Raw genomic sequence first — 114,345 nt, 5'->3', positions numbered from 1 at the left:
GTCGAAGACACGCTTCATGAACAGGTCAGGGATCCAGTTGGCGGTGTTCATGTCGTGGGTACGACGACGATCATCACCGGTGTTCTTGCGCAGCTCGATGAACTCTTCGATGTCCATGTGCCAGGTTTCCAGGTACGCACAGACAGCGCCTTTGCGCTTGCCGCCCTGGTTGACTGCAACGGCCGTGTCGTTCACGACTTTCAGGAACGGCACGACGCCCTGGGATTTGCCGTTGGTGCCCTTGATGTAAGAGCCCAGCGCGCGAACCGGGGTCCAGTCGTTGCCCAGACCGCCTGCGAATTTGGACAGCATGGCGTTGTCGTGGATGGCGTGGTAAATGCCCGACAGGTCATCCGGAACGGTGGTCAGGTAGCAGCTCGACAGCTGTGGACGCAGGGTGCCGGCGTTGAACAGTGTCGGGGTCGAGGCCATGTAGTCGAAGGACGACAACAGGTTGTAGAACTCGATGGCGCGGTCTTCGCGGGCTTTCTCTTCGATCGCCAGGCCCATGGCCACACGCATGAAGAAGATCTGCGGCAGTTCGAAACGGATACCGTCCTTGTGGATGAAGTAACGGTCGTACAGGGTTTGCAGGCCCAGGTAGGTGAACTGCTGGTCGCGCTCGTGGTTGATCGCCTTGCCCAGTTTTTCCAGGTCGAATTCGGCCAGCACAGGGTTCAGCAGTTCGAACTGGATGCCTTTCTCGACGTAAGCCGGCAGCGCCTTGGCGTACAGGTCGACCATTTCGTGGTGGGTGGCGCTTTCGGCGACACCGAGGAAACCCAGGCCTTCGGCACGCAGGGTGTCCATCAGCAGGCGCGCGGTGACGAACGAGTAGTTCGGCTCACGCTCGACCAGGGTACGCGCGGTCATCACCAGTGCGGTGTTGACGTCGGTCAGCGCAACGCCGTCGTACAGGTTCTTCAGGGTTTCGCTCTGGATCAGGTCGGCATCGACCTCGGCCAGGCCTTCGCACGCTTCGGTGACGATGGTGTTCAGGCGGCCCATGTCCAGCGGCGCGAGGCTGCCGTCTTTGGCGGTGATGCGAATCGACGGGTGCGCCTGCACGGGAGTTTCGCCAGCGGTGCGACCGGCACGCTCCTTGGAGCGCTCGTTGCGGTAGATCACGTAGTCGCGGGCAACTTTCTGCTCGCCGGCACGCATCAGCGCCAGTTCGACCTGATCCTGGATTTCTTCGATGTGGATGGTGCCGCCCGACGGCATGCGGCGCTTGAAGGTCGCGGAGACCTGTTCGGTCAGGCGCGCAACGGTGTCGTGGATACGCGACGAAGCGGCAGCGGTGCCGCCTTCAACTGCGAGAAAGGCCTTGGTGATGGCGACGGTGATCTTGTCATCGGTGTACGCAACGACAGTGCCGTTACGCTTGATCACACGCAGCTGACCCGGCGCGGTGGCGGACAGGTCCTGCTGGGTCGCACCTGTCTGCGGCGCGGTGGCCTGCGGATTCTCGCGAGTTGTGTCGGTTTGCATGGGTGTCTCCACGTTCTCTAAGTTTGTTTGGGCGCCAAGTGCACGCCCACCGTTTCGTCTTGCGGCAGTGAACTGACAAACGTCAGGCCATGACTTCAGGACGAATGGGAAGGTGGATTTACCCTCCCTGGCGTTGAAGTCGAAAAGGGTGCCGGACTTGAGCCCGTCACCCGAAAAACTGTTGCAGAATGCGCATGTGATGTTGCAACTCGTGTACCGCTGCGCGCAGATCCCAAGGCTGGGTGGTCTGCCATTCGCGCTGGCGGGGCAGAGCGGTAGATTCGGGGGTTATTCAGCCCTTCGTACACAGGTAACGCGCGAGAAAAAAACCTTGAAATCGCGCCCTGACTTGTGTTTGAGATTTAGGCAAAAACCCCACATGTAGGGTCTCCGCCGTCGAAGGGCTACAAGATATGCGTTTCGGACACTTACTGCAACGCATGACCTGTGGATAAAGCTGTGTGTAATTTGTGTGTGAAACAGGGAAATCCCGTGTAGGCCGCATGGCGTCTGGCATGAGCGGTTTGTCGGCGGCCAAAATCATTTTTTGCAGATTTCAGCGGGCGTTAACGCTGTCGCAAAAGCCCGATGCGCAAGCACTATCAATAAGAAAAAACAAGGAGCCTCACCGTGCAGCCACAACCCTGGCAGGTGCTGATCGTCGAGGATGACCAGCGGCTGGCCGAGCTCACCCGCGACTACCTCGAAAACAACGGCCTGCGCGTGAGCCTGGAAGGGGACGGCGCGCGGGCGGCCCGGCGCATCATCGATGAGCAGCCGGATCTGGTAATCCTCGACCTCATGCTGCCCGGCGAAGACGGCCTGAGCATCTGTCGCACCGTCCGCAGCCACTATGACGGCCCGATCCTGATGCTCACCGCGCGCACCGACGACAGTGATCAGATCCAGGGCCTGGACATGGGCGCCGACGATTACGTGGGTAAGCCGGTGCATCCCCGGGTGCTGCTCGCGCGCATCCATGCGTTGTTGCGGCGCAGCGAGGCGCCCGAAAGCCCCGCCGAGGAACCGCACCGGCTGGAATTCGGCGCGCTGGTGGTGGACAACGCCCTGCGCGAGGCCTGGCTCAACGACCAGAGCGTCGAGCTGACCAGCGCCGAATTCGACCTGTTGTGGCTGTTGGTCGCCAACGCCGGGCGCATTCTCTCTCGCGAGGAAATTTTCACGGCCCTGCGCGGCGTCGGCTACGACGGCCAGGACCGCTCCATCGACGTGCGCATCTCGAAAATCCGCCCGCGCATCGGCGACGACCCCGATCACCCGCGCCTGATCAAGACCGTGCGCAACAAGGGTTACTTGTTCGTGCCCCACGCGGCCGCGCAGATGCCATCCCCCAAGCGCGACGGCTGACCGATGAACTCCATCTTCCTGCGCATTTATGGCGGCATGCTCGGCGTTCTGGTGCTGGTGGCGCTGCTTGGGGTGCTGACCCTGCACCTGGTCAACGCCGTGCGCGCCGAGCAGTACCGCGAGCAGTTGGCCCACGGCACCTTCACGTTGATGGCCGACAACCTGCGCGGCATGAATGACATTGAACGCACTCGCGCCCTCGCGGTGTGGGAGCGCTTGCTGGGCATTCCGCTGACACTGGAAACCGCCGAGCACGCGCATCTGGACGGCAGCGCGCGCAGTCGTCTGAGTCGGGGGCAGGTGGTGGTCGAACAGACCGGACCCCATGCCGCGCAGGTGTTTCGGGAGGTCGAGCCGGCGTTGTCGGGCAATCCGTCCAGCGGCTTGCTGCTGACCGGCGAGGTGCGGCAGATCAGCGAGCAACTGGCCCGCGCCACGATCTTTCTGTTGCTGGACGAGCTGGTGCGTCTGCCGGTCGATGAGCAGCCGGCGCGGCTGGAAGCGTTGCGCCAGAGCAAAGGTTTCGGCTTCGACATGCAGCTGATCCGGCTGGAGAAGCTGGATGTCGACGACGACCAGCGTCGACGCATCGACGAAGGCGACACGGTGATGGCACTGGGCAAAGGCGGCGATTCGATCCGCGTGCTATCCGGCGTCGGAGAGACCCCGTGGGTGCTGGAGATCGGCCCGCTGTTTCAGATGAACCCCTATCCGCCGGAGCTGCTGATCCTTATCGCCTTTCTCGGTTTGTGCCTGATCGGTCTGGTGGTTTATTTGCTGGTGCGCCGGCTCGAGCATCGGCTGCGCGGGCTGGAAGCGGCGGCCACGCAGATTGCCCAGGGCAGCCTGGAAACCCGCGTGCCTGCAGCAGGCGCGGATTCGGTCGGGCGGCTGGCGTTGGCGTTTAACGGCATGGCCGAACACCTGCAGCGTTCGCTGATGATCCAGCGCGAACTGGTCCGCGCGGTGTCCCATGAGCTGCGCACGCCGGTGGCGCGGTTGCGTTTCGGGCTGGAAATGATCAACGACGCCACGACCCCCGAAGCGCGGCATAAATACATGGTCGGCATGGACAGCGATATCCAGGACCTCGACAAGCTGGTTGACGAGATGCTCACCTACGCGCGCCTGGAGCAGGGCGCGCCGACCCTGAATTTCCAGCGCATCGACCTTGACGCCCTGATCGAACAGGTGATTGCCGAACTGGCGCCGCTGCGGCCGCATATCAGTGTCAGGCGTGGGGAGTGCGTTGATGCGCTGCATCGTGTCGGATCGGACGGCGAGCATTGGGTGGAGGCCGAGCCGCGTTATTTGCATCGCGCGCTGCAGAATCTGCTGAGCAACGCCATGCGCCATGCCGAGTCGGAGGTGCGGATTGGTTATGAACTGGGTGAGGAGCGCTGTCGCATCGACGTCGAAGACGACGGCCCCGGCGTGCCGGAAAGTGCCTGGGAGCGGATCTTCACGCCGTTCATGCGCCTGGACGACAGCCGCACCCGGGCGTCGGGCGGGCACGGTTTGGGGTTGTCGATTGTGCGCCGCATCATTCATTGGCACGGCGGGCGCGCGCTGATCGGGCGCAGCCAGACCCTCGGCGGCGCGTGTTTCAGCCTGACCTGGCCTCGCCAGCAGGGGGAGGCGTGATGTTCGACGGGGCGCTGGCCGGGTTTGCCCGCACGGTGGTGGTCGATGAAACGCGGCCTGTTGTGCCGTTGACCGAGTTGTTGCGGGCTGAGGCTCTGGATCGCTTGCTGCTGAAGGTGTATGGGCCGGAGTTGGTGAGGGAGCAGTTGCCGGTGCTGGTGTCGCAGTGGATGAAGTATTACGCGATGCAGCTGATTCCGCCGGTGGTGGTGGCGAGTCTGGCCCATGGCCTGGGGTGGCCGCTGGGGCTGGACCGGCTGAGTTTCGCCCTGCACGAACGGGGGTTTCTGGATGGGGTGAGGTTTGACGGGGCCGTGACGCAGGTGCCGTCTTCGGATAACCCGTTCGAGCGTTTTGCGCCGCTGTTGGTGAGTCTTCAAGAGGTGATCGACCGCTTGAGCGCCTACGGCGATGTGCCGGCGGCCGTGCTGTGGGGCAACGCCGGGGATTATCTGGAAACCTGCTTGCGGCAGTTGTCTGCGGCGAGCGACGTTTCTCTCGGTGCAGGGTATGGCTTGTTGCGTGAACGGCTGAGGCCGGATGGGCGGCGCAATCCGCTGTTCCAATCCGTTAGCTATATAGAAAGGGATGGGCAGACGGTTCGGCAGCGGCGCACATGCTGCCTAAGTTATCGGGTGGAATGGGTGGGGCGGTGTGAGCATTGTCCATTGGGCGCGGCCGTCAGCCCCGAATCGCCACCAGACTCAACAGCTGCCCGTCCTGCACGCTGAACTGCGCGTCCAGCTCCTTGCCGTTATGCCATTCCGCCGACAGATCAATTTTCAGCCGCAGCCGCGCGTTACCGTCGTCTGACCAATCCAGCAACTCGGCGTCCTCGAAATAGAAGCGCTTGAGCACGATGGGGTAGAGCGCCTTGAACAGGCTTTCTTTCAGGGAAAAGGTCAGGGTGACGACCTTGGCTGTTTCATGCTCGGGCCCGGCGTTCAGGCGCTGCATTTCCGCAGGCGTCAGAATCTCTCCGGCCAGACGCACGGCACGCTCGTTGCTCATCAGCTGTTCGACGTCCAGGCCCAATCCGCGCCAGTCCGTTTTGCGCGCGACGATCGCGGCGGCCCAGCCGGTGCTGTGGGTGATCGAACCGGTGATGTCCTGCGGCCAGATCGGCGCGCGGTCTTCGCCAATCAGGGGGACGTGGGTGCGGCCGTCCAACTGGCGCATCGCCTCCCGCGCGCACAGACGACCGGCGAGGAATTCCGTCTTTCGCTTGGCCACCGACCGCTGAATGGAGGCGGGCGGTTCGATGAGACAGCGCTGAAAATCGCCGTCGATGAGCTTTTGCGGATCGAACCGGCTGCTCACCAACACCACCTCCGCCAGCCCATGGGGCAAGGGCCAGTGAGCGGTGAGGGCAGGGCAACAGTCGGGCAGTGTCGGGGATTGAGTCATGCCCGGCATTCTGCCGGAACCGCGGTGTTGGGCGCAAAACCGGTTTGCGGGCAGGCAAACCGTCTTCGCGAGCAAGCTCGCTCCCACAATGGCCTGCGTTGCCCGGGATTTCAGCGTCATGCGCAGAACTGCATTCCAGTGAATGCAAGATCCAAGGCGAGCACAAAACCTGTGGGAGTCAGCTTGCTGACGAATGCGGTGGGTCAGGCAGAGTTGATGGCACAGGCAGACCGCATTCGCGAGCAAGCTCACTCCTACAGTGGATGTGTGTTGCCCAGAGACTTCAGCGTCATGCACAGAACCTGTGGGAGTCAGCTTGCTGACGAATGCGGTGGGTCAGGCGAGGTGATGGCACAGGCAGGAGGCATTCGCGAGCAAGCTCACTCCTACAGGAGATGTGTGTTGCCCCGGATTTCAGCGTCATGCACAAAACCTGTGGGAGTCAGCTTGCTGGCGAATGCGGTGGGTCAGGCGAAGTGGATGGCACAGGCAGAAAGCATTCGCGAGCAAGCTCACTCCTACAGGGGATGTGTGTTGCCCCGAGACTTCAGCGTCATGCGCAGAACCTGTGGGAGTCAGCTTGCTGACGAATGCGGTGGGTCTGGCGGAGTGGATGGCGCAGGCAGACCGCTTTCGCGAGCAAGCTCACACCTACAGGAGGTGTGTGTTGCCCCGAGACTTCAGCGTCATGCACAGAACCTGTGGGAGTCAGCTTGCTGACGAATGTTCTGGTCCAGTACATGTTCAGGAGGGGTTCAGCGCTGGCTGCGTATGCTCCAAACCGTACCCAACAAGGCGCCTGGCGCCGGAGGACCTGCTCATGCTGACGTTCAACAAGCTCTTTCTGGCGCTGGCGTTTCTTGGCAGCAGCGCGGCGGCGCAAGCGGCTGATGGCAATGCGGACGTGTCCCGCACCGATTTCGGCAAAAACACCGAACGCGCCGACCGCATCAACGGCCTGCGCCGCAGCCTTGCCACCGGCACTCAAGTCGGCGGCTGGAGCCAGACCTTCAGCCAGCAGCCTGTGGATGATCCCTACGCCACCGGCTACGGAAATCTCACCGCCCGCGTCAACGGTGTAAGCGTTCAAACGGCCAATCTTCCGACCGCTTACGATCCACAGGCGTCCTTGCCAGGCACGACTAGACTGTTCGACACCCGCTTACCGATCCGCACCGTGCAGCAACCGCCTTCGCTGAGTCTGAGCGAGAGTCAGCACACCTATTTACCCGTCCACCACGTTTTATAAGCCAATTTTATAAGCCGCCAGCCTGTTTTTCGCGGTGTCTGGATTGCACAATCGCTGCCGGGCTCGTCACACTGCACGCGCTCGGCAGCGTCGTTGAAACTCTTGAAAATAGAGGGTTGCCTTTGCCTGGGAGAGCGTCATGAAATTGCTGGTTGTCGAAGATGAAGCCCTGCTGCGTCACCACCTGCAGACCCGTTTGACCGAAAGCGGTCACGTCGTCGAGGCGGTGGGCAACGCCGAGGAAGCGTTGTATCAGGCGGGCCAGTTCAACCACGATCTGGCGGTCATCGACCTGGGCCTGCCGGGTGTCGGCGGTCTCGACCTGATCCGTCAACTGCGCGTGCAGAACAAGGCGTTCCCGATCCTCATCCTGACCGCACGCGGCAACTGGCAGGACAAAGTCGAAGGCCTGGCCGCCGGCGCCGACGACTACGTGGTCAAGCCGTTCCAGTTCGAAGAACTCGAAGCGCGCCTCAACGCCCTGCTGCGCCGTTCCAGCGGTTTCACCCACTCGACCATCGTTGCCGGCCCGCTGAGCCTGGACCTCAACCGCAAGCAGGCGTCGCTCGACGAACAGCCGCTGGCGCTGACCGCCTACGAATACCGGATTCTCGAATACCTCATGCGTCACCACCAGCAAGTGGTGCCCAAGGAACGCCTGATGGAACAGCTGTACCCCGACGATGACGAGCGCGATCCGAACGTGATCGAAGTGCTGGTCGGCCGGCTGCGGCGCAAGCTCGAAGGGCCTGCCGGCTTTAAACCGATCGACACCGTGCGCGGCCTGGGCTACCTGTTTACCGAGCGCTGTACATGATCCGTTCGCTGCGCCTGCGTCTGATGCTGGGCGCCGCGACCTTGGCCGTCATCTTCATGCTCCTCATGCTGCCGGCGCTGCAAAGCGCTTTCAGCCTGGCACTGGAAAGCTCCATCGAAAAACGTCTGGCGTCGGACGTCACCACGCTGATCTCCGCCGCCCGTGTCGAAGACGACCACCTGCTGATGCCGTCGTTACTGCCCGGCGAGCAGTTCGCCCTGCCCGACAGCCGCTTGCTCGGCTACATCTATAACCGCGCCGGCAAACTGGTGTGGCGCTCCCGGGCCACCGAAGACGAAGCGATTGACTACCAGCCGCGCTACGACGGCCGCGGCAACGAATTCGCCAAGATCCGCCAACCCAACGGCGAAGAGTTCTTCGTCTACGACGTCGAAATCAAGCTGCTCGGCGGGCGCAATGCCGCCTACAGCATCGTCGCCCTTCAACCGGTGCGCGAATACCAGGAAACCATCTCCGGCCTGCGCGAAAAACTCTATTTGGGTTTTGGCGGCGCGCTGCTGGTCCTGTTGATCCTGCTGTGGGGCGGGTTGACCTGGGGTCTGCGTGCGCTGCGGGGCATGAGTCAGGAACTGGATCAGGTCGAGGCGGGCTCGCGGGAAAGTCTGAGCGAAGAACACCCCAGCGAACTGCTGCGCCTGACCGACTCCCTCAACCGCCTGCTGCGCAGCGAACGTGAACAACGCATTCGTTACCGCGACTCCCTCGACGATCTCGCCCACAGCCTGAAAACCCCGCTCGCGGTGCTGCAAGGCGTCAGCGAGCAGATCGCCAAACGGCCGGAAGACCTGGAGCAGGCGCGGATTCTGCAATCGCAGATCGAACGCATGAGCCAGCAGATCAGCTATCAGTTGCAACGCGCCAGCCTGCGAAAAAGCGGGCTGGTGCGCTATCACGTGGCCCTCAAACCCGTGGTGCAGAGCCTGTGCAACACGCTGGAAAAGGTCTACCGCGACAAGCGCGTCAACGTGGTGCTCGACCTGCCGGACAATTGCCAGGTGCAGATGGAAGAGGGCGCCTTGCTGGAGATGCTCGGCAACCTGCTGGAAAACGCCTACCGCCTGTGTCTCGGCGAAGTGCGCGTGAGCTGGCGGTCATCGATGATGGGCGACGAGCTGTGCATCGAAGACGACGGTCCGGGCGTTCCGGAAAGCCAGCGCGCACGGATTCTCGAACGCGGCGAGCGGCTGGACACGCAAAACCCGGGGCAGGGCATTGGGCTTGCGGTGGTCAAGGACATCATCGAAAGCTACGGCGCGCGGCTCACCCTGGGCGATTCGGAACTGGGCGGCGCGGCGTTCCGCATCCAGTTCGCCATCTAACCGCTCAAGCGGTTTGCACGGCTCTCGAGGCGGATACCCGCCAGTGTGGCGGACGATTTGCCATCAAACGGCGGAAAACCGCCACCCTCTTTCGGCCAACGGGTCTATCGTTAACCAGCCGGTTCACGGAATCCGGGCCTGTCACACGATTTAACAACTCTGGCACGGTGCTTGCGATGCACTGGGCAGAGGTCTGCCGCGCGCAGCTCGACAAAAACAAATCCCTCCGAGCAGGAGGGTTCGCACTTTAGGCGTCTCTGCAACCGGAATGTTGCAGACCGATGCTCTTGAGGAAACTGCAATGACGACTCGTCAGCCCATCTATAAATCCCTGTACGCTCAGGTGATCGTCGCGATCATCGTCGGTATCGCCCTCGGTCACTGGTACCCCGAAACTGCCGTAACGCTCAAACCGCTGGGTGACGGGTTCATCAAACTGATCAAAATGGTCATTGCACCGATCATCTTCTGCACCGTCGTCAGCGGCATCGCTGGCATGCAGAGCATGAAATCCGTGGGCAAGACCGGCGGCTACGCGCTGCTCTACTTCGAAATCGTTTCGACCATCTCGCTGATCATCGGCCTGATCGTGGTCAACGTCGTCCAGCCGGGCGCCGGCATGAACATCGACGTGTCCACCCTCGACGCTTCCAAGGTCGCGGCCTATGTGACCGCTGGTAAAGACCAGAGCATCGTCGGCTTCATCCTCAACGTCATCCCGAACACCATCGTCGGCGCGTTCGCCAACGGCGACATCCTGCAAGTGCTGATGTTCTCGGTGATCTTCGGTTTCGCCCTGCACCGCCTGGGCGCCTACGGCAAGCCGATCCTGGACTTCATCGATCGCTTCGCCCACATCATGTTCAACATCATCAACATGATCATGAAGCTCGCCCCGCTGGGCGCGCTGGGTGCCATGGCGTTCACCATCGGTGCCTACGGCGTCAGCTCGCTGGTGCAGCTCGGCCAACTGATGCTGTGCTTCTACATCACCTGCCTGCTGTTCGTGCTGGTGGTGCTGGGTGCCATCGCTCGCGCTCACGGCTTCAGCATCCTCAAGCTGATCAAGTACATCCGCGAAGAACTGCTGATCGTGCTGGGTACCTCGTCGTCCGAGTCGGCACTGCCACGCATGCTGATCAAGATGGAGCGTCTGGGCGCGAAGAAATCCGTTGTGGGTCTGGTGATCCCGACCGGTTACTCGTTCAACCTCGACGGTACCTCGATCTACCTGACCATGGCTGCGGTGTTCATCGCTCAGGCCACCAACACCCACATGGACATCACCCATCAGATCACCCTGTTGCTGGTGCTGCTGCTGTCGTCCAAAGGTGCGGCAGGCGTGACCGGTTCCGGCTTCATCGTACTGGCCGCCACCCTGTCTGCCGTCGGCACGCTGCCGGTCGCCGGTCTGGCGCTGATCCTGGGCATCGACCGCTTCATGTCCGAAGCCCGCGCCCTGACCAACCTGTGCGGTAACGCTGTGGCAACCCTGGTTGTCGCCAAGTGGGTCGGTGAGCTGGACGTTCCGCAGATGCAGTCCGAGCTGGCCTCCGGCGGTCGTGCCATCGACAACACCGCTCCTACCGACGACCTGGGTGTGGCCGAAACTGCGCCTACCCCTGTTGTACGTTCGTAAGCTGCGTTCGTAACACGCGTCAGCGGTAAGGGTTGTTGAAAAAGCCTGTCTTCGGACAGGCTTTTTTTATGGGCGAATCGCACCTACTCTGAGCCCCTTGCCGGCCATCTGAGAACGCCCCATGCACGGTCCGCTGTCATCGCTCAAAGCCCTCGATTTTTCGACATTGCTGCCCGGGCCATTCGCTTCGCTGCTGCTGGCGGACATGGGCGCCGAGGTGTTGCGCATCGAGTCGCCCACCCGCACGGATCTGCTGCGGGAATTGCCGCCCCATGACCATGGCATCTCGGCCAGCCACGCTTACCTCAACCGCAACAAACGCAGCCTGGCGCTGGACCTCAAACGGCCTCAGGCCATCGAGGTGATCAAGCGACTGGTGGCGGATTACGACATCGTGCTGGAGCAGTTTCGGCCGGGCGTAATGGACCGGCTGGGGATTGGGTATGAGGCGTTGAAGGCGATCAATCCGCGGCTGATCTACGTCGCCATCACCGGTTACGGGCAGACCGGGCCCTACCGCGATCGCGCCGGCCACGACATCAATTACATGGCCGTGGCCGGGCTGGCCAGCCACACCGGGCGCCAGGACAGCGGGCCGTTGCCCCTGGGCGTGCAGGTCGCGGATGTGGCTGGCGGTTCGCTGCACGGGGTCATCGGTTTGCTCGCGGCGGTGGTGGCGCGCCATCAAACCGGGCAGGGCCAGTACGTCGACGTCAGCATGACCGATTGCGCGTTCAGCCTGAATGCCCTGGCGGGCGCGGGGTATCTGGCGGCCGGCGTTGAGCCCGATCGGGAGACGCAGATGCTCAACGGCGGCAGCTTCTACGATTACTACCGCAGCCGCGACGGCAGGTGGTTTTCGGTGGGAGGGCTGGAGCCGGCGTTTCTCCACAGGATGTGTGCCGCGCTGGGACGACCGGAACTGGCGAGGCTTGGGCTCTCGTTTGCCGCCGAACAACAGGCCTCGCTCAGGCGTGAGCTGGAAATCGAGTTCGAGCGCCGCAGTTCTGATCAGCTGGAAGCGCTGTTCGCCGGGATCGATGCCTGTGTCGAGCCCGTGCTGAGTTTCTCCGAAGCCACGCAGCACCCGCACATTCAGGCGCGCCAGATGCTGGCGCAGGTGCCCCGCGGTGACGGCAGCGCTCAGGTGCAGATGGCCTGCCCGGTGAAGTTCTCAGAAGGACTGCCCGCGCCCCGGCACATCGGCGTGGCCGTCGGCGCGCACTCTGCGCAGGTGCTGGCCGAAGCGGGGTTCAGCGCGCAGGAGATTGAGTCGATGGGTGAGGCGGGGGTGTTTGGGTGAAATCTGAAGGCCGGGTCAATCGAATGCCCCGGCCTCTCGTGCGCAACCTCAGTGGCTTTAACAAGGTCCCGAGTCCACTCCAATCCTGTGGGAGCGAGCTTGCTCGCGAAGACTTACTTGCAGCCACTTGAGAAAATTGCTGACTGCCCTGGCCTCTTCGTGAGCAAGCTCACTCCCACAAGTCCAGCGGCGTTACCAAGGTCCCAGTCCACCCCGGTCACTCGTGCGCAACCTCAGTGGCTTTAACAAGGTCCCGAGTTCACTCCAACCCTGTGGGAGCGAGCTTGCTCGCGAAGACTTGCTTGCAGCCACTTGAGAAAGCGGGGAGTCACTCCACCCGCGTCTCGCCGCTGAACACCAGAATCTCCCGGCAGCGTTTGCACAGGTAGCGCCGGCCTTTGCGCACCAGCTTGTGGCGCTGGGCGGTGAACGGGAAATCGCTCTCCGGGCACGGGCATCGGTAGATGTAGCGGGTCACGCTGCGGCGCTGGATTTCGTAGGTGTGGCAGCGGTTGGGCGGGAGTTCGTAGACGCCGCGCATGATCAGCTGCCATTCCTCGCCGTGGGGCTGAATGGTGTCGCCGAACAGTTGATGAGCGACCAGGTGCGCGACCTCGTGGGGAACGGTCTGGCGCAAAAAGTCTTCACTGTTTTCCAGGTAAAGCTGCGGATTGAAGCGCAGCATGTTCTCGTGCAGATGTGCCACGCCGGCCTTCTGGCCGCGCAGTTTGACGCTCACGACCGGACGTTTGAAAGGGCGTTTGAAGAAGTCTTCGGCTTGCTGGTAGCAGGATTCGACGCGGGTGTTGAGTGGTTCGAGCATGCTTCATCGGTCTCCAGAGGAGGCGAGTATGCCGCAAAGCTTCTGTGCCGCCAAAACCCAAAGCGCCGAATGGTCACCGGGTACTAACTGGTGAATTCAGTACCGATCCCCACGCCCCACAGCACCACCGTAAACGCCACGATCGCCACCAACACCACCAGCCCGACCGCCAGCACCGAGCTTGAGAACATGAAGCCTTCGTCCGGGTGCACGCCCATGAACACCGGCAGACCGACGTACAGCAGGTACACCGTGTAGCAGACCGCCGCCAGCCCGACCATCATCCCCAGCCACATGTGCGGGTACAGCGCGGCCAGCCCGCCGAGGAACAGCGGCGTCGCCGTGTAGGTCGCGAAGGCCACGCAGCGCGCCAGGCTGGGTGTCGCGTCATAGGTGCGCGCCATCCAGTGGATGAAGCCGCCCATAATGCCGACGCCGGCGAGCATGGCGATGTACGACATCAGCGCCATCCACACCGCGCTATCGCTGGTCAGCATGACCGGCGCGCGGTCGCCGATCTGCCAGCCCACCTGGGTCGTTCCGATGTACGCCGACACCGCCGGGATCGCCGCCAGGATCAGCGTGTGGGTGAAGTACATATGGCCGATGCTTTCTTCACCTTCGCCGCGTATCTGTTGCCATTCCTGATCGGGGTGGGTGAACAGCCCCAAGACGTGATGGATCATGTCCGTTACTCCCGTGATGTGTGCCGCCGCTTCCCACGAAGCCCGACTGCAGATGCCGTCAGGACAAGGTCACAGTCGAGCAAGGGAAATGGCTGGGACCTCTCAGGTCAGTATAGAAAGCTGAGCACCCGTAAACCGGAGGCGTTAGAGCGATTGAGGCGTTCAAAGGCGCTGTTAATAGCGGTTGGCGATCAAGGGCCCTCCATATCGACGGTGGTTCCACCCGCGACAGCCATTACCCGAGCCGGTCTTTTTGCGTAAAATGCCGACCCTTTCCCCACGTCTCTTCCCACCACAGCGAGCGGATACCAGCGCCATGGGCACCCTTTCAGTCAATCAGAACAAACTGCAGAAGCGTCTGCGTCGGCTCGCGGGCGAAGCGGTGGCCGACTACAACATGATTGAAGAGGGCGACAAGGTGATGGTCTGCCTGTCCGGCGGCAAAGACAGTTACACGCTGCTGGATGTGCTGCTGCATTTGCAGAAAGTCGCGCCGATCAAGTTCGACATCGTCGCGGTGAACATGGACCAGAAACAGCCGGGCTTTCCCGAGCACGTCCTGCCGGCGTACCTGGAGCAACTGGGCGTCGAGTACCACATCGTCGAGAAAGACACCTATTCGGTGGTCAAGGAGCTGGTGCCAGAGGGCCGGACCACGTGCTCGCTGTGTTCGCGCCTGCGTCGCGGCACGCTGTATACGTTTGCGGATGAAATCGGCGCGACCAAGATGGCGCTGGGTCACCACCGAGACGACATCGTCGAGACGTTTTTCCTGAACATGTTTTTCCAGGGCAGCATCAAGGCCATGCCGCCCAAGCTGCGCGCCGACGATGGCCGCAACGTGGTGATTCGTCCGCTGGCGTATTGCGCCGAGAAGGACATTCAGGCCTATTCGGACTTCAAGCAATTCCCGATCATCCCGTGCAACCTGTGCGGCTCCCAGGAAAACCTGCAGCGTCAGGTGGTCAAGGAGATGCTGCAGGAATGGGACCGCAAGACCCCGGGCCGCTCCGACATGATTTTCCGCAGCCTGCAGAACGTCCAGCCCTCACAATTGGCGGACCGCAACCTGTTCGACTTCACCAACCTGCGCATCGACGAAACCGCCGCCTCGCGGTTTGTGAATGTGGTGAATGTGTAACGCCGACATCCCGGTTCCCGGCTAAAGCCGGTCCTACTATGGTCGCGAGTTCCGTCAGTAGGACCGGCTTCAGCCGGGAAGAGGCCGGTTTGAACACCACAGATCTACGCCAAAACACGCGGATCGGTTCACCCAAAAACCAAGCGCATCAAAGCCCCACATCCGGCAACACCGGCTTGTTCGCCAGCGCAGTCTTCATCAACTGCTCGACATATTCCCGATCACTGTCCGGCAGCGCCAGGCGCGGTGGGCGGGTGAGGGCGCTGCCGCGTTCCATGATTGCTTCGCACAGCTTGATGCACTGCACCAGGTCCGGACGCGCATCCAGGTGCAGCAGGGGCATGAACCACTCATACAGCGCCATCGCCTCGGCAAAACGCCCGGCCTTGGCCAGACGGAACAACGTTTCGCCCTCTTTCGGGAAGGCGTTGGACATCCCCGACACCCAGCCCACCGCGCCCACCGCGACGCTCTCCACCAACACGTCATCCAGGCCCGCAAACAGCACGAAGCGATCCCCCACTTCATTGCGCACGTCGATGAAGCGGTTGGTGTTGCCCGACGAATCCTTGAAACACACGATGGTGTCGCAGTCCGCCAGGGAGATGAGGATGTCCGGCGTGACGTCGTTCTTGTAGATCGGCGGGTTGTTGTAAACCATCATCGGCAGGTCGGTGGCGGCGGCCACGGTGCGGAAGTGGGTGGCAGTTTCGAAGGGCTTGGCCGAGTACACCAGCGCCGGCATCAGCATGATCCCGTCGGCACCGGCTTTCTGCACTTCTTTGGCGACAGCACTGGCATTGGCGCTGGTGAACTCGGCAATGCCGGAAATCACCGGCACGCGCCCGGCCGAGGCGTCTTTGGCGGCTTCCACCAGGCTGATCTTTTCGGCGACGCTCAACGAGGTGTTTTCCCCCACGGTCCCGCAGATCACCAGCCCCGACACGCCATCGCGCACCAAATTGGAAATGACCTTATGGGTGGCCTCCAGATTGAGGGAGAAATCGTCGTTGAATTGCGTAGTAACGGCAGGGAAGACCCCGCTCCAGGACACGGACTGGCTCATGATTGACTCCTGATTGGATAAAGGTATTTCGTATACGTTATTGTTTCCGCGGAGAACGCCCGGGTATTGGGTGTTTCAACGGCATCTCAGACTGCCTCGGTCCCCTGTAGGAGTGAGCTTGCTCGCGAATGCGGTGTATTTGTCACCACATCCATCGCAGACGTACCGCATTCGCGAGCAAGCTCGCTCCCACAGGATTTGCATGCGTCCAGCCAAATCGGCTGTGCAATCATTCGCAAACCGACGCAGCATCTACAGCTTCAACCCCACCGGCCAGGTATCACTCAACTTGTACCCCTCTGGCCACGGATCGCTCGGGTCGAGCATGTGCTGGTGCGTGCCGGTGATCCACGCCCGCCCGGACAGGCTCGGGATGATCGCCTTGCGCCCGGCCACCTCGGTCTCGCTCTGAATCCTGCAGTGAAACTCCGAGCCAATGATCGAGCGCCCGATAAACCGGTCGCCCACCTTCAGCTGGCCCTTCGCATGCAACACCGCCAGCCGTGCCGAACAGCCGGTGCCGCACGGCGAGCGGTCGATTTTGCCGGGACGAATCACCACCGCGTTGGCCGCATGGGCCACGCCGCCGTCGAAACTGACCGGCGCGGCGATCTGGCAGAAGGAAATGTGATTCCAGTCCTTGTTCAACGGATGGCTGAAACCCAGCTGCTCATTGGCGGCCTTGGTGATTTTCAGGCCGGTGTCCACTAGGTCCTTCGCCTCATCAGCGGTCAACGAAAAGCCCAGCTTCACCGAATCGACGATGGCAAAACTGTCGCCGCCATAGGCGGTATCCACCTGAATCGAACCCAATCCTGGCACCTCGATCCACACGTCCAGCTGATCGGCGAACGACGGGTGGTTGTGCACCTCGACGCTCGTCACCTTGCCGTCGCGGCACTGGGCAATCGCCTCAATCAACCCACCGGGCGCCTCCAGGATCAGGCGGGTTTCCGGCTCGGTCATCGGCAGAATCCCGCTGTCCAGCAGCACCGTCGCCACGCACAGGGAGTTGGAGCCAGACATCGGCGGCACGTCGGCCGGTTCCATGATGATCCAGCCCATCTGCGCTTTCGGGTGCTTGGGCGGCACCAGCAGATTGACGTGACGGAACACCCCGCCGCGTGGCTCGTTGAGCATGAAATTGCGCAGCACGTTGTCCTTCTCGATCCAGCGCGACTGCTCCCAGATCGTGTCGCCCGGCGGCGGCGCAACCCCGCCGACAATCACATCGCCCACCTCACCTTCAGCGTGACAACTGACCACATGAATCACTTTCGTTGAGCGCATGACCTAAGGCCCTCCTGAAATGGCTCTAGTTGATTGATCGCAAAAAATCCGCCGTCTCCGGCCGTTGCGGGTTGCCGATCACCTGATCCGGCGTGCCGATCTCGTGCACCAGCCCGTTGCGGAAAAACGCCACGCGGTCGGACACGTCCCGGGCGAAGCGGATTTCGTGGGTCACCAGAATCATCGTCATGCCGTCCTCGGCCAGCATGCGCATGGTGTCCAGCACCTCGCCCACCAGTTGCGGATCGAGTGCCGACGTCGCTTCGTCGAACAGCATGTAATCCGGCGACATCGCCAGCGCCCGGGCTATCGCCATGCGCTGTTGCTGACCGCCCGACAGCTTGCCGGGGAACACCTTCAACTTGTCACCCAGGCCCACATGGGTCAGTTGCTTGACCGCCAGCGCCTCGGCTTCGGCCTTGCTTTTGCCCAGCACCGTGCGCGGGGCGAGCATGACGTTTTCCAGCACCGTCAGATGGGGAAACGCGTTCCACTGCTGAAAGACGATGCCGATTTTCTGCCGCAGCTTGTTGATGTCCGTGCCCCGGGCATGCACCTCGGTGCCATCGACGCGAATGCTGCCGCTCTTGATCGATTCCAGCCCGTTGATGCACATCAGCAGCGTCGACTTGCCCGAGCCCGAACCGCCGATGATCGACACCACTTCACCCTTGTTCACCTGCAGGCTCACGCCCTTGATGACCTCAAGCTCGCCGAATGACTTGTGCACGTTGTCGATCTCAATCATTTTCCTGCCACCTCGTTTCCAGCCGGGCGCCCAACCGGGCGACCACCAGACTCATGACGTAATAAATCAGGCCGGCGATGCACAGCACCAACAGCGGCTCCTGAATGCGCGTGACGATGGTTTGCGAGGCGCGCAGCAGTTCGACGATGCCGATCCACATCACCAGCGCGGTGTCTTTCATCACCCCCAGCAGCAGGTTGATCCAGCCGGGAAACGCCACGCGGGTGGCCATCGGCATGACGATCTGGCGCAGGTCCTGCCAGTACGTCAGGCCCAGGGAACGGCTGGCGCGGCGCAACGTGAGCGGTACCGACAGCACGCCGCTGCGCACGATCTCCGTGCAATAAGCGGTGACATACAGCCCCAACACCACGCAGGCCACGGCGAAGGCGCTCCAGTTCAGGCCGACGATGCTTTTCAGCGCGTTGAACAGCACGAACTGAATCAGCAACGGCACGCTGCGGAACACGTCCAGCACCCATGCCAGCGGAATCGTGCTGCGCGGCAGGAGGGCGCGGGCCATGCCGCAGACCACCCCGGCCAGCGTGCCGATGATCATCGACACCACGGTCAGCAAAATCGTGACCCAGGCGCCCTGAAGCATGAATTGCAGGTCGTTCCAGGTGAACGTGCTCTCGAACATGCCCATCTCCTCAGTACCGGAACAGCCGCCAGGACAGCAGCCGGGCAACGGCCACGATCAGCTTGGCGATCAGGTAATAGAGCACTGCCGCAATGGCGAAGAATTCGAAGGTGCGGAAGGTCTTGACGTTGTAGTCCTGGGTCACGCCGGTGAGGTCGTTGTTGAGGCCGACGATCACCCCCATCGAGGTCATCAGCACGGCCCACACCATCTGGTTGGTCAGCGGATAGAAAACGATGCGCAGCAACTGCGGAATGACGATCAACCGGTACGCCTGTGGCGCGCTCATGCCCAGCGAACGGGCGGCGCGCAATTGCGTGTCGGGCACGGCCTTCAGACCACCGCGGAAGTTCTCCGCCAGATAGCCCGCGTTGTTGATCGTGATGCCGGCGAGCAACGCGGCCCACGAACTGATGTGCAGGCCGAACGAGCCCAGTCCGAAATACAGGATGTACACCTGAAACAGCGACGGCGTGTTGCGAGCAATGGAAATCCAGGTCGCGGCGAAACCGCGGAACAGAGGGTTCTTGCCCTGGCGCATAAACACCAGAAACAGCGCGATGGTCACGCCGAGGATCATCGACAGCGCGGCGGTTTCGAAGGTGACCCACGCGCCGCTGAGCATGTCGGGCAGGGCCTTGAACGCCGCGCGCCAGTGGAAGTTGTAATCAAACATCTGCGCTGACCTCCGCCTGGTGCGCCGCCATCAACCAGACCGGCAGGCGCCCACTGGCGACACCGGTGATCGCGCTGTCGACGCACTCGGCCAGGCTGGCGAAATGTACGCGACGCCCCACAAGGCCCGGTGCGTAGTGCGCGTATTTGCCGGAGTTGGTCATCAGGTTGCGCGCGGTCGGCGGAATCACCGGCTCGCCGAGCATGCACCAGCAGGTGTCGGTGACGAACTGCACGCCGAAGTTTTCGAGCGTCTCGACATAGCCGGCCTGCTGCGCGCGTTCCAGGGTGGCGCGGCCGCAGGTGATCACGATCGCCACGTTTTCATGCTTGCGCCGGCTGCCACACAGGTGCGCCAGCGTCGCGCATTCGCTCAGGGAAAAATGCGGGTTGCCCAGCGTCACGGCGTCCACTTCCGGTGTTTGCGCGCTGTTCAGCTCGCGCCAGCTGTGCAGCAGGTCCGCCGGGCTGACCCTCAGGGTTTTCTCCGGCGCATGCCCGTCCAGCGCCAGCTCGGCGGTGGTGGCTTCGGGGGTCACGCCGGCGATATGAAACATCGGCGCAGCGGACGTGGTGGCGAACGCCGCGCCGAAGGCCTTGAGGTCATCCAGCGTGGGCGCCTTGTGTTCGAGGCCGCAGATTACCGGGATCGTGGCGCCGCACTGCAGCCCGACGTGATAGCCGAGCAGCGGGTAGAAACTGTCGTCGAGGCCGTCCAGTGCGGGGACGTCGATGCGCAGGGTGGCCAGCCGTTGTTGGGTCAGGTGGCAGCCGATCTTCGGCGCGCGGCCGGTGAGGGCGATGCAGATGTCGAGGTAATCGGGGTACTTCAGGGTACGCGCGCCGATTACGCTGTTGGCGTAGACCACGGCGTTGGATTCGGCCCAGACGATTTGCTCGCCGAGCTCCGGGGCGCTGTCCAGCAGGTACGGCGCGCAGGTAAAACTCACCCGCGCGCCCATCTCCAGATAGGCATCGCCCAGCTGACTGGCCGGCTCGCCGAGGGCCGGATCGACGCCCAGTTCCCGCCAGCGGCGCTTGTCCACGGAGATGGAATTGAGGGTGGTGGGCACGCGGACTTTGCCGCCCCAGGCCACCAGTTGCCGGGCGAAACGCAGGCTGGCCGGGCCGGTGTAGATGCAGCCGTCGATGTGCGCCTGGGTGATGTCCAGCAGTTCGGTCGCGCCTTGCAGTTCGGCCATGCGCAGGATGATGCCCATCGCCACCTGCGCGGCTTTGCCGTAAGCGCCATCGAGAAAGCCCTGGTCGGTTTCGGTCAGGGCGATGGTGCTGATGGCGCGGCGGTCCGCCTGAAGTGGGTGATCGCGAAAAAGTGGAGGCGGAGGGCTGGAAAAGCCGCTCACGCGGTCATCTTCGACCCGCACGAAAGCGACGTCCCGCAGTGCCGCAAAACCCGCTTCGCCGAGGCTGATCACCGGAATCGAATGGCCAAACATCTGCTCGGCGATCAACACGCCGAGGGTGAGGATGTCTTCGACGCGCTCGAAGACCAGCGCGGCGGGGGCGTGGCCGTTGAGGATCAGTTCCAGCAACACGCTGCTGCCGGTACACGAACCGCGCCCGCTGGGAATGGCCAGCACGCGACCGTTGATGAACCGGCCGCTGAGGGGGTGATGGCGGTCGATCACTTCACCGGTAAACGGCTCGACCCCGCCCCAGAAACTCAGGCCCACGTCGGCGTACAGCAATTCGCCCTGAGCGCTGCCGGAAACGAGACAGCGCCCGTTCAACGAGACTTCAGACATCGTGGGCTCCTGAATGAATGACCCGGTTCCGGGATTCGATCGTTTCCGGTGATCGTTCCCATGCTCCGCGTGGTAACGCCGCTTGCGACGCTCCGCGTTTTGGCTTTTTGACGCGGAGCGTCTGGGGCTGCATTCCCACGCAGAGCGTGGGAACGATCAGCGTCTGGGCTGCATTCCCACGCGGAGCGAGGGAACGATCATCGTGAGGCGTATTAACGATCAAGCAATCTCAGTAATAGACGCCCGGCACGGTCAGGTCGACCGGCTTGCCGCCCACCCACTTTTCATACAGCTCGGCATAGCGTCCCGAGCGCACTTGCTGGTTCACAAACAGGTTCAGGTAATGGATCAGCCCGTACTCGTTACGCTTGGCTGCAAGGGAAACGTAGTCGATGGTGTAGGGCGCGTTACCGACAATCTTCAGGCCTTTGTATTTGCCGGATTTGATCGAGGCGGCGGCGACGGTGTTGGTGACGACCGACGCCTTGATGTGGCCCTGGGCGACGGCGAGGATGGTGTCGTTCTGGGTCTGGTACGCGCGGAAGCTGCCGCTGCCCCATTTCTTCTGATCCTTCTCCAGCGCGATCGCTTCGAACGTGCCGCTGGTGTTGCCGACATCCTTGCCCTTGAGGTCGTCGTAGCTGTTGATACCAGCGTCTTCGCGGGTCAGCACCACCATCTGGAAGGCGAAATACGGGATGGTCATCGCCACCGTTTTTGCCCGCTCCAGGGTGTCCGAAGTCGACGCCACGATCACGTCAGCGCGCCCTGAAACCAGTGCAGGAATGCGGTCCGGAAACGGCGTTTCCACCACCTCGGCAGTCACCCCCAGCACCTTCGCCAGGTCGTTGCAGTAATCGACGTCAAACCCGACCGGGTTGTTCTTGTCATCACGGGACCCCATCGGTGGGAAGTCCAGAGTCACGGCGCAGCGCAGTTTGCCGGAGTCGATGATGTCATCGAGCTTATCGGCCAGCGCGGTGTTGATAAATGAAGAGCTCATGACGGCGAGGAGGACGACGGCGACAGCTTGGTTTTTCATAGAAGCCTCGGTGCGTGCAAAGGAGGGGAACGGTCGGATAAGTAATTTCGTATACGATATTTGATATGCACGCAGCGTGCCTGTTTTGCCAGTACGGCGTACAGGGCTCTGGATAAGCGGGCCGGGGTTTTGATGAGTGTTTTAAACGCGCGGGGCGGTGTTACATAAAGGAGCAGGAATGCGCGGCGTGCTTCATTGATGCACGTTGCCGTGCGGCAAAGATGCAGATTACGCCGCACTGCAATCACCGTAGGACCGGCTTTAGCCGGGAACGCGTCATTCGGAACACTGCAAAATCAACGGTGCACACCCCGGCCTCTTCCCGGCTAAAGCCAGTCCTACAGAAGCACCGCGATCAACTAGTGGGACCGGCTTTAGCCGGGAAGGCGTCGGTCGTCACACCCGAGATTTATGGTGTTCCCACAGGCCTCTTCCTGGCTAAAGCCAGTCCTACAGAAGCACCGCGATCATCCAGGGAGGATGGCGGTGGATTCATATGCGCCGTTGCGAATCCCGATACTCACTCGGCGAAGCCCCGGTCATCGCCTTGAACTGGCGACTAAACGCACTGTGATCCGTATACCCACAGCGCAGGGCGATCTCGGTGATCGACAGGTCTTCCTGCAACAACCGCGACGCTTCACCCAGCCGCGCCTTGTGGATCATCTGCCGGGGCGTCAGCTGGAAGATGCGTTTGCAGTGCCGCTCCAGCTGGGCAATGGACAGCCCGGCAATGGCCGTCAGTTGCTCAAGGGTGATGGGCCGCGCGAAGTGCTCGCGAATGTACGCGTCGACCTCGACCAGCTTCTGATACGCCGGGTGGGTCGTCTGCAGAATTTGCAGATCCCGGGAGATACCCGCCAGCCCGATGATCGCGCCCTGACGGTCCCGCAAAGCGATCTTGTGGGTCAGACACCAAATCGGCTGATTGCCGTAATAAAGGTGCAGCTCCAGTTGATCGCTCAGTTGCCTGCCATCGGCCAGCACGCGGCGGTCCTGGGCGGTGTACAGCGGGCCGAAGCGGGCAGGGAACACTTCTTCAGCGGTCAGCCCGACGATCTGGCTTTTCTCCTTGAAACCACAACGCTGCACGAGCGTCTGGTTGACCAGCGCATAGCGCGCCTGGGCGTCCTTGACGAAGAAGACCACACCCGGAATCGCATCGAACAGCGGCGCGACCAACGCCAGGCTGGCGAGCAGTTGTTCGAGATCGTGCAAGGGCGCTGCGGGGATGAGGTCAATCGTGTTCACGGGCAGGACGGCCGGGCGGGAGATGGGTCGATGATGCGGGATGTTGGGTGCGGCGGCTAGTCGGGGGGCGACTGGAGCCGCCGTATCAATAAATCAGTCCTCTTGGAACAGCGCTCTGAGTGCCGAGATCCCTGCAGACGAAGAAACTGTGGGAGCGAGCTTGCTCGCGAAGGGGCCGAGACATCCGCTGGATATTCCGCGTTCTAAACACCGTCTTTGTGAGCAATGTGGAGCGCCACCCCGTTCACTCACGCAATTTAATAAATCAGGCGCTTTAAACAGGGGCCCCCTCGTCCAGACACGCCAGCGTCGAGATCCGCGCCGGGCTGAACGGCGGACGCAACAACGGAGGGTCCCAGCCGAACAACGTCTGCGCCGCCGTCCCACAGATCCGCCCCTGACACGCGCCCATCCCGCAGCGGGTGGCGAGTTTGGCCCCGGTCCAGCTGCCATGTTCCGCCAGGTCCGCGTAACCCACGTCCTCGCAACGGCAGACCAGCGTTTCCGGCATCGCCAGGTGTTTCAGCGCAGGATTCAGGCGGAACACTGTGTTCAACCGATCCGCAAAACCTTGCCAGCGCTGCCGCTCAGCCCACAAGCCTCGCGCCTTTTCCCGTTCACCGACCGCCACCAGCCCGGCGATCCGGCCTTCGACCAATGCCAGTTCACTGCCACCGAAGCCGGTGCATTCCCCCGCTGCGAAGTGATCGGGCAGACGCGTCGCCTGCCACTCATCCACCACGATGGCCTGATCCTGAACAGTACAGCCGAGCGCCCGGCCGATCTCGACGTTGGGCACCAGACCGAAGCCACAGGCCAGCCGCTCGCAGGCCAGCTCTTCAATCTTCTCACCCACCCGAACGCGCACGCCTTCGAGCCGATCCGTGCCCAGCGCCGCCAGCACATGGGCCGAGGTTCGGTAGGCGGCACTGGCCAGCGTAATCGCCTGAATCGCCTTGTTCGGCCAGCGCCACAACCCGGCGGCAAATCCGGCGACGGCGCTCAAAGGCGCCTGCTCGGCAACGCGCACGACCTCGGCGCCGTGCTTTTGCGCGGTTGCCGACGATGCCAGCAACAGCGGGCCAGTCCCGGCAATCACAATGCGTTCGTCTTTCACCTGCAGGCCGCCTTTGATCAGCGCCTGCAAGCCGCCGGCGCCGGTGACGCCCGGCAGCGTCCAGCCGGGGAAGGGCAGCAGCAGCTCCCGTGCGCCGGTGCACAGAATCAGTTTGTCGTAACTCAACACCCAGCCGCGCTCGGCGTCTTCCAGCAGCAAGCGTTTCGGCCCCGCCAGCGCAACCACTTTGCAGCCGCTGTGCAGGCGAACGTTGCTGAAACCCTGCAACTGCCCGCGCATATCGTGAGCCTGTTTCGGCACCTCAGCGTTCGGGCCGTCGCGCCAGATTTGCCCGCCCGGCAGCGGGTTGTCGTCGAGCAGGGCGATGCTCAGCCCGTAAGGCGCCGCAGCCAGAGCCGCCGCCATGCCGGCCGGACCTGCGCCGATGATCAGCAGATCGACATGCTCGGTCGTTGTCGCGTTCACGGCCACGGTCATGGCTGAGTCTCGACGCGCATGCCGTCGCCGCAGATCGTCTGGCAGGCCAATCGGCGCAGGCCGTCGATGCTCACCCGGCATTCCTGGCAAATCCCCATGCCACACAAGGGCGCGCGACGCTGGCCGCTGACCGACGTGCGGCTGCAACGATCACCGCTGGACATCAGCGCGGCGGCCACCGTGGTGCCTTGGACGAAGCGAAAGGGCTGACCGTCGATGCTCAACTCAGGCATGGGCGCGGGCTCCGATAAAACGATGGGGCAAATACGGTTCAACGGCGAGGGGCGGCGGTGTGCGCAGCATTTGCGCGGCGAGCAGGCGGGCGGTGCCGGTTGCCGTGGTGACGCCGAGGCCTTCGTGCCCGACCGCCAGCCACAGGCCGGGTTGATGCGGGTGCTGGCCGATCAGCGGCTGACCGTCGGGGCTGGCGGAACGAAAGCCGGTCCAGCTGCGGAGGCCGTTCATGTCGCCGAGGCCTGGGAGGAAATCCATGGCCCGGCGCAGCATCTGCCCGAGCATGGCTGCGTCCACGTCAGGATCATGGTTGTCGAACTGCCGCGATGAGCCGATGAACAGCTGGCCGGTCGGGCGCTGCTGCACATTGAACGCCACCGAGGGGCCGTTGCCCTTGTGGGCGCTGGTGACGTAGCCCAATTCGACCAGGGTGTGGGTGATCTGCGCGGGGTAACGGTCGGTGATCAACAGGTGGCCTTTCTTCGCTTGCAGCGGCAGGTCAGGGCACAGCTCGCGGGCGTAGATGCCGCTGGCCAGCACGACGGCGGGGGCTTGCAGCCACTCACCATTCGCCAGCCGGACACGGTTGCCCTGGACCTCCACGACTTCGGCCTGACGCTGGACAACCCGTTCGGGTTGACGGTGCAACAGCCAGCGCGCGGCATTAGGCGCGTACAGAATGCCGTCGCCGCTGACCTTCAAGGCGCCGAGCAGGCCGGATCGCAACGACGGCTCGGCTTTTGCCAGTTCGGCGCCGGACAGCAACTCGCAGGCCAGACCGTATTCGCTCAGCGCGGTTTGTTTGCGCTCGGCTTCTTGCATTTCTTCTTCGTTGCAGGCCAGCCACAGGGTGCCGTTGGTGCGCATCGCGCAGTCGTCCGGCATCTGCGAAGCCAGCTCGCGCCAGGCCCTGACGGAATATTCCCCGAGCGCCAACTCGGCAGCACTATGATCGAGAACAACCAAGTGACCCATCCCCGCAGCGGTCGCGGCGGGGCGCTGACAATCCAGCACCAGCACGTGCAAACCCTGAGACGCCAGCTCATCCGCGCATGCCGCGCCGACGATGCCGCCGCCAATGACGATCACATCAGCAACATGGCCTTGCAGCGTGGCGGCGTCCGTCACGAGCGAATGCCCCAGGCGAACGGGTCTTCGTCGTACAGCAGCAAGGTGGCCTCGGCGCTGATGTAGGCGCGGCCGCGAATCGTCGGCACGATGCGGTCGCCCGCCTGCCGCTCGCCGTGCTCCCAGACGAAATGGCCTTCGAACTGACTGCCGATCACGCTGGCCTGCTGCCAAAGGGTACCGGGTTGAAGTGTGCCGTCTGCCGCCAGGCACGCCAGTTTGGCGCTGGTGCCGGTGCCGCAGGGCGAGCGGTCGTAGGCTTTGCCGGGGCAGAGGACGAAGTTGCGGCTGTCGGCGTGATCGTCATCGGCGAACAGCTCGATGTGGTCGATGACGCCGCCGTCTTCGCCGCGAATACCCTGGCTTTCCAGCGCCTGCCGGACCTTCCAGGTGTAATCGGTGAGGGCGTCGAGGTTGTCGGCGGCGACGCTCAGGCCGTGGTCGGCGATCAGGAAAAACCAGTTGCCGCCCCAGGCGATGTCGCCGGTCACGCTGCCCAGTTCTGGCACCTCGACGACGAAGTCCTTGCGGTAGCGGTACGAGGGCACGTTGTCGACGCTGACCGAGCGGTCGTCGTGGAGCGTGGCCTGAACCGTGCCGACCGGGGTTTCAATGCGGTGCACGCCGGGGCCGATCTTGCCCAGATGCGCCAGCGACACCACCAGCCCGATGGTGCCGTGGCCGCACATGCCCAGGTAGCCGCTGTTGTTGAAAAAGATCACCCCGGCGCAGGATTCGGGATCCACCGGCTCACACAGCAGCGCGCCGACCAGCACATCGCTGCCGCGGGGTTCAAGCACCGTCGCCGCCCTCCAGTCATCGAACTGCTCGGCCAGCAACTGACGCCGCTCGGCCATGCTGCCCCGCCCAAGATCGGGGAACCCGTCGAGCACCAGCCGCGTCGGCTCGCCGCCGGTATGAGAATCGAGGATCTGGATGCGTTTCATGTATTCCCCTCAAGCGGTTATTAATGGCCACCACGATCCCAGCGGGACCAGCGCGTGCACCCGGTGGAGCTGGCTACGACGATCTCTGGTGGGACCGGCTTCAGCCGGGAAGGCGTCGGTCGTCGCGCTGCAAGTTTTGTGGCGTTAACGCTGGCCTCTTCCCGGCTAAAGCCGGTCCCACTAAAAGCAACGCGTGCACCCGATGGAACTGGCTACGACGATCCCTTGTGGGACCGGCTTCAGCCGGGAAGGCGTCGGTCGCCACGCTGCAAGTTTTGAGGCGTTAACGTTGGCCTCTTCCCGGCTAAAGCCAGTCCTACAAGGAGCATTGCGTACACCCCCGACGTACCGGGCGATCACGATCCCTGGTGGGACCGGCTTCAGCCGGGAAGGCGTCATCACTATTTCCAATAGAGTGGCGCGTACGTCGCCCAGGGTCTTGACCGATTTCACCCTCGCCAATGACGAAATCGGCACAGTCGCCTGTCGTTCAGATCTCGCTGAGCACCGCGTGGGGGAGGTGGGCGTAGAGGGTTCGGCAGACGCCGATGATGTGGTGCTCGATCAGTTCGGCGGCTTTGTCCACGTCACGATCGGCACAGGCCTTGAGGATCTCGCGGTGTTCCAGGTCGGCGCGCTCTTTGCCTTCGTCGAAACTCATTTGCACGCGGAGGTAGCGTTCAACCTTGTCGTGGATCGAGCGAATCATGTTCAGCAAAAACGGCCGTTGCGCCGCTTCATACAGACAGGTGTGAAACGCCCAGTTCAGCTCGGCCCAGCGTCCGATGTCGTCGTCGCGCATGAATTCGTCACAGATGGCCCGGGCCCGATCCAGCTGTGCAGCGGTCATTCGCGGCACGGCGAGGCGGATGGCTTGCACTTCCAGCAGCACCCGTACTTCAAAAATCTGCGCCAGCTCCGGCTCGGAAATCCGCGTGACGACGGCGCCCTTGTTGCGCTGGAACTGCACCAGCCCTTCGGCTTCCAGACGCTTGAGCGCTTCGCGCACGGGGATCTTGCTGACGTTGAACACGCGGGCGATGTCGTCCTGACGAATCGGCTCGTCCTCGGCGAACTGGCCGGAGATGATCGACTCGCGCAGGTACTTGGCAATCACCTCGGACGCGGAGGGCGCGACACCGAGGTTGGGGGCGTCAGGAAGAAGGAAAGGCACGCGAATGACTCAGCAGTAGGGGACGGCGAATATTGTATACGACGTCCGATTTGTTACGCGCTGTGTCTTTTCACTACGCCGGAGAAACGATCAATGGTTGGCGGTGTAAGACAGCATCATCGACAGCTGACACATCGGCCGTCCGCTCTCGGCATGCCACTGGTTGAACGCCGCTTGCACCGCCGCCTGATCACGCTGGCTGCTGGGCACACGGTCGACGATCTTCTGCGCGTTGAGCGCCGCGACCACGTCATTGCTCGGAATGAAGGTGTCCTTGCCAACCATGCGCAGGAAGCGCGGCGACGACAGCCCGCCCATCTGATTGCCGTGCTTGAACAGGTAACGCCACAGCCCGACGATATCGGTGACCGGCCATTCCGCGATGAAATTGCCGAAGCTGCCGTGTTCGTGGGCAATGTCGAGGATCAACTGGGCGTTGCGCGGCACGCTCTTGAGCTTGCCCAGATGACGGATGATCCGCGCGTCCTGCATCAGGCGTTCAAGGTGATCGCCGCCCATCAGCGTGACTTTTTCCGGATCGAAGCCAAAGAACGCTTGCTCGAAGGCCGGCCATTTAGCGTCCACCAGGCTGTGCTTCAAGCCCGCACGAAAGACCCGCAGCGCCATGGTCGACAGGTAACGGTCGTCGCTGAGGGCTTTGAGTTTTTTAGTCGTAGCGGGGGTCGGCAGATGCGCCTCGAGGGCGGCGACGGAACCAAAGCGGTTGAGACAGTATTCATGGAGCCATTTGTAGTCTTGCATGCCCTCTCCAAAACAAAATTCATGTGCGCGATCGCTGACGTAGCGCATTTCCGAGCGCCGACGCAGAACCCCGGCAGGGGCTCTGTGTTTGACCCGGTTTGAGCAAGGGGTTCCAGCAATCGAGCGTGAGCAACGCCTTGAGCTGTCTAGCCCTGCGGCGGGTTAAGCAACAGCGCGGTTTTCGCCAGCCGCTGACCGAGCGAGCGGCACAGCGCGGTTTCGTGCTCATCCAGCGCGCGTTTGCCATCGGCACCGGCGTGATGACTGGCGCCATAAGGCGTGCCGCCGCCACGGGTTTCGATCAACGCCGCTTCGCTGTAGGGCAGGCCGCTGATCAGCATGCCGTGGTGCAGCAGGGGCAACAGCATCGACAGCAACGTGGTTTCCTGACCGCCGTGCAGGCTGGCGGTGGAGGTGAACACGCTGGCGGGTTTGCCCACCAGTGCGCCGGTCAGCCACAGGTTGCTGGTGCCGTCGAGAAAGTACTTCAGCGGCGCGGCCATATTCCCGAAGCGGGTCGGGCTGCCCAAGGCCAGGCCCGCACAGTTTTTCAGGTCATCCAGAGTGGCGTACAACGCGCCTGCGTCCGGAATGCTCGGCGCCACGGCTTCGCAGTCAGTGGACACCGCCGGCACCGTGCGCAGACGCGCTTCCACGCCGGTCATCTCGACACCACGGGCGATCTTCCGCGCCATCTCCGCGGTTGCGCCGTTACGGCTGTAAAACAGAACCAGAATGTAGGGCGCGCTCACGGCAGGATCTCCAGAATGTTTTCCGGCGGACGGCCAATCACGGCCTTGTCGCCGACGACGAGAATGGGGCGTTCGATCAACTTGGGATGGGCCGCCATGGCGGCGATCAGTTGCTCGTCGCTCAGGCTGGCGTCAGCCAGGTTCAGGGTTTTGTACTCATCCTCACCGGTGCGCAGCAGCCCGCGAGCACCGATGCCGAGCTTGCCCAGCAGGTCGCGCAGTTGCGCGGCGTCGGGCGGGGTTTCGAGGTAATGAATGATGGTCGGCGTCAGGCCGCGGGCTTCAAGCAATTCCAGCGTGCCGCGGGATTTGGTGCAACGCGGGTTGTGATAAAGCGTGAGATCGGTCATTTGCGGGTCGCATCTTGCCTGAGGTGGCGGCTATTCTACCTGCGTCACGGTAACGACCGGTAACACGCGGCGAGGGATGCGCAATCGGCGCAGCGTGCATCTGGAAAGAAAGAGCACCTAGAAGGAAACAGCATCATGGCAAGGCGATTGGCAGCGGCGGCAGCACTGATTGGAAGTCTGTTGCTCAGCGGGTGCGGCGTGGACCTCGGCACCGACCAGAATGGCGAGAAAGTCGCCAGCAGCCGCGTCGACAAGCACTGGCTGGTGGTCAATTACTGGGCCGAATGGTGCGGCCCTTGCCGGACCGAAATCCCCGAACTCAACACGCTGTCCGAGCAGGTGAAAGGGCAGAACGTCAGCGTGTTCGGCGTCAATTTCGACAACCTCCAGGGCGAAGACCTGAAGAGCGCCAGCAAGGCGCTGGGCATCACCTTCACCGTACTGGCCCAAGACCCGGCCGAACAATTCGACCTGCCGAAAAGCGAAGCCCTGCCGGTAACCTACATCATCGACGACAAGGGCAAAGTGCGTGAGCAATTGATGGGCGAACAGACCGCGGCAGGGGTGATGCAGAAGCTGACGGAGTTGAAAGGGAAGGGCTGAGGCAGATCATGGGCGGTCAGCTTAATTGCGCAACGGCATTGCTCGCTGATTAACGCTCATCGGCCAGAAGTGCCCAGCGCTCGTGATCGCACCAGACCCCGGCGATCTGCAGGTATTTCGGGGAGAACCCCTCTTTCCGAAATCCGAGACGTTTGACCAGCGCGATTGAACGCACATTTTCAGGTTGAATATTAGCCTCGAGACGGTGAAGACCCAACTCTTCAAAGGCATACCTCGTCGTCAGTTCCACCGCCTGTGACATCCTTCCCGTCCCGGCAAACGAGACCATGCCCCAGTAGCTGAGATACGCGTTCTGAAATCCTTTATAGAAAATCTGGCTTAGGTTGGTCACTCCAACGATCTGACCCGATTCTGTATCGCGAGCCAGTAGGCCAACGCTCGCGCCTGTGATTTGAGCGGAGTACCACTCCTCGAAACCTGTGGCGGTTGTGAACGGCTGTACCCAGCGGCCGTGGTAGTCCCGGCTTTCCCGATTCGCGTGTAGGAGCTCGTCGATATCGGTGCGCGTTACCCGGGCGAGCTTGACGTCTGATGTTTCCATAATATCTTTTCGTTTCCTGCTTTCCTGACCGCTTCTCTGGCTCACTAACGCCCATTCCAAAGAGGCTGCGTCCTGCGAACCTTGTGATTTCATGATGAAGACGAAACCGCACTGAGTCCAACCAGGCTAGAGCGTTGGTGTGCGCTGGCGGCCAATAGTGGGTTGTCACCAGCGTCCGCCATCGACCCAAAGCGGCCGGTGGTAACCGATGAAAAATATTCCCCAACGTTTCTGATCGCTCGAAAGCGCCCGTGTGGCGAATGCTTTGCTTCAGCTAGGCCGAGGACCGCGATATGCCAGCTGTGGCCTTTTCCTATATCTGATAATGTCCTTTATCAAATATAAAAGGATCTGCCGAAATGGCTCGAGCCAAGCCCCCAGCCAATACAAACGCCCCAAAATTACAACTCCCTCCGCAGGGCATAGAGCGGGGCATCACTCGGCTGGATGAATGCATCAGCGAGCTAGAGGCTTTTGATATTCAAACCTTGGGAAACGGCAGCTGCCCTGAATTGAAGGCGTTGGAGGTCAGTATCCAGAGCACTTTGGTTCGCTATTTTGGTGAGGATACGTCGGCTTACAAGCTGTATTCGGGCGCTACGGTGCTGGGCCATTTCCCGATGGTCTGGGCGATAGGAGGAGGGCACGCTCCGCCAGTGGATTATGTAACCCCCGTGCGTCGCAACATTTCCGAGGCGGTAGCGCTACTCAAACAAGCTCAGCGAGCATTGAAAGAAGATCTTGCTGAGCGTGGGCAGTCGATTGAAATCGGCTCCTCAGCCGAGAAAGCGGCGGTACTACCCTCTAATCGCGTTTTCGTCGTGCATGGCCATGATGAGGCTGCACTCCAGGGCCTTGCGCGGTTCCTCGAAAAGCTAGGATTGGAAGCCATTATTCTTAAGGAGCAACCTGATCAGGGCTGCACCATTATCGAGAAGTTTGAGGGAACCGCTGACGATATTGGTTTTGCGGTGGTGTTGTTAACGCCAGACGATCTAGGTGCGTCAGTGAAGGCTGAGACCCCGGACGCACGAGCGCGGCAGAACGTCATCTTTGAGCTGGGCTACTTTGCTGCAAAGCTCGGCCGAGGCCGTGTGTGCCTGTTGCGCAAAGGTCATGTGGAAATACCTTCAGACCTGTATGGGGTCATTTATTCCGACATGGATCCTGCGGATGGATGGAAAGCCAAACTAGTGGGTGAGCTCAAGGCCGCGAAACTGGACTTTGATGCCAACAGATTTTGGCAGTGAACAAGGTCGTTGCTGTTCCAGGCTGATTTACCCGCGTTGATTGCAGTAGTAGGTAAGTCAGCAGAAACCCGGTTTGTCGAGTTTTTCACGGCCAACATCCGCAATCCCAATACGCGGCGGGCCTATGTGCGGGCAACCAACGAATTCCGAAGCTGGTGCATAAGCGCGGGGGTTTAGATCTGCGCGCTGTGACGCCGCTGCATGTGGCGACTTGGATCAAGCTGCAGACGCAAGCGCTAGCTCCGCCTTCGGTGAAACAACGCCTAGCCCCGATGCGGCATTTGTTCGACCGGCTGGGGGGTGGGACAGATCGCTGCTCATAACCCTGCTACGTCTGTGCGTGGCCCCAGTCACCTTGGCGATATCGGCATCATGCTCTAGCGCATTGGTTGCGGCCCTTGGGTTATAGCTTCGTTGGCGCATGAAAATCCTAGCGATAAGGGCGATGGTGTCCGCTTAAAAAAAACGCGGACACCATCGCCCTTAATACTGGGGTTCGGTAGGTGACTTGGCCGGACGATTACTGTTAGGGCAGCTAACGGCCAAAAGTGGACATTTGTCAGGGCCTACAGAAGTCGTCAGGTGGATGATTTATTATTGCATCAGAAAAATAAAAAGGTGCGGAACAGCCGGCTTTTATGAGCGAAATACTCCGCCACTGCCATCGAATCTTACTAAGAGATCATGAATTCTAGCTAACTCATCAACTATTGGCTGGATCTCGTATCGTTCACCCAGCACTTGAAAAATTCCTTCCTTCAAGTAGTAAGCCCTGAATATATGATGGGGCACGCCTGAGTCTTCAGGCTCAGCAAGAATGAGGCTAGGGAAGATGAATCCAACTATCCCCTCTTGAAGATAAAGATCAAGCCGCTCGTCAAAGTGCTCAATCGAATTTCTTAACGCCCTATTCATTAGGGGGCTATCGCCTTTCACACCAAAGATCTTTGACAGATACTGCCCGCGATCTCTGTGAATGGTCTTTCCTTCCGCTCCCTTGACACCATCACGCGAAGGGGAAAAGTATCGCGATATCGCTCCAGATTGATTGATGAGGTTCTGCAAGCAGTCCAGCAATAAGCTCGTCTTCTCTTGCGGGTCAATCTCCTCAATCAAGATTTTTTCGATGATCTTTTCTGCGATACTGCACGACTGGAAGGCAGACGTGGTATTGAAGAGCATCGACTGAATATAGAACGCCTCGTATGGCTTCCAGATACTAAATTCCTCACCTTCCATTCATCACCCAAGATCATATTAGAAATTTAGCATCAATCTACCGAAGAATCGATCCTAGGATCGCTGCTGAATCTTTGAAAATCCATTTGTAGTTGCTTACAGTCGGTGGCGAACATTGCTAAGGACAATACACAATTCTGTTTTTTATCGGTAGAACTTCAGCTCACCAAGTTATTATCCTTTAAAGCTTTTCAAAAACTTAGTTTTGTACTTGCTAGGACTAGTGATAGCTTTGGACAGCTCCGTGCCGCTACCGATTCGTTTGAAGTAACTGATATCCCGATTCATGTGTTTATCCAAAACATCCCAGTCAGGCGCACTACCTAATGAGCGCGCGGAGAAATCGTTCTCCTCTAGCAATCCCAGCATTTCAGGATAGCGCTGTTTGTAGAAGTCCCATGCAGATAAGAACTTAGTGCGGACATGCGGCGCTGGATGATTGCGCATCTGGATGTATATATCTTGGAGAAAACGAACCTCCCATGTGACATGGGGCGCAATATCCCCCATATGCATCTGGTAATTTTCGACAGGGAAGCGGCCGCCAGCATGTTCATTCAGTTTCTCTAATGAACGGTTGAGATAGACAAAAGAGAAATCTGCGTTGAAAGGCGCCAACCGGAAAAACCGATTGTGCCTTGCGCACTCCTGGTCCATGAACAAGCCAAGTGATGGGATATCCTTTTCAGCGAGATATGCTGATATCAAGGCAGTACCATAAAAACACTCAACGTGTTTCAGATCGTAGTGGGAGAAATCGCCGGCCACAAGGGCCGCACGGAAGTAGATATTTTGACCGGTAAGTCGGTGATGTAAGTCCTCGGCGAACTCGGTGAGATACCAGACGAGATACTCTCTGTCGGCGTCGTTGGAGGCTGGCTTAATATTGTAGACCAGAACTGTGTCTGAGAAGACTATGGTCTTGAAGCTGTTATGTGTGTGTACATTGAGACTATCTAGAATCGAATAAATACGCGCTACCTTCCTTGGTTCCTTGCGCACCATATCGGTAAACCCCAAAACATCTATATAAAGGAGAAAGCGGTCCGTCATACCAAAGTTCTCTGTTTTACCGGAAGCAGGCATCATCGCCATTTCTGCGCAGCTTTAATAGCCCTCGGCACCAGCCACCAGGCTCCGTAGCCCCAAAATCGGCCGAGGGCTGACCGCCTGAGTGACCGCTTAGGGTCGAAAGCAGCCCTTCGGTGGGCGTATCGTCGGTAGACAATCGGCTGGTCGCCCGCCATAGGGATCAGCTTTTTGTTCGAGGAAGGCGCACCTGCCCAAGTAACCGTTGGTGACCTTCACGTATCGGCCGTTGATCAGCAGCACTGAACCACTGCTTTGGTGGTCATTCCAACGTGCAACGTGACCTCAAACCGCCATTGCTCAGGCAGCTTGCCTGACCAGCGACCGGAGAATCCTGATGACACGATGCAGCAAAGCGGCCGTAGTCCTGCTTGTGGATGAACAGGCTCCCCCTGAGCATGAGCGCCAAGTTCATCGAAAGCTTGGGGAACGGATTGCCCAGCTGATGGGGATTCGCTTCTTGGAAATCGACGAAGCGGCCATGATTGACCCCCTCGCGCTTTATTACCTTCCTGCCCGCACCCTTATCGGCGATGACCGCCAGCGCGAGCTGGGTATTTACACACTCGACGACTTTTTTGGCGGTCTGGTGAGTCAGCCCTACATGGCCACTAAAGCCATCTCCCACCAGCTGCTTGATGGCGCAACGGCCCCGCCAGGCTGGGCAGCCGATTTCGCTCGGCTGGCACGCGATGCGCTGCTCAGGGGTTTTACTGTCTTCAGCGTTGACGATGCCTTACGCGCCGGCAGACGGCTGCTGGAAGACGGTCCGCTTCGGATAAAACCCGTACGCGCCACGGCAGGCCGCGGCCAGCGCGTGGTGAGTTCGCCAACGCAACTAGCAGAAGCATTGGACAATCTCGACAGCAGAGAGCTCGCCGTGTGGGGCCTCGTGCTGGAACAGAATCTGAGCTCGGTCACGACTTATAGCGTGGGTCAGGTAACGATTGCAGGGCTTACGGCCAGCTACTTCGGGACTCAACAACTGACCCACGACCACGCTGGCGAAGAGGTCTATGGCGGTTCGCAGCTGACAGTGGTGCGCGGCGGTTATAGGCATCTCCTCGCCATCGACATCGACCCAGTGGTCCGTACTGCGATTGATCTGGCACAACGCTACGAGGCCGCCGCCTTCCAGGCATTCATTGGTTTTATCGCATCCCGACGCAATTATGACGTGGTGCACGGACGTGATGTTCAGGGCCAATGGCGCACGGGTGTGCTTGAGCAGTCCTGGCGGGTGGGTGGCGCCAGCAGCGCCGAGGTCCTGGCATTGCAGGCATTTGTGGAAGACCCATCGTTGCATCAGGTGTACGCCAGTACCCACGAAGTTTTCGATAACCTGCCGATTCCCGACGACGCGGTGCTGTTTTATCAGAGCGATGATCGTGAAGTTGGACAGATCAGCAAATACGCACGGATCCATGACAATGGGTATTCAAAGTGAACCGATCGACATTCAGGTCGATGATGTCAGCATTTCCGGTACCGTTCTGACCCCCAGCGCGCACGTGCCGGGCATCCTTTTTGTACATGGCTGGGGCGGCAGTCAGGAACGCGACCTGGCGAGGGCTAGAAATATCACCGGTTTGGGTTGCGTGTGCCTGACATTCGACTTGCGAGGCCACGAAAAAACCTTCAATCAGCGCCAGAGCGTCACGCGAGAGCAGAACCTCAACGACCTGCTTGCGGCCTATGATCGCCTTGCCAGCCATCCTTCGGTGGACACTGCCGCCATTGCCGTGATTGGCAGCAGCTATGGAGGTTATCTGGCCACGCTGCTAACGCGACTGCGTGCTATCCGCTGGTTGGCGTTGCGAGTGCCTGCTCTGTATTGGGACGCCGAGTGGAACGTGCCCAAGCATGCCCTCGATCGCGAGGGCTTGGCACGCTACCGTCGCACCAGTCTGACGCCCACGGATAACCGCGCGCTGGCCGCATGTTCAGAGTTTGCGGGAGATGTGTTGCTGGTTGAATCCGACCAAGATGACTACGTGCCGCACGCCACCCTGATGAACTTTCGCTCAGCCTTCGTTAACGCGCATTCGTTAACTCATCGCATCATCGACGGCGCCGACCACGCGCTGAGCACCGATGCCGCTCAAAAAGCCTATAGCTCGATCCTCACCGCGTGGGTTGGAGAAATGGTAGTGGGTGACCGACTGATTAATTACCCCCATCACTCGCCTCGGTATTCTTAGGCGGTATTGGCCATGGACGGCCGATACGTTTGCCGGGCAGCACACTCTAAACGTGATGTGTAGAACGTGGGTGGCATTGGCTCTCGCCAAAGGTATGCAAGAAGTCAATCACGGCCCTTTCACCCATGGAAGTGTTTTTGGTCAAGGACGTGAACCCTGGGCAAAGGGCTGGAAGATTGTTGCGGTGGTGTCCCAGGTGATGCCTAATGCCGCCGATGATGGCCCGGTGGCCTGCTATGTGCTGGCCGCAAAAAGCCCAAGCCCGCCCCAAATATCTCAGCGGCCGCCCTGGCCAAGGCTAACGAGGGACTAAGCCGTTGATGCGTTACGCATAACGGGTACTTATGTTTAGGTGCGGATGCGTGCCCGGGATAACCACTTGGGCAAAGTAGATTGTGTCGTAGCCGTTATTGGCTCGGCATAATGTGCCAGCATGTGCTGCACATATTCCATTAAGAAGCTAAGCACTCCGCTTATTAATTACGATGAGAAATAACTAAAGTAATCACGCAGCCGTTTGTCACGTTTTTGGGAGATCACCACGTATACAACTGGAACTTGCAACTGTTACGACTATTTTTATGCGGGGACGGCTCGTGCAATGAGGTTATCTCTTAATTGCTGCACGGCCCCATAGGAGGGCTACTATGAAAGCGTTACGCTGGCATGGAAAGAAAGACATCCGATGTGATGACCATTTACCTGACCCTGCGATAGAGGACCCACGTGACGCAATTATCAAAGTCACGTCATGCGCCATTTGCGGCTCGGACCTGCATCTTTATGGCGGTTTCATGCCCGGCATGAAGCATGGAGATATCATGGGCCACTAGTTCATGGGCGAAGTGGTCGAGGTGGGGTCTGCCAACAAGAAGCTAAAGATTGGCGATCGCGTGGTCGTGCCCTTTACGATTTGCTGCGGTGAATGCGATCAATGCCGCCGGGGTAATTTTTCTGTATGCGAGCGCAGCAACCGAAATAAGGACCTCGCCGCTAAGGCCTTCGGCCACACCACTGCTGGTTGTTCGGATATACCCATCTGATCGGCGGCTATCCTGGTGGCCAAGCCGAATACGTGCGCGTGCCTTATGCGGACTTCACGCCGGTTCTAATCCCGGACGGCCTTACCGATGAACAAGTACTTTTCCTCGGAGATATTTTCCCCACCGGCTGGCAGGCCGCCGTGCAATGCGATATTCAACCAACCGACACCGTGGCTATCTGGGGTGCAGGCCCTGTAGGCCAGTTCACGGTGCGCAGCGCGGTGATCCTCGGAGCTAAGCAGGTGGTGTGCATCGACAATGTGCCCGAGCGCCTTGCAATGGCCACGGCCGGTGGCGCCATCGCAATAAATTTTGATGAAGAAAGTGTGCTAGACCGCTTAGCCGAGCTTACGGGCGGTAAAGGGCTGGAGAAATGCATTGATGCGGTAGGCATGGAGTCCCACGCTACCCGTTCGTTTGACTCCGTCTACGATCGCGTGCGGCTATCGCAAAACGTTTCGCAGGGTGGGTGCACTGCACATTATATATATCGTATAAATGGAAGGCTCTGACTTAACGTGGAGCTGTAGATGCAGTGCTTGTGATCGCCGGTGGTCCGGATCGCCGCCGGTCCGGTAGTCACCCGAATCTTTGATCGAACGCAGGTACCGACCAGCCAGATATCTCGTAGCAGACGAATCCAATTCAGTTTGAACGGGAGAATATAATGAAAGCCATCGTGTACAACGGGCCACGCGACGTCAGCGTGCAAAACGTCCCCGACGCCAAGATCGAAAAGCCTACCGACGCAGTAGTGCGCGTTACCACCACCAATATCTGCGGCTCCGACTTGCATATGTACGAGGGCCGCACCTCCATGGAAACCGGTCGAGTCTTTGGTCACGAGAATCTCGGAGAAGTCATTGAGGTCGGTGTCGGCGTAGATCGCGTCAAGGTGGGTGATCGTGTCTGCCTGCCTTTTAACATCGGCTGCGGATTCTGCGAGAACTGCGAAAAAGGACTGACCGGTTTTTGCCTCACGGCCAATCCCGGCACTGCCGGTGCTGCTTATGGTTTTGCCGACATGGGCTCTTATCAGGGCGGCCAGGCTGAGCTGCTCCGGGTGCCCTATGCCGACTTCAACTGTCTGGTTCTGCCAGAAGATGCGCAGGAAAAAGAAAACGACTACGTGATGCTGTCGGACATTTTTCCTACCGGTTGGCATGCAACGGAGCTGGCCGGCCTGATGCCGGGCGAAAGCATTGCTATTTACGGCGCGGGGCCGGTGGGACTCATGGCTGCACATGCCGCGATGATCAAAGGCGCTTCGCAGGTGTTCGTAGTCGATAATCATCCGGATCGATTGAAGCTGGCGGCGCAGATTGGTGCCACGCCGATCAACTCGCTGGAAAGGGAAGCGGTCGACCAGATTCTCAACCTGACTCACGGCAAAGGTACTGATCGGGGCTGTGAATGTGTTGGGTATCAATGCTGTGACAAACACGGTCATGAAGCCAATCATCTGACCATGAACAACTTGGTGGCTTCGACCAAGGCCACTGGTGGTATTGGCGTCGTCGGGGTGTTCGTGCCTCAGGATCCAGGTGCACAGAATGAACTCGCCAAAGAAGGGAAGATGGCGTTCGACTTCGGTGCGTTCTGGTTCAAGGGTCAGCAGATTCGCACCGGGCAAGCCAATGTGAAGGCCTATAATCGTCGGCTCGCGGAGCTTATTCACCATGACCGCGCCAAACCTTCGCAAATCATTTCCCACAGCCTGAAACTGGCTGAAGGGCCTGATGCGTACAAGCATTTTGATGCGCGGGATGAGGGTTGGACTAAGGTCATTCTGAAGCCGGCAGCGTGATGGCCATCCTCATGGCTTGAGCCGACAATTTAGCGGCATTGTGGAGATGTCAGATGATGCGCACCGCATTGCCGCCTATTGCTTGCGGGCCCAGAAATCTATACAGCTGCCACTCACGATCCTTTGCGGGTACCGCTCATTGGATAAATTTATTCGATGAGCCGGTGCAGATTGTCCTCATGGCGCATCTCGGTGGTACGGTGGCGGGGCTCATCGCCGCTAGCTTTTCGGCAGGCAGTGGTCCCCTGATGCAACCGATTAGATTCGTTCGAATAGGCTCGGTCTGTGTGGTAGAACGCTTTCTGGCAACGGAATCGATCGCCAGCGGGTGAACTGGGTTCAGGAGTAGGGATTGAACAACGCGCCAAAGACATCAGTTTAGCCGCTTGGAAGTTCAATCCCCTCTGCGGGGTGTCGCGGAACTCTCCCAAATCTCTGGTCAACAAGAATCACTCAACGATACCTGAAATTCAGCAAAACATAACTGATCATGGTTAACGTTAGACCGATCAATATGTATTCGACACGAGGCAGCCATATAAATGAGCCACCTAAAGAAAATACGATCAACGTGTTTTGAAGTATGTATTTCCTGATCTTAGGTACGGCTATGAAGTAGCCATATTGCTTGCCTACGAAAAATAAGACCATGCCGATGACTGACATAATTTGAAAATCGTGTATCGCAATGTCGTTCAAGATCGCATGTCTGATCAAGTTAGCGAGTAGGGCCAGCCCTAAAAACAGGAAAAGGTGCGAGTAGATCAAGGAATGCCCACTCATGCTGCTTTCATTTCTGCTCAGCAGGTAAAAGCTATCAAAATAGATCCACCATATACTACATGTCATGACAAATCCGGTAATTGCCGCCATTACATTATAAGGATTCCATTGAATGTCAGATAACCCTCCAGCAAGGCTGATCACTGACTCGCCCAATAAGATAAGGGTAAGCAAGCCTAGTCGTTCAACCAAATGGTCTGTATGCGCTGGCAGGGGTTTTAGTTTGCTCCAGGGGAAAACAGGAAGCAGAATATCAAGAAAAATTCCAATGTAAGCTACAATGTATCGAATCGGAGGGTCAAAAATAAGGGATGAAAGACTGAAAGCTGAGCTTACCAAAAGGGCGAAGCCAAGCCTGGAGGCGTATTCGCTACGGCCGTCGACCGTATTGATGGTCGAGATGTACATGATGCTGATGATGGCACGTATACCCACATAGCAGACGATAACAAGCGGGTAGTATACTTCCAGTTCTTCCCCAATCCGTGCGGACAGCACAATGAGCAACAGCATTATAAATAATGTTGACAGACGGTGAAGATTACTGTCCGTGTCAAACCTGTTGGAGTAAATAGTGTGGCTTGACCAGATCCACCATAATGGAACGAAAAGCAGTAAGAAACTCCATATCTGCTCAGGTTCAAAGTGGCCTTGATGTAGATGCCCGAGCGTATGAGTCACCTTGCCAATAGTCACGACAAAAATCAGGTCAAAAAACAACTCTAACCAGGTGGCGTGTCGATTTTGTTCATAATACTTTAAAGATTTCATTCGCTGCTGGCTCCGCGTGCATCTAGAAGAGTCCATTGCCTGAACCTTGATAGATGGGTGATTAGGGCATGCTTAGCGGGATACAACGTGCCCGGCGGGATCACTCAATCCACTATCAGTGGATTCACAACAGAAACGGGCCCTAATCTCAGCCTGAGCCTGAGTGTTTTAGGCAGCCAGACGTTCAAGTTTCGCGGGAAGAAGCATGAGGTAATCCTCCGTGTCTTCGCGGTATTGGATTGAGGGCCAAGTGTGTAGCAGAACGGTTGGATGCCCCTTGACTCACCAGTGACTATAGTCGTGTTTGGCACCTACCGTAGCCGTAGAACGAATTTTCGGCATCCGATACCACCAGCAGTTCGCGCACTTTTCTCGCTGCAGTTTTAGGCGACTTTTTTCAGTCGATGGTTTTTGCAGCTGTTTAGCTACCTAAGTCGAGGGTACTTCTGCATTCTGAAGGACAATCGCTGCCCGTTACGGCACCCAGAAATTGACCAGAGCCACGTCTCGAACGTGTGACGATCAGGTAAAAACCCTGGGCCAAGGTGAGGAAATTCGCGCACCTCTGCCTTGTTCATTCGATAGTGCGCTTCATGATGATTGTTCGGGCAGAGGGCGATCACATCGGCCGAATGGTCGTGGTCCGTTCACCGCCAAACGGCGTCAATCTGACACTGCTTTTTATGTCACCTCTGAGCCTTTCTTCAGCGGGGCGCCGCTGCCTACAGTGCGCGACCGACGCACTAGTGGACACTGATCGGCCGCCCATTATTTCTGGCTCTTTGTAGAGCGGACGACCTCGAGAGTCTTCAGGAACCACCATGAATACTCGTCCCGATTTTCACAGCAATACGTTCCCCGAGTCGCAACGTGACATTCTCGGCATGATCGCAAGCGACCAGCATCTGGACGAAATACTTTCCGCTATTTGCCAGATGCAAAACGCCCTAAGCCCCGATACGTTCTGTTCCATTCTCCTCACTGACGCCGAGGGTAAGCACTTGCTCAGCGGCGCAGCGCCCGGCCTGCCGGCCAAATACAGTGAGGCGATTCATGGAATGGCGATCGGTCCAACGGAAGGCACCTGCGGCACGGCAGCTTTCCGGCGCGAAATGGTGGTCACTGAAGACATCGCTCAAGATCCGAATTGGGAGCGTTTCCGCAGCCTGGCGCTTGGGCATAACTTGCATTCGTGCTGGTCGGTTCCTTTGCTCTCCCATGAAGGCAGCGTTCTGGGCACATTTGCCCTGTATCAGAATCGCACCCATACGCCAGACGAAGTACAGATTCAACAACTTGCGTGCGCGGCCCAACTGGCAGTCATCGCAATCCGCCATGAGCGTGACGGTCAGCGTCTGGAGGAGAGCGAGCAACGCTTTCGTTCACTGTTCACCTATAACCCCAACCCGGTGTTCGCGCTCGATCTGCTCGGCAACATCCAGAGTGTGAATCCCGCAGGCCTGAAGCTTAAGCCGCAGACTGCAACCCAGTTCATTGGCCATCACTTTTCCCGTCTGGTGCCTGAGGAAGACCTGATGCGGGTCAGTCGGCATTTTTCCGCAGCGCGCGCCGGAGCCCCTCAACGCTTCGAGGCACGGCTTCGAGACGAGAATGAAAAACTGTTGACCATGGACATTTCGAACCTGCCCATCATGGTCAACGGCGAGATCGTTGGTGTGTTTGGCATTGCCCGTGACATCAGCGATCAGAAGCATTTCGAGCGCCAGTTGAGTTTCAACGCCAGCCATGACCAACTGACCGGCTTGCTTAACCGTGTGTCGCTTGAAGACCAGCTTATTCTGGATTGTCACCTCAGTCGTCGGCGTAAGCGGCTGTTGGCGGTGATGTGCATAGATTTGGATGGTTTCAAATCCATCAATGATTCGATCGGCCACTACTTTGGCGATCAGGTGCTGGTCGAGGTAGCGCGACGCATGGCCGAGCAGGTTAGGCCCGGGGACACGATCGTGCGCATGGGCGGTGACGAATTCATCGTTCTGTTGCCGGACCTGCTGCGTGATGAAGACGTCGTGCCGGTGGCCGAGCGATTGATGGCCAGCATTGCCAGACCCTACTGCATCCAGGGCATCGACCTGCACGTAAGCGCAAGTGTCGGCATCACTCTGAGCGATGGTCACCTTGAGCAGCCGATGCAGTTGATCCAGCAGGCTGACATGGCTATGTACAAAGCCAAACAACAAGGGCGTAACAACTTTCAGTGGTACACCAGCGACCTGAATCAGCGAGTTTGCGAGCACGCCACGCTGCGCAATGACCTGCAAAAGGCTATCGAGACTCAGTCGTTACAGCTGCATTATCAACCGCAGATCGACGCACGCACCGGGCGTGTGGTCGGGATCGAAGCGTTGCTGCGCTGGGAGCATCCGGAAAAGGGATTTATCCCCCCAGCGGTATTTGTACCGGTGGCCGAGGACAGCGGTCAGATCATCGCGCTTAGCCTTTGGGTGCTCGATACGGCCTGCGCTCAGTTGCGCCTGCTGGACGAGCAGGGCATCACGGGCATCTCGATGGCCGTCAATATCTCACCGATGCATTTTCAGCGTGGCCATTCGTGCAGTATGTCCAGGCCACGCTGGACAAACATGGTCTGCGAGGTGAACAACTGGAGCTGGAGATCACCGAGTCGCTGCTGTTGCACAACGCTGAACAGGCGATCGAGACGTTGCACCGGCTCAAGGCATTGGGGGTGCGGATTGCACTCGATGACTTCGGCACCGGTTTTTCCAGCCTCAGCTACCTCAAGCGTTTGCCGATCGACAAAATCAAGATCGACCGTTCGTTCATCCGGGAAATCGCTACCGATCATCACGATGCGGCGATCACCCAGGGCATTATTTCCATGGCCCACCACCTCAGCCTCATTGTAGTCGCCGAAGGCGTTGAAACGGCGTCCCAAATGGAATTCCTGAAAGGCAGTCGCTGCGATATTTTTCAGGGTTATCACTTCGCCAGACCGATGCCGTTTGCCGCCCTCGAAGAGTTCCTGAGCCATCCAGAGTTTCATCGCTGACCGGCCGTTCGGTTGTCAGCGTCTTGAACATCGGATGCTGAGGGAAAGGGCGCCGCTGTCGAGTAAATGGGCTGGGTGCAGCTAATGACGGGTGCGAGGCAGTCCGGCGTCTGCTTCTGGCCGTTTGCTCTGCCGGCGGAATGACTCGACGCTATCTCCCATCCCCACGACGCTGGAGCTTGCTGCCAAGTCGGCAAATATCCCGTTGGGCTTACTGGAAAGCATGGCGCATGATGACCAGGTCATAACAAGAGGACACACGTCATGGTCAACGTAGCGTTGTTCGTTCGTCTCGAAGCAAAACCCGGGAAAGAGAAAGAGGTTGAGAGCTTTTTAGTGAGTGGTCTTGCAATCGTGGCGGAGGAGCCAGCCACCACGGCCTGGTTCGCCATCCGCTTGGGACCTTCCACCTTTGGCATCTTTGACGCCTTCCCGGATGAAGCAGGCCGACAGGCTCATCTTTCGGGCAAGGTCGCCGCCGCGCTTATGGCAAAGGCTGCCGAGCTGTTTGCCGAACCGCCGTCAATCGAGAAGGTTGACGTCCTTGCGGCAAAGCTGCCCGGCTAGGCAAGCCCGACGAGGCATTCCAACCCGTCCCTGCCGCCGTTTGCCGCGTCAGGGACGCGGCTGAGTCTGGACGTTACCGCGGGTCTCTTTTCGCGGGGGAGGTGCCAACAGCGACTATAGTCATTGGTGCGTCAGATCAAATCAGCCGTTGTGCTGCCAACCTGGCCTCAACCCCATTCCGAGAAAGCACGGCGGATCGCCTCGTGCTCGTTGATGCGGACCATAACCCTCGCAGCCGAAGACACTCAGGCTTGTATCGAGGCCTCTTCGCCACTCTGAATCCCTTGACGGTGGATGGAGTTATCCCGCCGGGCGAGTTGTATCCGGCTGAGCAGAACCCACCCCCATCTATCAGGGCTCAAGCAATGAACACTTCAGCATTGGATGATGCAAAAGAAACGACCGACGGCCCGGTTCAAGAACCACTTCCAGCCGGCACTGTCGCCCCCGATTTCTCCCTGTACGCGACCCCCGATCAGCGGCTGTCCCTGCACGAGCTAAAGGGAAGTCCCGTAATATTGGCGTTCTATCCCGCTGACTGGAGCTCGGTGTGTGGCGACCAACTGACCTTGTACAACCAGGTGCTCCCCACATTCAGAGAGTACGGCGCGACGCTGCTGGGTATTTCCGTGGACAGCGCTTGGTGTCATCAGGCCTTCGTCAAAGACCGTGGTTTTCACTTCAGCCTGCTTGCCGATTTCGAGCCCAAAGGAGCGGTGGCGCGACAGTATGGCGCGTACGAATCCCACCTTGGAGTTTGTAAGCGGGCGTTGTTCGTGATTGACAAGGAGGGGGTGGTCGCCTGGAGTTACGTTTCACCGATGGCAATCAATCCTGGAGCGGACGGCATTCTGGATGCGCTGGATGCTCTGGCGGATTCCCCACACAGCACGCCCTCCAAAAACCAGTAGGTGATCACATGGCCACTCTCAAAGTCCCGGTAACTGCAAACGACCATCGCCAGGGAAGGGCGCATGCCAAGGTCACACTGGTGGAATATGGCGACTACGAATGCCCCTATTGCGGTTTGGCGTACTGGGTCGTCAAGAAGCTGCAGCAGCATTTTGGCGAGGATCTGTTGCTTGTTTTCCGCAACTTTCCACTAACCACTGCTCACCCGCATGCGCTGGGTGCAGCTGTCACCGCTGAATATGCCGGGAGTCGAGGATTCTTCTGGGAGGCCCACGACGAGTTGTATGAAAATCAGGATCGATTGGGCGTGCCGCTGTATGGCGCCATCGCACTGAGACACGGCCTTTCCAGCGATGAACTCGTTGTTGCCATGCAAACCGATATCTATCTGCCCAAAATACAATCCGATTTCAATGGCGGCGTACGTAGCGGGGTAAACGGCACGCCCGCGTTCTACATCGACGGGCTTCGCTATGACGGGCCTCCCGAGGTCACCGAGATGAGTCAGGCGATTGAGCTTTCCTCGATGCGTGGACTCAATCGCTAGCTAGCGCCTGGGTTGATAGCTAACGACAGGCTGTTTATTTACACGAAATGTCTGGTCGTCGTTCGTCGGTAATCAAGTAGCCGTGGCGCGCTTTCATGAGATCGCGACTATGTTGAACGGGTGGCATCGTTTCCCAAGGCTGCCATTCCCTCCCACCTCATCGTCTTGGCGACCAAGCTCAGCGTATTGCTGGTCTCATGCCCCTGTTTCCTGAGCATCGTTGAGGGCACGTAGATCCATCTGTATGAGTCCGTGTTATCCATTTTTGGAGACAACTCATCATGGCTACTCTCTGTGAAATATGTAACGCCAGACCCGCTGTCGCGCGAGTGACCGTGTCGCAAAATGGTCAGGCCAGAACCATGTCAGTTTGCGACCACGATTACCGTCAACTTTTACGCCATCAAAGCATGTTGAACCCCTTCGACTCTTTGCTGGGCGGTGGCGTGTCCCGCTTTTTCGACAGCATTGGCGGAGCGGCGGAACAGGGGGGGGATGACTTAAGGCTCTCTGCGCATGTGCCTCGCGAATCTGTCGATGCAACTGATGCATTCAGCTCCCAGACGCTGGAAATCCTGCAACGCGCTGGAGATAAAGCCCATGAGTTCAACCGCAGCGAGCTCGATACTGAGCATCTGTTGTATGTGCTTGCCGATACCGACGTAGGCACAGCGTTGCTCAAAGAATTGAAGCTTTCTGCGGACGACATCAAAGGCTACATCGATCAACACGCTCAAAGGGGCGCAGCGGAGGCGCAGGCTCCGGTGGATCAGATGAGCATCTCGCCTCGACTGAAGAAAGTGTTCAATTTTGCGTTCCAGGCATCTCGTGATTTAGGGCACTCGTATGTTGGCCCCGAGCATCTGTTGATCGGGCTTTCCTCGGTGCCCGAAAGCATTGCCGGAACGCTGCTCAAAAAATACGGCGTGACCCCTGAAGCTTTGCGGCAGAAGGTGGTCAAAGTGGTGGGTAAGGGGGCTGAGGACGGGAGAGTCGAGACCCCCACGGGAACACCGACACTCGACAAGTTCGGTCGCGACCTGACGTCATTGGCTCGTGAGGGCAAGCTGGATCCCGTATTGGGCCGCGCGCTGGAAATCGAAAACACCATTGAGGTGCTGGCCCGCCGGAGGAAGAACAATCCGGTCCTGATCGGCGAACCCGGGGTTGGCAAGACAGCCATCGTTGAGGGGCTTGCACAGCGCATAGTAAAGGGCGATGTCCCGGAAATTCTGCGTGGCAGACGGCTAGTTGAAGTCAATCTGAACTCAATGGTCGCGGGCTCCAAATACCGTGGTGAATTTGAGGAGCGCGCCAAGCAACTGCTCGATGAAGTGGCTGCAAAGAGCTCGGAGCTGATTCTGTTCATCGATGAGCTGCATACGATCGTTGGCGCGGGGCAGGGAGGTGAAGAGGGCGGCTTGGACATTGCCAACGTATTGAAACCCGCACTGGCACGCGGGGAGCTCAGTCTGATCGGTGCGACGACGCTCAATGAGTACCAAAAGCACATCGAAAAGGATGCGGCGCTCGAAAGACGTTTTCAGCCCGTCCTGATATCCGAGCCCACTGTAGAACAGACCATCATTATCCTGCGTGGGCTGCGCGATAAGCTTGAGGCGCACCATCAGGTGACGTTCGCCGAAGAAGCATTCGTGGCAGCGGCGGAGCTGTCGGATCGTTACATTACCTCGCGCTTTCTGCCGGACAAGGCCATTGACCTGATCGACCAGGCTGCGGCCCGCGTGCGCATCAGCGCCTCGTCAAGGCCCGCTGGCATTCAGGAGCTGGAAGCAGAAATCACCCAGCTCAAACGCGAACAGGACTATTCATCGTCGCGAAAACGCTTTGATGAATCCAAAGGCTTCCAAGAGCGCATCGGTCAAAAACAAGCCCAGTTGGGAGAGGAGACAGAAGCCTGGGAGCGCAAGACGGGTTCCGAAACCCTCGAGGTGACCCTTGAGTCGATTGCCGAAGTACTCTCCCGTCTGACCGGTATTCCGGTAACCGAACTCACCCAGGAAGAGCGTCAGAAGCTGCTGAACATGGAAGACACTTTGCGTGATCGGCTGGTCGGGCAGGAAGACGCCGTGCTTGCGGTCAGCGATGCGGTTCGTTTGTCCCGCGCCGGCCTTGGACAGGCCAACAGACCTATTGCCACGTTTCTCTTTCTTGGTCCAACCGGCGTGGGCAAAACCGAATTGGCCAAAGCGTTGGCAGAGACGGTGTTTGGCGACGATCAATCGATCATTCGCATCGATATGTCGGAGTACATGGAGCGTCATGCGGTTGCCCGGTTGATCGGTGCGCCACCCGGTTATGTGGGATACGAAGAAGGTGGTCAGTTGACAGAGCGTGTCCGCCGCAAGCCCTACAGTGTGATTCTGCTCGACGAGATCGAGAAGGCGCATCCCGATGTGAGCAACGTATTGCTGCAGGTGTTCGACGATGGTCGTCTCACGGACGGCAAGGGACGTATTGTCGACTTCAGCAATACGATCATCATCGCCACCAGCAATCTGGGCTCACCCGTTATCATGGAGAATCTTGAGCGCCCGGAAGATGAACGCCTTACGGATAAAGCGTTACGTGATGAATTAATGGGAGTCTTGAAAGGGCATTTTCGTCCCGAATTCCTGAACCGTATTGATGACATCATCGTGTTCCATGCCCTTACCCGTGACAACATCAGATCGATTGTAGGCATTCAGCTTGATCGGGTCATTCGAACTGCGGCTGCCCAGAACATCACGGTGAAAGTGGCTGACACCCTCATTGATCATCTGGCGGATGTTGGTTATCAGCCCGAGTTTGGCGCGCGCGAGTTGAAACGTCAGATTCGCCAGACCGTCGAAACGTGGCTTGCGAAGGAAATGCTCGCTGGCAAGCTACAGGCCGGCGACAGCGTTGAGCTGGGTTACGACAAAGCGCGTAACGAAGTGCTCTTCAATAAGCTGGATGCGCCAAACGCCTCGGCAAACATGAGTCCGCCCGACCAGCCTGATGATCGCGTGTCTATCGCGGGGACAGGGACTTAGCTCAACGTGCTCCCGTCATTGGGTAGCAGGACTGTTGATGACGTCGTGCAATGAAGCACTGGATCCTCGGATGCCTGGACGAGCCCGGCAGACGAAGATGCGTTCTTGATGCAGGCTCAGGAGGTGCCTGATGCTGAAGCTTTTTTCGGGACTGACCACTTATCTTCCTCTCTGCATTACCGGTCCTGACGTGTCCGCCCCCATTTGGAGGCCGCCATAGAATCGTTTCGTGGCCTGCTGCTGGCGCTGTTCTTTCTCGGCGTCGACATGACGCTGGATCTGCAAGTGATGGCCAGAAACTGGACGCTCATCACCTCCGGCGTGCTGTCGCTGATGGCGGTCAAGGCGTTGTGTATATGGCGTCGCGCTTCGATAAAAGCAGCCACAGCGACGCACTGCATCCCTCCATTGATGGCACAGGGCGGCGAATTTGCGTTTGTGCCATTGCGAAGCGCTCAAACTCAGAGTCATCAGTACCGAAGTCAACGCCAACATGACGGCTACCGTGGTGCTATCCATGGCGCTGGAACAGCGCCAGCCTGGCAGGCTTCGCTTTCGGGTGAAAGCAACTCATGGTCACCCAGCCGTAGATCACATCGGCCGGGCGTGGCGATGGTTGCGTGTATCAGTCCACTTCAGGACGCGGCTGTACTGCGAATTCCGGAACAATGTGAGTACCCAGCTCCTCAATGACATCCTCAGCAGGGCGCTTTCCGTATTTGAGATTCAGGATAACGTGGTCCACCCCGATCTCCTCAAGCGACTCCAGCAAAAACCGCAGATGGTAGCGTCCCAGTTTGAACCCTAAATGAATGCGGGTGGGCGGCGTGGATGGAGTCTCGTCGAGGTCGATATAAAGCGACTGAGCGAAGGGCTTATAGACGGCGCCACATTGCTTCATGACCTCACGTCGCCAGTCTTCAACGATCAGCCGCTGCATGTTCGGTATGCGTGGATAGTTGATCCATCCGAGGCTTTCGCGCGCGATCCAGTCCAGCGACTGGCGACTGTTTCCAGTCACCAGCATTGGAATGGATTGGGTTGTGGGTTTGGGAATCAAGTCAGCGCCCTGCATCTCACCACCGCTCCAGCGGATGGGTTCGAAGCTGGTGCTGTGGGCTTTCCTAATAACCTCGTAGTGCTCCCGAAAGAGCTCTCCACGCCTTTCGGGATCGACGCCGAAAGCTAAAAACTCCACCGGACGATCGCCGGAAGCCACCCCCAGAATCAAGCGACCTGCGCTCAGTTGATCGACGCTGGCAGATGCCTTGGCGGTATGCAGCGGATGGCGCAACGGTATGGCAATGGACGCAGTGCCAAGCGCAATCTCAGACGTATGCGCGGCCATGTAGCCCAGATAAACCCAAGGGTCGAACAGTTGGCCAACATCGCCGAAACCGGGATCCCGAAGAGGCACATCACGAAACCAGAGCGCGCAGAAACCCAACGCCTCCGCTCGTTTGGCCAAAGCGACCTGGTTGAGCATGCTGGGCATGTCCCCATCGAAAGCCTCCAAAGGGAAAAACAATCCAAGGCTCAAATGACCCTGAGTGAAGGTCCGGCTGAACCCTCGATGCTGCTGATAAGTAATGGTGCTCGGCCGATACATACTGATTTTCCTCAATGGGAGAACGTGAACAGCGGCCTCATTTCCAGAGGTGCTGCGGCATCGGTCGCTTGAGAACGACAGGTGGGGGAGTGCGTAAAACGTTTACCCGTTGTGCGGTAAATGTTGGTCGGGCGGGACGTATTAAGGAGCCAGTGGCTGGTGATACACGCGGGCAGGTCCAGATCGCGGCAAGCGGACAGTCAGAAGGGAATCTGATTGCCCCAGCCTTTGCCTCAACTGAGTAAAGGCGTGGGGTCATCCAACAAGCGTAGGCGGGTTTGCAATGAATCGCCATGCGGGTTGTGACGATGATTGCTACGCGTCGATGAATCAGCCGCGATCGCTGGCGGCGATACTGGCGCAGGGGATTGAGCGGGTTGAACAGATCACGCTCGCAATCATCGAGCGCAACGACAAGATCTCCATTATCAGCAACTAGAACCCAGACCAGCTCACGTCAACAGCCTGGGTTCACTGTTGCCGAGGCGGTCGGGCAGACTCCGATGCGGGTAGCGCATCGAGAGCACTGGGAATGATTCGGCCGTACCCCCGAAACTCTGCTTCACTCAACTATCTGGCGCGCTGGATCAGCGGCTACAGGCGAGCCATGCCGACAGCTGAAACCACACGTGCTGGAGCAAAAACCTAATGAAGAATCCGGCCCCCTCAGCCCCACTGCCTCCGAGATCGACGTTGAAAAGCCTTCGTGTCCAGTGGTCACTGATGAACGCCTATGAGCGATTCGAGCAGATCATCGTGCTGGCGCTTGGCGTGATGATCTCGTGCGTCATCGTCATTGCTTTGTTCCAGCTCTATAGACGAGTGCTGCCGCTGGTGGTAGGCGGCGCGATTGATCCCTTGGATCACGGCGATTTCCAGTTACTGTTCGGTTCGATCTTCACTGTATTGATCGCCTTGGAGTTCAAGCACTCCATCATTCGTCCGGCGTTCAGGCACGGCAGCATCGTGCAGCTGCGAACAGTGATTCTTATCTCGCTCCTGGCCCTGAGTCGCAAATTCGTGATTCTTGATTCCGCTTCAACGCCCGCCGCCACTATCGCTGCATTGGGGTTTGCAACGCTGGTCTTGGGGATCATCTATTGGTTGTTCACAAAACGCGGCAGATTGCCTGAGGAATAAAAGGCCCAGCCCTATTTCGTTGGGGATTACGACCACGTCCCACCAAGAGACGCCCTCGGGGTTTGACGAGTTCGAATCGTTTAGACGTGGTTGCAATTAAACACCCAGACTGTCGATGACCTCGATGAAGTTTCTGATCAGGGGTGATTGCTGGTTCTTTCTCCAGACGAAATAGATATCGCTTGAATCCAGACTGGGCACCTGGTCAGCCTGAAACGTGTGCGCCTGACTGGCAAAACGATCCACGTAACTCTCTGGTATGCAGGCGAAACCTATCCCTTGCGCGATACAGGCGAAGATACTCGGATACGATTCGATTTCCAGAATAGCCCGAGGCTGGATACCGCTGCTTTCCAACCAGTTATCGACCTGTTGTCTGTAGTGACACGTGCGACCGAATACATATAGTTCGAGCCCCGACAAATCTTGGGGAGTGGGCGAGGAAAGAGCTTTGGGCACTACTCTGATCAAGCGCTCACGAAACGCTAGTCGGCTATCCAGCAAAGGATGCTGGATCGGGCCGTCAGTAAGAATCAAATCAAGCTCGCCATCCATCAAAAGTCGCTCAAGGAATAGCGAGTGCTCCGGGCGAATGTGAAGTTCTACCCCCGGCGCCTCAAGGCGATAACGTACGAGGCGCTCCGGTAGATGATTGGCCAGCGCTACATCTAGCGCTCCGACGCGAAGCACTCCCTGCATGGAATCGTTTGAGAACAACGAGCGCGTTTCAGCTGCCAGGTCAATGAGCTGTTTGGCTTTTCGGTATACCAACCTGCCCTCGGGAGTGACCAGCAATCGGTTATTTTCGCGATTGAACAAAACGACGCCGAGTTGAATTTCGAGCTCTCGCAGTCTGGCCGTGATGTTCGACGGTACACAATGCAGCGATGCGGCTGCTGCGGCTATCGTGCCGTGGTCGACGACAGCGCAAAAAAAGCCCAGCTGCGAAAGTTTCAAGAGAATCTCCTTTTGTGATGGCCTGGCTCACTTCTGATCACTTTTAGTGATTGGCTTTGCAGCTTAACATTGTCCCGTCAAATGCATCCAGCCTTAAACAGACTGGCTATTGGCTGAGCACCAGAGCTGAAATCGGGCTTACGATGAAAGTATTTTTAGAGATGTTGGCTATGCAATGGCCGACGCTGCCGCGGAGAAGTAGATGCGCATACTGCATACCATGTTGCGTGTAGTGAACCTGGACAAATCCATTCACTTCTACACGAGGCTGCTTGGCATGAGCCTCTTAAGACGCAAAGACTACCCAGAGGGCGAGTTCACACTGGCTTTCCTTGGTTATGGTCCGGAGACCGAGGCGGTCGCCCTGGAGCTGACGCATAATTGGGGACAAAACAGCTATGAGCTTGGTGATGCTTACGGGCATGTCGCTATCGAGGTTGAAGATGCAGACGCATTATGCAGCCGTGCTGCGATCATGGGATATCGCGTTCCGCGACCAGCAGGTGTTATGAAACATGGGCGTACGGTCATCGCGTTCATTGAGGACCCCAATGGATATAAGGTTGAGCTGATTCAAAAAGGTACGCAATTCGACTGAGCGAGCGCCGCGATCGCGCGATAAGGATCATTACCATATATCCACTCAACACCTCATTTGCATGAGGCTTGAAGTTTTAGGTGCATCATTGAATAAACTGATCCTCCACTGCCACATCTTCAAGCCGGTAACGAATCCTACCGCTTTAAAACAGCACCCTGACTGCCGATAAAAATATCAACTTCGCCGAAAACGCCGCATTAAAATGGCGGCGTATGGGCTCAAATAATCAGGATGCACTGGGTCGTTCGGAAACTCCTGTATGTTCTGATGCACGCGCGTATCTCTGATCCCCAAATTTGTCAGTGTCAGAAATCAATTACCCTTCATAATCCAACCTCTAATGCTATAACTGTCATTCAGGTCTCTTACGACGCGCACTGCGTCCCTCCCGTTTTTGTACGGGCCGATGACAACGAAGTTGTTTTCTCTGCGCGCCACTGACAATTGCATGTTCTTGATAGCTTTGGTTGCGCGATTTCGGCTGGGTGTATTCATCGCTATCTCGATGATCCATACGCCGATCAAGGACGTGGCGAGAGCAGTGTGTCCAACGGGAGGAACCACGTTTGCGCATGTCAAACAATGGCGTTGCAGTGTAATGAGCGACAATGGCCCTGTGCGAAAGAGGTGCCATTGAGGTTGGGTGTTTTTTTGCTAGCGATGAGTGCTAGGCATATACCGACGAGCGTAATCAGAACAGTGAGGGCGAGGGTCCATCTGGTCTTCTTACTCCATCCGGCAGGATTTATCGTGGCGGCACTGTCGCTTTCTTCAAACGGGGTGGGCCGCGACCCACTCTTTGAGATGAGCAACAAAGCTCAGGACAGTCGGAGCAATGTTTTCTCTTGAAGGGTAGACCGCATAAATTCCCACCGGCGGCTCAATGGCCCAGTCGGACAATGCCTCCACCAGAGCGCCTGAATCAAGATCATCTCGTACATGCCAGTCCATGAGCAGCGCTATTCCATGTCCATCTATCACCATCTGGCGAACCACTTCCCCAAGACTGGATGAAAACCGTTTGCGTATTTTGCAGGTTTTTTTGATGCCTCCCCGGGACATGGCCCAGCTGGAATCCTTACCAACGATCAGCCCGTCCAGCATGGCCAGTTCTTTTGGAGAGATAGGCATGCCCTGTTTTTCCCAATACTGGGGGGCGGCGCATATCAGACGTCGAGAGGCAGCAACTCTTTGCGCGATCAGGGACGAATCGGCCATCACGCCGTGCCGAATCGCAAGATCGGTACCATGGGCGGCCAGATCAACCAGTTGATCCGTTGGATGAAGATCGACGATGACGCCAGGGTAGCGTTTGAGATAACTGCTTACGACGCTCGATAAATAACCTTGGGCAAATGTCGCGGAAGCGGTTATGCGCAGATGACCGGTAATCTCGGTCTTCTGGAAAAATCCTCCCTCGGCCTTCTCGACGCTTTCGAGGATGCTCAGGGCATGCTGATAAAGCTTCTCACCGTCAGAAGTGGGGCTGAGTTTACGGGTGGTTCGGTTAAAAAGTCTCCGGCCCACGCTGTCTTCAAGGGCCAGAAGACGCTTACTTCCACCCGCAGCTGTCATCCCCAGCCGTTCGGAAGCCGCACGGATGGATCCCTCTTCAAAAACGGCAACAAACAAACGCAATTCATCGATGGAATCCAGCACTTATTACCAACCAACAGGACCGAAAGATTCAACAACTCTAACGTACTTATCCAATTTTATTGATGATAATTTGGTGGCCTATAGTTCCTCGGAGTTAAACCCTTGAAAGCCATTGTGATAAATCAGCATGGTAGCTCAGACCTTTTTGTCGAAATTCAGACGGACAATCCCCGCGCGCGAGCAGGTCATGTGATTGTCGATGTGCGGGCGACAAGCGTGAATCCAGTGGACACGAAAATTCGCCGTGGCAGCGAAGGTACGGCTGGTCTGACTTTCCCGGCCACTCTTCACATTGATGTTTCAGGGGTGGTCAGCTCCGTCGGTACTGGCGTGACTCGCTTCAACCCAGGCGATGAAGTCTATGGCTGTTTCGGCGGCATCGTGGGGATTCCCGGTGCGCTGGCAGATCAGATGGAGGTCGATGCCAATATGCTGGCGCTAAAACCCACGTCACTCTCTTTTGGCGAAGCAGCAAGCTTGCCGCTCGTGGCGATTACTGCATGGGAGGCGCTGATCGACCGTGCTTCGATCAAACCCAATGACAATGTCCTTGTACATGGTGGCACCGGCGGTGTAGGGCACATAGGGATTCAATTGGCCAAGGTTCTGGGAGCCAAGGTATCGACGACGGTTTCCACACCGGAAAAAGCGGAAATTGCCCGTCGGTTGGGCGCCGATGAAATTATTTTTTATAACGGCGAGACGCCTGAGGAATACAGTCAGCGAATCACTGGAGGAAAGGGATTCGATACGGTCTTCGATACCTTGGGCGGCGAGGTCTTACAGAACTCGCTGAAAGCCGCGAAGCTCAAGGGCCACGTCGTCTCGATCATCGGTTACGACACCTACGATCTGACCGAAATGCACTTCAAGGCATTGAGACTCGACCTGGTATTTATGGCTGTTTCGATCATTCATAACCAAGACCGCAAGCACCATGGCGAGATCCTGCAAAGACTGGCTGCCCTGGTTGATCGCGGCTTGGTCAAGCCACTGATCGATGAGCGCCATGATTTCACTGCTGCGGGCGTCAGTGCGGCACATGATCGCCTAGAGTCAGGTCGTGCCATTGGCAAAGTCGTCATTGAGCGAAAGGCTTAGTCACGCCGACACAGGATCGTGTGCACCGGGCCTAGAAGACAGTGACTCAGTCTTCCCCTGCGACGAGTTCATGTGTGTCGTGCCGATAACCTGGATCTCGACCAGGCCGCCATCTCGCAGCACCGCGGATTCAAATTGTTGGTCGCACGGCCGACGGCATGGATATCTTCGATACACCCGTGCCAGCCAATGCGCTCTCTCTTTATAACGCCCACAAGCAGGAGGTTTGATGACCACCCCTTTGACACTGATTGCCACTTTGACCGCCAAGGCCGGGTTTGAAGCCGAACTCGAGGAGACGCTGCAGCGCCTGCAAGGCCCGAGCCGAGCCGAAGCGGATTGCATCCAGTACGATTTCCATCGTGATGCCGAGCAGGCTCGCACTTTCCACATGATCGAACAGTGGCGCACTGAAGCGGCGCTGACTGCTCACGAAGCGACACCGCATTTTCAGGCCGCGCTCCCTTTCATCGAGCGTGCTGCTGAAAAACTCACCATCACGAAAATGTATCGCATCTCCTGAGGTTCTTCGAATGAAAGCCATTGCACACTTCAAATGCCTGCCTATCGAACATCCCAACGCTTTGGTGGAGATCGATATACCCGAGCCAGTGACGAAGCCGCGCGACCTGCTCGTAGAGGTAAAGGCCGTATCGGTCAATCCTGTCGATACCAAGGTGCGACAGGGCTACGTACCGCACGAAGACGAAAGCCAGCCCCGTATCCTCGGATGGGACGCTACCGGTGTGGTCAAGTCGGTCGGCAGCGACGTGACGCTGTTCAAGCCTGGTGACAGGGTCTGGTACGCCGGATCGTTGATCCGCCCGGGCAGCAACAGTGAGCTGCAACTGGTGGACGAGCGTATCGTCGGTTCAATGCCCCAGTCGCTGGATTTCAGCCAGGCTGCGGCATTGCCACTGACTTCCCTGACCGCCTGGGAGTTACTCTTCGATCGCCTCGGTGTTGCAAGTGATACCACCGACCGGGGCGAAACGCTGCTCATCGTCGGCGCTGCGGGCGGGGTGGGTTCGATCCTGACTCAGTTGGCGCGTCAACTGACCGGACTAACAATCATCGGCACGGCTTCGCGCCCGGAAACCCAGGCTTGGGTCGCCGAGCTGGGTGCGCATCACGTCATCGACCATACCAAGCCACTCAGCGAAGAGCTCAAGCGCATTGGCATTGGACAAGTCAGCTATGTCGCAAGCTTGACCCAGACTGATCGGCACTACGAGCAAATCATCGAATCACTGAAGCCTCAGGGCAAGCTGGGCCTGATCGATGATCCGGCCACGCTTGACGCTGTACCGCTGAAGCGTAAGAGCCTGTCGTTGCACTGGGAGCTGATGTATACCCGCTCGCTTTACGAAACCGAGGACATGCAGGAGCAGCACAACATCCTCAACGAAATTGCGCGGCACGTTGATTCGGGTCTCTTGCGCACCACTCTCGGCGATAACTACGGACGCCTCAGCACAGAAAATCTTCGTCGTGCCCATGCTCTACTGGAAAGCGGCAAGGCGAAAGGCAAGATCGTTCTGAAGGGCTTCTAAGAGGTACTACAGAAACGACTGGGTAATTTCCAGCTCCAGGTACCCATTGCGCAAACCGTGTTGCTTCAGGCGCTTGGACACGCACGGAAAGCATCGAAGCCCGAGACTGCCGGGCCGCGATCGGCCTCAAGCAACGCGATAAAGACCAAACACAGCGGAGCCATGGGGCCCTCCTCACAGACAGCTTTCGACCCATAGCGGCCTCTCGATCCCACCGCGTCGCAGACTCCGATGACCAATTCGTCGACCCTCGTCGCGGCGTTGTCCAGCAGTGTCGTTTGCTGAGGAATCAGATTCGCTGGTCTCCCACGGCAGGCAACCCATACGCGACGTCGAATGCGTTCCTCGCGCAGGGTAACTGGAATCGGCCTCACGCCAGCTTCCACGACCTCTTAGCTATCTCGCGGATACGACTGAACAACGTGCTGGGCTCATACAGCTAGACGGTCGTGCGCGATCTCTCGCCCTGACCGCGTGCGGCTGCCGGCCCTGACTCGGGCGCTGACTGAGATTGCATCCGGTGCCTATCTGCCGCTGCCGTCGCTGGGCTTCCATCGCGGCCGCAGGGCGGACCGTGCGCGGTATCGCCGTTCAACACCTCCAGGTAGCCCTCCTCGATATTCAGCCGCTCGACTAGAAAGTCGACGAAGGCACGCACTTTCGGTGACTGCACCTGACCGCGCGGGAACAGTGCATGCAGGTCGAGGTCCGTGCCACGCCAGCCGGTGAGCACGCGCTGCACCAGACCCTGCTCGACGAACGCCCGCACAAAGACGTCACTGGTCAGCATCAGGCCTTCTCCATCCATCATCACAGTGCGAAGGGCGCTCGGATCGCTGGCGATCACGACGGGGTCGACCGGGAACTCGCGCAGCTTGCCGTTTCCATCATCGAGGGTCCAGGCGAAGCCGTGGGCGCTTCGGTGATTGGTCTGCACGGTTGCCCGGTGGTTAATCAAATCGTCGGGATGCAGCGGCTCGCCGAAACGCTCGATGTAACCGGGGGTGGCGTAGATCGCGGTACGGAACACGGCGAGCTTGCGCGCCGCCAGGTTGGAATCCGCCAGCGTGCCAACGCGCATCGCCACGTCGATTTCGCCGGCGATGATGTCGACCTGGTCGTTGCTCAGCAGCAGTTCCACGCGAACGTCCGGATGGCGTGCGTGGAATTCGCTGAGTAAGGGCGCGACCCAAGTGTTGCCCACCGGATGAGATGCAGTCACGCGCAGCCAGCCTCGCGGCCCGCTCTGCAACTCACTGACGGCGCTCTCCGCCTCGTCCAGGTCGCGCGCAATGCGCTGGCAATGCGCGAAATAGATGTTGCCCGCCTCGGTCAAGCCGAGCTTGCGGGTTGTGCGATGCAATAGCTGCGCACCCAGTCGCTCTTCCAGCTCCCGCACCTTACGACTCACGGTCGCCTTGGGCATGTGCAGCGTGTTCGCGGCAGCCGTGAAGCTGCCCAACTCCACAACCTTGACGAACACCAAAGTGTCATTGAGATCTCGATTCATGGAGCATTCTAGCGATTATTCCATTGATGGAACAATTATTCACAAAAAGGCCGACTAATACACTGGCAGCGGCTGCACTACATTGGTCTCAACAGCAAACGGAGGTCACTGCCTCCACCGCTTGAGCCAAGGATACGAACATGAACAGACTAACTGGCAAGACCGCGGTAATCACCGGTGGCGCGACCGGCATCGGTCTCGCGGCGGCAAAGCGCTTCATCCAGGAAGGCGCCTTCGTCTTCATCTACGGCCGTCGGCAGGAAGCGCTCGACGCTGCCGTGGCCGAGCTTGGTCCAAAGGCCCGCGCCATAACGGGCTCGGTCTCCGATGAGGCCGACCTAGACCGACTCTATGTGGCAGTGAAGGCCGAGCGCGGAACCCTCGACATCCTCTTCGCCAATGCCGGCACCGGCAGCCCACTCAAGCTGGGCGAGATCACCGCCGCCCATATCGACGAAACCTTCGAAACCAACGTGAAGGGCACCATCTTCACGGTCCAGAAGGCGCTGCCGCTGATGGGCGAGGGCGGTTCGATCATCCTGACCGGATCGAGCGCCGGCACCACGGGTGCTCCCGAATTTACCGCCTACAGCGCGAGCAAGGCGGCCGTGCGCAACTTCGCTAGGACCTGGGCAGAGGATCTGAAGGGCACCGGCATCCGGGTCAACGTGCTGTCGCCTGGCGCTACGGCAACCGAACTCGCGAAGGCGGCGCTCGGCGAGGAAGGCCAGAAGTCCTATGGCGCGATGACGCCCCTGCTGCGCATGGCCGAGCCCTCGGAAATCGCGGCGGCAGCGGTGTTTCTCGCCTCCTCGGACAGCAGCTTCATGACCGCGAGCGAACTCGCTGTCGACGGCGGCCTGGCGCAACTCTGACCCACGACGCGTCGGCGCTCCGTTCGATGGTTCGGAGCACCGCAGGGTCTGCTCAATAACGAACATTAGAAAGGCAAAATATATGAACAACCATAGTGCACAAAAATTGGCGGGAAAAATTGCGGTCGTGACCGGTGGAAGCAGCGGGATTGGCCTGGCCACGGCCAAGCGCTTCCTTGAAGAAGGTGCGCACGTCGTTATCACTGGGCGAAGGGAGGACGAACTGAAGGAGGCGGCAGCCACCTTGAAGGGAAACGTTACGACGGTCGTGGGCGACGTGTCCCGCCTGGAAGATCTGGACCGGCTCTTTGCTGTCGTGAAAGAGAAGCATGGTCACATTGATGTGCTCTTTGCCAATGCGGGCGCGGGTACGGTCGCGCTGCTGGAGGCCGCTACCGAGGCTCATTTCGACCAGACCTTCGACGTGAACGTCAAGGGCACCTTCTTCACGGTGCAGAAGGCCCTTCCGCTGTTCAGAGACGGCGGCTCGATCATAGTGACCTCTTCGGTCACCAACGTCCTGGGAACGGCTGGATTCAGCGCTTACGGTGCAAGCAAAGCGGCTGTGCGCAACTTCGTGCGTGCCTGGACGATGGAGCTGAAAGATCGCCAGATCCGCGTGAATTGCATCAGTCCCGGGCCCACCGAGACGGGCGCTTTGCAAAAGACGGCGGGCCTTACCGCCGACCAGGCCAAGGAAGCGGCCGCCCAGTACGCCTTGCAGATTCCCATGGGTCGCTGGGGCAAGCCGGAGGAAATCGCGGCTGCCGTCGTATTCCTCGCTTCCGAGGAAAGTTCGTTCGTCACGGGTATCGATCTTCCCGTCGATGGCGGCCTGGCGCAGGTCTGACCCCAGCGCGGCCCCTTGGCTGGCCACCCTAGCGGCAAGCCGTGGGGCCGCGCTTATCCAAGCAGGATCCAACCCAACTCAGAGAAAACTCCTATGACCTATTCAATTATCGGCTTCGGCCCTATCGGCCAGGCACTGGCCAAGGCGTTTGCCCGCAAGGGCATCGACGTATCCGTGGCCACCGCGCGCGACCCGGAAAGCTTTGCCTCCGTCGCCGCTGCGATCGGTCCCACCATCCTTCCCAAAACACTGGCGGAAGCGGTCAAGGCGGACATCATCTTTTTGGCCGTCCGTTTCGACTCGCACCAGGATGTCGCCAACGCGCTGTCGACCTGGAAAGGCAAGACCATCGTCGATGTAACCAACACCCAAGTGCCCACAGAGGAACTGGGAGGACAGCCTTCTTCCATGGTCGTTGCGCGGTCCTTCACGGGTGTCAGGCTGGTCAAAGGCTTCAACCATCTGGGTGCATCCGTCCTCGCCCAGGATCCGGCCGTGCATGGCGGCAGGCGGGTCGTGTTCCTGGCCAGCGACGATGACGAGGCCGCGGCCGAGATCGGCGCGCTTGCAGAAAATCTCGGTTTCTCGCCGGTCCAACTTGGCAGGCTTTCCGAGGGCGGGCTGCTGGTCCACGCACGCGGAAATAGCTGGGGTCGACTGATCTTCAAGGACCTCGTCACTTTCGCCGGTTGAGCAGGACGTACCCAACGATAACAACACAACGAACGCGCTCGGGTCGAGCGCAAGTCGACTCGATCGACGCGGAGAAATCCCCATGAATACCGAGAAAAACGTCCAGACCGTGAAGGACTTCTTTGCGGCCATTGGCCGCGGCGACAAGGACGGTCTGCTGGCGCTGGTCGCCGAAGACATCGAGTGGATCATCCCGGGCGAAGACTGGCCTCTGGCCGGTACGCGCCACGGCCATGCGGGGCTTGCGGATTTGCTCGAGACCGCATCCAGGTCGATGGAGACGTCCACCGAGCCCCGGGAGTTCATCGCGCAGGGAGACCGGGTGCTGGTCGTCGGTTTCGCCAAGGGGAAGATCAAAGCCACCAATAAGACGTTCGAAGATGACTGGATCTTCGCCATCACGGTCCGCGACGGCAGACTGACGAAGATCCGCGAGTACATTGACACGCAGGCACTGGCACGAGCCTCGCAGATCGACGCATCCGGGCTCACGTAGCAAAAACCGTTTGGGGCCCCTCGCCATTCGAATACCAAACTTTGTAGGAGGTCCCCATGTACGACACATCCAAGCTATCCGAGTTGATCCGCTTCGCACGCGTTGATCCAGGCGCCACCGTCATCGACGTTTACCCGGGCGACGGCGACTGGACGCGTCTATTCTCTGACGCCGTGGGACCCAACGGACGGGTCTATAGCTTCGTGCCTGCCGAAGTCGCCCACTTCAAGAACGATCCTGTCGGCAACATGCGTACGTTGGCGAAGGAGCCGGGCCGGGCAAACGTCTAGGCGGTTTCGGCGAACCTCGTGGCCATGCCGGAAGTCACGCAGCCCGCGGATGTCCTGTGGATGCACCTGTTCTACCACGATCTCCACACCGCGCTGGTGCAGTCCAAGGACGCGACGGCGGCCGACTTCAATCGCGCCATGTGCGATAGGGTCAAGCCGGGTGGGTACTACGTCATCGTCGACCACGCCGCCGCTGGCACAGCGGGCACCAGTGTTGCCCAGTCGCTGCACCGGATCGACCCCGCCTCCGTTCGGAAGGAGGTGGAGGCGGCCGGCTTCCTGCTGGACGCGGAAAGCAACATGCTCGCGAACAAGGATGATCCGCGATCAGTCAAGGTGTTCGATCCCGCGATCAAGGGCGAGACCGATCGCTTCGTCTACCGGTTTGTGAGGCCGTGACGGCTGCCAGCGACGGCCGCTTGGCGGGGCACACTCCGGCCACGACGAACGTCTCTTGTTGGCCGAATGCTGCCATTCACGAGGGGCGGCTTTGGGTCGAAAGCAGCCGGTCGTGGCTGACCGCTTCCGACCTAGATCGGCCGCTCGTTGAGGTCAGCTAGCGGCCAAAAGAAGACAGTCAGCGCCCTGACTGATCACGCAATGCATCCAGAAGCAAACGAAAAGCCGGTTTGTGTTGGCGCCGGCTTGGGTAGTAAAGGTGATACCCGGTGACGGTGCCAGTCCAGTCCTCCATCAGCCGCACCAGGCGACCCTGTGCCAGATCCTGCTCGACCAGATGCTCCGGGAAGTAGCCCAGTCCGGCGCCCGCCCTGACAAAATCGCGCATGAGCCAGATGTTGTTACTCACCAGATGCCCGTCGGCGCGTACTTTGATTTCTCTCCCGTTTTTTGCGAAAGGCCAACCCCACAATCCTCCCGAGGTGGGCTGGCGCAGGTTGATACAGGCGTGCTCGGTCAGATCCTGTGGCGTCAGGGGGTTAGCACGGTGTTCCAGATAGGCGGGGGCGGCCACTAGTGCCAGGCGAAAATCCCGGCCTATGGGCATGCTGATCATGTCCTGAGCCAACTGCGCCCCCAGGCGGATACCGGCATCGAAGCGCTCTGCAACGATGTCGACCAATGCGTAGCTGTCGTTGATTTCAACCTTGATGCCCGGATAGTCGATCATCAATTGCAGCGCAGCCGGGGCAAGGACGAGATGGGTTGCGTGCTCCATGGAGGTGATGCGCAGGCTACCCGCCGGCATGCCGCTCAGTTCGCTCAGCTCGTTGAGGCCTGACTCGATCCCGTCAAAATGCGGCCCGATGCTGTCGATCAGGCGCGCGCCGGCTTCGGTCGGTGCGACGCTGCGGGTACTGCGGGTCAGCAATTGCACACCCAGGCGCGATTCCAGTTTGGTGATGGTGCGGCTCAGCGCAGGCTGGGAAACGCCAAGCTGCGCCGCCGCTTTGGTAAAACTGCCCTCACGGGCGACCCGCAGGAGGGCCAGGAGGTCGGTGACGTTGTCGCGCACGATTGATGCTCTGCGGTTATAGGTCTATTCCAACCATACCATCTAATCATTTGTAGGCAGGATGGCTAGAGTGTCGCCTTTGCTTCGCGGCGCTTTCAGGAATCATCTTTCCCATGGATAAACAAACATTCGATTTGATCATTTTTGGCGCCACCGGGTACACCGGTCGGCTGGTTGCTGAATACTTCTTCACTCAATACGGCGTCGACGGCCCTGTTAAATGGGCCATTGCCGGTCGCAGCTTGAGCAAGCTGGAAGCCATTCGGGACAGTTGGGCAAATGCTGCAGCGCTGCCGCTGATCGTGGCCGATGCCCAGGACCAGGCGTCCGTGCGCGACATGGTTGCCGCAACCAGGGTCGTGATTACCACCGCAGGGCCGTTTTCGGTCTATGGCTCGGACCTGGTAGCAGCCTGCGCCGAGTCGGGGACGGACTACGTCGACCTCTCGGGGGAGATCCCTTGGATTGCCCAAATGATCGGCAGCCATCAGGCTCAAGCCCAGGCATCGGGCGCGCGACTGGTGTTCTCCTGTGGTTTCGATTCGGTGCCGTTCGACCTCGGCGTATGGTTCACCCAGCAGCAGGTCATGAAGAAGTTCGCTCGCTACGCGCCTCGGATCAGGGGCCGCGTGCGCAGCATGCAAGGCGTGCTGTCCGGTGGCACGTTCCTGAGTGTCGATGCTGTGGTTGCAGCGGCAGCGCAGGATCCTGCTCTCGGTGAACTGGTGGCCGATCCGTTTGCCTACACACCGGGATTCAAAGGTGTCGAGCAACCTGATGATCAGACCCCCTACCGGGATGAACTGGCTCAGAGCTGGGTCGGCCCTTTCATCATGTCCGGCATCAATTCCAAGGCGGTGCATCGCACAAACTTGCTGGAAGGGCACCTGTGGGGCACGTCGTTTCAATACGACGAAATGCTGATGCTCAGTGCGCAACCGAGCGAAGACGATGAGCTTGGTCTGGCAGGCTTCTCTTTCAATGAGGGCGGTCATCCGCAAGCGGGGCAAGGGCCCACACAGAAGGAGCTTGATGCAGGCTTTTATGATGTGTTGTTCATCGCAGAACTGGCAGACGGTCAGGTGCTCAAGGCATCCGTGAGTTGCGACGAGGATCCGGGCTACCTGTCGACCTCCAAAATGTTGGCCGAGTCAGCGATGGCGCTGGCGTTCGATGTGACACGTGAGGAGACCCCGGGCGGTTGCTGGACGCCCGCGGCGGCGTTGAATGAGGCGTTGATCGAGCGCCTGACTGAAAAAGCCGGACTGAGGTTTACCGTCGAGGGTTAATTCGATAGGCGGCTAAAAAGGCTGAATGTCTTGGACGTTCAGCTTTCAGAGTCTTTAGCCCTCTCAACAAAAGGTGACCCATGAATCTGCCAAACCGTATGAACTACATCGAGATCACCGAACCCGGTGGCCCCGAGGTATTAAAGATAATGCAGGCCGATGTGCCGACGCCCGGTGATCACGAGCTGCTGATCCGGGTTCACGCCGCCGGCATCAATCGTCCTGATGTCATACAGCGTTCGGGCAAATACCCGATGAAGCCCGGCATGACCCCCGTGCCCGGGTTGGAAGTGGCCGGTGAGGTCGTTGGGGTTGGCGCAAAGGTGGCCGACTTCAAGCTGGGCGACAAGGTATGTGCGCTGACCAATGGCGGCGGTTACGCCGAATACTGCGTTGTGGCGGCCACCCAATCATTACCGGTCCCCGACGGCGTGGACATGATTCAGGCCGCGGCCATTCCGGAAACATTCTTCACCGTGTGGGCCAACCTTTTCGAGCTGGGCCGTGCCCAAAAGGGCTGCACCGTATTGATCCATGGTGGCACCAGCGGCATCGGCACGACCGCGCTGATGCTGTGCAAGGCCCTGGGGATCAAAGCTTTTGCAACGGCCGGCAGCCAGGAAAAGTGCGACCGAATCCGCGCGCTGGGTGGCGAAGCGATCAATTACCGCGAGGTGGACTTCGCTCAGGAGATCGCCCGGCAAACCCACGAGAAGGGCGTGGACGTCATTCTCGACATCATGGGCGGGAGCTATTTCGAGAGCAACGTGGCGTCACTTGCGCGACGCGGTCGACTGGTCATTATCGGCTTTCTGGGCGGCAACTCCGTCAAGGACTTCAATCTGCTGGCGTTGATGGAAAAGCAAGGCTCGGTGACCGGGTCGATGATGCGTTCGCGCAGCGCGGAGGAAAAAGCCGAGATTGCTCGCGCCGTGCTCGCCGATGTCTGGCCGCTGCTCAGTCAAGGCGAATGCCTGCCGATCATTGACCGTGTTTTCCCTCTCGCCGACGCAGCACAAGCGCATCAGCGAATGGAGCAGGGCGACCATATCGGCAAAATCGTGCTGAAGGTGGTGTGAATGGGAATCGCCCGGTGCGTGTCATTGACTGTTGCCGGGCGTTGATCATTTTTGGTTTGAGGTGTTCATGGTTTTGTAGGTGGCGAGCGGCTGCTTGTGTCCTGTTTTAGTCACATGCTGAGCGGCCGCTCTGGGTCGACTGCGGCCGACTGCGTGATATTCGGGGTATCTACCCCGGCCGTCTGGCGTACCTTCGCTACAGCCAACCGAGCCTCTAAGGCTAACGACATCGCCTGTACAACACCAAATTCCGCTTCTCTGCCGCAAAGCCAAGAAATAGGATTGATCCCACCAGAAAGGAGTGCGCTTTATGAAACTGATTGGGATGCTGGATTCCCCCTATGTTCGCCGTGTGGCTATTTCGCTGGATGTCATGGGTGTGTCGTTCGAGCACGCGACGCTTTCGGTATTCCGCGATTACGAAGAATTCGGTGCGATCAACCCGGTGGTGAAGGCACCGAGTTTGGTGCTGGATGACGGTAGCGTGTTGATGGATTCGACGCTGATCATCGACTACTTCGAGGCGCTGAGCCCGGCTGAGCAAAAATTGATGCCACACCAGGCTTTGCCTCTGGCCGCATCGCTGCGGATCTTGGGGCTGGCGTTGGCTGCCTGCGAAAAGGCAGTGCAGATCGTTTACGAATACAAACTGCGACCGGAGGAAAAACGCCATCAGCCTTGGCTGGACCGGGTAACCCAGCAGTTGTTGGCGGCTTGTCGCGCATGGGATGCCCTAATGTCGGGACCGCAACCGGTTGCGCCAGATAGGCCGGGACAGGTCGACATCACCAGCGCCGTCGCGTGGTCGTTCATTCAGTTGATGGTCGCTGACGTGGTCAGGGCGGATGCTTTCCCGGCGTTGCAGGCACATGCGGCACGCTGGGAAGCTACCGAGCTGTTTGAACGCTACCCCCAAGGTTGATTGCCCAATCCAGAGCGGAAGGGCGGTCGGCCTTGTCTGGGCGACTTCCCGCCCCTTGTTCAACGGTTTGTTCAGCAACTTGATCGTGGCGACGCTGATCGCCGGCGTAATGCCCGCGCTTGCCGCCTGGATCGGCCATCGGATCGTCGATGCGGTGGTTCAGGCCATGCAGATCCATGGCGATGGCAGCCCCTAGCCTGATCGAAGCGCTAAATCCAAAGACGAGCTCAGCGTCTCAAACGCCCACTCGGAATCAGCAGCACTCGCTTACCCCACTAGAACTTCCCACAGATCAAAGCAGTCACATCGCTAGTCCCGACGAGTGATGCGTATGAGCCTCTTAGAGCAGGAAATGCAGGACCGTGAACACCCCGTGGCAGAGGACATTGCGCTGCAGCGCAAAGTCTGGAAGTTCCAGAGGGTTGGCTGGTATGTGCTGACAGCGGTGGTCATCCTGACATTGCTTGGTTTGTTTTCCAGAGGCCCGCTCAGCACGCTCGAATCGGTGAGCGAGCAGGGTGATCTGACGGTGCAGTACGAGCGTTTCCACCGAGCGGGCGGGACCAATCCAATGATCGTCCAGGCCACGGGGCAACCGGGCAAAGAGGTCACGCTGTCCATTGGCAAGCCTATGCTGGATGGCTTCAGCATCGAGTCTATCCAGCCGCAGCCGGTCAGCTCCACGGGCAGTCCCGAGGGTTTGAGCCTTACGTTTCCCGCCGACAAGAGCGGGCACGTCACGCTCTTCCTCTCATGGCGCAGCGACGGCATCGGGCTTTTCAAAAGTCAGATCAGTGTCGTGGACGGCGGCCACATTCCAGTCACTCAGTTCATTTACCCATAGGTGCTCAATGGATGCCGTACTACGCGCGGGCGCGATTTATCTGGCACTGATGGTGCTCTTCAAGATTTCTGGCCGACGATCGTTGGGTGAGCTGACGTCGTTTGATTTCGTGCTGCTGATGGTCATTGGCGAAGCCACTCAGCAAGCGCTGCTGGGCGACGACTTCTCCGTGACCAATGCGATTTTGGTCATCGTGACCTTAATGGTGATCGACATCGGGCTTTCCCTCGTCAAGCGGCGCTCCAAACGCTTGGCCAAGCTGATCGATGGGGGGCCGACGATCATCGTTGAAAACGGCGCGTTCCTGCGACATCGCATGCACGAGGCCCGTATTCAGGAAGACGACATCCTGGAGGCCGCAAGAATAGAGCAGGGTTTCGAACGAGTGGAGCAGATCAAGTACGCGATCCTGGAGCGAAACGGCAAGATCTCGATCATTCCTGCCTGACTCTCTGCCCCGTTACGGCCTGATAAGAAGCGCTATCCAGCATCGCGAACGGCTTGGTCAGGCGGGGCATGCCAAAGCCAGGAAAACAGATCTGACCATGGTTCCCTCCGCGTGGCTCGATATACACACACCTCGTAAGCAGATCCTCTATTACTGAGGAATTTCAGCGGGTTGACGGCCATTTATTCAGCCAGACAGATAAAGTTTCTGTCGCTTGAGACGATAAGAATGGCAAGGTGCCATGGAGGAGGCCCGTCACGCATTTCGAGCTTGTACAACATGCCCAATTTTTTCCTTCTTCGCCGCGATCGTCGCGCCCTGAAGCAATTGCTGACGTCGATCATGAGCGGCGAACATCCTGAGGTCGCCCAGTGCAAAGAAGGTCCAGCAGTGCTGGATGCCTGGCGCCTGATCCAGTCCTCCAATGATCAATACCAATCCCGCATAGCCCAACTCGAAAAGGAGCTTGAGGATGCCCGCGAGTTGCTTCGCGAATCAGCAGCCTCCGCGTCAGCTCACGAGATCAGATTCGATTTGGTCAATCGCGCGTCCAGTGAAGGTCTTTGGGACATGGAGGTCGTGGCAGGCGACCCGGTCAACCCCGGAAATCGCTTTTGGTGGTCGCAGCAATTCCGCAGCCTGCTGGGCTTCAAGGACGAAAGAGACTTTCCAAATGTGCTCGCCAGTTGGGCCGATCGGCTCCATCCGCAGGACAAGCAGGCAACACTCGACGCCTTCGCTCGCCATCTCAACGACAAGTCCGGAATGACCCCATACAACGTCAATAACCGGCTCGCCATGAAAGACGGTTCATATCGCTGGTTCCACGCACAGGGTGAGACACTCCGCGACGAGCGAGGCACGCCCATCCGGGTCGCTGGCTCGCTCCGGGATATCCATGACCAGCTGGAGCGGGACCAGGAGCACGACGTCATCATCACCAGATTCGAGCTGGCTCGGGAAATGCTCTCGGATGGGCTTTGGGATATGGAGGTCATTGCCGGAGACCCTGTAAACCCCAAAAACCCGTTCTGGTGGTCACCTCAGTTCCGCCGGTTGCTGGGTTTCGAAACGGTTGAGGAGTTTCCAGATGTGTTGGACAGCTGGGCATCCAGGTTACACCCGGATGACAAGGACAGAAGCCTCAGCGCTTTCGGGGCTCATCTGAATGATGGATCAGGCAAGACACCCTTTGATATCGAGTACCGGCTGAGGATGAAAAGCGGCGAATATCGGTGGTTCCGTGCGCGAGGCCAGACCAAGCGTGACCCAGCAGGCCTGCCTCTGCGAGTAGTCGGTGCGCTTGTGGACGTCAACCTGCAGCACGAGCAGGAGATGCTGAGGGAAACAGAGGTCAAGCACCAGCAAACGCTTGAGCACAATATCGAGCAATTGTCCCAGATCGTGGGGACGATTCAGAGCATCGCCAGCCAGACCAACCTTTTGGCCCTCAATGCGGCCATTGAGGCTGCACGTGCGGGTGAGGCGGGTCGTGGCTTCGCAGTGGTTGCCGACGAGGTTCGCAAGTTGGCGACGCGTACCACTGAAGCGACTGAACAGGCAGCCGGCATGATTGCCCGCTAGCCCCTACTTTCTTCGAACCCCTGGTTCCTTGAACCGGGTTGAGGTCTGAAAAGAAGTGGTTCGGAAAAGACTCTCCAACGTAACCGCCATGGGGTCGGCAGCATCACTCTCGGTTAATCGCCAGAGCTAATGCGCGCCGACAAATGGTGCCGATATCCAGGGAATGCCAAGGTTTGGGGATGAAAAGAGGAGCATATCCAGACTCCAGGATTTGTTGCCCTCGTCCTCCCGAGGACAAGATCACCGGGATGCGGGGCCATTGAGCTTGCACCCGGTTTGCCAAGCCAATACCGCTCAGCCCACCCGGCATATGGATGTCGGACAGGATGAGATCCGCCCCTCCCGAGGTCTTGCACAACCAGTCCCAAGCGTCGTCGCCTGTCTCTGCTGTGACGACCTCGAAGCCTTCCGTCTCTAAAATTTCATGGATCAAACTGCGAATGAGCCAGTCATCTTCCACCACTAAAACGGTTGATAACACTGTCATTTGCCCATCCTGGTTTGTTGTGCGTTTTGGACTGGGCCGCTGTCTGCGGGTTCCCATTTCCGTTACATCCGTAGCTCAAGTCTCTCTGCACGGTTATACCGCCCTGACGGAGTGGCCTGCAGTTCTATGCAAAGCCTGAATCGCCCCTGATTATCCAGATGGCTACCCACAAGACCGGGGAAGCGTGCCGAACTAGCCGCTACAATCCCCCGTCACCGCCAATCCGGAGCCTGCGCCTTTGATGTCGTTGTTCAATCGTTTGACTGCATTTTCAACCCAGAGCGGCAGGGCGGTCGGCCTTGTTTGGGCGACTTCCCGCCCCTTGTTCGCCGGCTTGATCGTGGCGACGCTGATCGCCGGCATTTTGCCCGCGCTGGCTGCCTGGATCGGCCAGCGGATCGTCGATGCGGTGGTTCAGGCGATGCAGATCCACGCCAATGGCAGCCAGGCGCCGGTGTGGCCTGTCCTGCGTTACGTGTTGGCCGAGGCGGGCGTATTGGCGTTGCTGGCCGCGGCGCAACGGGCGCTTTCAATGCAACAGGCGCTGCTGCGGGTGCAGTTGGGGCAGAAGGTCAATCTGATGATCCTGGAAAAGGCCCAGACCCTTTCGCTGCTGCAGTTCGAGGACTCGACCTTTTACGACAAATTGGTGCGCGTGCGCCGCGATGCATCGACCCGGCCACTGGGCCTCGTCACAAAAGGCTTGGGGCTGACGCAAAACCTGATCTCGCTGGTCAGCTTTGCGGTGCTGCTGGTGCATTTTTCCCCGTGGGCGTTGCTGATCCTGGTGCTCGGCGCGCTGCCGGTGTTCTTCGCCGAGACGCATTTTTCCGGTAATGCCTTCCGCCTGTTTCAGCGCCGCGCCCCGGAAACGCGCCAGCAAAATTACTTGGAAGCATTACTGTCCCATGAGTCGCACACCAAGGAAGTGAAGCTTTTCGGCATGGCGCCATTGTTGCTGCAACGCTATCGCGACAATTTCACGCGCCTGTACGCCGAAGACCGCCGACTCACCGTGCGACGCGACACTTGGGGCTTTGCCCTCGGGCTATTGGGCACAGCCGCGTTCTACGTGGCCTACGCCTGGGTAGTCATGGACACCGTGCGCGGCCAGACCACACTGGGGCAGATGACGATGTACCTGGTGCTGTTCAAGCAAGGCCAGGTCGCTATCACGGCCAGCCTCAGCGCGATTGCCGGTTTGTACGAGGATGGCCTCTACCTGTCTGACCTCTACGAATACCTTGGGGTGCCGGTGGCAGCTGCACGCGGCACGTTAAAGGCCGGTGCTCGCCCGGGCGACGGCCTGCGCTGCGAGGGCCTGGGGTTCCGCTATCCGGGGGCCGCTCAGCCCACGCTCAGCGGCATCAGCCTGCACCTGACGCCCGGCATGAGCCTGGCGCTGGTGGGCGAAAACGGCTCCGGTAAAACCACCTTGATCAAACTGCTGACCCGGCTCTATACGCCTGACCAAGGCCGGATCCTGCTGGACGGCAGCGATTTGCAGGACTGGGACGAACAGGCCTTGCACCAGCGCATCGGGGTGATCTTTCAGGACTACATCCGGTACCAGATGACCGTCGGCGAAAACCTTGGGGTGGGTGACGTCGACGCGTTCGATGACCAGGACCGTTGGCGCGATGCGGCCACTCAAGGGATCGCCGCCGAGTTCATCGAACGCTTGAGCAACGGCTATCACACGCAGTTGGGGCGCTGGTTCGCCGGTGGGCAGGAACTGTCGGGTGGGCAATGGCAAAAGCTGGCGCTGTCGCGGGCCTACATGCGCCGTGAGGCTGATCTGCTGATTCTGGACGAACCGACGGCCGCCCTCGACGCTGCCGCCGAGGCCGCCGTGTTCGAGCACTTCCGCGAGTACGCGAAGGGGCGCATGACGTTGCTCATTTCTCACCGATTCTCCAGCGTGCGCAACGCCGATCACATCATCGTGCTGGATCAGGGCCGGATTCTGGAACAAGGCACTCACGTGCAACTGATGGCTGGCGGCGGGCGCTATGCGAGCCTGTTCAGCATCCAGGCGCGTGGGTATCGGTAGTCGCCGACCCGCATAGTTCCTGCGGGCGACTGGATGAAGCCGGCCATAGCTGCCGGCTATCGGCCCATTAGCGGCCCGTCCGCACGTCTACTTGTTTATTTCAGGGCGCGTACTGCATTTCCCCGTTTCCGAAGGACCAGTTCTCCTTCTTGTTATCAATCAGACTGATCCAGATGTCTTCCTGTCTGTGCCCGGTCCTGTCATGAATGCCTTGGGCGATAGCCTTATAAAACGCCTTCTTCACGTCAATGGTTCGCCCTTCGTTCCAGGCCACCCGAATGAACACGATGTTCTTTGTGTAGGTAATGCCCAGATAGCCCTCAGCCGGATACACCAGTTCATCGCTGGCATGGCGGTGAATGATCTGAAATCGGTCATGTTCGGGCACGTTCGCCGTGCTGATCATTGCTTCGTAAATCACGTCACCGATTGCGGCAACTGTCCCATCGGGTGTGTCGGCGGAGATATCAATCCGTACAAGCGGCATAGCGTATTCCTCTTCAGGCAGTGATGAAGTGACGGACGTAATACTAAAGGGAAATGGAGCCTGACCCACGCCTCCAATTGCCCCATGTCCTGTCTTCTTGATGCGTTTTTGTAGACGAGCAGGTTCGCCAGTTGCAGTGATACCACTGTGAAGGTCCTCTAGCCGGGTAGAAAAGCTCATTGGTGAATTGAATTCATGTGATTCGGTAAAAATGAGCCGAAATCTCGCATCGTTTCTCCAATAGGCTGTGTTCTTTGTCCGGAGGGCGCAGTGAGACTTAGCATTCTTGACCATTCCCCAGTAGACGACGGCTTTACCGCCGGCGATGCGCTATGGGCCACTACGCGGCTGGCGCAAGCAGCCGAGTCTTTGGGCTACGAACGCTACTGGGTGGCGGAGCACCATCAATCCAGGGTTCAGGCGGGAAGCAGCCCCGAGCTGTTGATGATGCAGATTGCCGCCCATACGGAGACGATCAGGGTTGGCTCGGGTGGCATCATGCTGCCGCATTACAGCGCGTACAAAGTTGCCGAGACAGCGCGTGTGCTGGAGGCGTTGTACCCGGGGCGGATAGACCTGGGAGTAGGGAGGGCGCCCGGAGCGGACCAACGCGTCACTCGTGCCCTCAATGATGAGAAGACACACCAGATTCCTTTCCCGGCCAAGCTCAAGGACCTCAAGGCTCTGCTCCTTGATGACAAAGAGGGGGCAGGCGATCAGCCGCAGCCGATCTACGCTGCACCTCGGATCACGACCCTCCCTGAGTTGCACATACTGGGTGCCAGCGGCAGTACCGCTGAACTGGCCGCTCTGGAAGGGATGGGCTTCACGTTTGCGCACTTCATCAACCCCCATCATCAGCAAGGTGTGCTGGCCGCCGAGCATTATCGCGCCAACTTTCGTCCATCAAAACTGCATGCCGCGCCCAGTGTCATCGTTGCTGTATTCGCAGTAGTGGCCGACACCGTCGAGCAGGCCGAGCGGCTGGCGACCAGCTTTGATGACTGGTTGCTGCGGGCAGAGTCTGTTGCCCCAGCCGAGGCGTTGGCGCTGCCCGAGGCGGTCGACCCTACGCAATACAGCGCTGAAGCACGCGATCGAGTCGCGCTCAACCGCATGCGCGTGGTTGTTGGCGACGGTCCGTTGGCGATTCAGCAACTGCAGCGCATCGCGTCGCAGTATCAGACCGATCAGATGATGGTCATCCCCATGATCCCCGGCGAAGCAAACCGACAGCGTGCTATCGAGCTGCTCGCTCGCGCCAACCACGAATCCAACCTTCGCGCCCCACAGCGGGCACTTCAGGAGAACTAATCATGACCTTATTTGAAGCATACGAACTCGGCGCCACAACGCTTGGCAACCGCATCGTCATGGCACCGATGACCCGGTCGCGCGCCCCTGACGACATTGCGACGGAGCAAATCGCCCTGCACTACACCCAACGCGGCACCGCCGGTTTAATTGTTTCGGAAGGCACGCCGATCTCTCGTGAGGGCCAGGGTTATCTCTTCAACCCGGGCATCTATACCGAAGAGCAGATCAAAGGATGGAAGCTGGTCATCGACTCGGTCCACAGCGTCGGCGGGAAGATGTTCGCCCAGCTGTGGCACGTTGGCCGCGTGTCCCACACTTCCATTCAGATCGACGGCAAAGCGCCCGTCAGCGCTACCAGCAAACAAGCCCAAGGCGCAGTTGCCTTTGGTTACACGGAAGACGGGGAGCCGGGTTTTGTGGCCACATCCACGCCACGACCGTTGACCACCGAAGAGGTAGCACGCGTGGTTGAAGATTTCGCCCAGGCTGCTGAAAACGCTATCGCGGCCGGGTTCGACGGGGTGGAAATTCATGGCGCCAACGGCTATCTGCTTGAGCAATTCCTGAATCCGCTGGTGAATGACCGAACCGATCGCTACTCAGCAGACACGCTGGAAAATCGTTTGCGTTTCGTATTCGAGGTCGTCGATGCGGCAGCCGCCAGAATCGGCGCTGATCGAGTGGGTATCCGGATTTCGCCATACGGCCAGTTGTTCGATATGCCGCTGTATCCGCAGATCGACGAAACCTACTCAGCGCTCTGTGCGGGCATGAGCCAGCGCGGCATCGCTTACGTTCACGTAATGGATCAGACCCACTTCTTCATGGCAGAGGAAGGCTCGGCTGCCCAGGAGCAAGCGCTTCGTGACCTGCTCAAAGACTGCAAAACCCAGCTGGGCAAGACCGCATTGATTCTTGCCGGGGACATGACCCGTGAACGCGCTGAAGAGCTGCTCCACGCCGGCCTGATCGATCTGGCGGCATTCGGGCAGCCCTTCATTGCAAATCCTGATCTGGTCGCTCGGCTGAAAAACGGCTGGACGTTGACCGAGCCGGATCGCGACACCTATTACGGCGGCGATGCAAAAGGCTATGTCGACTATCCGCCCTACATGGGCTGATTGAAGAAGCGATGCGTGCCTGTAAGCGTTCAGCGCGAAGGCTGCGATGTGATGCCGAAGGCACGCTTCAGCCAGCGTGCCGTCTACCGATTGTCAATGTTCCATCACGTGGACGTAGGTAGTAACGCTACCTTCACCCAGCGTCAGGTCGCAGCCGCCTGGCTCAACCTACGACCCAACCCGGGCGTTTTACCCGTAACACGCTTGAACGCCCGGCTGAACGCTGCCTGAGACGTATAGCTCAAACGCTGCGCGACCTCTTCAATCGGTACCCTTTCCAGCGTCAGCCACTGGCTGGCAAGCCGCATTCGCACTTCAGTGACGTAGCGCAGCGGGGTCATGCCAATCGTCAGTTGAAAACGCTCTGCAAAGACCGAGCGGGACGTATTGCAGTGCGCCGCCAGTTGCTCGACGGTCCAGTCGCGGCCCGGTTGCTGATGCAGCGCCAGAAGGGCACCTGCCAGCCGCGGATCGCGCAGAGCGGCGACCAGGCCGGAAGCGTTGCCGCAAGCGCACTCGACCCAACCGCGAACGACCATGGCGGCGACCACGTCGGCCAGTCGCGCAAGGATGCCGGCGAAGCCGACGCGTGCGGCGCTGACCTCGCGCTCCATGGTGGCGAGAATAGGCACCAGCCCGGGATAACGCTGGCCGCCGGCATCGATCAGCATGAGGCCCGGCATCAGCTTCCCAAGGCCATGCAGGCTACCCAACTCGAATTCCATGCAGCCACTGAACACCAGCGTGGTCGGCGTGGAGCCGGCATCGGTTCCGGTATCTACGGCGCTGACGGTGTCGCCGAGGGGCTCGCCGTTCAGAAGGTCGATGTCCTGCACGGGCGCGTGCGCATGCGAGAGCAACTGATGGGCTGCGCCGTGGGAGATGAACACGGCGTTACCGGCGGACAGCGCATAGGTCGTCCCGTCATCCATGCGCAGCACCGCATTGCCGACCGCCAGGAAGTGGAACCAGGCATGTCCGGGTTTGGCATCGAAGCCCAGGCCGAAGGTCGGGCCCGCCTGGATGCGCCGGTACTCGACACCGCGCAGGCGCATGCCGCGCAACAGCTCGTTGATGAGATCGGAAGAAAGAGCAAATTGATCTGGTGGCATTGTTCAGGAGTTTCAGTCAAAAAAACGGGTTTTTCGATCATAGATCATCCGGATTCACCCGCCTAGACTGCGGGTCGCAATTGAAGATTGGGAGATCTGTGCAATGACCGACCTTACATGCAATGCCGTACCCGACAGCCGTTCCCGCACCGGGCCGGATGTAGAACCTGCAACCCCCGCGTGGATGGCCGTGTTCTCGTTGGCCATGGGCGTATTCGGTTTGCTGACTGCCGAGTACCTCCCGGCCAGCCTGTTGACGCCAATGGCGAAGGAGCTGGCGGTGTCCGAAGCGCTGGCTGGCCAAGCGGTAACGGTAACCGCTGTGGTGGCACTGTTCGCGGGCCTGTTGGTGCCCGGCCTGACTCGCAGCATTGATCGCCGCTGGGTGCTACTGGGTTTTTCCACGTTGATGATCGCTTCCAATCTGTTGGTCGCGGTTTCCTCCAGTTTCGCGGTGCTTTTGGCGATGCGTATCCTGCTGGGCATCGCGCTTGGCGGGTTCTGGAGCATGGCGGCGGCGGTGGCGATGCGCTTGGTGCCGGGGGCCTTGTTGCCGCGAGCGCTCTCGATCATTTTCAGCGGCATCGCCATCGGGACAGTGGTTGCAGTCCCGCTGGGCAGTTATCTGGGCGGGCTATATGGCTGGCGCAGCGCGTTCTTTGCAGCGGCAGCGGTGGGGGTGGTGACCCTGGCATTCCACTCGTTCACGCTGCCGAGTCTCGCGCCACGCCGTCCGGCCCGTCTGAGTACGGTACTTGAAGTGCTGCTGCGCCCGGGCATCGCCATGGGGATGTTCGGTTGCGTGCTGGTGCACAGCGGCCACTTTGCGATGTTCACGTATATCCGGCCATTCCTCGAAGGCACGACTGGCGTTGGCCCGCAGGGGCTGTCGCTGATGCTGCTGGGTTTTGGTGTGGCGAACTTTGTCGGCACGTTGGTGGCGGGGTGGTTGCTGACTCGTCACCCGCTGGCCACCCTGGTGTTGATGCCCGCGCTGGTAGGCGTTGCGGCACTGGCGTTGGTCCTGTTGCCAGCCTCTGTGCCAGGGCAGGCCGTCCTGCTGGCGGTCTGGGGCTTGGCGTTTGGCGGTGTGCCGGTGGCGTGGTCGAACTGGGTCGCCAGCGCGGTCCCTGACCAGGCGGAAAGCGCCGGGGGCATGGTGGTGGCGTCTGTACAATCGGCCATCGCCACAGGCGCAGCTGCGGGTGGTGCCATGTTCAGCGTCGGTGGCAGCGCAGGCGTTTTTCTGGCGGCGGCCGTGCTGATGCTGCTGGCCGCGTTGCTGATTGCACTGCGTGTACGAGTTCCTTCGGCAGATGGCGCTGTGCTTAAAGGGCCAGCACTGCATTTGTGATTTGGCGCTCCAAGGGGCGCCGATCGGCCCTAGCGGCTTATCTCTGCCTAGATACCTGCGGCCCCGGGATTCAACTCGGTTACATCTTCGACCAACGCTCCTTGCACAAACCCATCCCTGCACTATGGTTCTGCCTGAGGTAGTACGCGACCGAACCCGATGGGTTGCTTTAGGCGCTTTCGAGCGATGGCAACCAATCGGGGGTTTACATGCAAGAAGTGACACGATTTCACGCGCTGGACAGCCTGCGCGGTCTCTGCGCAATAGCGGTCGTCCTTTATCACACCCATGTCGTCGGCAGCATCACGGAGTGGACGTTCTTCTCCAACGCCGACCTGTTCGTCGAGTTCTTCTTTGTCCTCAGTGGCTTCGTGATGGCTCACGCCTACGGCAGCAAGCCTCATCTGGACGTCAGCCACTTCCTGGTTTCCCGCACCTTTCGCCTGCTACCCCTGCATGTCTTCATGCTGGCGGTATTCATTGGCCTGGAATTTCTCAAATACGCCGCCTACAAAAAAGGTTTTTCCTTTAACCAGCCGCCGTTTACCGGCATCTATGCACCGTCGGAGATCCTGCCCAATCTCCTGCTGCTGCAAAGCTGGACGCACCTGACGGAAAACCTGTCATTCAACACCGCGTCCTGGAGCATCAGCATCGAGTACTGGACCTACATGGTCTTCGCCGCAACCCTGTTCATGGCGTCCACTCGCCGATACCTGCTGTGGACCGTCATCGCCCTCGGCGGATTTGCGCTGCTGTACAGCCAGATTGATGTACTGACCGTCTACGCGCAAAAAGGCCTGGGCTGTTTCTTTGCCGGGGCCTTGGCCTACGGCTTTTTCAACCGCCTCAGACGCTGGATTGCGCCGGGCTTTGCGCTGCTTAGCGTGCTGGAAGCCTTGGCAGCCATCTGCATCTGGTGGGTGCTGACCAGTGAGTTGCCGCAAAAGGTATTGGCGGCGAGCGCGGTGTTTTGCGTCACCATCGTGCTGTTTGCCTTTGATGGCGGGGCGCTGTCGCGGGTGCTCAAGCACGAATGCTTCGCCCGTCTGGGGCGGTGGTCCTACTCCATCTACCTGACCCATCTGGCCGTGCTGTTCTTCGTGATTTCGGCTTTTATGGTGGTGCAGAAAAAAACCGGTTTTGCTGCCGCGCCGATGCTGGATGACATCCGCTACCTGGACACCGGGCACGGCTGGTTGAATAACCTGATGGTGCTGCTGATTCTGGCGGTAGTCGCGACGATTTCCAGCGCGACTTATCACTATGTCGAGCTCAGAGGGCAAGCGCTGGGCAAGCAGCTGTTGCGGCGCAGGATGGTGATGCCCGTCGGTTGACCGTCAATATTTTTAAACCTATCAAACGCATAGCCAGAACTAATTCAGCAATCGCGGGCTCTAGCCGTAGGCTTTGACTCTCAGAACAACCAGAAAGAGAGAGTCCGCGATGTACTTACCCCGCTCCCATATTGCCGCCAGCCTGATTGGCGCGAGCCTGATGGTCAGTTCTGCAGCGTACGCTGACACCCTGACCCGCGACAATGGCGCCGCCGTTGGCGATAACCAGAACTCCCAGACTGCCGGCCCAAACGGTCCGGTCCTGCTGCAAGATGTGCAGTTGCTGCAAAAACTCCAGCGCTTTGATCGTGAACGCATTCCAGAGCGTGTCGTGCATGCTCGCGGTACTGGCGTGCATGGCGAATTCGTTGCATCCGACGACGCCTCCGATCTGAGCAAGGCCACGGTCTTCCGCAAAGGCGAGCACACCCCGGTGTTCGTGCGGTTCTCCGCCGTTGTCCACGGCAATCACTCCCCTGAAACCCTGCGTGACCCGCGCGGCTTTGCCACCAAGTTCTACACGGCCGACGGCAATTGGGACCTGGTCGGTAACAACTTCCCGACGTTCTTCATCCGCGACGCGATCAAGTTCCCGGACATGGTCCACGCCTTCAAGCCTGACCCGCGCACCAACCTGGATGACGATTCGCGACGTTTCGATTTCTTCTCCCACGTCCCGGAAGCCACGCGCACGTTGACCTTGCTGTACTCCAACGAAGGCACACCCGCCAGCTATCGCACCATGGACGGCAACGGCGTACACGCCTACAAACTGGTGAACGCCAAGGGCGAAGTCAACTATGTGAAGTTTCACTGGAAAAGCCTGCAGGGCCTGAAAAACCTCGATCCCAAGCAGGTCGCTGAAGTGCAGTCCAAGGACTACAGCCACCTGACCCACGATCTGGTGGGCGCCATCAACAAGGGTGACTTCCCGAAATGGGACCTGTACGTCCAGGTGGTCAAGCCTGAGGACCTGGCGAAGTTCGACTTCGACCCGCTGGACGCCACCAAAATCTGGCCCAATATTCCCGAGCGCAAAATCGGCCAGATGGTCTTGAACAAGAACGTGGATAACTTCTTCCAGGAGACCGAGCAGGTCGCCATGGCGCCCGCCAACGTCGTCCCGGGTATCGAGCCTTCGGAAGATCGCCTGCTGCAAGGCCGAGTATTTTCCTACGCGGACACCCAGCTCTATCGCGTGGGGCCTAACGTGTTGAGCCTCCCGATCAACGCGCCACGGGTCAAGGTCAACAACGGCAACCAGGACGGCCCGCTCAATACCGGGCACACCACGACTGGCGTGAACTACGAGCCAAGCCGACTCAATCCGCGTCCAGCGGTTGAAGAGGCGCGCTACAGCCAACTGCCACTGTCCGGCAGCACACAACAAGCCAAGATCCAGAAAGAGCAAAACTTCAAGCAGGCGGGCGACTTGTATCGTTCCTACAGCGAGAAGGACCGCAAGGACCTGATCCAGAGCTTTGGTGAATCCCTGGCGACCACCGATACCGAGAGCAAGAACATCATGCTGTCGTTCCTCTACAAGGCAGATCCGGAATACGGCACTGGCGTGACCAAGGTTGCCAATGGCGATCTGGCCAAGGTCAAGCAACTGGCCGCTGCACTGCAGGACTGACCGATCACCCCGACCCGTTTGCACGGCGGGTCGGGGTTTCTGGAGGACATCACATGCGCAGAACCCTTTATGTGTTGCTGCTGTGTCTGGCGGCGGGCGTGGCCCAGGCCAGCCCATCCGATAGCGGCACCGCTGCCGACACTGCCGGCGACACCCAGGCGCAACTTCGGGAGCTGTTTTTCCAGGCTGCCCGAGACGGCCGCCAAGACATGCTCAACGAATTCATCGACGCAAAGTTCGACCTGAACGTACAGGACGAAAAAGGCTACACCGCCCTGATTCTCGCCGCGTACCACGGCCAACAATCGACCGTCACCCAACTGCTCAATGCGGGCGCTGATCCCTGCGCTAAAGATTTAAGGGGCAACACGGCGTTGATGGGGGCGATCTTCAAAGGCGAACTCAGCATCGCTCGCCAACTGGTCGACGCCAATTGCGCGCCCGATCAACGCAATAACGCGGGTCAGACCGCCGCCATGTACGCGGCGCTGTTCCATCGCAAGGATGTTCTTGACGCACTGGCAGCCAAAGGCGCGGATCTCAATGCCACTGACGCCATGGGCAACAAGGTGCAAAACCTGGAGCGCGGCGAATTCCAGCCGTTGTCGTCGAACAGGTGACGGATGCAAAACGCATCCGTCAGCCCAGCCAGCCTCATCAAACAACACCCAGATGGCTCTGCCGATGCACGAAATTGTGGAAGCGAGCTTGCTCGCGAAGATGCCAAGGAGTTTGAGCTCAAAGAAACATTGCATGCCGCGCTCATTCAGTTGGGAACAGCTTGGCCAATGGCGCGCGACCATAGTTGATCAACACTGAGAAGACATTCCGCATTTGCGCCGTAAGTCAGCAATGGCAGCGCCTCGGTAAGCCGAAGCCAGCGAAATGATGTGTGCTCCGCTGAGAGGACGGGATCTTCCATGCCCGAAACATCTACAGTAAAGACGCGCTCCTCTACTTGCTGAGGCTCCGCACCATAGTGCTTTCGCCATTGCTCCTTGATCGGATAGTGGTGACTGAAGCCGGAGTAGATTGGGCTGTTGATGCGCAGCTCAGTTTCTTCGAACACTTCGCGAACTGCCGCGTCCTGGAAGCTTTCCTGATCTTCAAGCGCGCCCGATATGCCCTGAAAGAACGCTGGCAAGTCTAGATCGTTGCGAGCCGCACGCTGGAAAATCAGATACTGGCGTTCGCCTCCCAAAGAACGGGTCAGAAAAACGTGGACTGAGTAAGCACGTCGCATTGAAGTTTTCCTGGGCAAATGCTGGGTGTCGAACGCGCGTTTAGCTTTGCCAGGTTTTGGGTCTCTCACCTGTGCAACAGTGCAGCCTTTGTGCGTGCGAGCGTAGAGCATAAATAGCTTGATCTGGTTAAGGTGACTCGGGCAAGTCGCGCCTCAAGCACCACTTTCCGGATTCAGTGTTTTCAAAAGTGTATGGCGACTCCAAGGCCCGCAGTATCCGGGAAGATGCGCAACGATTCGGTAACCGCAGCGTTTATACCAGTCAGCCACCCCGTCATCGAGGGTCTCAATGAGTGCTTCCCGGCATCCACGGGCCAGAGCCAGCGCCTCAAGTCGGTGCAAAAGCTCAGTGCCGAGTTTCCGCCCTCGGCAAGCGGCGTCTACCCACAGGTAATTGATAAAAAAACGTCGGAATTCGGTACGGCCCGTCACACCGCCTATCAAGATTCCATCTTCCAACACTATGCATGCGATAGGGTTCGCTACGCCGCCCCGTTCACGGGATAAGTTCTGACCGTGTTTTATAACGCCCTCCGACACGGCCTGCAGTTGCTGCTCGCTAATGCGGCATGTTTGCCATTCCTTCATGTCATTTCCTTATGTCCGTTGTATCAACATTCCGTGCAAGTGCCGTTCCTATCGGCGCTCGATTGGCTGTTTATGACCGCTAACGGGTTGTGGCAAGGACAGCGCCAAGGGCAGATTGACGCTGGCAGGGCCGATCAGGGGAGTTAACTAAAACTCCATTCCTCAGCCTGGACCACTCGGCAGAATGGTCCACCTAACGTCGCATTATGGTGGGCAACGATGGCCTCTGCTGTGAGTCCTGGAGTATCGGAACAGGTGTGTCCGTTTGCGATGAGGACAGCATCAAATCCGCAATCGCGGGCGGCGCGGCACGTACTGTCTACGCAGTATTGAGTTTTCATGCCTGTAACGACGACGCCGTCACACTCGCGCTCACGTAGCAGAGTTGCCAGGTCAGTCTGAGCGAAGGCGTTGGGGCGTTTTTTCTCGAAAATGACTTCGTCACCCATCAGCTGTAACTCCTGGACAAGCTCGGTGAGCGGGCTGCCCGGCTCAATTGGAGACCCTGCTGGACCTATATGGCGGGCAAGAAAGATGGGGGCTCCTGTTGCTCGGGCACTCCTCATGAGTTCATTCAATGTATTGATAAGCGCCGGGACGCCCCAAGGTTTGTCCGGGCCATGAACAAGCCCTACCTGCATGTCGAGAATCAGAAGTGCATACATGTGCGTTTCCTTACGTGGGTGCCAGCAAAACCGGGGCAAAAAAAAGACCCGATCCATTGCTGGCGGGTCTTTTGGGATTGTGTGCTGGTTTAATTCACACAACCTCTCGCGACCCACCAGTGGCGGTCGTGAAGGTTGTGGTTGATTCGAAGCGTGGCGTAGTCATGAGCCCGAAGTTAACGTTGTCGGGACGGTCTTGCAAGTGAACATGCTCAGGATGAATGTCATTTCCACTGCCGCTTCACGCCATGTCGCGGGGCAAGCCACGCTCCTGCAAATGCCAGTCAGCCTCAGTCCTCTTCCAGCCAGAACCGCAACGGTTTGCCCTGGGCAGGCCACAACCGCAGTTGCTCAATGGGCGACACATCCCACCGCTGCACCTTGCCCATCGCTTCAAGGAACCGGTGTTCCTGCTCCATCAGCGCAGGCGCGCACAGTTTGCGGGTGCTGCCGACCGGGCCGAACGTGATCGCATTGCCCTGCAACTGGTACGACGCGAACCAGTGATTGCAGCCAGCGTTGCCGTAGGCGCGGCCGTCGTTACCGAGGGTCATGGTCAGGTGGCTGTTGTCGATCAACGGACGTTCACCGATCCACTCCAGCACGTAACCGTGGTCCTGCTTGAGGGCAGGGGGTTTGGTGGCGCAACCTGCCAGCAGCGTGGCCGCCAGCAGTGTCAGCAAAAGCGGTTTCATGCGGCTTTCTTCGCGCAGGCAGGGCAGAGGTGGTTCTCGCCGACGACCTTCCAGCCCAGTTCCTCGATGCGTGCGGTGGCGGCAGGCTTGAGGGCTTTTTTGCCGTCCTTGCCGTCGACCATGAATTCGATGTCGCGCTCTTTGCCGCAGTCGTTGCAGTTCACTTTCCATTGATGGATCGCCAACTCGGTGAACGCCGGGCCATTGGCAACGGCGACCCATTGACCGGTCGGGTTGATCAGGTGACGGACTTTTTCCACGTTCAAGCGCATGAACAGCTCTTTGCTGCCTTTGACGGTGACCAGCAGCACGTCGTCGGGCTTGATCGAGCCGCCGTTGCCGGTGACCTGGTAGCGACCGACGGCCAGGCTGCGGCATTCGATCAGGGTGTGTTGCGGGGTGAGCATGCTGTAACGGAAATCGTGTTCGGCCATGGGGGTCTCCAAATAGGCGCGCATGCTAACACTTTAGAGAGGGGATTCTCGCTGCCGACCGGCCCGGGATCGGCAGAGAACGCGCTCACTGCACCAGATTCTGCGGGCTGCCCGCCGCCCAACCGGTGATGTTATCCAGCGTAGTCTGGGCGATGGCGCCGAGGGCTTCTTTGGTCAGAAACGCCTGATGAGCGGTGATCACTACATTGGGGAATGTCAGCAGTCGCGCCAGTACATCGTCCTGCAGCGGCAGGTCCGAGCGGTCTTCGAAAAACAGCTGCGCCTCCTCTTCATAGACATCCAGCCCGAGGTAACCCAGCTGACCGCTTTTGAGCGCGTCGATCAGCGCCGGCGTGTTTACCAGCGCGCCGCGCCCGGTATTGATCAGCATCGCGCCATGCTGCATGCGCGACAGCGAATTCGGGTTGATCAGGTGCCGGGTGTGCTCGTTGAGCGGGCAGTGCAGGCTGATGATCTGCGCTTCGGCGAGCAATTCGTCGAGGGGCAGATAGCGGGCGCCCAGTGCCTCGACCAGCGGGTTCGGGTACGGATCGTAGGCCAGCAGTTGGCAGCCGAAGCCGGCCATGATCCGCGCGAACGTCGCCCCGATCTGCCCCGTGCCGACCACGCCGACGGTCTTGCCCACCAGATCGAAACCGGTCAGGCCGTGCAGGCTGAAATCGCCGTCGCGGGTGCGGTTGTAAGCACGGTGCAGATGGCGGTTCAACGCTAGGATCAACGCCACCGCATGCTCGGCCACGGCATGGGGCGAGTAGGCCGGAACCCGCACGACGCTCAGGCCGAGGCGCTTGGCGACGGCGAGGTCGACGTGATTGAAACCGGCCGAGCGCAGGGCGATCAGCTTGGTGCCGCCTGCGGCCAGTTGCTCAAGAACCGGCGCGCTCAGGTCGTCGTTGATGAAGGCGCAGACCACCTCGTACTGATCGGCCAGCGCCACGGTGTCCAGGGTCAACCGCGCGGGCTGGAAATGCAGTTCGATGTCCGGCGCGATTTGCGCGCCGAGAAAGCTCTCGCGGTCGTAGGTCTGGCTGCTGTAAACAAGCGTGCGCATGGTTATTCCTTTATAGATGGGCCTGCAATGTCGCGTCGAACGTAGGATTTAGGCACCCCGCATCCACTGTAGGAGTGAGCTTGCTCGCGAAGGCGTTCTGTCAGTGCCTCGTTTGACCTGACCCACCCTCGAACCCTGCAGCCTATCCATCACAGAACAAAAAACCAGTGACCCAGATCAAGCACTCACACGGGCCTCGGTTTCGAGGCGGTTGATCGCCTTCTCCAATTCATCCAGTGCCTTGTCGCTGTCCGCCGATTCCTGCTTCAGCAGGGTCTCGCTGCGTTGACAGGCCGCGCGCAATTGCGGGACGCCGCAGTAACGGGTCGCGCCGTGAAGGCGGTGGACGCGTTCGATCAGTGCGACGTTGTCCCTGGCCTCGCGGGCAGTGAGGATGGCTTCGCGGTCGGTGGCGAGGGAGGCCAGCAGCATCGCCAGCATGTCCGCCGCCAGGTCGGCTTTCCCCGCCGCCAGCCGCAGCCCTTCCTCGTGATCGAGCACCTGCAAATTGATACCGCCCTGGGCGATTTCGACGTGCCGCTCCGGCGCCTGATTGCGCAGCGCCAGTCCGGTCCACTTCAGTACCACCTGCGCCAGTTGACGTTCGCTGATCGGCTTGGTCAGGTAGTCGTCCATGCCGCTCTGCAACAGCGCGCGCTTTTCGTTGGCCATGGCGTGGGCGGTGAGGGCGACGATCGGCAGCGACGAGGCCTGACGTTCGCTCTCCCAGCTGCGAATTTCTTCGGTGGCCTGACGCCCGTCCATGCCCGGCATCTGCACGTCCATCAGCACCAGATCGAAGGGTTCATCCTGCACCGCTTGCACCGCCGCATAACCACTGTCGACGGCCTTGACTCTGGCGCCCATGTCTTCGAGCAAGGTCTGCACCAGCAACAGGTTCGCCGGGTTGTCGTCCACACAGAGAATGCGCGGCGGCCGGCTCGACAGCGGCTCCGGCACCTCGTTGCGCAGTTGCTTGGGCTGAATCAATTCCGACAGCGCGCGGCGCAACTTGCGCGTACACGCCGGCTTGGCCTGCAACTGGTTGTAGGCGTCGGGCACGGAAAATTGATACAGCGCCTGTTCGGTGGTGGGGCACAGCACCAGCACTTTGCAATTGAGGTTTTCCAGGTCCCAGATCTGCTGGCGCAGGCGCTCGGGCGGCAGCTCGTGGGCAGTCACGCCGAGCACGGCCATGTCGATGGCGTGGGGCGTCTGGTGCACCACCGTCACGCCATTGATGAGGTTTTCCAGATTGTTGAAGACCATCGGCTGCAGGCCGCAGTCTTCCAGTTGATGTTCAAGGGCCTGGCGCGACAGGTCGTGATGCTCCAGCACCGCCACGCGCCGGCCCAGCAGCGGCGGGGCGGGCAGGTCTTCGAGGTCGTCGCGGGTTTTCGGCAGCGTCAGGCTGATCCAGAATTCCGAACCTTCGCCGGGCGTGCTCTCGACGCCAATCTCACCGCCCATCTGCTCGACCAGCCGCTTGGAAATCACCAGCCCCAGCCCAGTGCCGCCGGAGTGCCGCGACAGCGAATTGTCCGCCTGACTGAACGCCTGAAACAGTGCGCGCACGTCCTGACTGGAGAGGCCGATGCCGGTGTCCTGCACGCTGATGCGCAGTTGCACGGTGGTGTCGTGCTCCTCCTCCAGCATCGCCCGCGCCACGATAGTGCCTTCGCGGGTGAACTTGATCGCGTTGCTGACGAGGTTGGTCAGGATCTGCCGCAGGCGCAGCGGATCGCCCACCAGCGACAGCGGCGTGTCGCGATAAACCAGGCTCACCAGCTCCAGCTGTTTGGCGTGGGCGGCGGGGGCGAGAATGGTCAGGGTGTCCTGCAACAGGTCGCGCAGGTTGAACGGAATCGCGTCGAGGACCAGCTTGCCAGCCTCGATCTTCGAGAAATCCAGAATCTCGTTGATGATGCTCAGCAAGTTGTCGGCGGATTTTTCGATGGTGCCCAGGTAATCGTACTGGCGCGGGGTCAGTTCGCTTTTCTGCAACAGGTGGGTGAAACCGAGAATGCCGTTGAGCGGTGTGCGGATTTCATGGCTCATGTTAGCCAGAAACTCGGACTTGATCCGGCTGGCTTCCAGGGCTTCCTTGCGCGCCAGGTCCAGCTCGATGTTCTGGATTTCGATGGTTTCCAGGTTCTGGCGCACGTCTTCGGTGGCCTGCTCGATGCTGTGCTGCAATTCTTCCTGGGCGTTCTGCAACGTCGCCGCCATGCGATTGATGCCCGAACCGAGTTCGTCCAGCTCGTAACTGCCCATGGGCGGAAGTCGCGCTTCCAGATTGCCATCCTTCAGTTGAGCGACGACGTGTTTGATCTGAGTGATCGGGCCGTTGATGGTGCGGCTCATGCGCAGCGATAGCATGGCGGTCAGGCCGAGGCCGATGACAATCAGGATCAGGCTGGCAAACAGGCTGCGATAACCGCGCAACAGTGTGCCGTTGTGGGACAGTTCCAGCTCGACCCAGCCCAGCAGACGGTCAGCTTCGGCGGGCACGACATCGCCGGTCAGATGACGGCTGCGCCCGAACACCGGCATCAGGTAGCGGGTGGCATCATTTTCCGAGCGCTGCAGCATGTGCGTGCTGTTACCGATGGGGGCCTGGTTGATCATGCTCGGGCCGGCATGGGCCAGCATCGCGCGGTCGGCGTCAAGGAACGACACCGCGCGCACGTCGGCCTGTTCCAGCACCTGCCCGGCGATGCGTTCGAGCATGGCCTGATCGCCGCTGGCCAGCGCGCCGGCGGACAGCGGCGCCAGCTCGTTGGCAATCATTTCGCCACGCTTGAGCAACTGGGTCTGCAACTCGGTCAGTTGCATCCAGGTGAAATAACCCCCCAACAACGCCGCCATCAGGCAGGCCGGGAGCAGGGTCAGCAGCATGACGCGGCCTTTGATGCCCACTTTTCTCAGCACACTTATTCTCCACCAACCCGGCACGAATTCAGGCAATTGCTGCGCCAATGCAGCGTGTGACGCGCAATCACTGCGCAGTGTAGTCATTTGCGCTTCATGCACACAGTGGGACTGGCGCGCGCACACCTGATGGAAGTGGACACTTCCCTTGTAGGACTGCCTTTGGCCGGGAAAGCGGCAGTCATCACACCGCAGATTTGATGGCGCCCAAACTGGCCTCTTCCCGGCTGAAGCCGGTCCTACTAAAGAACGCATCGCCGGCAGGCCAGCATTGCCCCGTCGCGCGCAATCTTGAATAATCCGCGTCTTGAGAATCACTCGCAGACGCCAATGACTCCCGCCAGCATTCAACGCCCCCATATACTCGCCATCGAGGACGATGTCGTGCTCGGCGCATTTGTCCACGACCAGCTGGATCGCTGCGGGTTTCAGGTGACCTGGTGCCAGAACGGCGCCGAAGGACTGGCCTGCGCGCAACGCGAACCCTTTGATGTGGTGCTGATGGACATCCTGCTGCCGGGCATGAACGGCCTCGACATCCTCACCCATTTGCGCCGCCGCCACACCGTGCCGATCATCCTCATGTCCGCCCTCGGCGCCGAGGCCGACCGCATCACCGGCTTCCAGAACGGCGCCGACGATTACCTGCCCAAACCCTTCAGCGTCGATGAGTTGCGCGTGCGCATCGAAGCGATCCTGCGCCGGGTCGAGCTGGAACGACGTTTCCATGCCCTGACCGCCAACGAGCCCGATGCCGGCGTGGAGAAGCCTGAAGAAGACGGCCTGACCTTCGACGACGGGCGCTGCGATGTGTTCTTCGCCGGTAACCCCGCGCAATTGACCGGCAGCGAGTACCGCCTGCTCGATACCCTTTGGCGCAATCAGGAAGACGTCCTCAGCAAGGCCTTCCTCTATCAGCACGTCCTGCAGCGCGGCTATTCCCAGCACGACCGCAGCCTGGACATGCACATCAGCCAGATTCGCCGCAAGCTCAAGGCTGTCGGCTATCAGGCGCGGCAGCTGCGCACGGTCTGGGGCAAAGGCTACGTGCTGACGGCGGCGGTGCAGGATGCCTGAGGTGTCGAATGGTTGAGCCGCGCAAACGGATGCCTGGCCGGCATTCGCTGTTCTGGAAACTCGCGGTTCTGCTGGTCGGCTTCTGCCTGCTGATGATCTGGCTCAGCTGGTATTGGGGCCGCTACATCGAGACCCGCAACGCCTATCTGAATGCCGAAGCCCATCAGGTACTGAACGACTATGCGGCGCAGGCCGAAAGGGCGTGGAACAGCGGCGGCCAGCGCGGCATCGACGAATGGCTGAAACAGGTCCGTCTGCAGGAAACCGGCTGGGTCGGGGTGATCGGCAGCGACTTGCAGTCTCTTGGCAGCACGCCGCTGACCCGCGAGCAGTCGCAACGGCTGACGTTCATGCGCGGCATCGACTGGCCGATGAGCACGCGGCAGAAGACCGTGCCCTGGCTGAAGATCGCGTTTCCCGGCAACCCGGAAGCGGGGAGTCTGGTGATCGAACTGCCCGAGCGCTTCAAGCCGGGCCGTTACGCGTGGGTCGGGCAAATCCTGACCAATGTGCTGATTCCCGCGCTGTTTACCTTGCTGCTGTGCGTTGGGCTGTATCGCCTGCTGATTCGTCCGCTGAACCAACTGCGCGAACAGGCCAACGCGTGGCGCGCCGACCGATTGTCGAGCCGACTGTCGCCGCAAATGACCGAGCGACGCGACGAGCTGGGCGAGCTGAACCGCGCCTTTGATCACATGGCCGCGCGCCTGCACTCGACGGTGCAGGTTCAACAGCAGTTGTTGCGTGACCTCTCCCACGAACTGCGCACGCCCCTCAGTCGCCTGCGCGTGGCCTGCGACAGCGAGCAAACCTTGCCCGAATTGCGCGAGCGCCTTAGCCGGGAAGTGGACGGCATGCGCCGCCTGGTCGACGACACCCTGCAACTGGCCTGGCTCGACACCGAGCGCGAAAAGCTCCCCGGCGAAGACATTCAGGTGGTGGCGCTGTGGGAGATGCTGGTGGACGACGCCTGTTTCGAAACCTGCTGGCCGTCCCGTCAGTTGCGCTGCGATTTGAACAGCGAATGCTGGGTCAGTGGCCATCTCAACACCCTGGCTCAGGCGCTGGAAAACATTCTGCGCAACGCCATCCGCCATTCTCCGCCCGAGGGCATCGTGCGCCTCGACGGTCGCCGCGATGGGGATGACTGGCTGTTGTGGCTGGAAGATCAGGGCGGCGGGATCGACGAGGGCGATCTCGAGCGTATTTTTGCGCCGTTCATCCGCCTGGACGGCGCTCGCCCTGGTGACGGTGGTTTCGGGCTGGGGCTGAGCATCGCGCGCAATTCGCTGCGCCTGCAGGGCGGGGACTTGTGGGCCGAAAACACGGGGCAGGGCTTGAGAATGATCATGCGTTTGCCGGCCCGAGGGACGCGACCTTTTTAGGAAGCGCCTCGAGGTCCAGGCGCCGCTGTATTGGGCGAATAACGCGGTCCCACAGGTTTTTCAGCGGCAGGGCGATGGCGTGTTATCCCGGATATCTCCGGTTCGCCTGTGCAGAAATCCTCTGCCTTATTCCATTCAGCGATAACCCCCTCACTTTGCGTGATATGGGCTGGCAACGATTGCCGGTATGATAGGCGACCCCCGCACGTCTGGATCGCGAAAACGCCATGACCCTGCAGTATCCAACCATCGCCGATTGCGTCGGCAACACCCCGCTGGTGCGTCTGCAACGCATGGCCGGGAACACCAGCAACACGTTGCTGCTCAAGCTCGAAGGCAATAACCCAGCCGGTTCCGTGAAGGACCGCCCGGCGCTGTCGATGATTACCCGTGCCGAATTGCGCGGGCAGATCCACCCCGGCGATACCCTGATCGAAGCCACCTCCGGCAACACCGGCATCGCCCTGGCCATGGCCGCGGCGATCAAGGGCTATCGCATGATTCTGATCATGCCCGACAACTCCAGTGCCGAGCGTAAGGCCGCCATGACAGCCTATGGCGCCGAGCTGATTCTGGTCAGCAAGGAAGAGGGCATGGAAGGCGCCCGTGATCTGGCCGAGCGCATGCAGGCGGAAGGTCGCGGCAAGGTACTCGACCAGTTCGCCAATGGCGACAACCCGCAGGCGCATTACGTCGGCACCGGCCCGGAAATCTGGCAGCAGACCGGCGGCACCGTTACCCATTTCGTCAGCTCCATGGGCACCACCGGCACCATCATGGGCACCTCGCGTTTCCTCAAGGAACAGAACCCGAACATCCAGATCGTCGGCCTCCAGCCTATGGACGGCGCGTCTATTCCGGGCATTCGCCGCTGGCCGACCGAATACCTGCCGAGCATTTATCAGGCCGACCGTGTCGACCGGATCATGGACATGGGCCAGGCCGAAGCCGAGGACGTCATGCGTCGTCTGGCGCGGGAAGAAGGCATTTTCTGTGGCGTTTCGTCGGGCGGCTCGGTGGCCGGGATGCTCCGGCTGTCCCAGGAAGTTGAAAACGCGGTGATGGTCGCGATTATTTGTGACCGCGGCGACCGTTACCTGTCGACCGGCGTCTACGATGCGCCCAACTGATGGCCAAGCGTGATGCAGGCCTGCGTTTCCAGCCCAGCGGCGGCACCCGGGCCACGCAGGTTCCTACCGGTAAAAAACAACGCCTGACCATCGAGCGGCTGGCCAACGACGGTCGCGGCATCGGTTTCGTTGAAGGCCGCACCTGGTTTGTCATGGGCAGTCTGGCTGGCGAAGAGGTCGAGGCCCGCGTGCTCAATGCCCACGGCAAAGTCGTCGAAGCCCGCACTGAGCGGGTGTTCCAGGCCAGCCCGATACGGCGCCCGGCAGCGTGTCCGCATTTCGGCCGTTGCGGCGGTTGCAGCACCCAGCACATGCCCCACGCCGAACAGCTCGCCCTGAAACAGAGCATGCTCGCGGAGCAATTGAGCCGCATCGCCGGGGTCGAGCCGGAGCAATGGGCCGCGCCGCTGACCGGCGAGGAATATGCCTACCGTCGTCGCGCCCGCGTCGCCGTGCGCTGGGACGTCCGCGCCAAACGCCTGGACGTCGGATTCCGCGCCGCGGCGAGTCAGGACATCATCGCCATCGAACAATGCCCGGTGCTGGTACAGGCCTTGCAACCGATCATGACGTCGCTGACGCCCATGCTTCGCAGCCTGAGCAAACCTCAGGCGCTGGGGCATGTCGAGCTGTTCAGCGGGTCGGCCAACGCCGTGCTGCTGCGCCACACTGCGCCGTTGCTTGAAAGCGATCTGGCAATTCTCAAAGCATTTTGCGAAACCCATGACGCGCAGCTGTGGTTGCACGGCGAAGGCGAGCCACACCCGGTCGACCCTTCCGCGCAACTGGGCTACCGCCTGGAACCGTGGAATCTGTCCCTGGCCTATCGCCCCGGCGACTTCGTGCAGGTCAACGCTCAGGTCAATACCGCGATGATCGAACAGGCCCTGGACTGGCTCGCGCCCGGCAAGGACGAACGAGTGCTGGACTTGTTCTGCGGGCTTGGTAACTTCGCTCTACCGCTGGCGCAAATGACGCGCGACGTGGTGGCCGTGGAGGGCGTCGACGCCATGGTTCAGCGGGCGACGGCCAATGCTGCCAGCAACGGTTTGAACAACGTGAAGTTTTATCAGGCCGATCTGTCGCAGCCACTGGACAAGGCGGCCTGGGTGGCGGAAGGTTTCGCCGCAGTGCTGCTCGATCCGCCGCGTGACGGTGCGTTCGAAGCAGTGGGCAAGCTCAAGTCACTGGGCGCTCGGCGCGTCCTTTATGTGTCGTGCAACCCGGCTACGCTGGCCCGCGACACCGTTGAATTGATCAAGCAGGGCTACCGTTTAAAACGTGCCGGAATCCTCGATATGTTCCCGCAGACAGCGCATGTCGAGGCGATGGCGTTATTTGAAGCGAGCAAGTGAGGCGGCGGCCCAGGAAACGCCGATGCCTTACACGGAGTCTCGTTTAATCCGACTGGCCCGCGCGTACGCGACCTTGCATGGCCCGCAAGGCGCACGCGCTCAAGAAGGCCGGCGACTGAAGGCGCATTTCATCGCGCCGTAGGGAAGGTAAGCAACATGGTACAGGTGAGACCCCACCAGCCGATCAACACAGACGGCAGTATCAACCTCGACGCGTGGCTGGATCACGTGGTCAGCGTCGACCTCGCGGTGGACCGACAGGCCCTCAAAGAGGCCTGTGAATTTGCCCGGCACGCCGAGCAACAGGACAACGCCGCCAAGAACCTCTGGGCGGAGGGCACGTCGAGTTTTCAGACGGGCCTGGAAATCGCTGAAATCCTGGCGGACCTCAAGCTCGATCAGGATTCACTCGTCGCCGCCGTGATTTATCGCGGCGTGCGCGAAGGCAAAATCTCGCTGCCCGACGTCAACCAGCGCTTCGGCCCCACCGTCGCCAAGCTCATCGACGGCGTGCTGCGCATGGCGGCGATCAGCGCCAGTCTCAGCCCGCGCCAGTCCCTGGTGCTCGGCACTCAGGCCCAGGTCGAAAACCTGCGCAAGATGCTGGTGGCCATGGTCGATGACGTGCGCGTCGCGCTGATCAAGCTGGCTGAACGCACCTGCGCCATCCGCGCGGTGAAGAACACCGACGATGAAAAGCGCAATCGCGTGGCCCGGGAAGTCTTCGACATCTACGCGCCGCTGGCCCACCGCCTGGGCATCGGTCATATCAAGTGGGAGCTGGAGGACCTGTCCTTCCGCTACCTGGAGCCCGAGCAGTACAAGCAGATCGCCAAGCTGCTGCACGAGCGTCGGCTCGATCGCGAGCGCTTCATCACTGACGTGATGTCGCAGCTGTCGAACGAATTGCTGGCCACCGGCGTCAAGGCGGACATCAGCGGCCGGGCCAAGCACATCTACTCGATCTGGCGAAAGATGCAGCGCAAAGGCCTGGAATTCAGCCAGATCTACGACGTTCGCGCCGTTCGCGTGCTGGTGCCGGAGATGCGTGATTGCTACACCGCCCTCGGCATCGTCCACACCCTGTGGCGGCACATTCCCAAGGAATTCGACGACTACATCGCCAACCCCAAGGAAAACGGCTATCGCTCGCTGCACACGGCGGTGATCGGCCCTGAAGGCAAGGTGCTGGAAGTGCAGATCCGCACCCACGCCATGCACGAAGAGGCCGAACTGGGCGTCTGCGCGCACTGGAAGTACAAGGGCACCGACGTCAAGTCCGGCTCCAATCACTACGAAGAGAAAATCTCCTGGCTGCGTCAGGTGCTCGAGTGGCATGAAGAGCTGGGCGACATCGGCGGGCTGGCGGAACAGCTGCGGGTCGACATCGAGCCCGACCGCGTCTACGTGTTCACCCCGGACGGTCACGCCATCGACCTGCCCAAGGGTGCGACGCCGCTGGACTTTGCCTATCGCGTGCACACCGAGATCGGCCACAACTGCCGTGGCGCCAAGATCAACGGCCGCATCGTCCCGCTCAACTACAGCCTGCAGACCGGCGAGCAGGTGGAGATCATCACCAGCAAGCACGGTACGCCGAGCCGCGACTGGCTGAACTCGAACCTGGGTTACATCACCACGTCCCGGGCGCGGGCGAAGATCGTGCACTGGTTCAAGCTGCAGGCCCGCGACCAGAACGTCGCCGCCGGCAAGGTATTGCTGGAGCGTGAACTGGCGCGTCTGGCACTGCCTCAGGTGGACTTCGACAAGCTGGCCGAGAAGGCCAACATGAAGATGGCCGAAGACATGTTCGCGGCCCTCGGTGCTGGCGACCTGCGCATTGCTCAGTTGGTCAATCTGGCCCAGCAACTGGTCGAGCCGGAACGCGGCAACGAGCAACTGGAGCTGATTCCCCGCAAGGCCACGGGTTACAAGCCGGGCAAGCGCGGGGATATTCAGATACAGGGCGTCGGCAACCTGATGACGCAGATGGCCGGCTGCTGCCAGCCGCTGCCGGGCGATGCGATCGTCGGTTACATCACCCAGGGCCGCGGCGTGAGCATTCACCGTCAGGACTGTGCCTCGGTGCTGCAACTGGGCGGGCGCGAACCCGAGCGGATCATCCAGGTCAGCTGGGGCCCGGTGCCGGTGCTCACCTACCCGGTGGACATCATCATCCGCGCCTACGACCGGTCCGGGCTGCTGCGCGACGTCTCGCAGATCCTGCTCAACGAGCGCATCAACGTGCTGGCGGTCAACACCCGCTCGAACAAGGAAGACAACACCGCGCTGATGTCGCTGACCATCGAGATCCCGGGCCTGGACGCGCTGGGCCGGCTGCTGGGGCGCATCTCGCAACTGCCGAACATCATCGAAACGCGGCGTAATAGAACGCCGTGATTTTACGGCGGTTGATCGTTCCCACGCTCTGCGTGGGAACGCAGTCCGTGACGCTCCGCGTCACTCGTGGGACGCAGAGCGTCCAGGCGGGCATTCCCACGCAGAGCGTGGGAACGATCAGCTTCAAGCCGTACGCGGATAACTTGAAGCTTGTGGCTTGTCGCTTGTCGCTTACCGCTGCGAACGAAGAGAGACCCCCATGTATAGCCTCCAAGACCTGCTCACGCTCATGGCCCGCTTGCGCGATCCGCAATTCGGTTGCCCGTGGGACGTGAAGCAGAATTACGCGAGCATCGTGCCGCACACCCTTGAAGAAGCCTACGAAGTGGCCGACGCCATCGAGCGTGGCGACTTCGATGACCTGCGCGGTGAGCTCGGCGATCTGCTGTTTCAAGTGGTCTATTACTGCCAGCTGGCGCGGGAAGAAGGGCGCTTCGAGTTCGACGGCGTGGTCGATGGCATCACCCGCAAACTGATTCGCCGCCATCCCCATGTGTTCCCGACCGGTGATCTGTACGCGCCGCTGGAAACACCGCGCCTCAGCGAAGAGCAGGTCAAGCATCGCTGGGAACAGATCAAGGCCGAGGAGCGTGCCGAAAAGGCCAGTGCCCCGGAGCAGCTTTCCCTGCTCGACGACGTGCCGGGTGTACTTCCGGCATTGTCGCGGGCAGCGAAGTTGCAGAAGCGCGCCGCCCAGGTCGGGTTCGATTGGCCGGACGCATTGCCGGTGGTCGATAACGTGCGCGAGGAACTCGACGAGGTCCTCGAAGCCATGGCCGACAACGACAGCGCGGCCATCACCGAAGAAGTCGGCGATCTGCTGTTTGCCGCCGTCAATCTGGCCCGGCACCTCAAGGTCGATCCGGAAAATGCCCTGCGCGCCGCCAACGCCAAATTCGAGCGGCGCTTCAGATTTATCGAACAGGCCTTGCGCGACACCCGGCGCCCCATCGAAGATTGCAGCCTCGAAGAGATGGATGCGCTCTGGGGCGAAGCCAAGCGTCAGGAAAAGATCACGCCCAACTGCGGTTGAGTTGACTATTTAGAGAGAGAAGACAGATGGCGGGTATTTCCCTTCGTGACCAGTTGCTGAAAGCCGGCCTGGTCAATGAAAAACAGGCGAAGCAGGCCAGCAAGAGCAAGCAGAAGGAACAGCGTCTGGTGCACAAGGGCCAGGCAGTGGCGGACGACACCAGCCAGCGCGCGGCTCAGGAGGCGATGGCCGAGAAAGCCAAACGGGATCAGGAGTTGAATCGTCAGCAGCAGGAAAAGATCGAGCAGAAAGCCCGTGCCGCCCAGGTCAAGCAGTTGATCGAAGCCACGCGCCTGCCGAAGCTGACCACCGAGGATTACTACAACTTCGTCGACGACAAGAAGGTCAAGCGCCTGTCGGTCAACGCCCTGATGCGCAGCAAGCTGAGCAGCGGCGCGCTGGCCATCGTGCACCACGGCGGCACCTACGAGGTGATCCCCCGCGAAGCCGCCCTCAAGGTGCAGGAGCGCGACCCGCGCCGCATCGTCATGCTCAGCGCCCCGACCGAGGAGCCGGAAGGCGACGATCCGTACGCCGCCTATAAGATCCCGGACGATCTAATGTGGTAAGCGTCTGTCGCGCACTCCGCTAAAACAACAAAACCCGCCAACAGGCGGGTTTTGTTTTGCTGCGATTCCGAAATTACGAGTGACTGGCCTGTAGCTTGGCTTCTTGCTCGGCAAGCTCTGCTGCGTAACGCTGTGCGTCCGATTCGTGATGAAACATCCCTACCAGCTGGTCTTGTTGGCGTACATCCCAGATCTGGATGCCATCGGCAATGGCCTCGTGGGAGATATGGGCGTCGTCGCGTTCAGTAACAGTTACGGTCATAGTGCAAACTCCTGACTCTTGGATATCTGCGGCAGGACGTCGCAGGCCTTCTTTATAGTTTTTGATAGCCGGCTAAGTAAATGTGCACATCTGGCAACAGTTATTTACCGAATTCGTAACAGTGCGCTAAATGCTTGTATTCGAAGGGTGTGTGGCGTTTTGTCACACCCGGTTGAAGGCCATGAAGAATCTTTCATGTAGGCCTGACTCACTTTCCGACGCCAAAAAAAACCCCGCCATGAAGGCGGGGTTTTTCGTATGACGCTCGATGTCAGGCGTGCATCAGCTGCCTTTGACCGACTTACCGTTCACCGTGCCGTCCTGCAGCATGATGTTGTATTCCTTGCCATCGGTCTCGACCTGTTGCAGGCGAACCAACAGGTAGTCGTAGTCCTTGGCGAACCACATCACGGTGATGCGCTTGTTCTGCGTTGGATCACGCACGCGCTCGACCTTGATGGCGTCAACCGAGCCGACTTTGGTGTCGACCTTTTCAGTGCCCAGCACGCGGAAGTCATAGGTGTCGATTTCGTCACCGTCGACGACCTGATACGACATGCTCTTTTTGCCCGCCGCCACGTCATGCTGCAGCGCGAGCTGGTAGGTGGACTTGTCGAGGATGCCGGCATTCAGCGGGATTTTCACCGCGTTGCCACGGTCCGAACCGGTGATGAATTTGGTGGGCCAGTCGAACACCAGATCGACCGTCTTGCTCTTGCCCAGTCCGCCACGTTCGAAGTGGTAGGTCTGTGGCAGCAGTTGATCCTTGTCGACCTTGAGGGTACTGACTTCGGTCAGGCTGGCGATCATCATCGACGCCTTGAAACTCAGGGTCCAGGTGCCGTTGGCGTTCTTCTCGAGGCTGCGGCTGGCGCTGCCACCGCTCATGGGCAGCTGTTTCCAGTCAGCGGTGTAGCTGGCGGAGAAAGGTTGAAGGTCTGCCGCGTTGACTGCGGGAAGTGCGAAAAGGGCGAAAGCGAAGAGCAAAGCGCGACGCATAATATCTCCTAAGGTCGGATCAAGTGGCCGCTGGGCCCTAAGGGCTGGCCGTCCAGTGAGGCGCCATGTTCGTCGAGGGTCAAACGTCCTTCGGCGAACCAGCGAATGGCCAGGGGATAAATCAGGTGTTCCTGGGCGTGAACCCTCTGTGCCAGCGTGGCGGGCGTGTCGTGCAACTCTACAGAAACAACTGCCTGTACGACCAGAGGCCCCCCATCGAGTTCCTCCGTGACAAAGTGCACGCTGCAGCCATGCTCGGCATCGCCGGCGTCGAGCACCCGTTGATGGGTGTGCAGGCCTTTATACAGCGGAAGCAGGGAAGGGTGGATATTCAGCAGGCGCCCGTGATAGTGGCGGACGAACCCGGGCGTGAGAATGCGCATGAAGCCGGCGAGCACCACCAGCGACGGCTGAAACGAATCAATGGCCTCGATCAGCGCCCCATCGAAGGCCTCGCGACCTTCGTAGCCGGTGTGATCGAGCACCAAGGTGTCGATCCCTGCGCGGGCGGCCCGCTCGAGCCCGAACGCATCGGCGCGGTTGGAGATCACCGCGCGGATGCGGGCAGGGCTCGCGCTGTCCTGAAAGCTGTCAATCATCGCCTGCAGGTTACCGCCAGTGCCGGACAGCAGCACCACCACATCACAGGGTTGGGGCATGTCAGGCATTAATGAGCCTTGACGTTCTTCAGCTCGACTTGCGCAGCGCCTTCGGCAGCCGTGCCGATCTGGCCGATCACCCAAGGCTGCTCGCCGGCTTCACGCAGGGCGTTGAGCGAGACTTCAACATGTTCCTGGGCGACGCAGATGACCATGCCGACGCCGCAGTTCAGCACGCGGTGCATCTCGTGCTCATCCACGTTGCCTTTTTCCTGCAGCCAGTCGAACACCGCCGGACGGGTCCAGCTCGCCACGTCGACGATGGCCTGGGAGCCTTCAGGCAGCACGCGCGGAATGTTGTCCAGCAGGCCGCCGCCGGTGATGTGGGCCATGGCTTTTACCGCGCCGGTGTCTTTGATCAGCTTGAGCAGCTGCTTGACGTAAATGCGGGTCGGTGCCATCAGCAGTTCGGTCAGCGGCTTGCCGTCGAGCTGGATGTTTTCGATATCGGCACCTGCCACTTCGATGATCTTGCGGATCAGCGAGTAGCCATTGGAGTGCGGACCGGAAGACGGCAGGGCGATCAGCGCGTCACCGGCGGCAACCTTGGAGCCGTCGATGATATCGGCTTTCTCCACGACGCCGACGCAGAAGCCGGCCAGGTCGTAGTCTTCGCCTTCGTACATGCCGGGCATTTCAGCGGTTTCGCCGCCGACCAAGGAGCAGCCCGCCAGCTCGCAGCCCGCGCCGATGCCGGTGACCACTTGAGCCGCGGTGTCGACGTTCAGTTTGCCGGTGGCGTAGTAGTCGAGGAAGAACAGCGGCTCGGCGCCGCAGACCACCAGATCGTTGACGCACATGGCGACCAGGTCGATGCCGATGGTGTCGTGTTTGTTCAGGTTCAGTGCCAGACGCAGCTTGGTGCCGACACCGTCGGTGCCACTGACCAGAACAGGCTGCTTGTAGCCGGCCGGGATTTCGCACAGAGCGCCGAAGCCCCCGAGGCCGCCCATCACTTCCGGGCGCTTGGTGCGCTTGGCGACGCTCTTGATGCGTTCGACCAGCGCTTCACCGGCGTCGATGTCAACACCGGCGTCTTTGTAGCTCAGGGAGGGTTGCTTGCTCATGATCCAGGCCTTTAGGGGGGGATTCGGGGTAACGACCGAGTGGCAACGACGCGGGGCCTTGTCATCGCCGGTCTGCGAAGGCGCGCGATTTTATCAGGGTTGGGCGCAAGCGGCCATCCTTGGGCCGACGGGCAGGACTGTCGTGAAGAAAAAATAACCCGGTTTATCCCGCCGCACCCGTTCGTCGCTGGCGGGATCCGGTGTAACGTTGGCGCCTGAGTGAGCGATTCGGGCGCGTCTGCGGTCAGAGTCGGGTCACTCATGTTCATGCAGCTATTTATAGCGTTGCCTTTTTACCCAGCGGGAATCCTTCATGCGTCCACCTTCCTTCATGCGCCTAAAAAACTGCCTGTTCGTGGGTTGCCTCTCATTGATGAGTCTGCCGGCGTTCGCCGAGACGGTGAACAATCTCTATCAGGTGCGCGAGCCCGTCAGCGGCCAGACCCCGGACGAAAAAACCCGCGCCACCCAGGCCGCGCTGGAAACCCTGGTCATCCGCCTGACCGGCGACCCAAAGGCCGTGCAGAACGGCGGCCTTGCCGAGGTGCGCAAGGACCCTCAGCAAATCATCAGCCAGTACGGCTACGACGCCGGCCCGCCCGAAACCCTGCAGGTTGATTTCGACCCGGCGAGCACCGAACGCGTGATGCGTCAGGCGGGGCTGTCGTTGTGGGGCACCAACCGTCCGGTGATCATGGCCTGGTGGCTGAACGACGCCACTGACGGCGCCAACCTGGTCGGCGACGGCCAAGCCTCTGCCGAGCCTCTTCGCCGCGCCGCTCAGCATCGCGGTCTGCCGTTACGTCTGCCGCTGGCAGACCTTGGCGAGCAGGGCATCGGCAACGCCAAGACCCTCGACGGCAACAACGTCGGCCCGCTCAAGGAGGCTTCCGAGCGTTACGGTTCGGACGCGATTCTGGCGGTTCACGCGCAGGAAAACGGCGGCCAGTGGCAGGGCAAATGGCACCTGTGGCTGGGGGACAAGATGGAGCAGGGCAGTGCCAGCGGCGCGAGCTCGGCGGAACTGGCCGACGCGGTACTGTTGGCAGTGAGCCAGCGTCTGGCGCCACGCTTCGTGGTCAAGCCCGGCGCCTCGACGGGCATGGTGCTGGATGTGCAGGGCATGAATCTTGAGCGTTACGCGCAGCTGTTGCGCCTGCTCGAACCGTTCGGCGGCCGCCTGAAATCAGCCGACGGTGATCGCATCGCGTTCGACGTCAGCGGCAGCCCCGATCAATTGCGTTCCCAACTGGCGCTGGCGAAACTGCAGGAAGTGCCGGCCGGTGAAATCGCCAGCGCGCCGGTCAACGCCGCGCCCGTTGCTGCGGACGGCACGCCGGTAGCACCGCAGCCGCCTGCTGTTTCGGACAGCGCATTGCACTTCCGTTGGTGAACAGGTTCATAACGACGTTGCTCGAAGCACATCATCCTGGGGAAAGAGGCAGTAATGACTGATACGCGTCGTTGGTTCTGGCTGGGCGGGGTTGTCCTGGTCTGTTTGTTCGTCTGGCTGCTGCACTCGATTCTGACGCCGTTCCTCGTGGCGCTGCTGCTGGCGTACATGGGCGATCCGCTGGCAGACCGGCTGGAAAAACTGAAGCTGTCCCGCACCATGAGTGTGGTGACCGTGTTCCTGTTGTTCACCCTGATTTTCATGGGCCTGCTGCTGGTGCTGGTGCCAATGCTGGCCAAGCAGCTTTACCGCCTGTACGAACTGGCACCGCAAATCCTCGACTGGCTGCAACACACCGCCATGCCGTGGGCGCAGGCCAAGTTGGGGCTGGCAGACGGCTTCTGGAAGTTCGACAAGGTCAAGGCGGCGATCTCGGAGCACATGGGCCAGACCGGCGACATCGTCGGCATCGTCTTGTCCCAGGCCACGACCTCGACCCTGGCGCTGATCGGCTGGCTGACCAACCTGGTGCTGATCCCGGTGGTCTGCTTCTATCTGTTGCGTGACTGGGACGTGATGATGGCGAAGGTGCGCAGCCTGCTGCCCCGTCACCGCGAGAAGAAGATCGTCGCGCTGGCGGACGAGTGCCATGAGGTATTGGGTGCGTTCATTCGCGGCCAGTTGCTGGTGATGGTCGCGCTGGGCGTGATTTACGCCGCCGGCCTGATGCTGGTCGGGCTGGAGCTGGGGCTGTTGATCGGTGTCATTGCCGGCCTGGCCGCCATCGTGCCGTACATGGGTTTCGTGATCGGCATCGGCTCGGCGATTCTGGCGGGTTTCTTCCAGTTCGGCGGCGACATGTATCCGATGCTGGGCATCGTCGCGGTGTTCATGGTCGGTCAGGCACTGGAAGGCATGGTGCTGACCCCGTTGCTGGTGGGTGACCGCATCGGTCTGCACCCGGTTGCGGTGATCTTCGCGATCCTGGCGGGCGGCGAGCTGTTCGGCTTCACCGGCATCCTGCTGGCCCTGCCGGTGGCGGCGGTGATCATGGTCCTGGTGCGCCATGTTCATGACCTGTACAAGGATTCGGACATCTACGGCGGTCTGGACGACCCGGATCTCTGATTCCCGCGAATCAGGATGCGTACCGGCGCGCGGTGCTCACCGCGCGCCTCCTTTCTCGGCGGGTTTTGCCCGTATTCCCCAGTGATACCAGTGACATACGCAAGCCTTTGATTTTGCTGGCGGTCTGCCGCATTGTGCGGCCAGCCCTGCGGGTATAGACTTTGCGCACTTTTCACAGAGGCCCCTTGGCGGTTCGTCACGAACCGTTCAGCCAGCATGAAACCAGTTCAGCTGCCCCTGAGTGTGCGTCTGCGTGATGACGCCACCTTCATCAATTACTATCCAGGCGCCAATGCCGCTGCACTCGGCTATGTCGAGCGGCTGTGCGAAGCCGAGGCCGGCTGGACAGAAAGCCTCATCTATCTGTGGGGCAAGAACGGGGTAGGGCGCACGCACCTGTTGCAGGCTGCCTGCCTGCGATTCGAACAGATGGGCGAGCCGGCGGTTTATCTGCCGATGGCCGAACTGCTCGATCAAGGCATCGGCCTGTTCGATCATCTGGAGCAGTACGAACTGGTGTGCCTCGATGACCTTCAGGCGGTGGTCGGCAAGCCTGAATGGGAAGAGGCGTTGTTCCACCTGTTCAACCGGCTGCGCGACAGTGGCCGACGCTTGCTCATCGCCGCTTCATGCTCGCCCCGAGAGCTGCCGGTCAAGCTGGCGGACCTGAAATCACGGCTGACCATGGCGCTGGTGTTCCAGATGCGCCTGTTGTCCGACGAAGAAAAACTCCGCGCCCTGCAATTGCGCGCGTCCCGCCGCGGGCTGCACCTTACCGACGAAGTGGGGCATTTCATCCTCACCCGCGGCAAGCGCAGCATGAGTGCGCTGTTCGACCTGCTTGAACAGCTCGATCAAGCCTCACTGCAGGCCCAGCGCAAGCTGACCATTCCGTTCCTGAAAGAAACCCTCGGTTGGTAAGCGCGTCCGTGGTCGATCAGGCTTTGGTCCTGCAAACTGCCGCGGCCCTGCGCCATGCCACACGCATCCTGATCATCACCGGTGCTGGCCTTTCGGCGGATTCGGGTTTGCCGACCTATCGCGGTGTCGGTGGTCTGTACAACGGCGAGACCGACGACGGCCTGCCGATCGAAATGGCGTTGTCCGGCCCGATGCTGCGTCGTGATCCGGCGCTGTGCTGGAAATACATTGCACAATTGGGCAGCGCTTGCCTGGGCGGACGTCCCAATGCGGCGCACTATGCCATCGCCGAATTGCAGCGGCGCAAGCCGGAATGCTGGGTGTTGACGCAAAACGTCGACGGCTATCATCGCGCTGCGGGCAGTCCGCCAGAACGCCTGATCGAAATTCATGGCCAGTTGGCGCCGCTCTACTGTCAATCTTGTGGCGCCGAGGATCCGCTGTTGAGCGAGCGCCTCAACCGACCACTGCCACCGCTGTGCGCCCGCTGTACTGGCGTTTTGAGGCCATCGGTGGTGTTGTTTGAGGAGATGTTGCCAGAGTTGGCACTGAACGTGCTTCAGGAAGAGATGGCAAAAGGCTTTGACGCTGTGCTCAGCATCGGAACCACCGCCAGCTTCCCATACATTCATGAGCCCATGCTGCGCGCTCGGGTGACGGGAGGCTTTACTGCCGAGATAAACCCTTCGCCGACCGATCATTCCGCGCACATGGATGCGTTTCTGAGGTGTAGAGCCTTAGAAGTGATGGACGACATCGTAAGTCACATTTGTTTCGATTGAATTTGCAAATGGGTACGATTGAAGGCATAGTCTCGGCTTCTTTACACTTCAGCCACGGTCGTGCACATGCTAAACCGCTTCGCACCCCTCGTGCCTCTCGCACTCGTAACGCTGTTGTTCGGCTGTGCGGCCCAGATGCCGACGTCGCAACAACAGTCGCAAAGCCCCCAGTTCCGGGACTCTGCCACCGCTCAATCCGCCAGCAAGCGTGCCGATTACGCATCCTCCGTACTGGATGACGAAGTCGCCACCGAAGACGAGCTCGCTCAATTTGCCGATAACAAGCCGTACCGCCTGCCGGTTCTGGCTGACAGCATCCTCGAGCGCGGCAAATCCCTGATAGGCACTCGCTATCGGTTCGGCGGCACGTCGACCACCTCTGGTTTCGACTGCAGCGGTTTCATCGGTTATCTCTTCCGCGAAGAGGCGGGCATGAGCCTGCCGCGTTCCTCCCGCGAAATGATCAACATCGATGCCCCTCTCGTTAAACGCAATGACCTCAAGCCAGGCGACCTGCTGTTCTTCAGCACTGCCGGCCGTGGTCGTGTCAGCCATGCGGGCATCTACCTGGGCGATGATCAATTCATCCACTCCAGCAGCCGCCGCAGCGGTGGTGTCCGCGTCGACAGCCTCGACGATGCTTACTGGGCCAAGACGTTCATCGAAGCCAAACGCGCGCTGGCGATGGCACCTTCAACGGTACCTGCAACCACTACCGCGATGAGCTCGACTACAATCAAGCGCCAAACCCGTTAATTCCGGGCGCGCAAAGGGCTAACCCCTCTTGCGCGCGACCCCGGCCCTCGGCAAAGTAAGCTGCATCCCGCACAGGTTGTCGTGTTTATGTCGTTAACGGTTCGCCTGATCGTCGCCTCTCTGGCTGTGCTGCTGGCCGCATGTTCCAGCACTCCACCGCCTGCTCCACGCAAGGTCGTCTACCGGCCTGTAGTTTCCGCTCCTCCCCAGTTTTCTTCACCGCTCGCCGACGACGTTTTGTTGCGCGCGATCGGCCTCGTTGGCACGCCTTATCGCTGGGGCGGCAACACGCCTGATTCGGGTTTCGATTGCAGTGGCCTGATAGGCTATGTCTACCACGACGCCGCCGGTATCACCTTGCCGCGGTCCACGCGGGAAATGATCACCCTGCGTGGTCCGGACATCGACCGCAGCCAGTTGCAGACCGGTGACCTGGTGTTCTTCGCCACGGGCGGCGGCTCCCACGTCAGTCACGCCGGCATCTACGTCGGGGAAGGGCGATTCGTTCACGCACCGGCCACCGGCGGCACCGTCAAACTCGACAGCCTGGACAAGCCTTATTGGCAAAAGGCCTGGCTGAATGCCAAGCGCGTTATCCAGCCATCGAATCTTGCCAGGCAATAGTCGTTTTTGAGGCAACGTGTTCATGGGCTGCTGCTGCAGGAACACCTGTGCATTCCAGGGTGAAATCCCGTAAACCCGTGGGCGCTCTGTCCACGGTTCGATTGACGCTCCCCAGTCAACCCTCTAACCTTCGCGCCATGTTTCAGGTGCCCGGGACCTTGTTGGTCCACAGGGTGAAACAGGGAAGCCGGTGCGATTGCTCGTGCGATCAATTCCGGCGCTGCCTCCGCAACGGTAAATGAGTCAAGGCCACGCACAATGCCACTGTGTTCGCTGAACATGGGAAGGCGCCTGGCCTGCCACGGTTGTGGCAACTCATGAGTCCGGAGACCGGCCTGATCCATCGAACAGCATCACGGAGGGCGATGCTCTGCTGCAGGCCGGGCCATGTCCGGTGCCTGCTGACAGTCTTTGCCTGTGCCCTCCGTTTGCCACACCTGCCCTCAAGCGGAGAGCTGAGATGAGCGAATCCCCCGAACGTGACGAACGCCACCTGGCGCGCATGCTGCGCAAAAAGGCGGTGATGGACGAGCGCATTTCCAGCGCGCCAAATGAATGCGGATTGCTGTTGGTCCTGACCGGCAACGGCAAAGGCAAAAGCAGCTCGGCCTTCGGCATGCTGGCCCGCGCCATGGGCCATGGCATGCAGTGCGGCGTCGTGCAGTTCATCAAAGGCCGCCACAGCACCGGCGAAGAGCTGTTCTTCCGCCGCTTTCCCGAACAAGTGCGTTACCACGTGATGGGCGAGGGCTTCACCTGGGAAACCCAGGACCGCCAGCGCGACATCGCCGCCGCCGAAGCCGCCTGGGCCGTGACCCGTGAAATGCTCAAGGACGCCTCCATCGGCATGGTCGTGCTCGATGAGCTGAACATCGCCCTCAAGCACGGTTATCTGGACCTGGAGCAGGTGCTGAGCGATTTGCAGGCACGCCCGCCGATGCAGCACGTGATCGTCACCGGTCGCGGGGCGAAGCAGGAACTGATCGACCTCTCCGACACCGTTTCCGATATCGGCGTGGTCAAGCATGCCTTTCAAGCCGGCATCAAGGCGCAGAAAGGCATCGAACTGTGAGTGAGCGCCAGCCCCGGCACTGCCCGGCAGTATTGATCGCCGCGCCCGCGTCCGGTCAGGGCAAAACCACCGTCACCGCCGCACTGGCCCGTCTGCATCGCAATCAGGGCCGCAAGGTGCGCGTGTTCAAATGCGGGCCGGACTTTCTCGACCCGATGATTCTCGAACGCGCCAGCGGCCATCCGGTGTACCAGCTGGACATGTGGATGATCGGCGAGGCCGAAAGCCGGCGCCTGTTGTGGGAAGCCGCCGCCGACGCCGACCTGATCCTCATCGAAGGCGTCATGGGCTTGTTCGACGGTACGCCGTCCAGCGCAGACCTGGCCCGGCGTTTCGGCGTTCCGGTCCTGGGGGTGATCGACGGCACGGCCATGGCCCAGACCTTTGGCGCCCTGGCGCTGGGGTTGGCGCGCTATCAGCCGGATCTGCCGTTTGCCGGCGTGCTGGCCAATCGCGTCGGCACAGTGCGCCACGCGCAGTTGCTCGAAGGCAGCCTGACCGAAGGCCTGCGCTGGTACGGCGCGCTGTCCCGTGAAACCGGCATTGAGCTGCCCAGCCGGCACCTCGGCCTGGTGCAGGCCAGCGAATTGAATGACCTGGACATGCGCCTTGACGCTGCGGCCACCGCGCTGGCCAGCACCTGCGACGCCACGTTGCCACCGTCCGTGACCTTTACCGCGCCCGAGTTCGTGCCCGCCGAACCGCTACTGGCCGGAGTGAAAATCGCCATCGCCCACGACGAGGCGTTCGCGTTTTTCTACGGCGCCAGCCTCGACCTGTTGCGGGAGATGGGCGCCGAACTGTCGTTCTTCTCGCCGATCCGCGACCGCGAACTGCCGGACGCCGACAGCCTGTATCTACCAGGCGGCTACCCGGAACTGCATCACACGGCGCTGGCGGAAAACCACAGCATGCTGGCCGCGATTCGCGCGCACCACGCCGCCGGCAAGCCCCTGCTCGCCGAATGCGGCGGTATGTTGTATCTGCTCGATGCCCTGACCGATGTCGACGGCCAGCGCGCCGAAGGGGTGGGCTTGCTCAAGGGGGAAGCCGTGATGCAAAAGCGTCTGGCGGCGCTGGCCCTGCAATCGGTCGAGCTGCCGGAAGGCACCCTGCGCGGCCACACCTATCACCACTCCCTGACCAGCACCGAGCTGACCCCCATCGCCCGCGGCCTCAGCCCCAATGGCGGGCGCGGCGCCGAAGCGGTGTACCGCGAAGGGCGCATGACCGCGTCGTACGTCCACTTTTACTTTCCCTCGAATCCCCAGGCGATGGCGGCGCTGTTTTTGCCATGAGCCCATCTCATTCAAACGCCGCATTCTGTGATAGCGAGCTTGCTCGCGAAGTGGGCGCGTCCGATCCCACTCCTTGTCTGAAAAACCGTTTTCGCGAGCAAGCTCACTCCTACAAGGGGCGCATCGCAGGTGATTGCTGTGTTTCACGCGCGGGACAGGCGAGCCATGACTGAACACACCTTCACCGACCCCGAACGCGCCGCCGTTTACCGCGCCATCGCCGAGCGTCGCGACATGCGTCACTTCTGCGGGGGCACAGTCGCGCCGGAGTTGCTGGCCCGTCTGCTCGAAGCCGCCCACCACGCGCCGAGCGTCGGTTTGATGCAGCCGTGGCGTTTCCTGCGCATCACCGATCCGGCCTTGCGCACGCAGATTCAGGCGCAGGTGGAGGAGGAACGCATTCGCACCGCCGAAGCCCTGGGCGAGCGGTCCGACGATTTCATGAAGCTCAAGGTCGAGGGCATCAGCGACTGCGCCGAGGTATTGGTCGCTGCGTTGATGGACGACCGCGACAAACACATCTTCGGCCGCCGCACCTTGCCGGAAATGGACATGGCGTCGCTGTCGTGCGCCATTCAAAACCTCTGGCTGGCGGCCCGTGCCGAAGGCCTCGGCATGGGCTGGGTGTCGCTGTTCGATCCCCAGGCCCTGGCCGATTTGCTGAAGATGCCAACCGGTTCAAAACCCCTGGCGATCCTGTGCCTGGGGCCGGTCAAGGCATTTTACCCGGCGCCGATGCTGGTGCTGGAGGGCTGGGCGCAGCCGCGCGCGTTGCAAGAGTTGGTCTACGAGAACACATGGGGAGTGATTGCATGAGTGTGGCGTTATTGAGCGTCGCCGGGGTCGCGCTGGACGCGTTGCTCGGCGAGCCAAAACGGAACCACCCGCTGGTGGCGTTCGGCCGTTTTGCCGAGCGCATCGAACAGCGACTGAATGCTGCCGGCCGGGGCTGGCGCAGCCATGGCGTGACGGCGTGGTTCATCGCCGTGATTCCGCTGATGCTGATCGCCACGTTGCTCAGCTGGCTGCCGTTCGTTGGCTGGCTGGTGGAAGTGCTGGCGCTGTACTGCGCGTTGGGTCTGCGCAGCCTGGGCGAGCACGTCGAGCCGGTCGCCCAGGCGCTGCGCAGCGACGATCTGCCCGAAGCGCGTCGGCGCGTCGGCTATCTGGTCAGTCGCCAGACCTCCGAGCTGGACAGCACTGAAGTGGCCCGCGCCGCCACGGAATCGGTGCTGGAAAACGGCAGCGACGCGGTGTTCGCGGCGATCTTTTGGTTCGTCGTGCTGGGCGCGCCGGGCGTTGTGCTCTATCGGCTGAGCAACACCCTCGACGCCATGTGGGGCTATCGCAACGAGCGCTTCGAACGCTTCGGCTGGGCGGCGGCGAAAATCGACGACTTGCTCAACTACATTCCTGCACGATTGGTGGCGTTGACCTACGCGCTGCTGGGCAACACCCGACTGGCCCTGCGCTGCTGGCGCACCCAGGCCCCGAAGTGGGACAGCCCCAACGCAGGCCCGGTGATGGCCGCTGGCGCCGGTGCGCTGGGCGTCGAGCTGGGTGGCCCGGCGATTTATCACGGCGAGCTGCATGAGCGCGCGACCCTGGGCGAAGGCGTGCCGGCGGACGCCGACTCCATCGATCGCGGCTGGCAACTGGTGCAGCGCGGCGTGTGGCTGTGGTTGCTGATTTTGTGTCTGGGGACAGAATTCTATGCTTGAACACGGCGGCCGATTGCGTGGCGCAGTCCTGAAATACGGCATTGATGAGGCGGACTGGCTGGACCTGTCCAGCGGGATTTCGCCGTGGTCGTGGTCAATCCCGGCGATTCCTGAAGCGGCCTGGGCGCGCCTGCCGGAAACCGATGACGGTCTGGAAGCCGCCGCCCGCCGCTACTACGGCGCCACGGACGTGCTGCCGGTGGCCGGTTCCCAAGCGGCGATTCAGGCGCTGCCGCGTCTGCGTCAGGCGGGGAAGGTCGGCGTGCTGTCGCCGTGCTACGCCGAGCACGCCGAGGCCTGGCGCAACACCGGTTTTCTGGTGCGCGAAGTGCTTGAGCACGAAGTGGAGCGGTTCATCGACACCCTTGATGTGCTCGTCGTGGTCAACCCGAACAATCCCACCGGCCTGAGCCTCACGCCCGAACGCCTGCTGGAATGGCACACGCGGCTGGCCCAGCGTGGTGGTTGGCTGGTGGTCGACGAAGCGTTCATGGACAACACGCCGGAGTTGAGCCTGGCGGCTTACACCCAGCGTTCGGGCCTGATCGTATTGCGCTCGTTCGGCAAGTTCTTCGGGCTGGCCGGTGTGCGTCTGGGTTTTGTGCTGGCGGAGCCGCGCTTTCTCAAAGTCATGGCGCGGCAGATCGGACCCTGGGCGGTCAGCGGGCCAACCCGCATCATCGGTCAGGCCTGTCTCAACGATGTGGCCGGGCATCAACGTCAGCGCCAGCGCACCGAGCAGGCCAGTCAGCGTCTGGTCGATGTGCTCAGCCGCCACGGTTTCGCGCCCAAGGGCGGCTGCGCGCTTTTTCAGTGGCTGATCACGCCGCTGGCGGAAGAACTGTATGAGTTCTGCGCACACCGGGGCATCCTTCTGCGCATCTTCAACAACAACAGGAGCCTGCGTTTCGGCCTGCCCCGCGAGGACGCCGACTGGCAGCGTCTGGAACAGGCACTGAGTGAGTTCTCCCGGGAGCGCCCATGAACATCGGCAAAACCCTGATGGTGCAGGGCACCACGTCCGACGCCGGTAAAAGCACGCTGGTGACGGCGCTGTGCCGCTGGCTGACCCGACAGGGCGTGCGCACCGTGCCGTTCAAACCGCAGAACATGGCGCTCAACAGCGCAGTGACCGCGGACGGCGGCGAGATCGGCCGCGCCCAGGCCGTGCAAGCCCAGGCCTGCGGCCTCGAACCCCACACCGACATGAACCCGGTGCTGCTCAAACCCAACAGCGACACGGGCGCGCAAGTGATCATTCACGGGCGCGCCTTCACCACCATGAACGCCGTCGCCTACCACGACTACAAAGCCATCGCGATGCAGGCCGTACTCGCTTCCCATCGCCGCCTCAGCGAGGGCTGGCCGGTGGTCATGGTCGAAGGTGCCGGGTCGCCGGCCGAGATCAACCTGCGCGCCGGCGACATCGCCAACATGGGCTTTGCCGAAGCGGTGGATTGCCCGGTGCTGCTGGTGGCGGACATCAATCGCGGCGGGGTGTTTGCCCATCTGGTCGGCACGCTGGAATTGCTGTCGCCCAGCGAACAGGCGCGGGTCAGAGGTTTCATCATCAATCGTTTTCGCGGCGACATCGCGCTGCTTCAGCCCGGCCTCGACTGGCTCGAACAGCGCACCGGCAAACCGGTGGTGGGCGTGCTGCCCTACGTGATGGACCTGCATCTGGAGGCTGAAGACGGTCTTGATCAGCGCCAGACCGACAAGGCCGAGCAGGTGCTCAATGTCATCGTGCCGGTCCTGCCGCGCATCAGTAATCACACCGACTTCGACCCGCTGCGCCTGCACCCCCAGGTCAATCTGCAATTCGTCGGCCCTGGGCAGGCGATTCCCGGCGCTGACCTGATCATCCTGCCCGGCTCGAAAAGCGTGCGCAGTGATCTCGCTTATCTGCGCGCCAATGGCTGGGACACCGCCATCCACCGCCACCTGCGATACGGCGGCAAAGTGCTGGGCATCTGCGGTGGCCTGCAAATGCTGGGCGAAGAGTTGCACGACCCGCACGGACTGGAAGGCGCGGCGGGTTCAAGCCCGGGCCTGGGGCTGTTGGCCCTGAGCACGGTGCTGGAAGAAGAGAAACAGCTGCGCAATGTGAGCGGGCGGCTGACCCTCGAAGACGCCGACGTCAGCGGCTACGAGATTCATGCCGGCGTGACCACCGGCGCGGCGCTGGAGCGTCCGTTGGTCCAGCTGGCCGACGGTCGTTGCGATGGCGCGTGCAGTCCTGACGGCCAAGTGCTCGGCACGTACCTGCACGGGCTGTTCGAGAATCCTGCGTCGAGCAGCGCGTTGCTGCGATGGGCCGGGCTGCAGAATGTGCAATTGGTGGATTACCACGCCCTGCGCGAGCGCGACATCGAGCGCCTGGCCGATCTGGTGGAAACCCACCTGGACGGCACATTACTGCGTGAACTCTGCGGCCTGGAGCAACCCTGATGCTGCAATTGATCCTCGGCGGCGCACGATCCGGCAAAAGTCGGCTGGCTGAAAAGCTCGCCAGCGACAGCGGCCTCGACGTCATCTACATCGCCACCAGTCAGCCTCTGGACGGCGAAATGAACCAGCGCGTCGCCGTGCACCGCGAGCGTCGTCCGGCGGAGTGGGGGCTAGTCGAAGAACCTGTCGAACTGGCGCGCGTTCTGCGGGAAAACGCCGGGGAGGGCCGCTGCCTGCTGGTGGATTGCCTGACCCTGTGGCTGACCAATCTGCTGATGCTGGACGATTCGCAGCGGCTGGTTCAAGAGCGCGAGGCCTTGCTCGATGGTCTGGCGGAACTGCCGGGCGAAATCATTTTTGTCAGCAACGAAACCGGGCTGGGCGTCGTGCCGCTCGGTGAGCTGACCCGTCGTTATGTCGATGAAGCCGGCTGGCTGCATCAGGCGCTGGCCGAACGTTGCCAGCGCGTGGTGTTCACCGTCGCCGGACTGCCCATGATCCTGAAAGGACCCGCACTATGAGTAACGCCTGGTGGCTCGCGCCTGCCCGAGAAGTCGATCACGCCAGCCGCGAAGAAGCGTTGGCCCGTCAGCAGCAACTGACCAAACCGACCGGTTCTTTGGGTCGGCTGGAAGAGGTAGCGGTGCAACTTGCCGGCCTGCAGGGTCGCCTGAAACCGGAGGTCGATGAGGTCTGGATCGCGATTTTTGCCGGCGATCACGGCGTGGTCGCTGAAGGGGTCTCGGCGTACCCCCAGGAAGTCACCGGGCAGATGCTGCACAACTTCATCATGGGCGGCGCGGCCATCAGCGTGTTGGCGCGGCAGCTGTCGGCGCAGCTGGACGTGGTCGATCTGGGCACGGTTGCCCCGCTGGACCTGCCGGGCGTGCGTCACCTCAACCTCGGCCCGGGCACCGCAAATTTTGCCCAGGGTCCGGCCATGAGCGAGGCGCAACTGCACGCTGCGCTCGATGGCGGTCGCGACAGCGTGCTGCGCGCCAAGGCTGCGGGCGCCGAGTTGTT

General features: G+C 60.1%; 108 protein-coding genes, 3 pseudogenes and 1 riboswitch (2 of these 112 running past the window's edge). Of the genes and pseudogenes, 68 read left to right on the top strand and 43 right to left on the bottom strand.

Going from position 1 to position 114,345, the window contains the following annotated elements:
- Positions 1-1,491, bottom strand: the 5' portion of a protein-coding gene (locus tag ABEH28_RS17505; RefSeq protein WP_346630666.1) for a ribonucleoside-diphosphate reductase subunit alpha. It extends 1,425 nt beyond the left edge of the window; only the first 1,491 of its 2,916 coding nucleotides appear in the window; its start codon is at positions 1,489-1,491; its stop codon lies beyond the left edge, outside the window.
- 630 nt (positions 1,492-2,121) lie between these two features.
- Here ABEH28_RS17505 and ABEH28_RS17500 point away from each other — a divergent pair.
- The 3 genes from ABEH28_RS17500 to fhuF are packed head-to-tail and all read left to right on the top strand — an operon-like array spanning position 2,122 to position 5,234.
- On the top strand, positions 2,122-2,859 hold the full coding sequence (locus ABEH28_RS17500; RefSeq protein ID WP_346630665.1) for a response regulator: 738 nt from the start codon (positions 2,122-2,124) through the stop codon (positions 2,857-2,859).
- A gap of 3 nt (positions 2,860-2,862) precedes the next feature.
- The gene (locus ABEH28_RS17495) at positions 2,863-4,503 is read left to right on the top strand and encodes an ATP-binding protein (RefSeq protein WP_346630664.1); all 1,641 of its coding nucleotides are present in this window, start codon (positions 2,863-2,865) and stop codon (positions 4,501-4,503) included.
- Positions 4,461-5,234, top strand: coding sequence for a siderophore-iron reductase FhuF (fhuF, locus tag ABEH28_RS17490; protein WP_346630663.1), 774 nt, complete (start codon positions 4,461-4,463; stop codon positions 5,232-5,234). The genes ABEH28_RS17495 and fhuF overlap by 43 nt, the downstream gene beginning before the upstream one ends.
- On the opposite strand, the gene ABEH28_RS17485 is transcribed toward fhuF, so the two are convergent.
- Complete coding sequence (locus ABEH28_RS17485; RefSeq protein WP_346630662.1) at positions 5,185-5,910, bottom strand: 4'-phosphopantetheinyl transferase; 726 nt, start codon at positions 5,908-5,910, stop codon at positions 5,185-5,187. The genes fhuF and ABEH28_RS17485 overlap by 50 nt on opposite strands.
- A gap of 820 nt (positions 5,911-6,730) precedes the next feature.
- Here ABEH28_RS17485 and ABEH28_RS17480 point away from each other — a divergent pair.
- The 5 genes from ABEH28_RS17480 (at position 6,731) to ABEH28_RS17460 (ending at position 12,258) form a co-directional block, all read left to right on the top strand.
- Positions 6,731-7,159 (top strand): hypothetical protein, encoded by a 429-nt coding sequence (locus ABEH28_RS17480; RefSeq protein ID WP_346630711.1) that lies wholly within the window; start codon positions 6,731-6,733, stop codon positions 7,157-7,159.
- A 139-nt stretch (positions 7,160-7,298) separates the two neighbouring features.
- A complete protein-coding gene (locus ABEH28_RS17475) occupies positions 7,299-7,976 on the top strand; it encodes a response regulator transcription factor (RefSeq protein WP_133777011.1) in 678 nt (225 codons plus the stop codon).
- Positions 7,973-9,316: an ATP-binding protein gene (locus ABEH28_RS17470; protein WP_346627566.1), complete on the top strand. Its 1,344-nt coding sequence runs from the start codon at positions 7,973-7,975 to the stop codon at positions 9,314-9,316. Before ABEH28_RS17475 ends, ABEH28_RS17470 begins: the two co-directional genes overlap by 4 nt.
- A gap of 301 nt (positions 9,317-9,617) precedes the next feature.
- A complete protein-coding gene (locus tag ABEH28_RS17465) occupies positions 9,618-10,955 on the top strand; it encodes a dicarboxylate/amino acid:cation symporter (RefSeq protein ID WP_192172930.1) in 1,338 nt (445 codons plus the stop codon).
- Positions 10,956-11,076: 121 nt separating this feature from the next.
- A complete protein-coding gene (locus ABEH28_RS17460; RefSeq protein ID WP_346630661.1) occupies positions 11,077-12,258 on the top strand; it encodes a CaiB/BaiF CoA-transferase family protein in 1,182 nt (393 codons plus the stop codon).
- A gap of 328 nt (positions 12,259-12,586) precedes the next feature.
- On the opposite strand, the gene ABEH28_RS17455 is transcribed toward ABEH28_RS17460, so the two are convergent.
- Together ABEH28_RS17455 and ABEH28_RS17450 are read right to left on the bottom strand one after the other, a co-directional pair.
- Positions 12,587-13,081, bottom strand: a complete 495-nt coding sequence (locus tag ABEH28_RS17455; protein WP_265388771.1) for a SprT family zinc-dependent metalloprotease — start codon at positions 13,079-13,081, stop codon at positions 12,587-12,589.
- Between the two features lie 83 nt (positions 13,082-13,164).
- Complete coding sequence (locus ABEH28_RS17450) at positions 13,165-13,767, bottom strand: Yip1 family protein (RefSeq protein ID WP_346630660.1); 603 nt, start codon at positions 13,765-13,767, stop codon at positions 13,165-13,167.
- 316 nt (positions 13,768-14,083) lie between these two features.
- Here ABEH28_RS17450 and ttcA point away from each other — a divergent pair, with 316 nt between their 5' ends.
- Positions 14,084-14,908: a tRNA 2-thiocytidine(32) synthetase TtcA gene (ttcA, locus tag ABEH28_RS17445; RefSeq protein WP_192172926.1), complete on the top strand. Its 825-nt coding sequence runs from the start codon at positions 14,084-14,086 to the stop codon at positions 14,906-14,908.
- Positions 14,909-15,056: 148 nt separating this feature from the next.
- Here the strand turns inward: ttcA and ABEH28_RS17440 are convergent, their stop codons facing one another.
- The 16 genes from ABEH28_RS17440 to arsC all read right to left on the bottom strand — a co-directional run bounded on the left by ABEH28_RS17440 (position 15,057) and on the right by arsC (position 30,291).
- Positions 15,057-15,974, bottom strand: a complete 918-nt coding sequence (locus ABEH28_RS17440; RefSeq protein ID WP_346630659.1) for a dihydrodipicolinate synthase family protein — start codon at positions 15,972-15,974, stop codon at positions 15,057-15,059.
- Between the two features lie 252 nt (positions 15,975-16,226).
- Positions 16,227-17,264 carry a proline racemase family protein gene (locus ABEH28_RS17435; protein ID WP_346630658.1) on the bottom strand — a complete coding sequence of 346 codons (1,038 nt, stop codon included), beginning with the start codon at positions 17,262-17,264 and terminating at the stop codon, positions 16,227-16,229.
- Between the two features lie 25 nt (positions 17,265-17,289).
- Positions 17,290-18,012: an amino acid ABC transporter ATP-binding protein gene (locus ABEH28_RS17430; protein ID WP_065992809.1), complete on the bottom strand. Its 723-nt coding sequence runs from the start codon at positions 18,010-18,012 to the stop codon at positions 17,290-17,292.
- Complete coding sequence (locus ABEH28_RS17425; protein ID WP_282371234.1) at positions 18,005-18,655, bottom strand: amino acid ABC transporter permease; 651 nt, start codon at positions 18,653-18,655, stop codon at positions 18,005-18,007. The genes ABEH28_RS17430 and ABEH28_RS17425 overlap by 8 nt, the downstream gene beginning before the upstream one ends.
- A gap of 10 nt (positions 18,656-18,665) precedes the next feature.
- Entirely contained in the window at positions 18,666-19,331 is a 666-nt protein-coding gene (locus ABEH28_RS17420; protein WP_192172923.1) for an amino acid ABC transporter permease, read from the bottom strand.
- Positions 19,324-21,096 (bottom strand): aconitase X, encoded by a 1,773-nt coding sequence (locus ABEH28_RS17415; protein WP_192172922.1) that lies wholly within the window; start codon positions 21,094-21,096, stop codon positions 19,324-19,326. Before ABEH28_RS17415 ends, ABEH28_RS17420 begins: the two co-directional genes overlap by 8 nt.
- A gap of 229 nt (positions 21,097-21,325) precedes the next feature.
- A complete protein-coding gene (locus ABEH28_RS17410; protein ID WP_346630710.1) occupies positions 21,326-22,099 on the bottom strand; it encodes a transporter substrate-binding domain-containing protein in 774 nt (257 codons plus the stop codon).
- Positions 22,100-22,630: 531 nt separating this feature from the next.
- Complete coding sequence (locus ABEH28_RS17405) at positions 22,631-23,380, bottom strand: AraC family transcriptional regulator (protein ID WP_346630709.1); 750 nt, start codon at positions 23,378-23,380, stop codon at positions 22,631-22,633.
- A 283-nt stretch (positions 23,381-23,663) separates the two neighbouring features.
- Complete coding sequence (locus tag ABEH28_RS17400) at positions 23,664-24,944, bottom strand: FAD/NAD(P)-binding oxidoreductase (protein ID WP_346630657.1); 1,281 nt, start codon at positions 24,942-24,944, stop codon at positions 23,664-23,666.
- Entirely contained in the window at positions 24,941-25,177 is a 237-nt protein-coding gene (locus tag ABEH28_RS17395; protein WP_346630656.1) for a (2Fe-2S)-binding protein, read from the bottom strand. The genes ABEH28_RS17400 and ABEH28_RS17395 overlap by 4 nt, the downstream gene beginning before the upstream one ends.
- Positions 25,170-26,306 (bottom strand): FAD-binding oxidoreductase, encoded by a 1,137-nt coding sequence (locus tag ABEH28_RS17390; protein WP_346630655.1) that lies wholly within the window; start codon positions 26,304-26,306, stop codon positions 25,170-25,172. The genes ABEH28_RS17395 and ABEH28_RS17390 overlap by 8 nt, the downstream gene beginning before the upstream one ends.
- Positions 26,303-27,253, bottom strand: a complete 951-nt coding sequence (locus ABEH28_RS17385) for a 4-hydroxyproline epimerase (RefSeq protein WP_346630654.1) — start codon at positions 27,251-27,253, stop codon at positions 26,303-26,305. The genes ABEH28_RS17390 and ABEH28_RS17385 overlap by 4 nt, the downstream gene beginning before the upstream one ends.
- A 490-nt stretch (positions 27,254-27,743) precedes the next feature.
- Entirely contained in the window at positions 27,744-28,427 is a 684-nt protein-coding gene (locus tag ABEH28_RS17380; protein WP_346630653.1) for a GntR family transcriptional regulator, read from the bottom strand.
- Between the two features lie 90 nt (positions 28,428-28,517).
- Positions 28,518-29,189: a DNA-3-methyladenine glycosylase I gene (locus ABEH28_RS17375; RefSeq protein ID WP_192172916.1), complete on the bottom strand. Its 672-nt coding sequence runs from the start codon at positions 29,187-29,189 to the stop codon at positions 28,518-28,520.
- 146 nt (positions 29,190-29,335) lie between these two features.
- Complete coding sequence (wrbA, locus tag ABEH28_RS17370) at positions 29,336-29,941, bottom strand: NAD(P)H:quinone oxidoreductase (RefSeq protein ID WP_346630652.1); 606 nt, start codon at positions 29,939-29,941, stop codon at positions 29,336-29,338.
- Entirely contained in the window at positions 29,938-30,291 is a 354-nt protein-coding gene (gene arsC / locus ABEH28_RS17365; protein WP_346630651.1) for an arsenate reductase (glutaredoxin), read from the bottom strand. The genes wrbA and arsC overlap by 4 nt, the downstream gene beginning before the upstream one ends.
- A 135-nt stretch (positions 30,292-30,426) precedes the next feature.
- On the opposite strand from arsC, the gene ABEH28_RS17360 reads away from it, so the two are divergent.
- Positions 30,427-30,894, top strand: coding sequence for a TlpA disulfide reductase family protein (locus ABEH28_RS17360; protein WP_346630650.1), 468 nt, complete (start codon positions 30,427-30,429; stop codon positions 30,892-30,894).
- 49 nt (positions 30,895-30,943) lie between these two features.
- Here the strand turns inward: ABEH28_RS17360 and ABEH28_RS17355 are convergent, their stop codons facing one another.
- The gene (locus ABEH28_RS17355; protein ID WP_346630649.1) at positions 30,944-31,549 is read right to left on the bottom strand and encodes a GNAT family protein; all 606 of its coding nucleotides are present in this window, start codon (positions 31,547-31,549) and stop codon (positions 30,944-30,946) included.
- A 266-nt stretch (positions 31,550-31,815) separates the two neighbouring features.
- On the opposite strand from ABEH28_RS17355, the gene ABEH28_RS17350 reads away from it, so the two are divergent.
- Entirely contained in the window at positions 31,816-32,706 is an 891-nt protein-coding gene (locus ABEH28_RS17350; RefSeq protein ID WP_346630648.1) for a nucleotide-binding protein, read from the top strand.
- A 636-nt stretch (positions 32,707-33,342) separates the two neighbouring features.
- On the opposite strand, the gene ABEH28_RS17345 is transcribed toward ABEH28_RS17350, so the two are convergent.
- Positions 33,343-33,945, bottom strand: a complete 603-nt coding sequence (locus ABEH28_RS17345) for a hypothetical protein (RefSeq protein ID WP_346630647.1) — start codon at positions 33,943-33,945, stop codon at positions 33,343-33,345.
- A 174-nt stretch (positions 33,946-34,119) separates the two neighbouring features.
- Entirely contained in the window at positions 34,120-35,040 is a 921-nt protein-coding gene (locus ABEH28_RS17340; protein WP_346630646.1) for a hypothetical protein, read from the bottom strand.
- A 331-nt stretch (positions 35,041-35,371) separates the two neighbouring features.
- On the opposite strand from ABEH28_RS17340, the gene ABEH28_RS17335 reads away from it, so the two are divergent.
- From ABEH28_RS17335 to ABEH28_RS17320, 4 genes and pseudogenes are all read left to right on the top strand, one after another.
- Complete coding sequence (locus ABEH28_RS17335; protein WP_346630645.1) at positions 35,372-36,481, top strand: DUF3182 family protein; 1,110 nt, start codon at positions 35,372-35,374, stop codon at positions 36,479-36,481.
- The gene (locus tag ABEH28_RS17330; protein WP_346630644.1) at positions 36,465-37,235 is read left to right on the top strand and encodes an alpha/beta fold hydrolase; all 771 of its coding nucleotides are present in this window, start codon (positions 36,465-36,467) and stop codon (positions 37,233-37,235) included. The genes ABEH28_RS17335 and ABEH28_RS17330 overlap by 17 nt, the downstream gene beginning before the upstream one ends.
- 647 nt (positions 37,236-37,882) lie before the next feature.
- Positions 37,883-38,721 (top strand): annotated as a pseudogene (locus ABEH28_RS17325) (alcohol dehydrogenase catalytic domain-containing protein); the annotation flags it as partial.
- 224 nt (positions 38,722-38,945) lie between these two features.
- Positions 38,946-40,085 carry a glutathione-independent formaldehyde dehydrogenase gene (locus tag ABEH28_RS17320; RefSeq protein WP_192172907.1) on the top strand — a complete coding sequence of 380 codons (1,140 nt, stop codon included), beginning with the start codon at positions 38,946-38,948 and terminating at the stop codon, positions 40,083-40,085.
- A 453-nt stretch (positions 40,086-40,538) separates the two neighbouring features.
- Here the strand turns inward: ABEH28_RS17320 and ABEH28_RS17315 are convergent, their stop codons facing one another.
- Entirely contained in the window at positions 40,539-41,639 is a 1,101-nt protein-coding gene (locus ABEH28_RS17315) for a low temperature requirement protein A (protein WP_346630643.1), read from the bottom strand.
- Between the two features lie 821 nt (positions 41,640-42,460).
- Here ABEH28_RS17315 and ABEH28_RS17310 point away from each other — a divergent pair.
- The 6 genes and pseudogenes from ABEH28_RS17310 to ABEH28_RS17285 all read left to right on the top strand — a co-directional run.
- Positions 42,461-44,670: pseudogene (locus ABEH28_RS17310) on the top strand (EAL domain-containing protein).
- A gap of 264 nt (positions 44,671-44,934) precedes the next feature.
- Entirely contained in the window at positions 44,935-45,237 is a 303-nt protein-coding gene (locus tag ABEH28_RS17305; protein WP_062383845.1) for a hypothetical protein, read from the top strand.
- A 365-nt stretch (positions 45,238-45,602) separates the two neighbouring features.
- Entirely contained in the window at positions 45,603-46,148 is a 546-nt protein-coding gene (locus tag ABEH28_RS17300) for a redoxin domain-containing protein (RefSeq protein ID WP_192172905.1), read from the top strand.
- Between the two features lie 8 nt (positions 46,149-46,156).
- Positions 46,157-46,696, top strand: a complete 540-nt coding sequence (locus ABEH28_RS17295; RefSeq protein WP_065991699.1) for a DsbA family protein — start codon at positions 46,157-46,159, stop codon at positions 46,694-46,696.
- Positions 46,697-46,977: 281 nt separating this feature from the next.
- Complete coding sequence (locus ABEH28_RS17290; protein ID WP_346630642.1) at positions 46,978-49,734, top strand: AAA family ATPase; 2,757 nt, start codon at positions 46,978-46,980, stop codon at positions 49,732-49,734.
- 204 nt (positions 49,735-49,938) lie between these two features.
- A pseudogene (locus ABEH28_RS17285) lies at positions 49,939-50,260 on the top strand (cation:proton antiporter); the annotation flags it as partial.
- Positions 50,261-50,359: 99 nt separating this feature from the next.
- Here ABEH28_RS17285 and ABEH28_RS17280 read toward each other — a convergent pair.
- A complete protein-coding gene (locus tag ABEH28_RS17280) occupies positions 50,360-51,343 on the bottom strand; it encodes an LLM class oxidoreductase (RefSeq protein ID WP_192172903.1) in 984 nt (327 codons plus the stop codon).
- 283 nt (positions 51,344-51,626) lie between these two features.
- Between ABEH28_RS17280 and ABEH28_RS17275 the strand changes: the two genes are divergently transcribed.
- The gene (locus ABEH28_RS17275) at positions 51,627-51,782 is read left to right on the top strand and encodes a hypothetical protein (RefSeq protein WP_192172902.1); all 156 of its coding nucleotides are present in this window, start codon (positions 51,627-51,629) and stop codon (positions 51,780-51,782) included.
- Positions 51,783-51,991: 209 nt separating this feature from the next.
- Positions 51,992-52,483 (top strand): phosphate-starvation-inducible PsiE family protein, encoded by a 492-nt coding sequence (locus tag ABEH28_RS17270; RefSeq protein WP_197983862.1) that lies wholly within the window; start codon positions 51,992-51,994, stop codon positions 52,481-52,483.
- Positions 52,484-52,579: 96 nt separating this feature from the next.
- On the opposite strand, the gene ABEH28_RS17265 is transcribed toward ABEH28_RS17270, so the two are convergent.
- A complete protein-coding gene (locus tag ABEH28_RS17265; RefSeq protein ID WP_192172900.1) occupies positions 52,580-53,440 on the bottom strand; it encodes a LysR family transcriptional regulator in 861 nt (286 codons plus the stop codon).
- A gap of 202 nt (positions 53,441-53,642) precedes the next feature.
- On the opposite strand from ABEH28_RS17265, the gene gloA reads away from it, so the two are divergent.
- Positions 53,643-54,038: a lactoylglutathione lyase gene (gene gloA / locus ABEH28_RS17260; RefSeq protein ID WP_282371301.1), complete on the top strand. Its 396-nt coding sequence runs from the start codon at positions 53,643-53,645 to the stop codon at positions 54,036-54,038.
- A 774-nt stretch (positions 54,039-54,812) separates the two neighbouring features.
- Here the strand turns inward: gloA and ABEH28_RS17255 are convergent.
- Positions 54,813-55,700, bottom strand: a complete 888-nt coding sequence (locus tag ABEH28_RS17255) for a LysR family transcriptional regulator (RefSeq protein WP_192172898.1) — start codon at positions 55,698-55,700, stop codon at positions 54,813-54,815.
- Between the two features lie 102 nt (positions 55,701-55,802).
- On the opposite strand from ABEH28_RS17255, the gene ABEH28_RS17250 reads away from it, so the two are divergent.
- The 3 genes from ABEH28_RS17250 (at position 55,803) to ABEH28_RS17240 (ending at position 58,354) form a co-directional block, all read left to right on the top strand.
- On the top strand, positions 55,803-56,801 hold the full coding sequence (locus ABEH28_RS17250) for a zinc-dependent alcohol dehydrogenase family protein (protein ID WP_282371303.1): 999 nt from the start codon (positions 55,803-55,805) through the stop codon (positions 56,799-56,801).
- A gap of 229 nt (positions 56,802-57,030) precedes the next feature.
- The gene (locus tag ABEH28_RS17245; protein ID WP_065991705.1) at positions 57,031-57,324 is read left to right on the top strand and encodes an antibiotic biosynthesis monooxygenase family protein; all 294 of its coding nucleotides are present in this window, start codon (positions 57,031-57,033) and stop codon (positions 57,322-57,324) included.
- Positions 57,325-57,334: 10 nt separating this feature from the next.
- Positions 57,335-58,354 carry a zinc-binding alcohol dehydrogenase family protein gene (locus ABEH28_RS17240; RefSeq protein WP_192172895.1) on the top strand — a complete coding sequence of 340 codons (1,020 nt, stop codon included), beginning with the start codon at positions 57,335-57,337 and terminating at the stop codon, positions 58,352-58,354.
- 439 nt (positions 58,355-58,793) lie between these two features.
- Here the strand turns inward: ABEH28_RS17240 and ABEH28_RS17235 are convergent, their stop codons facing one another.
- Positions 58,794-59,864, bottom strand: coding sequence for a LysR family transcriptional regulator (locus ABEH28_RS17235; protein WP_192172894.1), 1,071 nt, complete (start codon positions 59,862-59,864; stop codon positions 58,794-58,796).
- A gap of 140 nt (positions 59,865-60,004) precedes the next feature.
- On the opposite strand from ABEH28_RS17235, the gene ABEH28_RS17230 reads away from it, so the two are divergent.
- The 6 genes from ABEH28_RS17230 (at position 60,005) to ABEH28_RS17205 (ending at position 63,467) form a co-directional block, all read left to right on the top strand.
- A complete protein-coding gene (locus ABEH28_RS17230) occupies positions 60,005-60,739 on the top strand; it encodes an SDR family oxidoreductase (RefSeq protein ID WP_192172893.1) in 735 nt (244 codons plus the stop codon).
- 82 nt (positions 60,740-60,821) lie between these two features.
- On the top strand, positions 60,822-61,589 hold the full coding sequence (locus ABEH28_RS17225; protein WP_192172892.1) for a glucose 1-dehydrogenase: 768 nt from the start codon (positions 60,822-60,824) through the stop codon (positions 61,587-61,589).
- Between the two features lie 93 nt (positions 61,590-61,682).
- Positions 61,683-62,282, top strand: a complete 600-nt coding sequence (locus ABEH28_RS17220) for an NADPH-dependent F420 reductase (RefSeq protein WP_192172891.1) — start codon at positions 61,683-61,685, stop codon at positions 62,280-62,282.
- An 82-nt stretch (positions 62,283-62,364) separates the two neighbouring features.
- The gene (locus ABEH28_RS17215; protein WP_133776318.1) at positions 62,365-62,778 is read left to right on the top strand and encodes a nuclear transport factor 2 family protein; all 414 of its coding nucleotides are present in this window, start codon (positions 62,365-62,367) and stop codon (positions 62,776-62,778) included.
- A 56-nt stretch (positions 62,779-62,834) separates the two neighbouring features.
- On the top strand, positions 62,835-63,068 hold the full coding sequence (locus ABEH28_RS17210; RefSeq protein ID WP_197983860.1) for a hypothetical protein: 234 nt from the start codon (positions 62,835-62,837) through the stop codon (positions 63,066-63,068).
- 24 nt (positions 63,069-63,092) lie between these two features.
- A complete protein-coding gene (locus ABEH28_RS17205; protein WP_282371307.1) occupies positions 63,093-63,467 on the top strand; it encodes a hypothetical protein in 375 nt (124 codons plus the stop codon).
- A 178-nt stretch (positions 63,468-63,645) separates the two neighbouring features.
- Here ABEH28_RS17205 and ABEH28_RS17200 read toward each other — a convergent pair whose 3' ends face one another.
- Positions 63,646-64,545: a LysR family transcriptional regulator gene (locus ABEH28_RS17200; protein ID WP_346630708.1), complete on the bottom strand. Its 900-nt coding sequence runs from the start codon at positions 64,543-64,545 to the stop codon at positions 63,646-63,648.
- A 110-nt stretch (positions 64,546-64,655) separates the two neighbouring features.
- Between ABEH28_RS17200 and ABEH28_RS17195 the strand changes: the two genes are divergently transcribed.
- From ABEH28_RS17195 to ABEH28_RS17165, 7 genes are all read left to right on the top strand, one after another.
- Positions 64,656-65,831: a saccharopine dehydrogenase NADP-binding domain-containing protein gene (locus ABEH28_RS17195; RefSeq protein ID WP_346630641.1), complete on the top strand. Its 1,176-nt coding sequence runs from the start codon at positions 64,656-64,658 to the stop codon at positions 65,829-65,831.
- 80 nt (positions 65,832-65,911) lie between these two features.
- Entirely contained in the window at positions 65,912-66,910 is a 999-nt protein-coding gene (locus tag ABEH28_RS17190; protein ID WP_346630640.1) for an NAD(P)H-quinone oxidoreductase, read from the top strand.
- Between the two features lie 310 nt (positions 66,911-67,220).
- On the top strand, positions 67,221-67,832 hold the full coding sequence (locus ABEH28_RS17185) for a glutathione S-transferase (protein WP_346630639.1): 612 nt from the start codon (positions 67,221-67,223) through the stop codon (positions 67,830-67,832).
- Between the two features lie 55 nt (positions 67,833-67,887).
- Positions 67,888-68,028, top strand: a complete 141-nt coding sequence (locus ABEH28_RS17180; RefSeq protein ID WP_346630638.1) for a hypothetical protein — start codon at positions 67,888-67,890, stop codon at positions 68,026-68,028.
- A gap of 135 nt (positions 68,029-68,163) precedes the next feature.
- Positions 68,164-68,676, top strand: coding sequence for a hypothetical protein (locus tag ABEH28_RS17175; RefSeq protein ID WP_346630637.1), 513 nt, complete (start codon positions 68,164-68,166; stop codon positions 68,674-68,676).
- A 7-nt stretch (positions 68,677-68,683) separates the two neighbouring features.
- Positions 68,684-69,124: a YetF domain-containing protein gene (locus tag ABEH28_RS17170; RefSeq protein ID WP_346630636.1), complete on the top strand. Its 441-nt coding sequence runs from the start codon at positions 68,684-68,686 to the stop codon at positions 69,122-69,124.
- Between the two features lie 279 nt (positions 69,125-69,403).
- Complete coding sequence (locus ABEH28_RS17165; RefSeq protein WP_346630635.1) at positions 69,404-70,708, top strand: PAS domain-containing protein; 1,305 nt, start codon at positions 69,404-69,406, stop codon at positions 70,706-70,708.
- A 103-nt stretch (positions 70,709-70,811) separates the two neighbouring features.
- Here ABEH28_RS17165 and ABEH28_RS17160 read toward each other — a convergent pair whose 3' ends face one another.
- Positions 70,812-71,195 carry a response regulator gene (locus tag ABEH28_RS17160; protein ID WP_192172880.1) on the bottom strand — a complete coding sequence of 128 codons (384 nt, stop codon included), beginning with the start codon at positions 71,193-71,195 and terminating at the stop codon, positions 70,812-70,814.
- A gap of 241 nt (positions 71,196-71,436) precedes the next feature.
- Here ABEH28_RS17160 and ABEH28_RS17155 point away from each other — a divergent pair, with 241 nt between their 5' ends.
- Positions 71,437-73,248 carry an ABC transporter ATP-binding protein gene (locus tag ABEH28_RS17155; RefSeq protein WP_346630634.1) on the top strand — a complete coding sequence of 604 codons (1,812 nt, stop codon included), beginning with the start codon at positions 71,437-71,439 and terminating at the stop codon, positions 73,246-73,248.
- 100 nt (positions 73,249-73,348) lie between these two features.
- On the opposite strand, the gene ABEH28_RS17150 is transcribed toward ABEH28_RS17155, so the two are convergent.
- Positions 73,349-73,915: a tautomerase family protein gene (locus ABEH28_RS17150; protein ID WP_346630633.1), complete on the bottom strand. Its 567-nt coding sequence runs from the start codon at positions 73,913-73,915 to the stop codon at positions 73,349-73,351.
- A gap of 90 nt (positions 73,916-74,005) precedes the next feature.
- Here ABEH28_RS17150 and ABEH28_RS17145 point away from each other — a divergent pair, with 90 nt between their 5' ends.
- The gene (locus ABEH28_RS17145; protein ID WP_192172878.1) at positions 74,006-75,049 is read left to right on the top strand and encodes an MsnO8 family LLM class oxidoreductase; all 1,044 of its coding nucleotides are present in this window, start codon (positions 74,006-74,008) and stop codon (positions 75,047-75,049) included.
- A 2-nt stretch (positions 75,050-75,051) separates the two neighbouring features.
- Positions 75,052-76,173, top strand: coding sequence for an alkene reductase (locus tag ABEH28_RS17140; RefSeq protein WP_192172877.1), 1,122 nt, complete (start codon positions 75,052-75,054; stop codon positions 76,171-76,173).
- 143 nt (positions 76,174-76,316) lie between these two features.
- Here the strand turns inward: ABEH28_RS17140 and ABEH28_RS17135 are convergent, their stop codons facing one another.
- Positions 76,317-77,285, bottom strand: a complete 969-nt coding sequence (locus tag ABEH28_RS17135; RefSeq protein ID WP_346627592.1) for an AraC family transcriptional regulator — start codon at positions 77,283-77,285, stop codon at positions 76,317-76,319.
- Positions 77,286-77,388: 103 nt separating this feature from the next.
- On the opposite strand from ABEH28_RS17135, the gene ABEH28_RS17130 reads away from it, so the two are divergent.
- From ABEH28_RS17130 to ABEH28_RS17115, 4 genes are all read left to right on the top strand, one after another.
- Complete coding sequence (locus ABEH28_RS17130) at positions 77,389-78,639, top strand: MFS transporter (protein WP_346630632.1); 1,251 nt, start codon at positions 77,389-77,391, stop codon at positions 78,637-78,639.
- 209 nt (positions 78,640-78,848) lie between these two features.
- A complete protein-coding gene (locus ABEH28_RS17125; protein WP_346630631.1) occupies positions 78,849-79,976 on the top strand; it encodes an acyltransferase in 1,128 nt (375 codons plus the stop codon).
- A 160-nt stretch (positions 79,977-80,136) separates the two neighbouring features.
- Positions 80,137-81,612 (top strand): catalase KatB, encoded by a 1,476-nt coding sequence (gene katB, locus ABEH28_RS17120; RefSeq protein ID WP_244655949.1) that lies wholly within the window; start codon positions 80,137-80,139, stop codon positions 81,610-81,612.
- Positions 81,613-81,665: 53 nt separating this feature from the next.
- Positions 81,666-82,232, top strand: a complete 567-nt coding sequence (locus tag ABEH28_RS17115; RefSeq protein ID WP_346630630.1) for an ankyrin repeat domain-containing protein — start codon at positions 81,666-81,668, stop codon at positions 82,230-82,232.
- Between the two features lie 146 nt (positions 82,233-82,378).
- Here ABEH28_RS17115 and ABEH28_RS17110 read toward each other — a convergent pair whose 3' ends face one another.
- The 7 genes from ABEH28_RS17110 to ABEH28_RS17080 form a co-directional block, all read right to left on the bottom strand.
- Positions 82,379-82,855: an NUDIX domain-containing protein gene (locus ABEH28_RS17110; RefSeq protein WP_282371774.1), complete on the bottom strand. Its 477-nt coding sequence runs from the start codon at positions 82,853-82,855 to the stop codon at positions 82,379-82,381.
- A 153-nt stretch (positions 82,856-83,008) separates the two neighbouring features.
- Positions 83,009-83,443 carry a GNAT family N-acetyltransferase gene (locus ABEH28_RS17105; protein WP_346630629.1) on the bottom strand — a complete coding sequence of 145 codons (435 nt, stop codon included), beginning with the start codon at positions 83,441-83,443 and terminating at the stop codon, positions 83,009-83,011.
- A 143-nt stretch (positions 83,444-83,586) separates the two neighbouring features.
- The gene (locus ABEH28_RS17100; RefSeq protein ID WP_346630628.1) at positions 83,587-84,108 is read right to left on the bottom strand and encodes a cysteine hydrolase family protein; all 522 of its coding nucleotides are present in this window, start codon (positions 84,106-84,108) and stop codon (positions 83,587-83,589) included.
- A gap of 290 nt (positions 84,109-84,398) precedes the next feature.
- Entirely contained in the window at positions 84,399-84,803 is a 405-nt protein-coding gene (locus tag ABEH28_RS17095) for an META domain-containing protein (RefSeq protein WP_346630627.1), read from the bottom strand.
- A complete protein-coding gene (locus ABEH28_RS17090) occupies positions 84,800-85,237 on the bottom strand; it encodes a hypothetical protein (RefSeq protein ID WP_065992852.1) in 438 nt (145 codons plus the stop codon). The genes ABEH28_RS17095 and ABEH28_RS17090 overlap by 4 nt, the downstream gene beginning before the upstream one ends.
- Before the next feature lie 85 nt (positions 85,238-85,322).
- The gene (locus ABEH28_RS17085; RefSeq protein WP_346630626.1) at positions 85,323-86,309 is read right to left on the bottom strand and encodes a 2-hydroxyacid dehydrogenase; all 987 of its coding nucleotides are present in this window, start codon (positions 86,307-86,309) and stop codon (positions 85,323-85,325) included.
- A gap of 177 nt (positions 86,310-86,486) precedes the next feature.
- Positions 86,487-89,240, bottom strand: a complete 2,754-nt coding sequence (locus ABEH28_RS17080; RefSeq protein WP_192172955.1) for a response regulator — start codon at positions 89,238-89,240, stop codon at positions 86,487-86,489.
- 330 nt (positions 89,241-89,570) lie between these two features.
- On the opposite strand from ABEH28_RS17080, the gene ABEH28_RS17075 reads away from it, so the two are divergent.
- The 7 genes from ABEH28_RS17075 (at position 89,571) to ABEH28_RS17045 (ending at position 98,189) form a co-directional block, all read left to right on the top strand.
- Positions 89,571-90,317 carry a response regulator transcription factor gene (locus tag ABEH28_RS17075; protein WP_346630625.1) on the top strand — a complete coding sequence of 249 codons (747 nt, stop codon included), beginning with the start codon at positions 89,571-89,573 and terminating at the stop codon, positions 90,315-90,317.
- Positions 90,318-90,325: 8 nt separating this feature from the next.
- On the top strand, positions 90,326-91,702 hold the full coding sequence (locus ABEH28_RS17070; RefSeq protein ID WP_346630624.1) for a sensor histidine kinase: 1,377 nt from the start codon (positions 90,326-90,328) through the stop codon (positions 91,700-91,702).
- 227 nt (positions 91,703-91,929) lie between these two features.
- Positions 91,930-92,832 carry a cysteine synthase CysM gene (cysM, locus tag ABEH28_RS17065; RefSeq protein WP_192172864.1) on the top strand — a complete coding sequence of 301 codons (903 nt, stop codon included), beginning with the start codon at positions 91,930-91,932 and terminating at the stop codon, positions 92,830-92,832.
- The gene (gene rlmD / locus ABEH28_RS17060; protein WP_346630623.1) at positions 92,832-94,187 is read left to right on the top strand and encodes a 23S rRNA (uracil(1939)-C(5))-methyltransferase RlmD; all 1,356 of its coding nucleotides are present in this window, start codon (positions 92,832-92,834) and stop codon (positions 94,185-94,187) included. The genes cysM and rlmD overlap by 1 nt, the downstream gene beginning before the upstream one ends.
- Before the next feature lie 156 nt (positions 94,188-94,343).
- Positions 94,344-96,587: a GTP diphosphokinase gene (relA, locus tag ABEH28_RS17055; RefSeq protein WP_192172862.1), complete on the top strand. Its 2,244-nt coding sequence runs from the start codon at positions 94,344-94,346 to the stop codon at positions 96,585-96,587.
- Positions 96,588-96,786: 199 nt separating this feature from the next.
- Positions 96,787-97,620 (top strand): nucleoside triphosphate pyrophosphohydrolase, encoded by an 834-nt coding sequence (gene mazG, locus ABEH28_RS17050; protein WP_192172861.1) that lies wholly within the window; start codon positions 96,787-96,789, stop codon positions 97,618-97,620.
- A gap of 26 nt (positions 97,621-97,646) precedes the next feature.
- On the top strand, positions 97,647-98,189 hold the full coding sequence (locus ABEH28_RS17045; protein ID WP_074890960.1) for a DUF2058 domain-containing protein: 543 nt from the start codon (positions 97,647-97,649) through the stop codon (positions 98,187-98,189).
- A 73-nt stretch (positions 98,190-98,262) separates the two neighbouring features.
- On the opposite strand, the gene ABEH28_RS17040 is transcribed toward ABEH28_RS17045, so the two are convergent.
- From ABEH28_RS17040 to purM, 4 genes are all read right to left on the bottom strand, one after another.
- On the bottom strand, positions 98,263-98,451 hold the full coding sequence (locus tag ABEH28_RS17040; RefSeq protein ID WP_282371765.1) for a hypothetical protein: 189 nt from the start codon (positions 98,449-98,451) through the stop codon (positions 98,263-98,265).
- 282 nt (positions 98,452-98,733) lie between these two features.
- The gene (locus ABEH28_RS17035) at positions 98,734-99,450 is read right to left on the bottom strand and encodes a DUF3108 domain-containing protein (protein ID WP_192172860.1); all 717 of its coding nucleotides are present in this window, start codon (positions 99,448-99,450) and stop codon (positions 98,734-98,736) included.
- Positions 99,451-99,458: 8 nt separating this feature from the next.
- Positions 99,459-100,109, bottom strand: a complete 651-nt coding sequence (gene purN, locus ABEH28_RS17030) for a phosphoribosylglycinamide formyltransferase (protein ID WP_346626728.1) — start codon at positions 100,107-100,109, stop codon at positions 99,459-99,461.
- Positions 100,110-100,117: 8 nt separating this feature from the next.
- Positions 100,118-101,176, bottom strand: coding sequence for a phosphoribosylformylglycinamidine cyclo-ligase (gene purM, locus ABEH28_RS17025; RefSeq protein ID WP_346626497.1), 1,059 nt, complete (start codon positions 101,174-101,176; stop codon positions 100,118-100,120).
- 331 nt (positions 101,177-101,507) lie between these two features.
- On the opposite strand from purM, the gene ABEH28_RS17020 reads away from it, so the two are divergent.
- From ABEH28_RS17020 to cobT, 14 genes are all read left to right on the top strand, one after another.
- Positions 101,508-102,569, top strand: a complete 1,062-nt coding sequence (locus tag ABEH28_RS17020) for a DUF2066 domain-containing protein (RefSeq protein WP_192172953.1) — start codon at positions 101,508-101,510, stop codon at positions 102,567-102,569.
- A gap of 54 nt (positions 102,570-102,623) precedes the next feature.
- Positions 102,624-103,697, top strand: a complete 1,074-nt coding sequence (locus ABEH28_RS17015) for an AI-2E family transporter (protein ID WP_192172858.1) — start codon at positions 102,624-102,626, stop codon at positions 103,695-103,697.
- 216 nt (positions 103,698-103,913) lie between these two features.
- Entirely contained in the window at positions 103,914-104,618 is a 705-nt protein-coding gene (gene hda, locus ABEH28_RS17010) for a DnaA regulatory inactivator Hda (RefSeq protein ID WP_074890952.1), read from the top strand.
- Between the two features lie 8 nt (positions 104,619-104,626).
- On the top strand, positions 104,627-105,400 hold the full coding sequence (locus ABEH28_RS17005; protein WP_192172857.1) for an NAD-dependent deacylase: 774 nt from the start codon (positions 104,627-104,629) through the stop codon (positions 105,398-105,400).
- 66 nt (positions 105,401-105,466) lie between these two features.
- The gene (locus ABEH28_RS17000; RefSeq protein WP_192172856.1) at positions 105,467-106,156 is read left to right on the top strand and encodes a C40 family peptidase; all 690 of its coding nucleotides are present in this window, start codon (positions 105,467-105,469) and stop codon (positions 106,154-106,156) included.
- Positions 106,157-106,243: 87 nt separating this feature from the next.
- Entirely contained in the window at positions 106,244-106,780 is a 537-nt protein-coding gene (locus tag ABEH28_RS16995; protein ID WP_192172855.1) for a C40 family peptidase, read from the top strand.
- 127 nt (positions 106,781-106,907) lie between these two features.
- Positions 106,908-107,134: riboswitch (cobalamin riboswitch) on the top strand.
- Between the two features lie 106 nt (positions 107,135-107,240).
- Positions 107,241-107,852 carry a cob(I)yrinic acid a,c-diamide adenosyltransferase gene (gene cobO, locus ABEH28_RS16990; protein ID WP_282367588.1) on the top strand — a complete coding sequence of 204 codons (612 nt, stop codon included), beginning with the start codon at positions 107,241-107,243 and terminating at the stop codon, positions 107,850-107,852.
- Positions 107,849-109,150 (top strand): cobyrinate a,c-diamide synthase, encoded by a 1,302-nt coding sequence (locus ABEH28_RS16985; protein WP_282367585.1) that lies wholly within the window; start codon positions 107,849-107,851, stop codon positions 109,148-109,150. The genes cobO and ABEH28_RS16985 overlap by 4 nt, the downstream gene beginning before the upstream one ends.
- Before the next feature lie 165 nt (positions 109,151-109,315).
- Positions 109,316-109,966, top strand: coding sequence for a 5,6-dimethylbenzimidazole synthase (bluB, locus tag ABEH28_RS16980; RefSeq protein WP_346626499.1), 651 nt, complete (start codon positions 109,316-109,318; stop codon positions 109,964-109,966).
- Positions 109,963-110,871 carry an adenosylcobinamide-phosphate synthase CbiB gene (gene cbiB, locus ABEH28_RS16975; RefSeq protein WP_346630622.1) on the top strand — a complete coding sequence of 303 codons (909 nt, stop codon included), beginning with the start codon at positions 109,963-109,965 and terminating at the stop codon, positions 110,869-110,871. The genes bluB and cbiB overlap by 4 nt, the downstream gene beginning before the upstream one ends.
- Positions 110,864-111,856, top strand: coding sequence for a threonine-phosphate decarboxylase CobD (gene cobD / locus ABEH28_RS16970; protein WP_346630621.1), 993 nt, complete (start codon positions 110,864-110,866; stop codon positions 111,854-111,856). The genes cbiB and cobD overlap by 8 nt, the downstream gene beginning before the upstream one ends.
- The gene (locus ABEH28_RS16965) at positions 111,853-113,322 is read left to right on the top strand and encodes a cobyric acid synthase (protein WP_346630620.1); all 1,470 of its coding nucleotides are present in this window, start codon (positions 111,853-111,855) and stop codon (positions 113,320-113,322) included. Before cobD ends, ABEH28_RS16965 begins: the two co-directional genes overlap by 4 nt.
- The gene (gene cobU / locus ABEH28_RS16960; RefSeq protein ID WP_346630619.1) at positions 113,322-113,843 is read left to right on the top strand and encodes a bifunctional adenosylcobinamide kinase/adenosylcobinamide-phosphate guanylyltransferase; all 522 of its coding nucleotides are present in this window, start codon (positions 113,322-113,324) and stop codon (positions 113,841-113,843) included. Before ABEH28_RS16965 ends, cobU begins: the two co-directional genes overlap by 1 nt.
- Positions 113,840-114,345: the start of a nicotinate-nucleotide--dimethylbenzimidazole phosphoribosyltransferase gene (gene cobT, locus ABEH28_RS16955; protein WP_346630618.1), read on the top strand. 547 nt of this gene lie beyond the right edge of the window; 506 of the gene's 1,053 nt are visible here — the first part of the coding sequence; it begins with the start codon at positions 113,840-113,842; the stop codon falls past the right edge of the window. The genes cobU and cobT overlap by 4 nt, the downstream gene beginning before the upstream one ends.

Origin of the sequence: Pseudomonas sp. Ps21-P2 (assembly GCF_039672565.1) — a bacterium.
In the GTDB taxonomy this organism is placed as follows: Bacteria; Pseudomonadota; Gammaproteobacteria; order Pseudomonadales; family Pseudomonadaceae; genus Aquipseudomonas.
The sequence above is the reverse complement of the archived record's forward strand: the minus strand, read 5'-3'. Positions and strand labels throughout refer to the sequence as shown.

Coding starts and splice junctions, on each gene's coding strand:
- ABEH28_RS17495 (WP_346630664.1), top strand. CDS start 2,863: ATGAACTCCATCTTCCTGCGCATTTATGGCGGCATGCTCGGCGTTCTG.
- ABEH28_RS17485 (WP_346630662.1), bottom strand. CDS start 5,910: ATGACTCAATCCCCGACACTGCCCGACTGTTGCCCTGCCCTCACCGCT.
- ABEH28_RS17480 (WP_346630711.1), top strand. CDS start 6,731: ATGCTGACGTTCAACAAGCTCTTTCTGGCGCTGGCGTTTCTTGGCAGC.
- ABEH28_RS17475 (WP_133777011.1), top strand. CDS start 7,299: ATGAAATTGCTGGTTGTCGAAGATGAAGCCCTGCTGCGTCACCACCTG.
- ABEH28_RS17470 (WP_346627566.1), top strand. CDS start 7,973: ATGATCCGTTCGCTGCGCCTGCGTCTGATGCTGGGCGCCGCGACCTTG.
- ABEH28_RS17465 (WP_192172930.1), top strand. CDS start 9,618: ATGACGACTCGTCAGCCCATCTATAAATCCCTGTACGCTCAGGTGATC.
- ABEH28_RS17460 (WP_346630661.1), top strand. CDS start 11,077: ATGCACGGTCCGCTGTCATCGCTCAAAGCCCTCGATTTTTCGACATTG.
- ABEH28_RS17455 (WP_265388771.1), bottom strand. CDS start 13,081: ATGCTCGAACCACTCAACACCCGCGTCGAATCCTGCTACCAGCAAGCC.
- ABEH28_RS17450 (WP_346630660.1), bottom strand. CDS start 13,767: ATGATCCATCACGTCTTGGGGCTGTTCACCCACCCCGATCAGGAATGG.
- ttcA (WP_192172926.1), top strand. CDS start 14,084: ATGGGCACCCTTTCAGTCAATCAGAACAAACTGCAGAAGCGTCTGCGT.
- ABEH28_RS17440 (WP_346630659.1), bottom strand. CDS start 15,974: ATGAGCCAGTCCGTGTCCTGGAGCGGGGTCTTCCCTGCCGTTACTACG.
- ABEH28_RS17435 (WP_346630658.1), bottom strand. CDS start 17,264: ATGCGCTCAACGAAAGTGATTCATGTGGTCAGTTGTCACGCTGAAGGT.
- ABEH28_RS17430 (WP_065992809.1), bottom strand. CDS start 18,012: ATGATTGAGATCGACAACGTGCACAAGTCATTCGGCGAGCTTGAGGTC.
- ABEH28_RS17425 (WP_282371234.1), bottom strand. CDS start 18,655: ATGTTCGAGAGCACGTTCACCTGGAACGACCTGCAATTCATGCTTCAG.
- ABEH28_RS17420 (WP_192172923.1), bottom strand. CDS start 19,331: ATGTTTGATTACAACTTCCACTGGCGCGCGGCGTTCAAGGCCCTGCCC.
- ABEH28_RS17415 (WP_192172922.1), bottom strand. CDS start 21,096: ATGTCTGAAGTCTCGTTGAACGGGCGCTGTCTCGTTTCCGGCAGCGCT.
- ABEH28_RS17410 (WP_346630710.1), bottom strand. CDS start 22,099: ATGAGCTCTTCATTTATCAACACCGCGCTGGCCGATAAGCTCGATGAC.
- ABEH28_RS17400 (WP_346630657.1), bottom strand. CDS start 24,944: ATGACCGTGGCCGTGAACGCGACAACGACCGAGCATGTCGATCTGCTG.
- ABEH28_RS17395 (WP_346630656.1), bottom strand. CDS start 25,177: ATGCCTGAGTTGAGCATCGACGGTCAGCCCTTTCGCTTCGTCCAAGGC.
- ABEH28_RS17385 (WP_346630654.1), bottom strand. CDS start 27,253: ATGAAACGCATCCAGATCCTCGATTCTCATACCGGCGGCGAGCCGACG.
- ABEH28_RS17375 (WP_192172916.1), bottom strand. CDS start 29,189: ATGCAAGACTACAAATGGCTCCATGAATACTGTCTCAACCGCTTTGGT.
- arsC (WP_346630651.1), bottom strand. CDS start 30,291: ATGACCGATCTCACGCTTTATCACAACCCGCGTTGCACCAAATCCCGC.
- ABEH28_RS17360 (WP_346630650.1), top strand. CDS start 30,427: ATGGCAAGGCGATTGGCAGCGGCGGCAGCACTGATTGGAAGTCTGTTG.
- ABEH28_RS17355 (WP_346630649.1), bottom strand. CDS start 31,549: ATGAAATCACAAGGTTCGCAGGACGCAGCCTCTTTGGAATGGGCGTTA.
- ABEH28_RS17350 (WP_346630648.1), top strand. CDS start 31,816: ATGGCTCGAGCCAAGCCCCCAGCCAATACAAACGCCCCAAAATTACAA.
- ABEH28_RS17345 (WP_346630647.1), bottom strand. CDS start 33,945: ATGGAAGGTGAGGAATTTAGTATCTGGAAGCCATACGAGGCGTTCTAT.
- ABEH28_RS17340 (WP_346630646.1), bottom strand. CDS start 35,040: ATGGCGATGATGCCTGCTTCCGGTAAAACAGAGAACTTTGGTATGACG.
- ABEH28_RS17335 (WP_346630645.1), top strand. CDS start 35,372: ATGACACGATGCAGCAAAGCGGCCGTAGTCCTGCTTGTGGATGAACAG.
- ABEH28_RS17330 (WP_346630644.1), top strand. CDS start 36,465: ATGGGTATTCAAAGTGAACCGATCGACATTCAGGTCGATGATGTCAGC.
- ABEH28_RS17320 (WP_192172907.1), top strand. CDS start 38,946: ATGAAAGCCATCGTGTACAACGGGCCACGCGACGTCAGCGTGCAAAAC.
- ABEH28_RS17315 (WP_346630643.1), bottom strand. CDS start 41,639: ATGAAATCTTTAAAGTATTATGAACAAAATCGACACGCCACCTGGTTA.
- ABEH28_RS17305 (WP_062383845.1), top strand. CDS start 44,935: ATGGTCAACGTAGCGTTGTTCGTTCGTCTCGAAGCAAAACCCGGGAAA.
- ABEH28_RS17300 (WP_192172905.1), top strand. CDS start 45,603: ATGAACACTTCAGCATTGGATGATGCAAAAGAAACGACCGACGGCCCG.
- ABEH28_RS17295 (WP_065991699.1), top strand. CDS start 46,157: ATGGCCACTCTCAAAGTCCCGGTAACTGCAAACGACCATCGCCAGGGA.
- ABEH28_RS17290 (WP_346630642.1), top strand. CDS start 46,978: ATGGCTACTCTCTGTGAAATATGTAACGCCAGACCCGCTGTCGCGCGA.
- ABEH28_RS17280 (WP_192172903.1), bottom strand. CDS start 51,343: ATGTATCGGCCGAGCACCATTACTTATCAGCAGCATCGAGGGTTCAGC.
- ABEH28_RS17275 (WP_192172902.1), top strand. CDS start 51,627: ATGAATCGCCATGCGGGTTGTGACGATGATTGCTACGCGTCGATGAAT.
- ABEH28_RS17270 (WP_197983862.1), top strand. CDS start 51,992: ATGAAGAATCCGGCCCCCTCAGCCCCACTGCCTCCGAGATCGACGTTG.
- gloA (WP_282371301.1), top strand. CDS start 53,643: ATGCGCATACTGCATACCATGTTGCGTGTAGTGAACCTGGACAAATCC.
- ABEH28_RS17245 (WP_065991705.1), top strand. CDS start 57,031: ATGACCACCCCTTTGACACTGATTGCCACTTTGACCGCCAAGGCCGGG.
- ABEH28_RS17240 (WP_192172895.1), top strand. CDS start 57,335: ATGAAAGCCATTGCACACTTCAAATGCCTGCCTATCGAACATCCCAAC.
- ABEH28_RS17235 (WP_192172894.1), bottom strand. CDS start 59,864: ATGAATCGAGATCTCAATGACACTTTGGTGTTCGTCAAGGTTGTGGAG.
- ABEH28_RS17230 (WP_192172893.1), top strand. CDS start 60,005: ATGAACAGACTAACTGGCAAGACCGCGGTAATCACCGGTGGCGCGACC.
- ABEH28_RS17225 (WP_192172892.1), top strand. CDS start 60,822: ATGAACAACCATAGTGCACAAAAATTGGCGGGAAAAATTGCGGTCGTG.
- ABEH28_RS17220 (WP_192172891.1), top strand. CDS start 61,683: ATGACCTATTCAATTATCGGCTTCGGCCCTATCGGCCAGGCACTGGCC.
- ABEH28_RS17215 (WP_133776318.1), top strand. CDS start 62,365: ATGAATACCGAGAAAAACGTCCAGACCGTGAAGGACTTCTTTGCGGCC.
- ABEH28_RS17210 (WP_197983860.1), top strand. CDS start 62,835: ATGTACGACACATCCAAGCTATCCGAGTTGATCCGCTTCGCACGCGTT.
- ABEH28_RS17205 (WP_282371307.1), top strand. CDS start 63,093: ATGCCGGAAGTCACGCAGCCCGCGGATGTCCTGTGGATGCACCTGTTC.
- ABEH28_RS17195 (WP_346630641.1), top strand. CDS start 64,656: ATGGATAAACAAACATTCGATTTGATCATTTTTGGCGCCACCGGGTAC.
- ABEH28_RS17190 (WP_346630640.1), top strand. CDS start 65,912: ATGAATCTGCCAAACCGTATGAACTACATCGAGATCACCGAACCCGGT.
- ABEH28_RS17185 (WP_346630639.1), top strand. CDS start 67,221: ATGAAACTGATTGGGATGCTGGATTCCCCCTATGTTCGCCGTGTGGCT.
- ABEH28_RS17175 (WP_346630637.1), top strand. CDS start 68,164: ATGAGCCTCTTAGAGCAGGAAATGCAGGACCGTGAACACCCCGTGGCA.
- ABEH28_RS17170 (WP_346630636.1), top strand. CDS start 68,684: ATGGATGCCGTACTACGCGCGGGCGCGATTTATCTGGCACTGATGGTG.
- ABEH28_RS17165 (WP_346630635.1), top strand. CDS start 69,404: ATGCCCAATTTTTTCCTTCTTCGCCGCGATCGTCGCGCCCTGAAGCAA.
- ABEH28_RS17160 (WP_192172880.1), bottom strand. CDS start 71,195: ATGACAGTGTTATCAACCGTTTTAGTGGTGGAAGATGACTGGCTCATT.
- ABEH28_RS17155 (WP_346630634.1), top strand. CDS start 71,437: ATGTCGTTGTTCAATCGTTTGACTGCATTTTCAACCCAGAGCGGCAGG.
- ABEH28_RS17150 (WP_346630633.1), bottom strand. CDS start 73,915: ATGAGCTTTTCTACCCGGCTAGAGGACCTTCACAGTGGTATCACTGCA.
- ABEH28_RS17140 (WP_192172877.1), top strand. CDS start 75,052: ATGACCTTATTTGAAGCATACGAACTCGGCGCCACAACGCTTGGCAAC.
- ABEH28_RS17135 (WP_346627592.1), bottom strand. CDS start 77,285: ATGCCACCAGATCAATTTGCTCTTTCTTCCGATCTCATCAACGAGCTG.
- ABEH28_RS17130 (WP_346630632.1), top strand. CDS start 77,389: ATGACCGACCTTACATGCAATGCCGTACCCGACAGCCGTTCCCGCACC.
- ABEH28_RS17125 (WP_346630631.1), top strand. CDS start 78,849: ATGCAAGAAGTGACACGATTTCACGCGCTGGACAGCCTGCGCGGTCTC.
- katB (WP_244655949.1), top strand. CDS start 80,137: ATGGTCAGTTCTGCAGCGTACGCTGACACCCTGACCCGCGACAATGGC.
- ABEH28_RS17115 (WP_346630630.1), top strand. CDS start 81,666: ATGCGCAGAACCCTTTATGTGTTGCTGCTGTGTCTGGCGGCGGGCGTG.
- ABEH28_RS17110 (WP_282371774.1), bottom strand. CDS start 82,855: ATGCGACGTGCTTACTCAGTCCACGTTTTTCTGACCCGTTCTTTGGGA.
- ABEH28_RS17105 (WP_346630629.1), bottom strand. CDS start 83,443: ATGAAGGAATGGCAAACATGCCGCATTAGCGAGCAGCAACTGCAGGCC.
- ABEH28_RS17100 (WP_346630628.1), bottom strand. CDS start 84,108: ATGTATGCACTTCTGATTCTCGACATGCAGGTAGGGCTTGTTCATGGC.
- ABEH28_RS17095 (WP_346630627.1), bottom strand. CDS start 84,803: ATGAAACCGCTTTTGCTGACACTGCTGGCGGCCACGCTGCTGGCAGGT.
- ABEH28_RS17090 (WP_065992852.1), bottom strand. CDS start 85,237: ATGGCCGAACACGATTTCCGTTACAGCATGCTCACCCCGCAACACACC.
- ABEH28_RS17085 (WP_346630626.1), bottom strand. CDS start 86,309: ATGCGCACGCTTGTTTACAGCAGCCAGACCTACGACCGCGAGAGCTTT.
- ABEH28_RS17075 (WP_346630625.1), top strand. CDS start 89,571: ATGACTCCCGCCAGCATTCAACGCCCCCATATACTCGCCATCGAGGAC.
- ABEH28_RS17070 (WP_346630624.1), top strand. CDS start 90,326: ATGGTTGAGCCGCGCAAACGGATGCCTGGCCGGCATTCGCTGTTCTGG.
- cysM (WP_192172864.1), top strand. CDS start 91,930: ATGACCCTGCAGTATCCAACCATCGCCGATTGCGTCGGCAACACCCCG.
- rlmD (WP_346630623.1), top strand. CDS start 92,832: ATGGCCAAGCGTGATGCAGGCCTGCGTTTCCAGCCCAGCGGCGGCACC.
- relA (WP_192172862.1), top strand. CDS start 94,344: ATGGTACAGGTGAGACCCCACCAGCCGATCAACACAGACGGCAGTATC.
- mazG (WP_192172861.1), top strand. CDS start 96,787: ATGTATAGCCTCCAAGACCTGCTCACGCTCATGGCCCGCTTGCGCGAT.
- ABEH28_RS17045 (WP_074890960.1), top strand. CDS start 97,647: ATGGCGGGTATTTCCCTTCGTGACCAGTTGCTGAAAGCCGGCCTGGTC.
- ABEH28_RS17040 (WP_282371765.1), bottom strand. CDS start 98,451: ATGACCGTAACTGTTACTGAACGCGACGACGCCCATATCTCCCACGAG.
- ABEH28_RS17035 (WP_192172860.1), bottom strand. CDS start 99,450: ATGCGTCGCGCTTTGCTCTTCGCTTTCGCCCTTTTCGCACTTCCCGCA.
- purN (WP_346626728.1), bottom strand. CDS start 100,109: ATGCCCCAACCCTGTGATGTGGTGGTGCTGCTGTCCGGCACTGGCGGT.
- purM (WP_346626497.1), bottom strand. CDS start 101,176: ATGAGCAAGCAACCCTCCCTGAGCTACAAAGACGCCGGTGTTGACATC.
- ABEH28_RS17020 (WP_192172953.1), top strand. CDS start 101,508: ATGCGCCTAAAAAACTGCCTGTTCGTGGGTTGCCTCTCATTGATGAGT.
- ABEH28_RS17015 (WP_192172858.1), top strand. CDS start 102,624: ATGACTGATACGCGTCGTTGGTTCTGGCTGGGCGGGGTTGTCCTGGTC.
- hda (WP_074890952.1), top strand. CDS start 103,914: ATGAAACCAGTTCAGCTGCCCCTGAGTGTGCGTCTGCGTGATGACGCC.
- ABEH28_RS17000 (WP_192172856.1), top strand. CDS start 105,467: ATGCTAAACCGCTTCGCACCCCTCGTGCCTCTCGCACTCGTAACGCTG.
- ABEH28_RS16995 (WP_192172855.1), top strand. CDS start 106,244: ATGTCGTTAACGGTTCGCCTGATCGTCGCCTCTCTGGCTGTGCTGCTG.
- cobO (WP_282367588.1), top strand. CDS start 107,241: ATGAGCGAATCCCCCGAACGTGACGAACGCCACCTGGCGCGCATGCTG.
- bluB (WP_346626499.1), top strand. CDS start 109,316: ATGACTGAACACACCTTCACCGACCCCGAACGCGCCGCCGTTTACCGC.
- cbiB (WP_346630622.1), top strand. CDS start 109,963: ATGAGTGTGGCGTTATTGAGCGTCGCCGGGGTCGCGCTGGACGCGTTG.
- cobD (WP_346630621.1), top strand. CDS start 110,864: ATGCTTGAACACGGCGGCCGATTGCGTGGCGCAGTCCTGAAATACGGC.
- ABEH28_RS16965 (WP_346630620.1), top strand. CDS start 111,853: ATGAACATCGGCAAAACCCTGATGGTGCAGGGCACCACGTCCGACGCC.
- cobU (WP_346630619.1), top strand. CDS start 113,322: ATGCTGCAATTGATCCTCGGCGGCGCACGATCCGGCAAAAGTCGGCTG.